The organism is Deinococcus cellulosilyticus NBRC 106333 = KACC 11606 (assembly GCF_007990775.1).
Classification (GTDB): Bacteria; Deinococcota; Deinococci; order Deinococcales; family Deinococcaceae; genus Deinococcus_C; species Deinococcus_C cellulosilyticus.
The window spans coordinates 1-110,836 of record NZ_BJXB01000008.1; the positions used below are offsets into that span (position 1 = coordinate 1).

Sequence of the window (110,836 nt, forward strand, 5' to 3'; positions counted from 1 at the left end):
GATGGTTCCCACGTTCACGTGGGGCTTGGTGCGTTCAAACGTACCTTTAGCCATGATTCCTCCAAGCGGTGGGCTTTTGCGGTGCTAACCCACATTGGCTTCTGATAAAGAATTAACGTCTGACCTTAGCACGGGTCAAGACGCCCGAATTTCAACTTTACCACTTGGGGTGCATGGATGCAAGTCATGCTGGATAAGAAAAAGCCCTGGGCCGCCCAGGCACACAATTTCTCAGAGAATATGCTGGTACTCTGTGTGTAACACTTTGCATAGTGCTACGTTTTCTCCTCTTCCTGCTGCAACGTCCCGAGTGTGCGCGAATGGAGGTTTGGAACATGCGTCAGCCCAGAAGACTCACTCCCAGTCCTTTCAACAAACCCGGTGCGCCTTTCATCCTGTACCCTGCCTATCACATGACCACCATTCTGGACACCCAGGAACAGGTGGAGCAGGTGAAGGCAAAACTGCTGGAAGCTGGATATGCACCGGAAGCCATTGCAGTGTTCTCAGGTGAAGCGGCCCTGCGTCACATCGATCAGGATGGACGCAAACACGGGTGGATCGCCCGCTTCCTGCGCAATGTGCAGGATTACGTGGCAGATGAAACCCAGATTTTAAAGAAGTACCAGCAAGCCTGCTTGCAGGGGAAACATGTGATGTACATTCATGCAGGCACACCAGGCACCAAAGCCACGGTGAGGGACATCCTCAGGGCCCACGGGGCTTATGAGACCCATTTCTTTGGCCCATATGTGATGGAAGATTTCTAGGGCACTGTCAGGCCACCTGCCTGCAGCACTCCACCCTCAACCCGGCAGATGACCGGGTTGATTTTCTGCTGGGTCAGATCAGAAGCAGGTCCCAATGCCTCAGGCCACGCCTACATGAAATGACCTAATGTCTCCCATCACACAATTTTCAGCGAGAAATCGGTATGCTGATTTCATGAATGCGGCACCCCGAAAATTGAGCTGGACCATTTCCACACTGCATTTCTTTACCATTGCCAATCTTGCTGCAGGCGCACTGTTCATGCTGACAGGGACTGGAATTCTGCAGGCCCTGGTGGAGCTCTACCCCATTTTTGGCTGGCTGGCCTATGGAAAACTGCAGGCCTCCTGCATTGCTGTGCTGCTGACCAGTGCCCTGATGTGTCAGGTGGGCGTGTATGCCCTTTCCAGCCGCAAATCCTGGGCCTGGATGCTCTCCATGACGTTGCTGGTCCTGATGGCCCTGGGGTGGAGTGCTGGAGGCCTCACCCTGCTGGTGGCCGGAGTGGGGATTTATGGACTTCTGGATGGCAGGACCCGCAAATGGCTTTCCATGGAACCTGAAGAGGTTCCTGCTCCAGTGATGGCAAGACCCAAAACCATCAGGCTGGACTGAAAACCACAAGAGGGCAGATCAATGATCTGCCCTCTCAGGTTACAGGGCCTCAAAGGTCCAGAAGCGGTATTTATCACAGGCAAAATGCGGTGGAATTTCCACCGGATGAGCATTCCAGTGGGTCTCCAGAATGAAGGTCTCTGGATGGTCCACACTGCGCAGCACAAAACCGAAGTCACACTCGGGATACTGTATATAAGTGCTGCGCATCTCTCTGAGGTCAGGGGTCACGTCACTCTGGCTGTGGAATTCCTGATACAGCACGTATTTCATGTGGTCCTCCTGTCTGGAGATACCGTTTAAAGGGTCCTCCAGAGGTACCAGCTGGCATAGCTGCGGTAAGGGCTCCAGCGCATGGTCACTTCATCCAGGTTGGATTCACCATACAGGTTTGCAAAGGCCCGTTTCAATGCTCCATCTCCCAGAGAGTAGATGTCTTCTCTGCCCAGGCCGAACATGAGGAACATCTCCACCGTCCAGCGCCCAATGCCCCAGATGGGCAGCAGTTGCTCAATGATCTCTTCATTGGAGAGGGGGTCCAGCCCATCGAAGTTCACCTTGCCTTCCAGGGCGGCATCACTGAGGGCAAGCAGGGTTTTGGATTTGGCATTGGAAAGACCACACGCCCTCAGGGCCTCGGCAGTGTGGTGACGGAGCAACTCAGGCAGGAGGCCTCCAGTTAAAGCCACCACACGCTTTTCGATGGCATCTGCCGCCTTGCCCGAAAGCTGCTGACCAATCACAGAGCTAGCAAGAACCGTAAAGGGTCGATCATGACGGGATTTCAGAACCTCTGGGGGTGGTCCCACTTTTTCAATGACGGCCCCCAGGATGGGGTCCAGAGACAGATGGTCCATGATGATTTTTGTTTTGGACATAATTTCAGTATAAGCGGTCAGCTCTCAGCCGTCAGCCATCAGCAAAAACAACCTGCAGGAGGGTCTCTGACAGGCCAAAGCATCAGAGAAGTTGTCATTTTGCTTCTTCAGAAACTGCATGATTGAGTCCTTGAGCGAATGCCAAAAAAGGAGGAGCAAATCTTGTTCCTCCCCGTTTTAAGCTGATCACTGACGGCTGACCGCTATCTGCCAAACGGCATCTTGGGCATGCCCTTGCCGCCCTTGCCCATCCCCATGCGCTGCATGACCTTCATCATGTCCTTCATCTGGTCGTGCATTTTCAGCAGGCGGTTGACCTCCTGCACAGTGCGCCCTGAGCCTGCAGCAATGCGCTTGCGGCGCTGACCGTTGATGACTTTGGGGTCCCGGCGTTCACGGAGGGTCATGGACTGGATGATGGCCTCAATCTGCTTGAGTTGTTTTTCATCCACATTGAAACCCTCAGGGAGCATTTTGCTCATGCCTGGAATCAGTTTCATGATGTCGCCCAGAGGTCCCATCTTGCGCAGGTTCTTCATCTGCAGCAAGAGGTCTTCGAGGTCGAAATCGGTGATCTTTTTGTTGGGGTCCATGGCAGAAAGCTCTGCCTGCTGGGCACGCTCGATCAGGGTGAGCACATCGCCCATCCCGAGGATGCGGCTTGCCACACGGTCAGGGTAGAAAGGCTCCAGACCTGTGATCTTCTCGCTGACCCCGGCAAAGTAGATGGGTTTGCCAGTCACAAAACGGGCAGACAGTGCAGCACCCCCACGGGCGTCACCGTCCATCTTAGTGATGATCAGGCCCGAAAGGTTCACCCGTTTGTCGAAAGTCTCGGCCACGTTCAGGGCTTCCTGACCGGTCATGGCATCCACCACCAGCAGGGTTTCGGTGGGGTTCAGTGCTGTTTTCAGGTCTGCAAGCTGGTCCATCAGGTTTTCGTCGATCTGCAGACGGCCTGCGGTGTCCACAATCACCAGATCCCGGAAGTCTTTCTGCAGGTATTCTTTGACCCTTTGCTGGGTGACGTGCGGAGGCTCGTTGTCCTGCACTTCCAGCACAGGCACACCCACCTGATTGCCCAGCACTTTGAGCTGTTCGCGGGCAGCAGGACGCTGGGTGTCCGCAGCAACCAGCAGCACACGACGGCCTTTGCCTTTGTAATGGGCAGCCAGTTTGCCTGTGGAAGTGGTCTTCCCTGCTCCCTGCAGACCCACCATGAACCAGACGTTGTTCTCGGTTTTGAGCTGGGGTTGCTGGGCACTGCCCCCGAGGGTTTCGATCAGTTCATCGTGAACGATCTTGACGACCTGCTGGCCTGCATTCAGGCTGGTCAGCACATCCTGTCCAACGGCTTTTTCGGAGACACGGGCCACGAAGTCCTTGGCCACGTTGAAGTTCACATCTGCTTCCAGCAGGGCCATGCGGATCTCGCGCATGGCAGCTTTCACCTGAGCTTCGGTCAGGCGTCCCTGCTGACGCACATTGTCCAGAATGTCCTGGAGTTTCTTGCCTAACGACTCAAACATGCTTTCCAGTGTACAGGGTTGAGGTGAGGGTGCACAGTGAAATGCTCAAGATTGTTGAGGAGGGACAGGGTGCTGGCGGCAGATGCAGTTCCCTTGCTCATCGCCGAGAGCCGGCGGCCCAGTGCGACCCAGCCGCCTGGGGAGCACGTATTCAGGGCCAAGACAGAGCCGAGAGCGTATAGTGCTTTAGCCTATGCATACTGTCAACTCCATACTGCTGCCAAAGCATGCCAGTTTGCCCTCGGCTCTCGGCCCTTGGCCCTCGGCTATTTGGTCAGCCACACCCGCAGCCACTTGTTGATGTTTGGCATCACCAGGTAGGTCATCAGGACCACCACAATGACCGAGCTGAAAAATTGCCGCACCACAAAAGGCATTCCTGAGAACCAGTGGGGCCCCACCCAGGCCATCACCAGACTGAGCGGAAAGAGACCAAGCATCACGGCCACCACCTGCTTGTGTTGCGGAGGGGTCTTGAGCACAGGAGCAGTGGGAGGGGTGAACCAGTATTCCAGACCTGGAATGATGTTCATTCGGGGTTCACCCTGAATCATGGGCTCTGAGCGGTCCAGCCATTCCTGGCGTTCCGGAGACTCCTGCCAGTTCTTGAAGTTGTCGTAGGAGTCAAAACGGATGATCATGGTGTACTCGGGGGCGGCCCCATCCACCGGACGGATCACCCCGACCCCAAGGTGGCCAGGATACTTCTGGGCAATTTCTCCAAAGCCTTTGACCCAGGCTTCAAATTCAGCAATGCGGTCTGGTCGAACGAGTCTGGAAACGGAAAAGGTCACTGCGCCCTCTTGCATGGGCACATTGTAGCGGGATTGCTGCAGGAAAAAGCCTCACTGTGAAATTCCAGCCCTCAGGCTTCCACAAGATCTGCAGCTTCCAGTCCTGCTTCCTGTTCTGCTGCGGATTTTTTGGGCATGGGAGGCTCCCAGCCTTCGGTGAGTTGCTTGTGCATCTCACGGATGGCCTGCACCACCACCTCAGGCTGATCCATGATCACCTGGTGACCGCTCTTTTTGGCCACCATCATGCGGGCGCGGGTGGAAAGTTTCAGCAGACGTTCCTGGGCCTCCACCATGATCTTTTCAGTCTCCCTGAGGAGTTTGGGGGCGTCTTTTGAGACTTCATGCCCGTGACGAATGACGGTCAGGGGAAGATCGCCCAGGCTGCTTTCCCTCTCTGCTTCTGTCACTGCGTCCGCCACGATGGAGAGTTCCGTCAGGTAGGTTCTGGCAGATTTTCTCAGGAAGAACATGTTGATCAGGGCAAATTTGGTTTTCCAGGGAATTTCACCCAGAGGCTTGAGCATCAGGGGATAAATCAGGTTGAGCTGAGCTATCCACAAAGGGAACCCCAGACGAATCAGTCTGTGACGCAATGCGGCCCGTTGAGACTGACGGTGCAGGCGTCCCTTTTTGCCCTTCCAGACCGTGGCCGAGTCCACCAGAATCATGCCTGCCACTTCATCTGGATACTTCTGGGCGTAAATCCGGTTGACCACGCCACCAAAGGAGTGACCCACCAGCACATAGGGAGGTCTGACATCTGCCGCCTTGAGCAAATGGTGAAGTTCCTCCACCAGACACTCCATGGTGCATTTCCCAGAGCGGTTGTCGCTCCAGCCGTACCCTGCACGGTCATAACTGAGCACCCTGGCAAATTTTGCGACGGTTGGGGAAATGGCCGTCCAGTAAGGGGTACTCCCTCCCATGCCTGCTTCCAGAATCACAGTGGGGCCCTCATGGTGCTCTCCCATGATTTCGTAATGCAGGTTGTACCCTCCCACATCCACCCGGTTCCCGGGCATGAAGTGCTTCCTCGCAAACGCTGTGTTGTGCCACAACTGGTAGAGGTGGTTGATGCCCGCAATGTAAAGGATGGTTTTCCAGAACCGGGAGATGCGCATATTCGAATCATAAAGGGGGGATTGTGCTGCTGAAAGTGGTTTTTGTTTAGGTTTTGTTGGGAGATGGGGTCAAGCCGAGAGCCGAGAGCCGAGAGCAAGGTAAATTGCTGCATTGCTGGTGTCAAGGAGACCACAGGGGGGTTGGCTGAAAAAACCTGTATTTCATGGCTTTATTGCAAAACCAGTCCGTAAAGCTCAGGCATTTGCATTGTATTTGCCCTCGGCCCTCGGCTCTTGGCCCTCGGCATCTAAAGTGTCTCATATACACAAATACGAAATTCGCACATTGCTTTTTGACCCTCAGGGTTTATCATCAAGGACATGAAAATAGGTTTGATCGGTTTGGGAAGAATGGGCGGCAACATGGCCACACGCCTCATCCGTGCTGGACATGAGATTGTCGGATTTGACTTGAGCGAAGAAAACCGCCAGAAAGCTGCATCAAATGGTGCCGAGATCGCAAACACCCTGGATGACCTGATTGCAGCCCTCCCGGAGCGCAAGGTGGTGTGGGTGATGGTGCCTCACGGCAAACCCACCGAGAGCACCCTGCAGTCTCTGCTGGAAAAACTTGCTGAACATGACATTGTGATCGATGGGGGCAACTCCAACTACCAGGACAGCATGCGCCGTGGAGAAATCTTTGCTGAGAAGGGCATGTTCTTTCTGGACGCAGGGACTTCTGGAGGCATCTGGGGCCTGGAAGAGGGCTACTGCCTGATGATCGGTGGGGACACCGACGCAGTGGTGCATGTGAGCCCCATTTTCGCCGCACTGGCCCCCAATCCCAAAGGTTGGCTACACGTCGGACCTGTGGGCTCGGGACATTTTGTCAAAATGGTCCACAACGGCATTGAGTACGGGATGATGCAAGCGTACGCCGAAGGTCTCGAACTGATGCGCGCCAAAGAAGAATTCGGGCTGAACCTTGCCAACATCACAGAACTGTGGCGGCATGGCAGCGTGGTGAGAAGCTGGTTGCTCGACCTCACCGCCGAATACCTCAAGAACGACCCCGAGCTGAAAGACCTCTCTGATTATGTGTCTGATTCGGGCGAGGGCCGCTGGACGGTGATCGATTCCATTCAGGAGGGGGTGCCTGCCCCTGTGATCACCCTCAGTGTGCAGATGCGTCTGCGCAGCCAGCAAGACCAGTCCTACGCTGGGAAAGTGCTGTCTGCAATGCGCAATGCCTTTGGTGGGCATGCAGTGAAAAAGGTGAGTGATGAGTAATCCATTTCGTGAAGGCATGCGCAGACGCCGCACCCCCGACGCCTGTGTGCTGGTGATTTTTGGTGTGGGTGATCTGACCCAGCGCAAATTGCTTCCTGCGCTGTACCGTCTGGCAATGGAAGGGGAACTGAATCCCAACTTCTCCATCGTGGGCGTGGGTCGCCGGGACTGGTCCGATGAGGGCTTCCGGGATTTTGCAGAAGACAGCGTGAAAACCAGCAAGGAAACCGGAGAATTCGACCAGCAGACCTGGGATGGTTTCCAGGAAGGCCTGTTCTTTGTGGGTGGTCCTTTTGACCAGAGCGAGACCTTCAGAAAGCTGAAGGAGAAGCTGGAAGAGGTGTCCCGTCAGCGGGACACTGGCGGCAATGTGGTGTTCTACCTGGCCACCCCTCCCAGTGTGTTTGCCCCGATTGCTGAGCTTCTGGGTGAACAGGGGCTTCAGGAAGAAGGCAGCAACTTCTGGCGTCGTCTGGTGATTGAGAAGCCTTTCGGGGTCGATCTGGAAAGTGCCCGTGAACTGAACGCCCACATCCACAAAACCTGGGAAGAGCACCAGATCTACCGCATCGACCACTACCTCGGAAAAGAAACCGTGCAGAACCTGATGGCGATGCGCTTCGGGAACGTGATTTTCGAGCCCCTGTGGAACCGCCAGTACATTGAGCACATCCAGATCACCGCATCTGAAGACCTCGGGATGGAAGGGCGCGGAGCCTACTACGAGGAAGCCGGAATCATGCGCGACATGCTGCAGAACCACATCCTGCAGATGTTCTCGCTGGTGGCGATGGAGCCCCCTGCCAACTTTGATGCCAACGCCATCCGGGACGAGAAGGTGAAAGTGCTCAAAAGCATCACCCCAATTCCCAAAGAGCGCGTTGGGGAGTTCGCTGTACGTGGGCAATACGGCAAGGGCACCCTCTACGGTGAATCTGTCGCGGGCTACCGTGAGGAAAAGGGCGTGGCTCCTGACTCTGTGACCCCCACCTATGTGGCCCTCAAGCTTGAGGTGAACAATTGGCGCTGGCAGGGGGTGCCTTTCTTCCTGCGCACCGCCAAGCGTCTGCCCAAAAAGGTGACTGAGATTGCCGTGGTCTTCAAGAACCCCCCCTCTGACATCTTCCCCAACAAGGCAGAGCGCAATGTGCTGGCGATCCGCATCCAGCCTGACGAAGGCATGAGCCTGAAGTTCAACTCCAAGGTGCCCGGACAGGACAACTACCTGCGCGAGGTGGTGATGGACTTCAAATACGACGCCTTCGGACAGCTGACCGGTACCCCTTATGGACGCCTGCTGCTGGACAGCATGCTGGGAGACGCCACCCTCTTCCCCCGTGAAGACGAAGTGGAACTCGCATGGCAACTCGTTGACGGTATTCTGGAAGCATGGAAAGCCCCCGCTCCAGAGTTCCCCAACTACAAGGCTGGAACCTGGGGTCCCGACGCAGCCGATGAACTGATTGGTCCCAACCGCCGCTGGCGGAGATTGTGAGGTAAACCATGCACGGTCCTGTGGTCACCGACGTCAGACAGGCACCGAAAGCCCTGGAGAAACTCTGGGCTCAAACCAACCAGGAGTACCGCACCCACACCGGCAACATTGTGGTGATCACCGAACTGGACCTGCAGGAGAACGTCCTCACTGCCCTGACGGAACTGAACGCCCGTCACGCCAAACGCCAGATCGTGGGCATCATTGACCCCAATCTGGAAGGGGTCAGGGTGGAGGTCAGCATCTTCGACCAGAGAGGCCGCTACATTGAACGTCTGGTGATCTACGGACAGGAGGAGCACCTGTGTGGGGCCATCCTGCCCCTGCTGCAACCTGGCGTGCAGACGTACGTCTGGTGGGCCACCTACCGCAACCCCAACGTGGAACTGCTGGAAGAACTGGCTGAACTTGCAGATCTGGTGATTGCAGACACGGTGACCCTCAACATCCCCCAGGATGCCCGTTATGAACTCACCGACCTGAACTGGGCCAGAACCCTGTCCTGGCGTGAAATCACCGCGCAGCTTTTCGATTCCCCGGAAGCAGCAGCCCTGCTGAACAAAATTGAAAAGCTGGATGTGTACTACGCAGAGGGACGCCGCAGAGATGTGGTGGCCAAGCTGTACCTCGGGTGGTTCGCCTCAAGGCTGGGCTGGAACGACCTCAGCAACATCACCCTGCATGCAGAGCCTGCAGACGGACGCGGCAACGGTGAAATTCTGGGTTTTGACATCAAAGCCGATGGGGCCACCCTCAGTGCCAGAGCGCTGAATTCTGACTGCGTGGATGTGAACATCCAGCTCACTTCTGGCACCCACCACAACACCCTGCACCAGCCCATGCGATCCATTGCTGCCCTGCTGGGTTATGTGCTGGACGGTCAGGAAAACCCCAGTGTGTTTGAGGCATCGCTGAAAAACGCCAAGGCGTATTGAGACATTTCAAGAGAGGGGCGGGCTTTGGCTCGCCCTTTTTCAAGGAGACCCATGCAATACCACATTTCCAGCACTCCCCAGGAACTCGGGCAGGAGGCTGCCCGTGCATTTGTAGACCTTTACAATCAGGCCGTGCAGGACAGAGGAATTTTCACTGTGGCGCTTTCTGGCGGCAGCACCCCAGTGCACCTGTATAAAGCTCTGGCACAGACGGATCTGGACTGGTCCAGAGTGCGTTTCTACTTCAGTGATGAGCGCACTGTGCCTGCAGACCATAAAGACAGCAATTACAAGACCGCAAAGGACAACTTCTTTGATGGGGTCGGCATCCAGCCTGAGCATGTCTTTCGCATGGAAGGAGAGCTGGACCCTCAGGAGGCCGCTTCCCGCTATGCTGCCGTGCTCCCGGATCAACTTGACCTGTGCTACCTGGGCATGGGAGACGATGGGCACACCGCAAGCCTGTTCCCTGACACCGAAGCCCTGACGGCTTCTGGTCGTGTGGTGGCCAATTTCGTGCCAAAGCTGAACACCTGGCGCATCACCTTCACGTTTGAAGAGATCAACCGCTCCAGAAACATCCACATTCTGGCCACAGGGGCAAACAAGAAAGAAGTGCTTCTGGAAGTCAAAAACAAAAGCGGCAAGCATCCCATTGAAGGTGTGGAGAACCCCTTCTGGTATGTGGACGCTGCAATTGCTGAATTGCTCTGAAAAACCAGCTTCATGAAGGGAAGGGATCATCCTCTCCCCTTCTTTTTTGTTTACACTCAGGGGCAGAACCATGAACCTCAAAATCCTGTCTGTGCTTGTTCTGTTGACCACCATGACTGCAACTGCCAAAACCACCCTGCAAACCTTCAGCTCTGAAGCCTTCCAGACCAGCAAACTGCAACAGGTGACCGCTGGACCTGTGGTCAGGCTCTCTCCCGCCCAGAAGACAGGAACCCTGGAATCTGCTGAAATTGCCGTTCCGGCATTTGACACCCTGATCCTCTCCTGGAATGCGAAAGCACCTGTGGGCACACAGGTTCGCCTGGAAGCCAGGGTCTTCACAGCAGGTCACTGGAGCAGGTATTACACCCTGGGCATCTGGTCCGAGGATGAAAAGGTTCGCCAGAGTGTCAATGGACAGAAGGATTCAGATGGTCGGGTGCTGACCGACACCCTGAAACTGACCTCTCAGGGAACGAAGTACCAGTACAGGGTCACCTTCCAGAGCAGCAAAGCCGGCGCAAGTCCTGAGTTGCGCAACATCTCGGTGATGACCTCCTCTGCTTCGAAACCTGGGGCTTACACGCCCAACAAAACCGTCTGGGGTAAGGTTCTCGATGTGCCTCTACGTTCCCAGATGATCTATCCAGATGGTGGCGAAGCCTGGTGCAGCCCCACCAGCACCAGCATGGTGATGAAGTATTACGGCATTGACCTCTCTGTGCCGGAAGCCGCCCAGAAAACATATGATCCTGCCTATGACGGCACAGGAAACTGGGTGTTCAATACGGCTCTGGCCGGAAGCCATGGCCTGAACGCATATGTGACCCGTCTGGAACACCTGGGAGAAGCCGAGCAGTGGATTTCAAAGAATGTGCCGGTGATCATCAGCATGGGCTGGAAGAAAGGGGAGTTGCCTGGCGCGCCCCTGCCCCAGTCCTCAGGACACCTGATGGTCATTGTCGGTTTTGACAAAAATGGCAATGTGGTGATGAATGACCCGGCAGGCAAGGACGACACCCAGGTGAGGCGCACCTACAACCGGGCCATTCTGGAAAAACTGTGGCTTGAGCACTCGGGTGGGACGGCTTACATCATTCAGAAGCCCTGAGTCGGGGCCTGGATGTGATGTCCCACTGGCTTCTGGAAACATTCCAGGCCACCACCGGATCAGGCCGATGGGTGTTTGTGGAAGCATAAATCATCAGCAATTGCCAGTGCTCTGGATGACGGACCCGTTCTTCCAGGGTGTTGATGGGTGAAGTCGGGCAGGAAGGGCTGCAAGCCTTTCTCTCAGGCACATAAATCTCTGCCAGGGGAATCCATGTGTCCAGTTTGATTTCACGCCGACCCAGGAAAGGTGAGTGCACATCCCAGCCACGAAAGAGAACACCTCGATCCTCAGGATGTGCACCAAGACAGAGACCACTGCTGCCTTCGCCCCCTTCGTGAACATGGAGGGTGATCAGGCTCAGGCCCTGACACCATTTCTCTGGAAGGCGTTGCACCCCGAGCAGGAATGTGGAGGTGGCCCGGAAATTGTTGGGACGGCCCTGCTTTCCAGGAACAGGAAGAGACCCCGAAGAGGTGCTGATGCCGTCTCCTGTCTCATCTCCCCCGACGATGGACATGGTGATGTATTTTGTTTCAGGCGGGTAAACCACCTTGACCGCCTGCCATCCGGACTGGCTCTGCACCCCACGCCCGACCACAGCTTTCAGCTCCTGCAGGCCAAGGTCTTCCAGAGGATGGATGCCTGCTCGGGGTGCAAAAAGGTTGTCCTTCCCCCACCAGACTGCTGTCCCCAGAAGCAGAACCCCAAGCACCCAGTAAGGCAAGTGGTGTTGTGCAAAGTGCCTGATGCGCTGGGCCAGTGGAAGTTGTGGACTTCCCATTTCCTGAACAGCCAGATAAGTGGCTTCTTCTCTGGAGAACCCCTGCTGCATCAGCTCCTTGATTTTCTCAATCAGGTGGGCACGAAGCTCTGCAGCCGCATCGATACGGTCTTTTCTGGGCAGGCCTCTGGTGGCCTTTTTGATGTACTGGTCAAGGGTCATCAAGAGAACCTCAGGAGCAGGTCCATCCCGGTTTTGAGGGTGGCCCATTCTTCTTTCTTGCTTTTCAGGGTCTGGATGCCAGTGTCGGTCACCTTGTAATACTTGCGGGGCGGGCCTCCTGAGGTGGAAGGTTCCCAGGACGCCTCGATGCACTTTTCTTTCACCAGTTTGTGCAGGCTGGGGTACAGACTGCCTTCCTTGAAACTGAAAATGCCTCCTGATTTGCTGTTCACGGCTTTGAGGATTTCCAGCCCATACATGGGTTTCTCCTCAAGCACTGAGAGCAGGATCAAATCGAGGGTGCCCTGTTTGAATTTCTGGTCCATAAAACCTCCATTACCTTATACTTCTATGTACCTTAGACTTCTATATAGTTGCACAAAAAATGACCCGGGTAAACCCCGGGGCCATCCCTGATTCAACAGTCACTGCACCTGAAATTCAGCGACCATGGGCAGGTGGTCCGAGATCTTCAGTGTGTCTTCCCTGCGCACATGGTGACCCAGCAGTTTCACTCCGGTGTCGTAAAAGAAATAGTCGATGGTCCGATCTGGACCTTTTGCCAGCGGATCATTCGGGTAATGGGTGAACCACTTTTCGGGGTCCTGCTGGACTTCCTGAAGTGAGGGCATGCTCTGGTAGTCCTGCAGGATGATGCCCAGTTCGCTTTCAGGGTTGTAGTAGGCCTGATGCTGTTCATGCAGGCGTGCTCTGGCGGCCTGATCAGGCAGGAGGTTGAAATCTCCGCCAATCAGCACAGTTTTGCCCGCGTTCCTGAGCACCTGATGGGTCTTTTTGACCTGCTTTTCCATGGCGTCCGTACCTTGCGCAAAGGCATCAAGGTGGGTGTTCATGATGTGCAGGCTTTCCCCCCCTTCCACAGGCAATACCACATCCAGAATGGCCCGCCTGAAGTTGAAAGCCTGGGTCACCGGATCTGCCGGGATCAGGGGCAACTGGTGTCGGATGGCCTGATCGATTTTGAAGCGGGAGTAAGTGACCACCTTCATGCCCACAGCACCCATGATCTGGGGGTGGGGCACAAAACGGGCTTTCCAGTAATATGCACTGGCAGAGCAGGCATACCCCAGACGCTCTGCCAGAATTTTTTCCTGGTCCTGAAAATCCGTGCGCTTTGCCCCGGTGTCCACTTCCTGCAGCAGAACCACATCAGGGTTTTCCGTTTTGATGACCCGCACCACCTCTTCGAGGGTGGACGCCATGGCTTCTTTTGATGGGCGGGTGTCCGGTCCGCTGCCATCGAGCAGGTCATAAAAAAAGACGTAACCTTTTCCTGCCAGATACTGAATGTTCCAGTTCAGGACCCTGAAAGGCTGCCCGGCCTTGAGGGTGGGAGCCTCCGGGTTGCAAGCCACCGGGACGTCTTCCTGATCTCGGGGATGGTACGTCAGGGCGTAAACCAGACCAGCAAGCAAAGCCACCAGAGCGACCAGCCACAGCAGGACACGGGTCAGAATTTTGGACATGGTGATGGGATTATACCCGATTCAAAATCAGTGCAGGGTCAGGTCCAGGGGGGCTGTTCAGGGTGGGGTGAGGGCAAAGTTCAGACATGCAGATGGTTTGGAGTGGTCAGCGGTCAGCGGTCAGCCGTCAGTGGTCAGCCGTCAGCGGTCAGCAAAAGAAGTCCTGATGCTCTTGCAAGCGGCCAGAGAAAGATTTGAACGGTGCTGGCGGGTCAACTGTCTGTTCTGTCTGGATCAAGTGAAAGCATCTTTGAGGTTTTTTGCTGACGGCTGAAAGCTGACGGCTGACGGCTTTCAGCAGGGACACCGCCTCACTAGCGACTTTGCACTCACCCTGGTAGGACGTTGTGGCCTGCGAACATTTTCAGGGAGAACTTGACCTGCAGACTGTCACCTGCTATCTTCAACATACCGGACGTCCGGTATGTAAGGAGAAGCATGCTGAAACCCCGAAGGATTCCCGCTTTTTTGCATGACGTTTTTGGAGAACAGCAGACCCTGCTGGAGGTCCTGCTGGTGCTGTTCGCAGGACTCGGGGTGACTGCCCTGCTGATTCTGGGAGAACAAGAAGCCTTCAGTGCCCTTCCCCTCTGGCGCAGTGTTCTCACGGTCCTGCTGATGGTGGACATCGTGGCCGGGTGTGTGGCCAACTTCACACGCTCGACCAGCGATTACTATGCCCACAGGCCCATGCACCGCAGGATTTTCATTGCCATTCATGTGCATCTGCCTGTGCTGGCGTGGCTGATGGGGACTGGACTGCTGGAGAGCGTCCTGATCTGGGCCTACACCATGATCGCCGTGCTGTTTGTGAATGCCCTCCATGGTCACCCTTTGCAGCTTTTCACGGCGGCCTGTCTGCTGGTGGTGGGCATCTCTGGCATCCTGATTCTTGCTGGACTTCCCGTTCCTCTGCTGGTCATGGGGGTGCTCTTCCTGATGAAAGTGGTGTTCAGCTTCGGGGTGGACCATTACCGGGCGGCAGGCGAAACAGCACAATCATGAAAGAGATCATGATTCTGGACGAAAGCCACAAGCGTGCCTTTGTTCACCTCATTTCTGCAGCTTTTGAGAAAGATCCGCTCTTTGTGCACCTGCTGGGACCAGAAGCCCCTGCAGGCAGAAGAGAAAAGCTGGCAGGGTTCCTGTGGGACAAAGCCCACCTGATGGCAGAACAGCGTCTTGGTGTGGCTCAAGATGGGAAGCTGCTGGCCGCCTGTCTGCTGGCCACGCCTGAATCCCGGGTCACGCCCTCTTTCCCCATGATCTGGAGGTCTCTGAGACTGCTGCGGCATTTTTCACCTGCCCTTCTGCAGCAACTCAATGCCTACGCCGAACAGACCCAGAAGCATGCTCCTGATGTGGCCCACCACTACCTGGTCCTGATCGGGACCCATCCTGAACACCAGGGCCAGGGACTCGGGAAACAATTGATGACCCACATCATGCAGAAGGTGAAACAGCACCGGACCTCTGCTGGACTTGCTCTGGACACGGAAAATGCTGATAATGTTCGCCTGTATCAGCATCTGGGGTTTGACCTCAGACATGAGGCCCACCTGAAAGACCTGCCTCTTTACTGCATGTTCCGGCCCAGAGAGGAAACCACATGACCGACAGCAAAATCCACATCCTCACCTGTGCTTTGAAGCTCTTTCTGGAAAAAGGCTACGATAGGGCCACCATGATGGATCTGGTGCGGGCCACCGGGCTTTCCAAGGGCGCTTTTTACCATTACTTCAAGAACAAAGAGGAGCTGTATCAGGCCACCATCGAGCATTACTTCCTGAGGTTCTTCCAGACCGAAGCAAACCTGCCAGAGGATCTGGATGCTTTTTTAGAGATGCTGTGGCAAAGCTATGTGAACATGCTGCTGGAACTGCAAAAGGAAATCCCAGACCTGAGTGCCTACTACCGTTTTCTGTTTGCAGTGCTGCCCAGAATCCGTCCTGAACTGGTGGCTTACCACCAGCAGGTTCGGGAGGTCCTGATCCAGAATCTGACAGGGCAAGTCAGGCCATCTGCAATCTCTCCTGAACAGGCTGCGGATCACATTCTGGCCCTGATTGAGGGCACAGGCATGCTGGCTGTGGTTCGGGGCACAGCAGGTCTGGAAGAACAATTCAAAGCGTCTTTAAACAGTTACCTGGCACTGATCAGATCAAAATAAAAACACCGGGAGTTCCGGTGCTTTCTGGGGTGTCGCTGTCTACTGGACGTTCCGGAAGATGCCCTGGATCATGCGGTCTTCGGTGGTCCACTTCAGGTACTGATTCCAGCCCACCGTTTTCTGCCACCGGGTCAGAAGTTTTGTCGGGGTGGAGTTGGGTTTGAATTTGTATTGAATCCAGACCTTCTCCTGGGAAGAATCCACTTTGAGGACTCCATGATCGATCTTCAGAGGGCTGTAGACAAAGAAACTGTGGTCTCTGTTGTCGATGGCTCTGGTGTTCACGAATGCACTGTGCAAAACCAGATTCTGTCCATTGTTGCGGATCAGAGAAGCTGGACCAAAGCTCATGGAATCGATGGCAGAGAGCACGTAGTCTTCACCATTTGACACAGCAAAGACCACCACTGCACGCTCTCCACCGAGCCCCAGGCCACCCCAGGGCAGGGTGACGATCAGGTCGGTGCGGTTGTCATTGTTGAGGTCGGTCTGGTAAGCCTCTCCAGCAAAATAGGGCAGGTGGTCCATCTTCACCGAGAGGGTGATGCCTCTGGGCATTTCCAGCAGCACTTCGGGAGATTCGTCGTAATTGTCCACGTTCTGATGGGTGTGAACCACCCTGACCCGTGAGCAGGTGAAAAGGGTCTGGGCGTCACTGGCCTGACTTCTGGCACAGGTTTCCACCGGGATGCGTTTTGCCTGAGGTGCAGGATGGTAATTCTCAATCAGGGTCTGGGCGTGGGTGCCTGCCAGTGCAGAAAAAGCAATCAAAGAGAGGGCAAGTCGTTTCATCGTTATTCTCTCAGCTCCTGTCTGACCTGCATGAGGAGGATGCCAAGGCGGTTTTTGCCCGTTCCATCTCCCCCATCGGCCCAGTAGGTGTCGTTGGCGGTGTGTTCAATGAGTTCTGCGTCTCCAGTTGCAAGGAGCTGTTCACGGAGGTCCTCGTGCTGGGTGAATTTGGCCCTGAGGGCTTCCAGCATGATCTGTTCTTTGACCTCCTCCCAGTCTTTGCGCAGAGGTTTTTTGCGGTCGCGTCCGGCCTCGGCGACTTTCATGGGGCTTTCGATCAGGCGAAGTTGTTCTTCAAATTCGGTTCCAGCGAACTTCTGGGCCTGGAAATAGTGTTCGGTGGTGCGCCAGCTTTTGCCTTTTAAAAAGACGCGGTGGGCACTGAAGTTGCTCATGTACCCGTAAGCGTCCTGTTGTCGATAAAACAGAATCTTTTCCATCGGTCCTCCAGCATCCAGCTTAGGGTGTGGGTTTAAAGCTGCCATACGTATCCTGGCCTACGCGGTTTTGATCCTGCTGTTGACAACTGACCAGCAGTCATTTAATATATGACCATCAGTCAGTTATTACTGACTTCCGGCATCCAGAACAAGAATTTTCATACCTCAGGGGATCAACCCCTGCAAAGGAGCACAACCATGACCACCCTCAGATCCACCGCACTGATCACTGGCGCTTCCGGCGGCCTTGGACTTGACCTTGCAGAACTGCTGGCAAAAGACGGCAACAACCTGATTCTGGTGGCCCGCAGTGCCAGCAAACTGGAACAGGCCGCCAGAGACCTCTCCAAAAAGCATGGAATCAAAGTGGAAACCATCTCCCAGGACCTCTCCAGAATTGGGGCAGGCCAGGAACTGGTGAACACCCTCAAAGCAAAAGGACTGCAGGTGGACATTCTGGTCAACAACGCCGGATTTGCCTCTTACGGCCGCTTTGTGGATCTCCCTCTCAGTGAGCAGCTCAACATGATGGACCTCAACATGCGCACCCTGGTGGAACTCACGGGCCTCCTGACCCCTGACATGGTGAAACGTGGGAAAGGCAAGGTGCTCAACATCGCCTCTACTGCAGCGTTTCTCCCTGGTCCCCTGATGGCGATCTATTACGCCACCAAAGCTTTCGTGCTGTCTTTCGGAGAGGCCATCGCCAATGAACTTGAGGGCACCGGAGTCACGGTGACGACCCTCTGCCCTGGTGCCTTTGCCAGCGGATTTCAGGCCAGAGCAGCAATGGAAGACTCCCGACTGGTTCAGGGCAAGAAACTCCCCACCTCCATGGAGGTCGCAGAATTCGGGTACGCTGCCATGCAGAAAGGTGAACCTGTGGCCATTCAGGGCATGGGCAACTACCTGACCGCTCAGGCTCCGCGTTTCCTGCCCCGCAAGATGGTCACCCGCATGGTGAGGAGTGCTCAGGAACGCAACCCCGCCTGATTTGCTCATGAACAATGGCCTCCCAGAATAACCCTGAGAGGCCTCTTTTGATCAATCCTGATGGATTTTACCTTTTGCGAATGTCCTCCAGCGACTCGTCGATCAGGAGGTCCCCGTTGCGGTACACCACCCTGAGCAGGCTGTCTTCGCTGTACCTGCCAAATTCCTTGCCCTGCAGGGTCTCAAATTTGCCGTCTCGCTTCACCAGATCAAGGATGCCGTCTTTGGAGCGTTTGCCCGGATCGGTCACGGGGTCCTTGTAAATGGGCTGGTACTCGCCGCCAATGATGCCTGCACTGGCTTTGTAGGCAAATTTCAGGGTGTCGCGGTTGACCATCTGGAGGAGCGCTCCGCCCATCCCGAAAGCCACGTTGGTGGCACTGTAGCCCTCACCCAGCAGGACCGCAAGGATTTCCCGGATGCTGTCTTCGTTGATGCCGTCCCCCTGAATCACCCTTACAGCGTTGAGCACCTTGAACCCTTTGCTGTTGATGGTGTGTCCGAACTTGGCATCCAGTGCACGCACGGTCATGCGGACCATTGCTGCAGGATCACCGGAATCCGGGCGGATCACCACGGTGGCTCCGCTTTCCAGGATTTCATCCCGCAGGGTGGTGCCCCAGTGCTCATTGATGGCTTTTTTGAGGTCGTAGGAGTCACTGACAATCGCAACTGTTTTTCCAGGCTTTGCAAACTGGGTGAGCATGTTGCGGTAGGCGTCCACCTCGTGCTCTTTGCCCCAGCTGGTGATGCTGGAGTGCTCGGCAGCCGGGATGCTGTACCCGGGCATGGGGGTGTTGTAGAACCTGCGTCCGTACATCAGGGCCTGAACGGTGTCCGTGCCCATGAAGTTGGTCAGGTGGGCCAGACCGCCGATGCCTGCACTTTCCTGACTGCTCACCCCTCTGGAACCAAAGTCGTGCAGTTTGAAAGCAATTTCAGCTTCGGGATCATCACTGCTCTTTTCCAGCGCTTCGCGGATGATTCCCTTGAGGTAATGGGACTGCGTGGCCACCGTGGTGGGGTACCAGACCCGCATGAGGAGCGTTTCAAACCAGCTGACCAGCCAGTAGCACTCGGGGTCGGTGTTGACCACACTCATCAGCACATTGTGGGTGGGGACGATGCTGCCTTCGGGCACCGCACGCACTTCCAGGGGAAGCTTTCCGTCGTGCTGCTCCACAATGTGCATCCAGCCCGCATGATTGAAAGGCTCTCCGTGGGCTTCAAGCATTTCTTTTGCCTCCTGAACCATTTCACGGGTGATGCGGATGGAGAGGTAGCGTTTCAGCAGGTACTGCAGTCCAAAAAAGCGGGTGTAAGGGTACTTGCCCCCACGGGATTCCAGGTAGGAGTGGATGTACTGGGTGTGGGGTGGGTACTGCAGGTAATGGCTGGCTTTGTAGGAATCCGTGTCAATGATGATGTTTTCGGTGATCATGATGGCCTCCTTTGAAGGCGTCCTGCGTCTTTCTTGTTCTCATAATCCAATTTCTAATTATGAGTTTGGTGAGCTGATGATCAGAAAGGCTTTGGAAGGGGAGATTTGATCCTGCCACAGGAAGGTTGCCGAGAGCCGAGGGCCCAGGGCCGAGAGCAAAAGGCATCCCCTCTTCAGCGGTCAGCAAGCCATCTCCCCTGAAGACTGCAATGGGGAACAGCAACCCATCAGCACCTGACATCCAGCAAAGCTTGAGCTCCAGCATTTTATGCCCTCGGCTCTCGGCTCTGGGTCCTCGGCCTTCTGCTTTCTCCGCTATCATCAAAAGAAGATGACATTCGACCTGCAGATGCTCGGGTATCCGCACTTTCGAGGGCTCAGACTGCCCCCGCACAAACCCGTGGCTCTTCTGATGCATCTGGCCTGCAGGCAGGGATGGGTGTCCAGAGAGGAACTGTCCACGCTCTTCTGGCCGGACACGGAAACAGGTCAGGCCCGACACAACCTGCGCATTTTGCTGCACCGCCTGAAGCAGCTTTCCTGGCTGGAAGGGCTGGAACAGGACGCCCAGCATCTGCGGTGGGAGGTGAGCACCGACCTGCAGGCGTTTTTGCAGGCGTTCCAGCGGTCCGACTGGGAGGAAGCCACCCGGCTTCATGCCTCTCCCCTGCTGGAGGGATTCCTGCTGGATGAGGTGCCTGGAATGGCCGCCTGGCTGGAAGTGGAGCGGGAGAGGCTCAGCAACCTGTGGCAGGAGGCAGCTGCCCAGCATGCCCGTGAACTTTCCCGGCAAGGTCAGCCTGCAGAAGCAGCACAGGTCCTGAAAAAGGTCCTGGAGCAGCATCCTCTGCAAGAAGACCTGTTTCGCATTTATCTGGAATGCACCTATCTGGCTGGAAAACGCAGCGAAGCCCTGCTGGCCTTTGAGGTTTTTGAGAAACAATTGCTGCAGGAGATGCAGCTTGCACCGCTGGAAAGCACCCTGCACCTGATTGACTTGATCCGCAAAGCAGAACCTCTGAATCAGACCGTTTCAGAGCAGAAGGTGTCCGCAGGAGTTGCTCCTGACATTCCCCTCAGTGTGCAGCGTCCTCCGCGCCTGATTGGTCGAACCAGGGACAGTGTGCTTTTGTTGCGCAGCCAGACCCCGATCACCCTGGTTTCTGGTGAGGCTGGAGTGGGCAAAACCAGACTCCTGCAGGAGCACTTTCCAGAAGAGGCAGGAGGGCTTTCTGCTGCGCGCTGGCTGCGGTGTCGGGAAGGGCTGCAACATCTGGAGTACTTTCCTGTGCTGGACCACCTGCGTTCGGTTCAGTTTCAGGATCTGGGACCCTACCAGTCGGACCTTGCCCGCCTGATGCCAGAACGGTCCAACCTTCCGGCTCCACCTGCAGATCCCCAGACCGTGAAGCCCAGATTGCTGGAAGCCCTGAAGCGGGCCTTGCAGCAGCATCCTGGACCCCTGATTTTTGATGACCTGCAGTGGGCAGATGGGGCCACCCTGGAACTCATCACCTATCTGGGGCAGACCGGAGGACCTAAATTGCTGGGGACATATCGCAAAGATGAGGTGGGACCCCAGTTGCAGCAGGCCCTGGACAGCTGGAGCAGTGCAGGTCTGCTGACCCGCATTGACCTGGACCCTCTGGACCTGCAGGAGATGCAGCACCTGATGGCAGACCTGACTGGCGAAAGCCTGGGGCCTCCTGTGTTCAGCCGCTGGTTGCACAGGCACTCTGGCGGGAACCTCTTTTTTGCCCTGGAAACCCTGAGGACCCTTTTTGAAACCCGGGTTCTGCGCATTGAAGACCAGCAGTGGCGCACCGATCTGGATGATTTCACCCGGGATTACTCGGAAATTCAGGTGCCCGGACGGGTCAACGACCTGGTGAACAGACGCCTGAATCGCCTGTCTGAAGGGGCACGCAAAGTGGCCCAGGCCGCCAGTGTGATTGGGACCGATTTCATCCCACACCTGCTGTCCAGAGCCCTGAACATGACCGAATGGGAGATCCTGGATCATCTGGAAGCCACCGAGGAGGCCGGGCTCACCTCACAGGACAATTTCACCCATGACCTGATCCGGCAGAGCCTGTACCAGGCCCTGTCTGGAAACCGCAGAAAAATGCTGCATGCTGCCATTGCCAGAGCCATGTCCAGTCCGACCCTCTCAGAAACCTTTGAACCCCTGCAGATGGCAGAACACTGGAAGAAAGCAGAGCACTGGGAACAGGCCTGGACCCTGGAACTCAGAGAGGCCGAAAAACAACTGGAACGTGGCCTGCTGCATTCCGGGATGGCCCTGCTGAACCACCTGATCCGGGACCTCCCGGAGAAGCATCCCCTCAGGCTGGAGGCCCTGGTGCTTGCTGGAACCTCTCTGCACCTGCTGAACATCGAGCAAGCGGACCGTCATCTGGCAGAGGTGCTGCAGGTGGCAAACCTTCCACTCGAACTGAAGCTCCGGGCGTCCATTGCACAGGTGGACAACGCGGTGTACCACGGGGACATGACCCTGGCTGGACAGCGTCTGGAACAGGCCACAAAGCTGATTCAGGCAGAGACCCCTGCGGCCCTGAGGCTTCGTCTGCATCACGCCCATCTGGAGGTGTTGCTTCGCAGCGGTCAATTCGCCAGAACCGATGAACTTCTGCAGAAGATTCATCAGATGCAGGGTCTGAACACCATCACCCGCAGTTATGAGGCGCAGTTGCGCTATTACCAGGGACGCTATCGGGAAGCCGCACAGATTTTTGAAAGCATGCGCGAGCAGGACCCCCTGTGTGTGCACCACCTGACCCTGGAAAACGACCTGGGTGTGATTCGCTGGATGCTGGGGGAACTGCACGAGGCCGAACAGGAACTTGAACAGAGCCTGCAACACTGGGCAGGATCGCCCCATGTGGAAAGCCTCAGCCTGATGCACCTGGGGTTTGTGAGGCTGTCTCAGGGAAGGTTCACAGATGCCCTGAATTGCATTGAAAAAGCCCGGGTCGCCTGCACCCTGCTGGGCAGCCTGACCTTTGAAGCAGACATCGAACAGAGGCTGGGCGTCATCTACAGCCATGCTGGTCGTTTTGCAGAGGCCAGAACCCACCTGGAGCGCTCTTTGCACCTCCTCAAGCAGGTTGGAGATCCCTACCGCACCTCTGTCACCAGCAGCCTTTTGTGCCACATGCTGGTGATGCTTGGATGCCTTGAAGAGGCCCAGGTCCAGATGAATTTCACCCAGGAACTGCTGCAACGCCATCCCAGTCCTCTGGGAGAGATGTTCCTGACCCAGGCTTCAGCACAGTTGGACCTGGCCCTGCAGAAGCCCGAAAAGGCCCTGCAGAAACTGAGGACCGTGGAAGCCTTTGCCCGGTCTGTTCCCTTTCCTGAACTTCTGGCCCTGAACCTGCTGTTTCAGGCTCCCCTGCTGAAGGAGGGCGGCGAGGTCCAGGCCAGGGCAGCACTGGAGCTCTCTGCTATATGTGGTTTTCGCAGACTGGAATGGCAGGCGGCACTCATGCTGAATGAACAGGAGCAGGCAAACAAAGCCCTGGCCTTTCTGAAAGACCACAGTCCGGCAGGCTGGTTCGGATGAGACGCTGCTGTAATGGGGCAGGGAACACACTGAAGCCATGGAACCCAACAAGAGACCTCCTGCACTGGAGTCCAGAGGAAGCTACATCCTGCACCTGAAGCGCCGGGGAGACATGCTGCTGTTTGTGCTGCAGAACCTGCGCACCGGAGAACGCCAGGAATTCCACAGCTGGGAAGGATTGCAGCACCACCTCGCAGACCGCATGGCTTCCGGTCTTCGCTGACCCTGCTGGCCCCATCTGCCATGAGACGCCCATGTAATGGCCTGAGACGCACACTCAGGACAGGATGGAGGAAAACCCATGAAACAGCATGTTCAGATGATGGTTGCAGCTGTGCTTGCCCTGGTGATTTCTGCCTGTGGGGGTTACCAGCAAAACATTCCACCCCCAAAGGATGCCGTGATCACCCCTGATGGGGGCAAAGTGGAGGTCAAAGGAACAGCAGGAACCACCCTTGCCCTGGACGTTCCTGCAGGGGCCGTAACCCAGAATGTCGCCCTGAAGATCACACCGATTTCTGGAGCAGCAGGTCGTTTCAAGGTGGAGCCTGCTGGAGTCAGGTTGCTGAAGCCTGCCACCCTGACTTTCACAGGGAACCTGCCTGTCAAATCCCATTTCTTCTGGAACAACGGCACCACACGGAGCGTCATTCCGGGCACCGTTCAGAACAACACCCTGAAATCCACGGTGAGTGTGCTGGGTTACCCATCAGGCACAGCTGCATCAAAAATCCAGAAGCAGGCCACAGGAGACACCACTCTGGAAGTGGCTGTGCTGGATTGCACTGCGGAAATTGCTGCACTGGAAACCCAGATCGGCCAGACCCTGAACAAAAAACGCTTTGAAGAAGCCATCGAACTGCATGATCGCCTGATGTCGGTGGTGCAGGCCTGCGCCCAGACAGAAACGGCACGCCTGCATGCCAGGGCCTGTGACGCTTACGCCGTCGCACTGCAAAATGCCCAGGTGCTGGCGGCCAGCAGCCAGCAGTTGCTCTCTGACCTGATTGTTCCTCTGGAAAATGCTGCGGCAACCGTGCAGGCGCTCGGTGCTCCCTGTGACCTTTCCGGGATGGGGGCCGTGGTGGATCAGAAATTCGATCAATTTCTGAATTTTCTGGAAGGTGAATACCGCAAGAACAGTTTTTCCTCGGACACCCAGGACCACCTGCAGGCTTTGAAGCGCCTCTTCAACCTGCACGCGGACTGCCAGCTTCTGGGTGTGGGGGATGCCGTGTGTGACCGCTTTCCCACTGACCTGTTCCCAGACACCCTCGACAGGTTGCGTCAGGCCGCATACCGGGAATGTGTGGCCCGCGAAACCCCGATTGTGCTGGTCCGGCTGTACCAGGACCATTTTGATCCGGTCCGGCCTGTGGCGCAGGGGTCCCAGTCTGGCCCTTACTTCACCCATGCCCGCTACACCTACGACGATCTGGAAAAAGACCTGTCCTACTGTGCATCGGACCTGAAAATGCAGGTCTTTGACGATGCCACCACTGTGCCCATCGAAAAGACAGAGCAGGAACAGACCCTGAAAGCACCAGCCACACCCGGCAATTACGACACCGAAGCGGAATTCACCCTGACTTTTGATGGCAGCATCACCCTCAGTGGGAAACTGCTGACGCCCGTGTGTGCCACAGACCGCTTCAGCAACGATCAGCTGGTTTTTCGGATTGCAGGTCAGGAAATTGCCCGCAAGCCTGCCAGTGAAGGGACCTTCACCATCAACACCAGTCCTGCAGACCTGATCCCCTCCAGAGACCTCCTGGCTGCAGGTCAGAAGCAACTGCTCCCCTCTTTCACCGTGGTTGTGCAGCGGGAAGGGGAGGGATGTGGAGGTCTGCTGAGCACCGAGCTTGTCCTGTATCGCCTCAAAATCAATGTGCTTCCTCCGAGCCTGACGGTGAAGCCAGAAAACAAAACCGTCTCCACCGGGCACCCCCTGAAGTTTCAGGCCCTGTTTGACACGGTTCCCACCACCGAGGTGGACTGGCAGACCACTGGAGGCACCATCACCCCTGATGGACTGTTCACAGCAGGACCTGTTGCAGGGAGTTTTCAGGTGCGGGCCACCGCAAAGGACAAACCCGAGTTGACGGCCACAGCAGCCGTGCAGGTCCGGGAGGACTTCTCCGGGATCTACTCAGGAAACTGCAGAGACATCTCCCCTGTCAGCAGTGGCAATGGTCGTCCCTTTCCCTGCATGATGGTGGTGGTCCATGATCCCAACCAGACCCAGGTGACGTTTCACACCAGGGGCCTGTTCACCGGGAGCATCACCAACCGCAAGCTCCACGTGGAGCGAACTGGAGAGCTGGTTTTTGGAAACTTCACCCCCACCTCTTTTCAGGGCAACCATGTGGATGGCCTCGAGGAGAATGATCCAGAGGCAGACCGCATCGACATTCAGTTGAACCGTGCTCCCGGTCTGGTCTGGACGGGAAACATCAGTGGAGGGCTCTCCAGCAGCATTTTTGCCAGCCTGAACGTGACGCAGACCAGCGTCTCAGGCACAGCCATTGCCGTGAACACCATCTGGACCGTAAACGGAAACATCGCTGCTGACAACACCCTGACCTTCGGGCTTGCCACGGGTGGAGATGCCAGTGTGACTTTCACAGGAACCATCAACGCAGAGCGCACCAGCATGTCTGGCACCTGGAGGGCAACCTCAGGCCCATCAAATGGCAAAACAGGAAGTTTCACCCTCAAATTGCGCTGAATTGAAAGCGTACAAAAAGGTCTGCCTCAACAGGCAGACCTTTTCAGACCTTCAGGCTTGCAGCAGAGGCAACTTTGCAGCCATCTTTTCCAGTTCATCCCTGTACTCGATCCGATCAAACCACTCCTGTGGGAACCCGTCATCTCCCAGATAAGCCCCCAGGAAACTTCCAGTCAGACAGGCAATGGAATCGCTGTCCCCACTGGTCACTGCCGCCCGTTTGAATGCGGCTCTGGGGTCCTCAGGATGGAGCAGGAAGCAGTAGAGTCCGGTGGCCAGTGCCTCCTCGGCAATCCAGCCTGCACCTGTCAGCAAGCAGGGATCGGTGTCAAAGTCCGGGCTTTTCATGGCCTCTTTGACACGCAGCAGGGCGTCCATGGTTTCACGCCACCCTCGGGCGATAAAATAGGCCGCTGCAGGATGCTGGGACTCCTCCCACAGCGAACCGAGCCAGTCATGGTGGTAAAGACCAAGCTGGGCCTCCGCATAATCCAGCAGGGCCTGCAGGACCCGTTCTGGGGCCATCCCCTGCATCAGGAAGTGGATGGCCTGCGCAGTGGCATCACTGGCCGCCAGACCCGTTGGGTGGCCGTGGGTCAGGGCAGCCTGGAACTGGGCCAGACCAGAGCGCATCTCCACAGGCAGGTTGAGGACACCCACCGGGGCCACCCGCATGTTCGCCCCGCAGCCTTTGGAGCCCATCTCGGTGGCCTTCACCCAGGGCAGGCCCTTTTCCAGCCTCTCACAGGCCCGCATGCAGGTCATGCCCGGAGCACGGGTGTTCTCTTCGGAGTTCGCCCATTCGATGAACTCCTGCCTGAGGAGGGGTTCGAGGGTCTCAACGTCCAGCTTTTCTGCCCGCACCAGGGCCCGGGAAACCGCCAGGGCCATCTGGGTGTCATCTGAAACCAGCACATTGCCCAGGTCTTCTGGGCCTGCCGGAGGAAATTTTCTGAGGATCTCAGGAACCTTGAGGAATTCAGTGGGATACCCGTAAGCATCTCCAAATGCCAGTCCGTACAGCACGCCACGTGCATTGCCCATGCCAGCCTCCTTTTTCAGGTTGACGCAGATTGCGATGTGGGGCGAGGACAGACGACCCACCTGTTTAGATTTTGCCGAGGGCCAGAGCCGAGGGCCGAGAGCGTAAAATGCTCCAGCCATAACCTGCTGTCGATCAAAAGCCTTCACTAAAGCATCTGTTTTGTCCTCGGCTCTTGGCCCTCGGCTCTCGGCTAATTCTTCAGCAGAAAATGCTCAATGATGATGTAGTGGTCTTCAAAGAACCACTCCGGATGGGCGAACACGTCAGAGATGGGAACCCACAGGGCTTCTGCGGCGTCGTCCTGTCCCTGCACCCTGGGGAGTTGACCAATCCCGAGGTCGAACAGGAAGGCGTGGGTGATGGTGCGGCCTCTGAGGGAACGGGTGGGGTAGTCGAAGACCCGCTGGTCTTTGAGAAAAGTTTCGATGTTGTCGATCTGGATGCCGGTTTCTTCCCTCAGTTCACGGATGCAGCTGGTGATCAGCTTTTCGTCGATGTCCAGGAAACCTCCGGGCATGGCGAGTTTGCCTTTGCCAGGGTTGGAAGCCCGGCGGATCAGCAGGACGTGACCGCTCTTGACCACCACAGCGTCTGTGGTCACAAAGGTGGGTGGGAAAGGGGCGTCCTTCCAGCTTGCCTTGTAGGCCTGGATGTCCTGATGCTCGACTTTGAGGTTCTGGTATTCCTCGGTTTTCAGGAAATCGCTGAGGAACCGGGCCACTGCCGGGGGCACATTTTCTTTGAGGGTGTCGCTGAGGCCCTGCTCGAAGTAGATTTTGCGCAGGTCGGTGGAGTTGAGGGGGGATTTCACGCGGGTGGGAATGAAAGCCCACTCCGGGAAGGAACGCAGGTAGTAGCTGCTCTCGTCTTTCTCGTGCCCGAGGAGGGCGATGTCGGTGTTGCCTCGGGTGAGGTTCAGCACGCCTGCCTGAACGTCTGCGAGCCACATGTTTTCATTGTAGAAATAATCGCGCACGGTGGTGAACAAAATCTTGTTTTTGTTGGCTCCCGCTTCGAGCAGGGATTGCAGGATCATCTCCTGGCGTTCATCTGCGGTGAAGGGGTTTTTGGTGTTGCGGGCTGCGCGGGCACTGCCGATCACCACAATCAGTTTGTCTGCAGCCTCCAGACCTTCCAGCATCACCTGCAGGTGGGCGTTGTGGGGGGGCTCGAACCGTCCGATGAAGACTCCAAAAGTGTATTTGCGTTTGCGCATGGGATCTCCTGTATGTCTCATATTCTACAACATGATTATGAAAATAATGAGTCGATTGATTTTTATATATCTATAAGATATATTTCTTTTAGATACATAGGAGGTCTTGATGGCTGTTACCCATCCCAGAAACCGCTGGCTGAAAATTGGACTTGTTGCCCTGGGTGCCACATTGCTGCTCACTGCTGGACTGGCGGTCTTCACCCGTGACCTGCCCATTCCAGCACCCACAGGACCCCATGCGGTCGGCTTCACTGAAAGTGTGGTGCTGGAAAAGTCCCAGACCTCTTCACCTGCCCGGCCCATTTCAATGGACATCTGGTACCCTGCCCGCAGCACAAAAGGACACACCGCAGAGCCTTACAGTGATCGCCTGCTCAATGCAGAAATTGCCAAGTCCCTGAAACTCCCTCCTGTACTGGGGACCGTCACCCCGTCTTACAGCTTTAGAGATGCCCCTGCCCTGGAAGGACAGCACCCGGTGGTGGTCTTCAACCATGGATTCGGCTCCTTCACCCGCCAGAACTTCTCCAATTTTCAGGAGCTGGCCAGCCACGGGTATCTGGTGATCTCGATTGGGCACCCCGGGGATTCCCTGGTGGCCCGGGATGCTGAAGGACAGCCCATTCTGCTGGACACCCAGAGCCCCACCCATCTTGCGGTGACTGCACAGCAGAAAGACCTGCAGCAATTCCTGAAACACAACGCCACCCTGCTGGAACAGCAACGCATGGCAAAGGATTTTGAGGCCTATTTGCAGGCCAGCCGGGACATGAACCAGATTGCCCCTTTCCAGCAGCTTTCAACCCAGATCAACCGCTGGGTTCAGGACACCACCGTGGTGCTGGAGGCCCTGCAAGATTCTTCTGGTGTGCTCACCCACGCAGATGCGAACCAGGTGGTGCTGATGGGGCACTCCCTCGGAGGCGTGGTTGCACAGCATTTTGCCCAGCATCCTCTGGCAGGCATCAAAGGGATCATCAATCTGGACGCTCCTTTTGTTCAGCGCAACCCCATCTGGACCCACCTGAAGGTGCCCACCCTGAACCTGCTCTCCACCCAGTACACCCTCCAGAAACAGAACGTGGCTGTGGCGGGCTCAATGGACCCCCTCTTCCAGCACAGTTCTGCAGGCAGTTATGTGCTGGAGATTCCAGGCACAGCCCACTACAATTTTTCGGACATGAATTATGTGCAGGCATTACGACTCACCCCCATGCTGGGCCGCATCGATGGTTTGAAGATGGAGAAGCTCCTCAACACAGCTGTGCTAACCTTTCTGCAACGGCTGAAAGAACCTGCCACCCTGGGACAGCCCCTGCTGAAAGAGGCTTCCGTGCGGGAGGTGTTCTTCAGCGCAAGGAGAAGCGATGATTGAACACATTGTGCTGGGTTTCCTGATGCACCGCAGCATGACCCTTTATGACATCAAGAAGGGCATGGAAAAATCCACTGAGCATTTCAGCAGTGCCAGTTTTGGGAGCCTGCATCCCACCGTGCAGCGCCTCGAAAAGCAGGGCCTGATCGAGGGCCAGGAGGAGACCGTTGGAGGGCGCAACCGCAAGCTCTACACCCTCACAGAGGCAGGCAGACAGCAATTTCTGAACTGGCTTGAACAGGACATTGAACTTGAAAAGGTCAAAGACAACAGCCTGCTCAAACTGTTCTTTCTGGGTCACCTGCCCCGGGATCAGGTCAAACACCTGATTGAAAGGTACTGTGAGCACCTGGAGAAACAGGTGCAGTTGCTTGGGGAACTCCATGCCCAGGCACAGCAGATTCAGGTGCCAGAAGACCTTGAGCGCATCAAGGAACATCAGGTGGCGACCCTGGAATTCGGCATGGCCTATTACCAGTTCGCCAGGAACTGGTATGCAGAGAAATTCCTGAAATCCCCCTCAGTTCAGCCCAGTGAAATCCCTTAGAGATCTTAAGAAGCTTTATTTTCTTACAGATTCATGACATCCTCGGGATAAACATCTGAACGAGGTCAAACATGCATAGAAAGCACTTCCTGATGGGACTGGCTTTGCTGGTCACCGCTTGCACCACCTCTCCCCTGTCCAGCGAAACCCCCACTCCACAGGCATCCAAAGTGATCCTTTTCGACCTGTCCAAGGCCGAGGATGCCGGAAACGCCGACTGGCGCATTGACGGAGCCTACAGCAACTGGGCCGACAGCCTGAGAAGCCTGGGGTATACCGTTCGCACCATCACTTCAGTGAACAGCAGCACCCTTGCTGGAGCCAGCGTGCTGGTCATTCCTGAGCCCCAGAACCCCTTCGCCCTTGCAGAAAGAGACGCCATTCTCAGTGCCATGAATGGGGGCATGGGCCTTTTCATGATTGCCGATCACCGCATCAGCGACCGCAACAACAACGGCTGGGATTCACCCGAAGTGTTCAACGGCTGGGATGGCAGCACGCCCACTGGAGTGACCAGCACCTACAAGTGGAGCCTGGACAGCCAGTACCAGTTCAAACTCAAATTCAGCTTTGCCAGCAGTTACAGTGATCCGGTCTACACCGCCACCCCACTGAACACCACCCACCCCATCATCCAGGGGAGCACCACCACCAGCAGTGACAATGTGACCAGTGCAGGGGTGTACGTGGGCACCAGTGTGGATGTGACCTCCGGTCAGAGCCTGATGGGTGCAAACGGCAAGACCTATCTGGCTGTCACCACTTACGGCAGCGGACGGGTGGTGGCCTGGGGGGACTCCAGCACCTTCGCAGACAACACCCTCAGCACAGGAGGCACGAGCCAGTACAACAACTGGGTGAACCTCTCCAACGCCAACCTCGCCCGCAATGCCGTGAAATGGCTGGCAAAGGACCTGTAAGCAGATCTTTCTGATCCTTGATCCTCCCTGCTGTTCTGGGGAGGATCATTTTTGCAGCAAAGCCAGTTCTTCGTCCACGTAAGGATCATGCTCTCCTGCGGCTTCAAGTTCTGTCTTCAGGCGCAACTGGATGTCCAGCGCCTCTTCACGCCTGCCCAGCTCCCGCAGCACGCGGGCAATGCACCACCATGCAATACGAATGGGACCGGATTTCCCCTGTTCCTCTCTGGCCTGCAGAGCTTCCCTGAAGACACCAAGCGCACCTTCCAATTGACCGGCATCAAACAGGCTCCAGCCCAGATTGTTGAGCAGGCTCCCCTTCCACTTTTTGGCGGCTGGATCAGAGGCAAGTTCGATGTATTCCAGAGCCTTCCTGTTCAGAGAAATCGCCTCATCTGGTTGTGCAATGGCCAGCATGTGCAGGGCATCTGCAGCAAACCCCTGCAAACCCGTCTCATCTGCAAACTCAAAGGCCTGCTCAAAACATGGCACCGCAGCATCCCTGTTTCCAGAAGAATTCCAGGTTCTGCCCTTTTCCAGCAGATAACGCACCTGCACCCGTGGAGAGGTGTCTTGCAGCACAGCTTCCACCTCTGAGAGCCACCTGTGGGCCTCCTCAAATTGTTTTCGAAGGCTGTGGGTGCGGGCAATCTGGGTTTTCAGTTCCAGCAATTCCATCGGGTCTTTGAGCTGTGGAAGAAGGTCCAGAAAACGGGTCTCTGTGGTCGCAGGGTCTGTGTAATCCCATAAGTCATCAAAGCTGTTTTTCATGCTGCTTTCAGCATAACTGCAAGTCTAAATTCTGTCATTCAGTAATTTTGCCAGCCGGTTTCTGGCCTGAGCCTCTTTTTCAGATCGTTTTTGATGCACGCCCTTGCCTACATAATGGGTGGCAACAGCCACAGCCAGACCCCAGGATTTCAGGTGCCTGCGGATGGAGGCATCGGGCAGGTAGGCCACAGGTGCTTTTGCCACCCGCAACGCAAAAAGCTGCTCCCCTCTCTGAACCTGATGGACCCTGCTGGTCACCCCTTCTGCCCTGAAAGACACCTGGTCGAAGGCCAGAGGAAAGCCTGCCGGGAGGGTCATTTCACGACATCGCCGTACTGCTCGTTGACCGCTTTCAGGGACAGGTCGCCCTCTTCCAGAGCTGCATCGATGCTGACCCGCCCGTCAAAAACGAAACATTCCCCAACCCAGCCGTTGTTGCTTTCCGGGGCAGTCAGGAAGTAATTCATGATGCCCCCCTCAAGCTGATACACGTCCATGCCGAGGTCCAGCATCCAGGCACTGGCCTTCTCACAGCGGATGCCCCCGGTGCAGAACATGGCGATGCGCTTGCCTTCCCATTCTTTCTGGTGGTCCAGTACGTACTTCGCGAAATCACGGAACTTCTTGACCCCTGGATTGATGGCCCCCTCAAAAGTGCCGATGCGGGCCTCAAAGTCGTTGCGGTTGTCCAGCACAACCACATCCTCCTGATGGATCAGGTCGAGCCACTCCGAAGGGGGCACCTGCACTCCCGTTTTGCTGGTTGCATCCACGCCATCGATTCCCAGGGGGACCAGTTCAGGTTTCACGCGGATTTTCAGGCGTTTGAAGGGCATCTCGCTGGCAGGGGTGCGTTTGGGGTGCAGGCCTGTGAAACGGGGGTTCTGATGAAGCACCGTCCAGAAAGCATTCAACTGTGCCTCGGAGCCCGCCAGCATCCCATTGATGCCTTCATGGGCCACCAGAATGCTTCCCCGCAGGCCGGAACGGGTGCACAGGTCGGTCAGGTCGGAAGCCAGTTGTTCTGGGTCATCCACCTGAACAAATTTGTAGAAAGAGTCATGCCACAGGTCTAACATCAGGCCCATTTTACCAGTGAGAACAGAAAAACCCATGAAAAAGAGCAGCAGGAGATTCCTGCTGCTCTTTTGTGTCCTGATGCCTTAAAGGTTCAGAAGCTGAACTTCACACCCACACGGGTTTTGACGCCCAGGTTGCTGGGAGCAGCAACGGTGTTGGTGGTCAGGTTGTACTGGGGATTGAATTCCCCGAACAGGGCGATGCGGTCGGTGACATCAAACTTGGCACCCACAACCCCGCCGATGTAGAAGTCAGAGCCATTGCCTGAAGCATTCTGCAGGGGAGCCTGCTTCCAGCCTGCTCCCACACCGACATAAGGACCAAAACGGGAACCGTTGTCGAAGTCCAGAATCAGGTTGGCATTTACGTCCAGCGCACTGTTGCTGGGGCGGTAGGAGGCACCAATGCGCACTCCAGCATTGCCAATCACGTCATTGATGCCGATGTTCCCACCGATCTCCAGACGGTCGGTGAAAGCTCCGGTGTCGGTCAGGCTGGCTGCGCCGTTCACGGACACGTAGAAGCGGGGGTTGTACACCACAGGGGTCACAGTGAAGTCACTGGCAGATGTACCGGTGTCAGGGGTGGCCGTGGTGGTGTCAGGGGTGGTGGGCGTGATGTCAACGCTGGGGGTGGTGGTGTCAGGGGTGGTGGGGACCACAGCACTGGCTCCGGGTTCACCCTGTGGGCCCTGGGGGCCAGCAGGACCCTGAGGGCCAGCAGGACCGGGCTCACCAGCAGGACCCTGAGGACCAGCAGGACCCGCAGGACCGGGCTCACCAGCGGGACCCTGAGGACCAGCGGGACCGGCAGGACCGGGTTCACCAGCGGGACCCTGAGGACCAGCAGGACCCGCAGGGCCCACATCACCCGCAGGACCGGCAGGACCGGCGGGGCCAGCAGGACCCACATCACCCGCAGGGCCAGCAGGGCCAGGTTCACCCGCAGGGCCCTGAGGACCGGCAGGACCCGCAGGGCCTTGTGGACCAGGGGTGGTCTGGATGGTGGCAATCTGGTTCTGGGCCGTGGACAGATCGGTGCGCATGGTGTCCAGCTGCGCGATCAGTTCGTCAATCTGGGCTTCCAGATCCTCAATGCGGGCATCGCGTTCAGCATCGGCTTCAGCGGCTGCGTCAAGGTCTGCGCGAATCTGGTCAAATTCACCGCCAAGTTCAGTCACCGCGTTCTGAATCAGGGTCAGGCCCTGGTCGTCCACGCTCTTCATGCTGGGACTGTTCAGCAGGCGGTACAGAATCAGGGCCATCTGGTAGCGGGTGAGGTTTTCATTCCCACGGTAGGTGCCGTCAGGGAAACCTTCCACCAGACCGTTGGCCACAGCCCAGCGCACAGCTTCTTCAGCCCAGTGGCCTGCGGGAATGTCCGTCAGGTTGGGCGTCGCCACTGTGGTGGTCGTTGTGGTGGTTGTGGTGCTTTGCGCGAATGCAATGGGTGCGCTCAGAAGTATGGCGGTGGTTAAAATCAGTCTTTTTCGCATCGTTTTCCCCACTTTCTACGTGATGAAATGCACGTTCATCTGCTCATCACGCTAAACAGGGCCGATGATGTTGCTGTAAACAAACATTAAATTCAACGGCATTCTTAGGATTTTTCACAATTGCTCTTCCCTATGCCGTACGTCAGAAAATTCTGTATGAGGGAGTTAAACAATTGCTTAAGAAAGCGCTTTTCTTCACCGTTGGGCTCACACGCAGTTCATGAGTCCAGCATCACTTTTCCCTGGCCTCTGGTGGCGTCCTGGACCTGCTGCTGGAGCGTTTCAAACTCGTCTGCCAGAAGCGTGAGATGGAAGGTGAGACCCTGCTCAGTGTATTCCTCCGAGCGTTCAAAGAGGGTGAATCCTTCCAGAAGCCTGTACAGGACACTGTTGAGCTCAAAAGGAACCTGGATGTCCAGAGAGACCCTCGGGAGTTCCTCATGTTTTTCAGCTGTGCGCAGGGCCTCTGCAGCGGAACCTCCATATGCCCTGACCAGACCGCCCGCACCGAGTTTGGTGCCTCCGTAGTAGCGCACCACGGCAACCACAGTATGGTCCAGCCCCTGGCCTTCAATGGCCCGCAAGATGGGTTGACCTGCGGTGCCACCAGGTTCTCCGTCGTCGTTGAAGCGGTATTGCTGTTCTATTTTGTAAGCCCAGCAGACGTGGGTGGCCTCAGGATGTTTCTGGCGCACCCCTTGTACAAAGGCCAGGGCTTCTTCTGGTGTATCGCTGCGGGAAGCATAGACCAGAAAATCTGAACCTTTCACTTCTTCCTGATGCTCGGTGGGATGTTTGAGCGTGGTGAAAAGGGCCATGAAGTTAAAGCAACCCCTTCTCCTGCAGCAGAGGTCTGGCCTGGAACAGGGCAATCACAGTGTTGCCATCCAGAATTTCTCCGGCATCCAGCATCCGGTAAACTTCCTGAACCGGGGTCAAATTCAGGGTCAGGAGCTCACTTTCCTCTAATTGAGGTTCACCAAGTGTCACTCCCAGCGCAACAAAGGGATAGAAGACAGCACCCGTGAAAGCAGGCTGCGGAAAGAAAGCAGGCAGGGCATGCCACTCTTTCGCCTCTCCTCCCACCTCTTCGAGCAGCTCTCTTTTTGCGCACTCAAACACATCTTCTCCAGGTTCCACACTTCCGGCAGGCACCTCGGTGATCACCCGGCGCAGCGGATGGCGGTACTGGTCGATCAGGGCCACCTCTCCACTTTCGGTGATGGGCAGAATGAAGACCGCAGCCGCACCCAGCGGACGGTACACATACTCAAACTGCATTCCAGTCGGGGTTTCCACATGGTCCACCAGAATTCTGCGGGGTTTTGGGTGGATCTCGCGGGTGGAAATGACCCTGTACTGTTCGATTGGAGTTTCATGAAACAAGTCCCAGTTGCGATGGCGCATGCATTTAAGGTACTACGGATGGGTGCACCACCTCGCGCGTTTTTTCACGGTTTTGCTGGCCCCACTCGTCCTCTCCACCACGCTCGCCCAGGGGGTCCTGTCGGCACCCCGATCTGCCAAACGCGAGGGATTCACCCGGGTCGTTCTGGACCTGCCCCCCAACACCCCCTACCTGCTCACCTATCTGCCTGACGGCATCCAGATCCGCCTGACTGGCATGCAGGCTGCGCCCCTCTCAGGCACCCTGAATGCTGCTGATGTGCAGTCCTGGTCCTACGCTGCCGATGCAGACGGGGTCACAGTGCGCTTCAAGACCCCCTTTCCGGTGAACGACCAGCGGGGATTGAAGTTCCTGCCCCTGCCTCCCAGTGAAGACAGCACCCAGCTCAGACTGGTGCTCGATTTCTCTCCAGGGATGCTCAGAATTGATCCCTTCCAGCCGCAACCCCTTCCTGTCTTCCCCCTCAACACCCAGATCGTGCTGGACCCGGGTCACGGCGGCAGTGATCCCGGTGCTGTCGGAGGGGTGGTTGAAAAAGAAGTGACCCTGCAGGTGGCCCAGATGGTGCGGGACCACCTCACCCAGGCAGGCGCACAGGTCACTTTGACCCGCAACGCAGATGTGGACCTCAGCCCCATCAAAGACCGCGATCTGCGGGCAAGGGCCGCAATGGGGAAACCTCCACAGCAGTACTTTGTTTCCATCCACGTGAACAGTGACACGGCAGGCAATGGAGCCGGAATTGAAACCTGGTATTACACCCCACAGAGCAAAACTTTTGCAGACGCCCTGCAAAGACGCATGATCGAGATGACCGCCCACACCTCCAGGGGGGTCAAACGGGCTCCTTTTGTGGTCATCAAAGAACCCTACATCCCTGCCGCACTGGTGGAGGTGGGCTTTGCCAGCCATCCCCTCGACAGCGAGAACCTGAGAAACCCCATCCACCTGCAACGCATTGCTTATGGCATTGCCCAGGCCATCCGGGACCAGTACCCCACCCTGCCCTCTCTGGCTCCTGTGACCCCTCCAGAGCCTTCCATTCCTCTCCCCACCACCCCATTGGAGACCCCTGATCCCTCAGTTCCTCTTGATCCCGACTTTGAGCATGGACAAATGTAAGGTGAATGACCGAAAACCATTACAATGTGAAACATGCAACTGATCGAACAACTGCAGAGCCTCTTCGGGGGATTTGAATCGTTCTGGCTGATCGTCACACAGTTTGGCAATGACATGACTTTCATCGCCTTGCTGGCCCTCTATTACTGGCTGGTCAGCCCGTCTGGAGGCCGCCAGCTTGGTGTGTGGTTCGGCATCAGCCTGCTGGTGAACACCCTGATCAAAGACAGTCTGGGATACGAGCGCCCCTACGACCTCAAACCCGAGATCGCCAGTGAGGCCGCCAAAGCCACCGGAACTGGACCAGGCCTTCCAAGCGGACACGCCCAGATGAGCGCCACCATGTGGTGGATTGCCGCCACCCAGATCAAAAAGACCTGGTTCTGGGTGCTGGCTGTTGTGCTGGTCCTCCTGATTGGCCTGTCCCGCATTGTGCTGGGGGTGCACTTCCCTGCCGATGTGATCGGAGGCCTGATTCTGGGTGCCCTGTTCGTGCTGACTGCGGCTTTCGTGCAGGTCCCCGGTCTGAACATGGTCGCCCGCATCATCACAGGCGTTCTCGGTCTGGGCCTCGCCCTCCTGATTCCCAGCCTGGCCCTGAGTTTTGCAGTGCTTTCTGGAGCCCTGATCTGCAGCGGCAAATACGAAGCCCCCAGAACCATCGGGCACAAACTGGGAACAGCCCTGGTGGGTCTGCTGCTGGTGGCCATTGTCTACATCGGTCCCAAAGTGATCCTGAATGACCAGATGGAGCACAGTGCTGTGGGTGAATTCCTGCGCTACTTCGCTCTGGTGCTGGTGGCCCTGGCTGTGGTTCCCCGCGTGATGCGCTTCAAGCCCCTCCAGGCCGAACCTGCCCCTGCACTGGGCACCGTGGTCAGCGGAGACTGAAGCTTCCTTACGCTGCGCTTTCCTCCCCTGCAAACAGGGGAGGATTTTTGTGGTCTTCAGATCACCCGGCGGTCTTGATTCTCAGCACGAACGCCACGGGTGTAGCGCTGTTCCAGAAAGCGAATCACCCGGGTCAGGGTGAAGGTGATCAGGAAATACACCACGGCCAGCACAGCGTAGGTCTCAAACTGGCGGTAGGTCGCCCCGATGATCAGCGATCCCTGCCTGAAGAGTTCCGTGATGGTCACGGCACTGGCCAGACTGCTGCCCAGAATCAGCGAGATGAACTCGTTGCCCAGCGCAGGCAGAATGAACATCATCGCTTGTGGGACAATCACCGACTGCAGGGTCTGCATGTTGTTGAGGCCCAGGCTTCTGGCGGCCTCAACCTGGCCTCTGGGAATGCTCTGCAGTCCGCCGCGCACAATTTCGGAGATGTAGGCGGCAGAGTAAAGCCCGAGGGCAAGCACTGCTGCAGGAAAAGCATCCAGGAAAACCCCCACTGCAGGCAGACCGTAGTACACCACGCTGAGCTGCACAATCAGGGGAATGCCCCGCACAAAAGTCACGTAGGCCAGTCCAAGCTGGGAAAGCACCGGAACCCTCCAGAGCCTGACCACCGCAATGAGCATCCCGAAAATCAGTCCGACGCCCAGTGCACTCAGGCTGACTTTCAGGGTCATGAGGGTGGCGGTCCACAGCAACTGTGGACGGTCTCCTTCAAAAATGGACTGGAAGCCCTGCAGCAACTCTGAAACGGTCACTCACACACCCAGAATGTAAAGCATGGCCTCTGGAATGGCATTCCTCCAGGTCACCCAGTTGTGCCCACTCTGGTACTCCCGGTACTGGTGGGGAATCTGCAGTTCGTGCATCAGTGCGGCCATCTTGCGGTTGACCGTGCAGAGCCACTCGATGGTTCCGGTGTCCAGTGAGACCCTCAGGTGACGGGGAGGGTTCTGCTTGAGGTGGTCCAGAATCCACGGGTGGGCCTCATAGGCATCGTAATCTGCCCTTCCAGGTTCGGCCAGGAAAGCCCCGGAGTGGGCCACCACATGCCGGAAGACCTCCGGGTGTTTGCTGGCTGTGTAAAGGCTGATCAGGCCCCCCAGAGAAGCCCCCCACATGCCTCTGCCCTCTGGATCGGTCCGCACAGCGTAACTGGATTCCACCATCGGGAAGACCTCGGTCTGCAGGAAGGTGAAGTAGTCGTCGTTCAGGTAGTACTCGATGGTGCGGTCATTGGGTTCCAGAAAGACAAACACTGCGGGTTGCATGCGGTTCTCGGCAATCAGGATGTCCGCGATCTCCCCGAGCCTTCCCGTTCTGAAGAAAGCCACCCCATCTTGCACATAGAACACCGGATATTTCTGGCTGGCATCGTAATTCGCAGGCGTGTACACATAAGCCCTGCGGGTCCCGGAGAAAACCGACCCCTCCCACACGTGCCTGTGCACTGTGCCCGCAGGAACATCCTTCTTGCTGTTCATCTGCTTCAGGACCCGGTGCAGCTCATAGCTCCCGATCTGAATGGCCCGGGGATAATTCCACCAGGGGTTCAGGCTCTTCTGGGGATTGTCGGGATCTGCAAAAGGTTTCCCATCCTCTCCAATCCACGCGTATTCCACCCAGCTGTTCCTGGGAAATTCCAGCTCCACATGCCCTGTAGAAACCGGAATGGATTCACTGCGGTGCCAGTCGGTGAAATCTCCAGTCAGGCCCACTGCACCTGCCGGAGGGAAGAAACGGACTTTTTGACCCAACACTTCAAACGCCATGGTTGGTAGTTTAACAGCAAGATCCCCCCTGCCCTTCGCGTTGCTCAGGGCGGTCCCCCCTTGAGGAAGGGGGGTTGGTGATCGACCGAACTGGAGACCATTCCAGACGCATAACAAGTCCCCCTTAACAAGGGGGACAGCTTCGAGCGAATGCGAGAAGCAGGGGGATCTGGCGTGGCAGCAACCCCAGGCGCACACCAAGTCCCCCTTCGTCAAGGGGGACCGTTCCTAGCAGCGCGAGGAACAGGGGGATCTGACTTGGCATTGCACTCAAACACCCACCTCCTCCCAAACCCTCCCTTCAATCTCCTCCCACTCAATGGCGGTCTGGCGTCCTGCGTCGAATTCCTCTTCCACCCAGCGGGCCAGGGCGAGCAGTCTGGGGTCGGTCTTGGAAAGTTCAATGCCGCGGTGCTGTTTGATCACGAAGATCAGGCCTGCCAGTCCGGATTCTTTGGTGATGGAGACTTCCAGGGGCCTTCCGAGGAGTTTCGGGACATCAAAGGGGGCGTACATCCACCAGAATTTGTTGAGGCCGTCGGCGTGAATGCCTGCCCGGGTGCGGTGGGCGTCTTTGCCATACAGGGGGTATTTGGCGGGGATGCCCTGACCGAGGGTGTCGTACAGGTCCACCAGGGCATTGAGCGCCGTGAAGTCTGGCTTCTCCGGGAAATAACCCATCCCAATGAGGTGAAGCAGGATGCCTTCCAGTGGGGCATTTCCGGTGCGTTCTCCCTTGCCGAGCAGGGTGCCGTTGATGGCGGCGCATCCGGCCTGAATGGCCGCCAGGGAATTGGCCACGGCCAGATGGGTGTCGTTGTGGGGGTGAAATTCCAGCTGCTCTGCCTGAATCCCCAGATGGCGAATGCTTTTGATGATGGTGGGAACAGACCTCGGGGCGGCCACCATTTCCAGCGGAAGCCCAAGGCCCATGGTGTCACACACGCGGAATCTGGGCTGGATGCCGTAAGGATCTGCGAGTTTCTGGACCTGCTCAATGAAGGAGAGCATGAAGTTCAGGTCTGCGCGGGTGGCGTCTTCCAGGTGCAGTCTGGGGCGGATGCCTGCATCCAGCACCATTTCCACAGCTTCCAGGTAGGTGCTTGTGGCCTGTTCGCGGCCCCCAGGGGTGAATTTGTGGAAGGTGTGGTAATCGGAGATGGAGGCCAGCATGCCTGTTTCGCGGATGCCCAGAGCACGGATCAGGCCCACGTCTTTTTTGCTGGCCCGAATCCAGGTGGTGGGTTCGATGGGTGCTCCAGAGTGGTGCCTTTCCAGGGCACCCTGCAGCATCTTCAGGTCTGCGTCCCGGTAAACGAAGAATTCTGCCTGCCGGATGGCTCCGCTCTGGCCTGTGAACTGGCACATGAGATCAAAAATCTGCAGGCCCTGCTCGGTGGTGAGCGGGAGGCCCCCTTGCTGTCCGTCCCGGTGGGTGGTTTCCGTGGTCCAGGTCTGGGTGGGGAGGGTGGTGGGCTTTTCGGTCCACACGTATTGCGGGAAGCTGTCCTGCGGGAAGCTTTCTGGGAAGTACTGGGCGGTGGTCATGTCTTCAAACTAGATCTCTTGATTGATGTTGTCAATCTTGATTCAGCAATCAATATGTTCTGCAGTATACTCAGACCATGTCCAGCACCCTGACCGCAGAAGAGGCCGCCCAGCTTCTGGGCATCTCCAGAGCCACCCTGTACAGCTATGTCTCCAGGGGCATGATTCGCTCGGTGGACCAGTCCAGCAAGACCCGCGAAAAAAGGTACCTGCGGGAAGACATCGACCAGCTCATCAGCCAGAAAGAGCAGCGCAAAAATCCAGGCGAGGTCGCCAAAACCGCCCTGCACTGGGGAAGCCCTGTGCTGGACACCAGCATTTCCCTGATCGAGCAGGGACGCCTGTTCTACAGAGGTCAGGAAGCGACTGCGCTTGCCCGATCCAGAACCTTTGAGGAGGTGGCCTCCTTCCTGTGGACCGGGGATTTCCATGCCTTCCCGGAAGCCAGCATGCCAGAGCTTCCAGATGCCCTGCTCTTCCAGATGCAGCCCCTGCCTCTGATGGGCCGTTACCAGTGCGTCCTGGCGCATGCCCAGTCCATGGACCTGTCTGCCCTGAACCTGAAACCGTCCAGCCTGCTCAGAACAGGTCGAAAAATCCTCTCGGTGCTCACCTGGGCGACCACTGGAAGCCGTGCGAAGACAGCCATTGCGGAACAGCTCAGCCTGCACTGGACAGGAAACACACAGGCCACCACCCTGATCGATCAGGGCCTGATCCTGTGTGCAGAACACGAACTGAACATCTCCGCTTTCACCGTGCGCTGTGCGGTTTCTGCCGAGGTGGATCTTTACGCCGCCATCATCACGGGCCTGTCGTCTCTGCAGGGACGCAAACACGGGGGGATGGTCCCCAGGGTGGACCGTCTGTTGCAGGACAGTCTGCAAGATGGGGTCAAAACAGCCCTACAGAATCTTTTTACCCGTGGAGAACGGACACCTGGATTCTCACAACCCCTGTATCCGCAGGGCGACCCCAGAGGCAAATTCCTGTTGAATGAGCTCAGAAACCTGCCTCTCGATCCTGCCCTGAGGAGGGTCATGGATGACCTCATCCCTTTCATGGCAGAGGAGTTCGATGAGCATCCCACCATTGACTGGGCACTGGCCGTACTGGCAAGACATCTGGGGCATCCGGTGCAGGCAGGACTGGCCCTGTTTGCCCTTGGACGCACCGCAGGCTGGATTGCACACGCGCTGGAACAATACCAGGACCCCAGACTGATCCGTCCGAGGGCCAGTTATGTGGGGCCACAACCTCAACTGGATTGATCGATTTGGGCAAACAGTGGGGCCAGAACGGTCCTGACCTCCTGCACAGTGCTGACCTGCTGCAGGTCTTTTTTCAGCTCTGGATGATGGGGGAAATACTGCCAGAGTACCTTGCGAAGTTGCCGGATGCCTGAGTGTTCACCGTACCATTCCACATTGAGTTCCGCGTGCTCCAGGGCCAGCATGATGCGTTGCTGCAAATCAGGTTCGCTGTTGCCCTGAACCATGGAGAAGATCCAGGGGTTTCCCACAGCCCCTCTGCCGATCATCACGCCAGCAACCCCGAGTTGCATGCGCTCATGGAAGTCCTGCACGCTCCTGACATCTCCAGAGCCAATCACCGGGATGGAGAGGGTGCGGGCCACCTCTCCCACAGTTTCCCAGTCGGCGTGGCCTTCATAACGCTGGGCACTGGTGCGGCCATGCACGGTGATCAGGTCTGCCCCTGCTTCCTGCAGACCCAGAGCAATCTCAAGGGCCTGGTTGCTGTCCCAGCCAATGCGCATCTTGGCACTGATCGGCAGTGTGGTGGATTTTTTCATGGCAGAAACCAGTGAGAAGGCCACTTCCGGGGTCTGGAGCAGGCAGGCCCCTCCCCTGCCTTTCATTTTGGGAACCGGACAGCCCATGTTCAGGTCGATGGCTGCTGGTCTGCACTCCTGTTCCATCCTGAAAGTGGCTGCAGCAAGCACCTCCGGGTCTGCACCGAACAGTTGCAGCACCAGGTCCTCTTCTCCAGGGTAGGGCATGCCCAGTTCCAGGGTGCGGCTTCCCCCTTCCAGAACGCCCTGGGCACTCATCATTTCACTGACGGTCCAGGCTGCCCCGCAAGACCTTGCAAGTTTTCGGAAAGGGGCGTCCGTGTATCCTGCCATTGGAGCAAGCATGCCCTGGGCGAACTTCAGACGGTCTGCATAAAAATGCAGGTTTCTGGAAGTTTTTGTTGTCGTGTCTGGTTGTGGCTGCACCGCCGTCATCTGAACCAGCATGCCACAGACAGGTGAGTCCGTGTTGTGAAAAACCGCCATCTGTCTGCAGCACGCAGAAAATGAAATTTCTTCTCCTGCTGCAAGGCGGTCTGAACCCTGTTCAGCTTAAGCAAGCGGGAACGACCATGAACAAATGGTCATATACTGTAGATGCGGTAGGAGGTCCATGTGCTGACATTTAGAGAAGTCACTCCCCAGGACGCAGAGCGTGTCCATCAACTGTATCTGGCTTCTCCGCATTACTTTGGTCTGATCGGAACCCACATCCCCAACCTCACCGAGGTCGAGCGTGAAGTGTATCTGGCGACCCTGGACCCCAGAAGAACCCTTGTCTTTTTATGCAATGGCGAAGAAGAACTGGGTTACCTGGATTACAAAATGGATTACCCGCAGGCAGGAGATGTCACCATCAACCTGCTGCTGCTCACCGAACGCAACCAGAGCAAAGGTTACGGGCGTGCCGCCGTGCGGACCCTGGAAGCCCAGCTCAAAAACACCAACCGGGTGAAACGCATCCTGGCAAGCGTGTATGGCCAGAACCCCCAGGCCGTGCGCTTCTGGGAAAACCTCGGCTATTCTTTTGCCATCGACGCCCGCCCGATCATGGAATGGTACGCCAAACCGCTGGAGGTCACGGCTTAAATGATTGTCATCAAGTACGGCGGAAACGCCATGAAATCCCTCGAACTGCGCAGGGCCATCACCGCAGAAATTGCATCGCTCAGAGGGCAAGAAGATGTGGTGATCGTACACGGGGGCGGTCCGGTCATTGAACAGAACCTCAAAGCCCGCAACATCCCCAGTGAATTCAAACGGGGCCTCAGGGTCACCACCCCGGAGGTCATGGATGTCACCGAGCAGGCCCTGACCCGGCTCTCCAAGGAACTCGCCCAGGACCTTGGAAACGCCATCGGCCTGAGCGGGCGGGACATGAAACTCCTCGTCGGGAACACCGTTGCAGAGGACCTCGGGCGGGTGGGCCTGATTCACACCGTCAACACCGAACTGCTGCACAAGCTGGCTGGCATTGGCATCACCCCGGTGATTGCATGCGTGGGCACCGATGAAAATGGGGATGCCCTGAATGTGAATGCAGACTGGGCCGCAGGTGCGGTGGCCGGTGCCCTGAACGCCCCCATCCTGTACCTGACCGATGTCGACGGCGTATACACCAACTACCCCGACCCTGAAAGCCTTGCCCCGCAACTCACCCGCGCCGACATCGAAAAGGGCATTCAGGACGGCTGGATTGCAGGGGGCATGATTCCCAAAGTGGAAGCCGCTTTGCACGCTCTGGACAAAGGTGCACCCAGTGCCACCATCGGTTCTGGCATGCGGTCCGGGGTGCTCAGGGAGATGGTCGGTGGGGCCAGAGGGACGCGGATTGTTCCCTGACATGTAGGAGCCGAGAGCATCGTGCTACATGGCAGTGAGATTGTCCAGAAGCAAGCCAATCATGCTGTTGCAGCTTACGATGGATGCGCTGCAGCACATCCATCCACCTTGAAGCAAAAGTCAGAGCCTTTCTGACCTGCCCTCGGCTCTCAGCCCTCGGCAATTTGCGCCGTCCTGCCCAGACCTTGCAATGGCACTGCATGGTGAAACCCAGGGGCTTGACGGATCTGGAAACTCACGATATACTTCTACGCGTCCTGTGGGCACTCTTCTGTACTGGGGTATCGTCTAACGGCAGGACAACGGTCTTTGGAACCGTCGGTCATGGTTCGAATCCATGTACCCCAGCCAACACACCAGCCTGAAAAGGCTGGTTTTTCTTTGTACGCCAAGCGGCTTAAGCCAGACCACAGAGGGCAGAATGTCCTGCACCTTCTACACTGAAGGGGCGTACAGCACTTGACCTTCCTCCTTAAGAACCGCAGCCTTGAGCAAGCTGCGGCTATTTTTTGATGACCAGATCTCTGACTGGGCATTCCAACTCAAACTTCCCAGCATTGGCTTTCCCTCCACGACCTTTTTCTGACGGCTGAAAGCTGATGGCTGATGGCTCTTTCACCACATGTTCTGGTGCATCAGGGTGGAAAACACCAGGGTGGTCTCGGTGGTTCCGAAGGTGCTGAGTTCCTGCACCAGTTTTTCGAGGTCCTCGATGGAACGGGCCTGCACGTCCAGCATCAGGGAGACCTGACCCAGCACGTGGTAGACCTCACGCACCTCCTTCTTGTTCTGCGCCCACTCCTGCACGGCCCGGTACCTGGATGCCGGACAGGTCAGGTGAATGAAGGCCTTGAGGGTGTACCCGAGTTTCTGCGGGTTGAGGGTGGCGGTGTACCGTTCGATGATGCCTGCATCTTCCAGTTTGCGAATCCGCTCAGCGACACTCGGGGCGGTGAGGCCCACTTCCCGGGCGATCTGGGCATGGGTCAGGCGGGCATTCTGTTGCAGCAGGGTCAGAATGCGCCCATTGGTTTCATCGAGCAAGGTCATGGGGTCATTTTAACTTCAGATCAAAGAGAAATCAGGCTTTCTGCCTTGGATTGTTTCTGTTGCGAAACAGGCTTTTTCTGCACACTGGAGGCATGGTCTTGTTTTCCGGTCTGCTGGTGGGATTTGCCATTGCCATGCCCGTGGGTGCGATTGGAACCCTGTGCTTCACCCGCACCCTGAGCCAGGGATTCTGGGTGGGGTTTCTCTCGGGTCTGGGGGCCGCGACTGCCGATGCCCTGTATGGTGCTCTGGTGGCTTATGGGGGCAGTTTGCTGGGAAGCTTTGTTTCCCAGTGGGAGCTTCCTCTGAAGGTGGTGGGTTCCCTGTTTCTGGTTTACCTGGCCGCAACCACCTGGTCTTCTCCCCTGCCCAGAGAAAACCTGCGGCTGCAAGGGGCTTATTTCAGCACCCTGCTTCTGACCCTCAGCAACCCCTCCACCCTTCTGTCTTTTGCAGCGGTTCTCACAGCGCAGGGACTCACCGGGAAAAGCAGCACAGCCCTGCTTTTTGTGCTCGGATGTTTCCTGGGCTCTGCCCTGTGGTGGCTGATTCTGGCAACCCTCGGGCACCTGCTCAGCCACCGGATGAAACCCGCACACCTCCACATCACCCGCAAGATCTCAGGGGTGATGCTGCTTGGATTCGCAGCCGTGGGATTGTCTTCGGCTGCTGGGTTGCTCTCTTGAAATTCTGTTCGAGGTGCGAGAGGGAAAAGCTTTTTGAGTCGCTTCACACCGGGTGCTTGCTCAGCAAAAAGCACTGCACTCCTTTTGCGAACATCAACAGCTGTGCAGCGTTTCAGGGTCTACGCCGGGTGGCTTAAAGGTCGCTCCTCCAAAAGACGCATGTGGCTTTTGAGGTGCAGCACTAAACTGAATGCATCTCCGGAAAAACAAATTTCTGAAGGAGGTGCAAACAACCGTTTTTCCGGCCCGCTCCCCTCCGGGGGAGTTTTTTGTTGGGCTTGATTACACCACATGAACCCATGCAGCACGGAATCTGTCACAATGCTGTAAATGATCAAAGCAGTTGTATTTAATCTGGATGGCACCCTGCTGGACCAGCACAGCACGGTCGAGCAGTTTTTGTCTGGCCATCTGGTGCGGATGGGCATTCCAGAAGCATTGAAAAGCGCCTATATGGATTTGTTTTATCAATGGAATCAGGCAGGAGACCCCCCACATGCACAGTTGTTTGAAATCCTGCAACAGAAATTTCTCCCCCAGCGGGATGCAGAGGTGCTCCGCGAGGACTTCGCACGTTACGCCTGGCAAACCCCGGTCCTGTACCCGGGCACCTACACCACGTTGCTGGAGTTGCGCTCGATGGGTCTGAAACTGGGCCTGATCACCAACGGGACCCATTTCAGCCAGAGGGCCAAGATCGCCTTTTCAAGGCTGGCAGAGTACATCGATGTGATCCTGATCTCTGAAAAAGAACAGTTGCGCAAGCCCGACCCAGAGATTTTCCAGCGTGCTCTGAAGCGTCTGGGTGTGGAGGCCCGCCAGTGTGCTTTTGTTGGCGATGACCCTCTGGAAGACATCACGGGGGCAGCCCAGGTGGGCATGAAAACAGCGTGGGTGCACCACGGTCGCCTGTGGGAGATCAGCGAAGTGCAGCCCGACTGGATGCTGGGCTCTGTCCCTGAACTCATCCGGGTGCTGTCCAGAAGGCAGCCCCTGAAAATCTGATCAGGCAGGCTGGGCTTTTGTTCTGCCGGGAAAACTGGCCACCGCCACCCCGAGCAGCAGCACGACTCCGCCCATGACCACCTGCAGGGTCGGGAACTCCCTGAAAAACAAAATGGCCAGCACACTGGACCCCACCGGTTCCAGCAAAATCAGCAAGCTCACCAGGGTGGGATTCATCTGCTTCATGGCCCAGTTGAAACTGGTGTGCCCGATCAATTGCGGGATCAGGGCCAGCAGGGCAATCCAGAAGTAGGCTTCCAGGGGAGCCTGATACCCCACCCCAAAAATCAGGGGCATGGGAAGCAGGGTCACTGCTGCAGCCCCATACGCCAGTCCAGCATAAAGCTGGGTGGGCACCCCGAGGTGCTGCGCCTGCCGTCCCAGCATGAAATACCCCCCAGCACACATGGCCCCCACCAGAGCCAGCAGGTTCCCGAACAACGGATCTGGAGCCGTTGCTGTGGTTTCCTGACCGAAAGCCACCAGAGCCCCTCCTCCCAGGGCCACCACAATGCCAATCACCGTTTGCAGGGTGGGCGGATTTTTCAGGAAGATCCAGGCAATCAAAGCCACCCATACCGGTGTGGTGGTGGCAAGGGCCGTGCTGGACGCAATGCTGGTGTAACTCAGCGAGGTGATCCAGGTCATGAAGTGCAGGGCCAGCAGCACCCCGGAAGCCACCGTGAAACCCCACGCCCGGCCAGACAGACGGTGCTTCGCCAGGCCCCTCAGGGTGAAGGGCAGCAAAACCAGGGAAGCCAGGGTCAGACGACCTGCAGCAATCACCAGACTGAAAAGCGGCGTGTGCTCAGGGTGGGCATTGGAGGCGAAACGGATCAGCACTGCAGCGCAGGAAACAGCAAGCACACCAACAGTCAGCACCAGGGGAAGTTGCAGGCGGGAAGTCATGGTGTTGTGATTCTAACTGGAAAAGATGGGCTGCGCCCGCCGAGGGCCGAGAGCAAAAGACACAAAGGGCTGAAGGCAAAAGGCCACGGATGGATAGGCGCAGGTTCTTGAGTTGCTCTGGTGGCCCAGAAAGCAAGTTGTCAACATCAAGAAGCCTGGGCATTAAAAACAAAAGCAGAAGTGCTCAGCTGCAACCCAAATGGCCTCTGCTTTGACTGCTCTCGGCTCCCTCAACCCTCTGAAGAAACCTCAACACCCTCCAGCACTGGCCGCTCATCCAGCACAAAATCCGGGACCAGATGCATGGCGTCCTGCAGCACTTCCAGTCCGGCGCCAGGTTTGTAGGCCTGTTCGCTGATGTGCCGTTTGAAGGCCCTGGCTCCCGGTTTGCCCTGAAACAGGCCCAGAATGTGACGGGTGATTCTGCTGATGTACACGCCCTGTTCAAGCTGTTCAGCAGCGTAGTCCATGAGTTCAAGCAGAATTTCGCGTCTGGTTTTTGGCAGGGCTGTTGAACCAAAAAGAAGCTGGTCTGCCAGAGCCAGGATGTAGGGGTTCTGGTAGGCTGCCCGGCCAATCATGACCCCATCCACATGCTCCAGGTGGGATTTCGCCTGCTGCAGGTCCAGAATTCCACCGTTGATGATGACCTCCAGATCCGGGAAGTCTTTTTTGAGCTGGTAGACCACATCGTATCGAAGCGGCGGAATCTCACGGTTTTCTTTCGGGCTCAGACCGGACAGCCAGGCTTTGCGGGCATGCACAGTGAAAGAGGTGCAACCGCCTTCACGGACCGTCTCAATGAAGCGGATGAGCAGTTCATAGCTGTCCAGATCATCAATGCCAATGCGGTGCTTGACCGTCACAGGGATGGAAACGGCCTCACGCATGGCCTGCACGCAGTCGCGGACCAGTTCTGGTTTTGCCATCAGGCAGGCCCCGAAAAAACCATTCTGCACGCGGTCACTGGGGCAGCCCACATTGAGGTTGATCTCGTCGTAACCGTACTGCTTGCAGATGGCGGCACTTTTTGCGAGGTCTTCTGGATTGCTTCCCCCAAGTTGCACGGCAATGGGGTGTTCTTCTGGATGAAAAGCCAGATGGCGGTCCTGGTCCCCGAACAGGATGGCCCCGGTGGTGACCATCTCGGTGTACATCAGGGTGTGCTGGCTGATCAGGCGCAGGAAATACCGGTCGTGGCGGTCTGTCCAGTCCATCATTGGGGCGACGCTCAGGCGTCTGTTGAGCTTCATTTCAGACATGTGGATGCTTTCTGGGAGAGGCAGGGGGAACAATCACCCCATCTTATCGATGGTACAACACCTCTTCCCTGTTTCGCATGATAGGCCGTCATAATTCTGCAAGCGTGCATATGACACAATAAACCCATATGAGAACAGCGGTGTGGGCGCGAATTCATGCATTTATGCAGCCTTCCACTTATTTGTGGCGCACCCTGCCTCTTGCCCTCCTGTTGATGGTCATGCAGGCTTTTCAGCTGTTCAAGAGCACTGATGACAGCTTCTGGGACCTGTGGACCCGGCTGCTTCCCGGCTATTCCAGCAGTCCTGTGGTGCTGGTCACCATTGATGAAAAAACCCTTTCAGAATACGGGCGAATCAGCAGCTGGGACCGCCGCCTCTACGTGCAGGCCCTGGACCACCTGCAGGAGGCCGGGGCAACTGCCATCGGACTGGATGTGCTTTTTCCAGAGCGTTCCCCTCAGGACCGTGAGTTCATTGCCGCACTGAAAAAACCCAATGTGGTCCTGGCAGATGCCGAGATCTTCGGGCAGCGGGTGCCCAGACACCCCGACCTGAAGAATGCAAATTATGGGGCCATCCTGCTGAACACCTCTTCGGGCAACATTGCACGCACCTTCCAGACCCGCTACACCTTCGCCTCCGATGGGCGGACTTATCCTGGTTTTGCGGCCCAGCTGGTTGAAGCCTCTGGAACGGCAGTCCGCCCTTCTGAAGTTCCCCAGTACCTTTCTTACAACGCACCTCCCGGACAGGGGTTCTTGCGGCTCTCTTTTTCAGATGTGATTGCTGGAAACTTCCGTTACGGGGACGTGCAAAACCGCATTGTGCTGATCGGGGTGACTGCAGGCGGCCTGGAACGCGATCAGGTGCTGAGTCCCTTCAGCCAGGGCTGGCTGGGAAACCCCCTGCCCATTGCAGGGGTGGAAGCCCAGGCCACCGCAGTGCACACCCTGCTGCAGGGAGGGTTCACCTCTCCCCATCCCATGACCCTTGCGGTGCTCTCTGCCCTGATCCTGCTCCTGATCGCCTGCACCCAGGTGCGGGGTCGGGTGGTGGTGGTGCTGACTGCCTTCCTGATTTTCGCCCAGGGCATGCTTTTTCAGGAGGGCCTGATCCTGCCCACCACTGCACTGCTCCTGGCCGTGGTCGGAGGCCTGCTGCTCAGGCTGGTCTTTGCCTTCGCAGACGTGCAGCAGGGCATCAATGCACAACTTAAACGCCTCAGTGCCCAGTTCAATGGAGACCGTCCTTTTCTGGGCAACCCCCTGAAACGCCTGGAGCTGCTCAGGGAAATTGAAGAGAAACTGGCCCAGGAACGCCAGCGGTTGCAGGTGCTGCTGGACAATGTGGACGCACCGATGTTCCTGGCAGGCGCGGATGGCAAGATCACCCTGCAAAACCCATCTTCCCTGCGCCTGCTGGGTGAGGACCCAGAGTTGCAGGACCTCAAGGAACACTTTGATGTTCCAGACCTCGCAGAAGGCATTGACCGGGTCCTCTCCGGCGAGAGCAGTTACGAGGCCCTCAGCGAAAACGGCCTGATCACCCTGCGGCCTCTGGGCACAGGAGGACTGGTCGGGTCGGTCACCCCCACCAACCACTTCACCCACCTGCTCGAACAGCACGACCAGCAGGCCGCAGCCATCGTGCACGATTTCCGCAGCCCACTCACCAGCATCATGGGTTTCGCCCAGTTCATGGAGGCAGACGCCACCCCCGAACAGAAGGAAATTCTGGGCATCATGCTCTCGGAGGCACGCCGCATTGCCGACCTGATCGACGACTTCCTGATGGTCTCCCGTTCCAGGGCCGCCATTCTGGACATGCGCGAGGTGGACCTTGCCGCCCTGATTCGCCGTGCTGCCGCGGTGGCTGCACCCATGTTCACCGAGAAACACATGGTGTTGCAACTGGATTTGCCCCGCACCGTCTTCGTGGAAATTGATGACCGGGCCATGACCCGCGCCCTTCTCAACCTGCTCTCCAACGCCGTGAAGTACTCCAGTCCTTTCAGTGAAGTGACTGTGCAACTGAGGATGCAAGACGAAGAGGTGCTCCTGAGCGTGCAGGACCACGGGGTGGGCCTCTCCCCTGAAGACCAGCAGCGCCTTTTTGGACGTTTCTTCCGCAGCAGCAACCCGGCCATTCAGGAAGTCAAAGGCACGGGTCTGGGCCTCCACACCGTCAAGGAACTGATCAAAGCCCACGGGGGTGAAATCTGGGTGGACAGCGAACTCGGAATGGGGTCCACCTTCACCATTCACCTGCCCTTGAAGGAAACGGTGCTGGTGCCGGAACTGGTGTAAAGAGTCATCAGCAGTCAGCAGTCAGCCATCAGCAAGACTGCAAGAAAAACAATCGCATATGACATCAACCCTGGCAGGTACAGCAGCAAAACATCATTCAATCAGAAACTGACCTCTTCTCTGCAAAAGCCACCGCTTTCACTGGATGCTGACCGCTGACTGCTGATGGCTGATCGCTTTAGAATTCTGGCTCCCACAGAAACCTGGAAGGCTGAATGCGGTCCTGAAGCTGGATGTCCCCGTGGTAGGTCTTGCACAGGTCAAAAATGATCTCTGGAAGGTGCTCGCCTGCGTTGGGGTTCACGTAGATCTCCTGAATCAGGTCATCGAGGTTCACATCAAAGGACTGGAAAATCGGGGTGTCGAAATCCTCGATGTGGTTTTCTGCCTGTGCAGAGTAGGATTTCAGTTCCTGCTGGTCGATGCAGTGGGCAAGCAACCTCACTTCGTTTTCGTACTGGAAGCTGATGTCCTTGAAGTTGACGTTGTTGACCTTCACTTCGGATTCGATGTTGCTGGAGGTCATGTCGATGTAGTGGATTTTGACAAGCTCCATGGGCTGCTCAATGGGCCGGATGGCTTTTTTGAGGCGGCTTACGGTGGTGTTGATGCAGACGCTGTTCTGCTCGCGGCCATAGATTTTCCACATGGCGTAGCATTCCTGATCGGAGATGTTCCAGCAGACCACGTGGGTGTGCTGCCGCATGTAGTGCAGGGCACGCTGGGTTTCCCGTTGTTTGTGGCGCGGTTCGTTGTCTTTGACCTTCAGCTCCATGGCTCTGGGGAGGTGCCCCTCAAAGTGGTCCTCGAAGGTGTCCACCCTTCTCAGGGCCAGCTGGGACCTCTGGAGCAAGAAGAGGAAGCTGGCCAGGTCCATGTAACGCCAGATCAGGGCGTCGTCCGGGACTTCACTGCATTTCAGAGGCATGGGTTCACTTTAGTGAGCGGCTTCACCGTCAGAAAGCATGAAAGTCTCAAATCTTGACGCTTCATCAAAAAAACCTCCCCATTTCTGAGGAGGTTGAAGGGCAGCTGTGCTCAGGCAGGTGAGGTCTGGGCTGTCAGGAAAGCTTTTGCGTCGATGGGTTTGATGACCTGGAAGAAGCTGTTGCGCTGGGCAGGTTGGAAACCTGCATCGTCGATGATGCGGATCAGTTCCCGCACGGTGGCGTTGTGGCGGCTGTGGCCCCCTGCAGCAGAAACCACGTTCTCTTCCAGCATGGTGGACCCGACATCGTTGGCCCCGTAGAACAGGGCGGTCTGGGCCACCTTGAAGCCCTGGGCAGGCCAGGAGGCCTGGATGTTGGGCTGGTTGTCCAGGGCAATGCGGCTCACGGCGAGGTTCTGCAGGTACTCGTAGGCCGTGGCTCCGGGGGCTTTTCCGGCGAGCCTCGTGTTCTCGGTCTGCAGGGTCCACATCGCAAAGCCCGCAAAGCCATTCTGGTAATCGTGCAGGGCTTTGTCCTGCTGGTCCCGGATTTTGATCAGGTGGCTGGCACGCTGCTCCAAAGTCTCGCCAAAACCAATCACCATGGTGGAGATGGTGTAGAGGCCTTTTTTCTGGGCGATGTCCAGAATCCGCAGCCAGTCGAAGGTGCGAATCCGGGCAGGGGCGGCTTTGGCCCGCACGTCATCTTCCAGAATCTCTCCGCCTGCCCCGGGCAGACCGTCCAGGCCAGCCTCGATCAGGCGGTCCAGAATCTCATCTGCGTCCATCCCAAAGAACTTCTCGAATCCCAGAATCTCTTCCGGACTGAAAGCTTCAATGCGGATGGTGGGGTGGTTGGCCTTGATGTGCCTGAGGAGCCCGGTGTAGTACTCAAAGGGCAACTCGGGGTTCACGCCCCCTTGCATCAGGATGCGGGTGCCTCCCACGGCTTCAAGCTCCCGGATTTTCTGGGAGATGTGCTCGTAATCGAGGGTGTAGGCATCGGACTGCTTGCGGGTGCGGTAGAAGGCACAGAAGTTGCAGGCCACATTGCACACGTTGGTGTAGTTGATGTTGCGGTCAATCAGAAAGGTCACGGTATGAGGGTCGGAACGTCTGAGCCGCAATTCATGGGCCACTGCGGCAACATCACCGAGCGGCAGGTGGTACAGGGAGACGATCTCGGCATGGGAGAGGCGTTCTCCGTTCAGGGCTTTTTCCAGGACATCCATCACCCTCACTCTAACACCGCTGGGCCTGAGAAATTGGGGAGGAATGACCTGTTGGGAAGGAGCCGTCAGCTTTCAGCCGTCAGCGAGCAAGCCCCATCCTGGGTGCTGTTTTGCTCAAGAAGCCATCAGCAAAAGATTTATTGCTGCGTTTGCAGCAGGCCAGGGAAAGGTTTGAGCTGTACCAGAGGGTCAAACATCTGTTTGATCCGGCTGAAGTAAACAATCCTGTGTGTTGGTGCTGACGGCTGAAAGCTGACGGCTGACGGCTTGCTGCGGGGACATCGCCTCCCAGCGACTTTGCGCTGACCCTGCTTCTGCGCAAATCCCTGAAGCGCGGGAACGACATTTTATATACACTGGGATCATCTCGTTTTTCGTCTGATGTGCCTGTCTGCTGTGCATCGGGACCCGTACCCACATAAAGCCTGAACTAAGGATGTGATCCATGATGGATGATTCCCAGCCCATGAATTCCGCCCCCCAGGGTGCCCTGATCCGTGACCCGGACAGTGGGGCCTACAGCCGGGAGCTTTTTGCTCCACGCCTCGCTGAGGAGGCCGCCCGGGCCACCCGGGAGCTCAGTGCCCTGACCCTGTGCCTGCTTGAAGTTCGTGCTGAAGGAGGGCTCTCTGGCGATCAGGTGCGGGAGGTGCTTGCGCTGGTCCGGCAGACCCTCAGGGTTTCGGATGTGATTTTTCGCTTCAGTGATGCCGAGTTTCTGTTGATGCTGCCTGCCACCATCAAATCGGATGGTCAGATGACCTGTGAACGCCTGCTGCAGAATCTGCGGGGACAACTGCCTGCTGAGGTTTCGCTGCATGTGGGGCTGGCAACCCATCCTGAAGACCTGCTGGACCACGAGAAACTGCTGGACCTGCTCTATGCCCGCAAGGATGCTGCCGTGCAGGCAGGTCCAGACACCTGTGTCTCCACAGGCAGCTGAGGCCCATGTTGAGCGGGCTGTCAGCCCACAGTGACAGAGGTTCTTTTAAACTGCATTCAAATGCTGCGCACTGGAACGATGGAGTGAAACATGGAACATCAGCCTGACCCCACATCCACCCCCGATGAACTCCTGATCCGGGACCCCCTCACCGGAAGTTACACCCGTGGCCTGCTGGAACCGCGTCTTACCGAGGAACTGGCCCGTGCTGAGCGGGAAATCAGCCCACTGGTGGTGTGCCATTTCGATCTGGATGGTTTTCGGGATTACAACTTGGAGCAGGGTCCCGAAGCAGGAGACCAGGTGCTCAGGGATGCCACACAGTGGACGTACCAGTCGATTCGCTCCTCGGATTTGCTGTTCCGTTCTGGTGGGGATGAATTCGTGCTGGTCCTGCCCTCCACCACCCGTGAACAGGCCATGGTGGTGTGCCAGCGCATTCTGGAGCGGTTTGCGCAGGGGCCTGTGTCCATCAGCATGGGGGTGGCCTCCTATCCTGAAGATGGGGACGACACCCTGACCCTGCTTCTGGTGGCCCAGAAGCGGCAGCAGGAGGCCCGCAGCAGGGGCACCGGGCAGTTTGTCACCCATGAGCAGGGGGAGAGCCCCAGAATCTATTTCAACACCCAGATGAAGCCCGTGGAACGAGAGGAGCAGTTCAGTGCCCTCGAAGCGTTCCTGGGTGCCCTCCCAGAGCACCGTCAGGGCGTGCTGCTCCTGGACAGTGAACCCGGATCTGGACGCACCTTTTTTCTGAGAAAGGCCGCCATGCTGGCCCAGCAACAGAATTATCTGGTTCTGCCCCTGATGTATTCAGGAACCCCTGAAGGCACCCAGACCCTTGCCGAGACCCAGGTGCTGCAGGGTCTGCTGGACGAAGTGGAACATGCTGCAAAAACCGGTCTGCTGGTGCTTTACGATGCTGCTGTGGCGGTGCCTCCACAGGTGCTCGGGCAGGTGCTCACAGAGCACGACAACTCCAGGGCCCTGGGCATCATTGCCGTGGGAGAACCAGATGCAGCACCTGCAGTTTCGCTGTCCCAGGTCATTTCCTTGCCCCCTTTCACAGTGCAGGGGCTGCACCGCTGGGTCAGGGATGTCTTCCACTGGGACGCTCCCCTTTCTTTCATCGAGCTTCTTCATGAGAGCACTGAAGGCTTTCCAGGTCGGGCCGAACAGCACCTGAAATCCATGCTCGCTCAGGGAAAACTGCAATACACCGGAGGGACCTGGACCGTACAGCCTGAGGCCTGACCCCTCAAAGACGCAGAATCAGCAACAGAGGCTGACCCACCGGGGTCAGTTTTCTGTTTTTGCCCCCTTCGATTCGCACGGCCTCGAGTTTTTTCAGGTGCACAAAGTCACCATACGGCAGGTCGATCAGCACCTCCCCTTCCAGACACAGGTAATAGGAATCCACCGCATCATCGGGTCTGGGCTCACTGAGCAGGCAGGTGAGGGCTTCTCCACCGGTGTGGGGCAGGTGCAGGGGGGTGTTGGGCAAAGTCTGGGAGAGCTGTTTCAGCTGGATTTTCATGAAAGAGAGACCTTTCGACAACCATGACTGCTGCCCTCCAGACGAGGAAGTTCACAGTCAACAGTTGACAGTTTACAGCGAGAGTTGGCCAGTGGGCCCAAAAAGAGAGAAGAGGGATCTCCCTCTTCTCTGGCATGTCGTTGAAACATTCAAAAGGCCTGTTCAGGCTGTGACGGTTTTGCGCCAGGCTTCCTGCAGTTTCTTGGAGATCTGCAGCATCATGCCTTTGGCTTTTTTGACGTCCAGCCCGAGTTCAGGGGCCACGTCTTCCGCTTTGCGGTTCTCATCCCTGAGGGCCACGATCAGTTTGCGTTCCGTGTCACTCAGAACATCCAGATGGGACTTGAGGTCCTTCCAGTCTGCTTTTTCCTTGACTTCAGGGGCTTTGCTGGCAGCTTTTGAAGCCTTGGCTGCAGTTTTTGAGGTGGCCTTGCTGGTTTTGCTGGAGCTTTTGGCCGCTGCTTTTGCAGGGGTTTTGACTGCTGTTTTGCTGGCCTTGCTGCTGGTTTTGGCAGCAGGGGCTTTTCTGGCTGTTTTGCCTGCCTTGGCCTTGGGTGGCTTGCCCCGTTCTGCCATGAGTTCACGGGTCTTTTCAGCAGTCAGGCTGTGGGCGTCTTCTCCTGCCCGCAGGTAGGCATTGTTTTCACCGTCGGTCAGGTAAGGTCCAAAGCGGCCCACCTTGACCAGAATGGGGGTGCGGTCCGGGTACTCGAAGACCTTGAGGGGAGCTGCGGCCTGCCCACGTGTTCTGGGGGCAGCGAAGAGAACACGGGCTTCTTCGGGCGTGACTGTGAAGAGCATCTCGTGGGTGGCGAGGGTGCGGTTGTCCTTGCCTTTTTTCAGGTAGGGGCCATAGCGTCCGTTCATGGCCCACACCTCTTCCCCATCGAGCTCTCCGACCAGTCGGGGAATGGAGAGCAGTTTGAGGGCACGTTCCAGCGTCATGCCGCTCAGGGAGTCTGTGGGAAACAGGCTGGCGGTTTTCTCGCCCATCTGGACGTAAGGGCCATAACGGCCTGCCTTGGCAACCACATCCTGTCCGGTTTCCGGGTCCTGTCCGAGGATGCTTTCGTCTCCCCCTTTGGAGAGGAGGTCTTCGGCCTGCTCCAGGGTCAGTTCGTCGGGGGCAATGTCGTTGGGCAGGGTGGCACTGGCCTCCCCTTTTTTCATGTACGCCCCGAATTTGCCCAGCCGAACCTCAATGTCTGAACCTTCGAGGGCAGGGACAGGAATCAGGCTGATGGCGCGGGGATCAATCTGATCGAGCTGTTTCTGGATCTGGGATTTCAGGCCCTCATCTCCGAAGTAGAAGGCCTGCAGGTAAGGCACATGCTCCTTACGGCCTCCGGCAATCTCGTCGAGGTCTTCTTCCATGCGGGCCGTGAAGTTGTAGTCCACCAGCCTGGAGAAGTGGTTCTCCAGCAGGGCCTGGGTTGCAAAAGCCGTCCAGGTTGGGATCAGGGCTGTGCCCCGTTTAAAGACGTACCCCCGGTCCTGAATGGTGGAGATGATGCTGGCATACGTAGAAGGGCGACCAATCCCGGCACCTTCGAGCGCCTGCACCAGGGAAGCTTCGGTGTAGCGGGCCGGAGGCTGGGTGTGGTGCTCGCGGGTGCGCATGTCTTTCGCACGCACCTCGTCCCCTTTCTGCATGGGGGGCAGGATCAGTTCGCGGTCTTCAAGGGCGGCTTCAGGGTCGTCACTGCCTTCCACGTAGGCCCGCAGGAATCCCGGAAAGTCGATGGTTTTTCCGCTGGCACTGAAGATGGCATCTGCGCCCTGCAACCGCACCTGCATTCTGCGGCCTCTGGCGTCGGCCATCTGGCTTGCGACGGTGCGCTTCCAGATCAGGTCGTAGAGCCTGAATTCATCGTCGGACAGTTCGCCCCTCACGTCCTGGGGGGTGCGGAAGCTGGACCCGGCAGGGCGGATCGCCTCGTGGGCCTCCTGGGCATTTTTGGCCTTCTTGTCGTAGGTGCGGGGGGTGGGGTGCAAATAATCGTCCCCGTACATCTGGCGCACCTGCTTGCGGGCCGCCTCCATCGCCTCTTTGGAAAGGGTGGTGGAGTCCGTTCGCATGTAGGTGATGTACCCCTGCTCGTAAAGACGCTGTGCAGTACGCATGGTGCGCTGGGCACTGAACCCGAGCTTTCTTGACCCTTCCTGTTGCAGGCTGGAGGTGATGAAAGGGGCGTAGGGCTTCTGGGTGAAGGGGCGCTCTTCGGTGGAAACCACCGAGAACGCAGTGGTTTTCAGTCGCTCCAGCAGGCTTTCTGCATCTGCTTTTTTCAGCAGAACCACTTTCGCATCGGGCTTCAACTGTCCGGTGAGGGGGTCAAAGTCTTTGCCGGTGGCCAGGCGCACCCCACCCAGTTCAATCAGGGCTGCGGTGAATCCCTCGTCTTTGAGGGTTCTGAAAAGGCCCTCCAGGCTCCAGAACTCTGCACTTCGGAAACGCATGCGTTCCCGTTCACGCTCGACGAGCAGACGGGTGGCCACACTCTGCACCCGGCCTGCACTGAGTTTGGGGGCCACTTTGCGCCACAGCACCGGAGACACCTCATAGCCGTACAGGCGGTCCAGCACCCGGCGGGCCTCCTGGGCATGCACCAGGTTCTCATCGATCTGGCGGGGGTGCTGGATGGCGTTGCGGATGGCCTCCGGGGTGATTTCGTGAAAGACCATGCGCTTGACCGGCACCTTGGGTTTCAGTTCCTGGTACAGGTGCCAGGCGATGCTTTCCCCCTCGCGGTCATCGTCGGTTGCGAGCACCACCTCCCGGGCCTCTTTGACCAGGGCCTTCAGGCGGGCAACGTGTTTTTTCTTTTCAGAGGGCACCACATAAAGAGGTTTGAAATCATGCTCCACATCAATCCCCAGGCTGGCCCAGGGCTTCTGCTTGTACTGCTCCGGCACTTCAGAGGCCGAATTCGGCAGGTCGCGGATGTGCCCGATGGAGGACTCCACCTGGTAGTCTTTCCCCAGATATTTCTCAATGGTTTTCGCCTTGGCGGGCGATTCCACAATCACCAGTGTCTTAGCCATTACCCAAACCCCATCACCCCGAGTGTTTCCATGCTGCTGTGCAGCGGTCTGTGTCAACGTTCTGCAAGGTGTTCACCGACATGCCAGTTGTTTGCGTTTTCCTGTTGTTGACAGGCAACTTCAGGCTGAACGTCCAACTTCAACTTAGCGGCACATTAGCATAAAACCCTGACTTGCGCTAGCGCATCAGACAAGATTGACAGCATAGAAAACCGCACTGTTTCGCTGAAAATCCTGATCTTGTGGAAAGGCCTGCACACAAAAACCCAGGTTTCCCTGGGTCTGGATCTTGGGTCTATAGGCCTGCCCCTGCGACCATCACATGACTTTCTTGCGTTTGCGCAGAATCGGATAGAATTCTGCAAGTTTGCGCCTGAAGAAAATGTAAGTCAGCAGTTCCTGCACATCAAAAACCACATGGTTGCCAGGAATGTAGGCTGGCAGGCGCTTGTCGGACAGCTCCACCCGTCCCTGTTCATCAAATTGCTCAAAAACCTCTAAGGTGGGGTCTTCCAGACTGGCTGCAGGCACATAATGCACGCAGTACTCCAGACGGGGATCGTAATAGGTGAGGGGTTCTTCCACAAAAGTCGCTTCGCTGCAAGATGGGCAGGTGGTGGTGTTGATTTTCCCTGCAAACAGGTCATCGTGCAGATCGGGGTGGGTCCCGATGTTGATCACCTCATATAAGGTCACCTGATATTTCTTGCTGCAATTCGGGCAGGTAAATGGGTGCTGTCTGGAGCTGGTCATGTTCATTTCATTGTACAGAAATCTTACATTTTAAGTAGTGCCTGCGGTCAGACCGAAAAACAAAAACACCGCACCATTTTGTGCGGTGTACATGGGGAATCCGTCTCAGGCGTGAACTCACTCCACGTAGGTGAGCCAGTGGTCATACCTGGGGTTTTTCCCGGTCACAATGTCCATGTAACGCCCACGGATTTCACGGGTGATTTCCCCAGCACGGCCACTGCCGATTTCCCGGAAGTCGATGCTCGAAATCGGAGAGACCTCGGCAGCAGTGCCCGTCATGAACACCTCGTCGGCGGTGTACAGTTCATCCCGGGTGGCCATGACCTCCTGAACCTCCAGACCCATGTCACGGGCCACATGGAAGATGCTGTCCCGGGTGATCCCGGTGAGGGTCACGCTGTGGGCAATGGCGTACATCTTCTTGCCCTTGAGGAAGAAGATGTTCTCACCGCTGCCCTCGGAGACGTACCCTTCCTTGTCCAGCATGATGGCCTCATCAAAACCTGCACTGATCGCATCTGCCTTGGCGAGTGAGCTGTTGATGTAGTTGCCCCCGGCTTTGGATTTGGTGGGCAGCACATTGCCCGGAGAACGCGCCCAGGAAGAGGTCACCACCTTTGCACCTTTCTCGATGGCCTCATCGCCCAGGTAGGTGCCCCACTTCCAGGCAGCAACCATCACTTCCACAGGGCAAGGGAGGGGGTTGAGGCCCAGAGACTCTCCGCCCCGGAAGGCAAGAGGGCGAATGTAACAGGCGTCGTACCCGTTGTCTTTGACCACAGCCTTCACTGCAGCATTGATCTCGTCCGCGCTGTAGGGAATGGGCATGCGGATGATTTTGGCACTGTTGAACAGGCGCTCGGTGTGCTCCTGAAGACGAAAGACCGCAGCCCCCTTTTCGGTGGCATACGCACGGATGCCCTCGAAAACACTGCTGCCGTAATGCAAAGCGTGAGCCAGAACGGAAATGCGGGCCTCTTCCTGAGGAACCATCTTGCCGTTCAACCAGATCAATCCTGCTTGGATACCACTCATCAAAGCCTCCTGTGTGAATCGCCCCCAAATTTTACCTTATGGAACGCTCAGCCGTCAGGGATCAGCAATTGGGCAGAAAGCCGAACACCAGAATCCTTGCACCTGTGAATGGTCTGCTTTGAACCGCTTGCTTCCCTGAAGAAACCTTGCGAAAAATCGAAACACCCCATCAAAATCCACAGCTACACTGAAAAAAATGCTTCTGCTGGATGAAAAAGCTGACCGCTGACTGCTGACCGCTGATCGCTCCCTTTCAATGTGATCCATCTCGCATTAGTATGAAGTTCGGAGTTGGAGCAGCATGAGAACACACTGGCCACAAGTGGGCATCGTCACCCTTGGCATGATGGGCTTTCCCCATGCCAGTCCCGCAAACATCTCAGATCCCAGTCCCACAGTGATCGTGCTGGGTGCTGCCCAGTACAACGGCAAACCCTCCCCCATTTTCAGGAGCCGCTTGCAGCATGCACTGAACCTTTACCAGACTGGGCGGGTTCAGAAGGTCATCGTGACCGGAGGCAAGGCCGAAGGAGACCGTTACAGCGAGGGGGAGGCAGGCCGGAACTTCCTGATCCAGAAGGGGATTCCTGCAAAGCATGTGCTGGCTGAAACCCGCAGCCGCAACACTTATGAGAACCTGAAGAACGCAAAAGGATGGGTGACCACTCCCGTCAGTGTGGTCACAGACTCCATTCACATGCCCAGGGCGATCGCGATGGCCAAAGACCTGGGCATGGAGGCCCACCCCAGCCCCAGTCCTCTGCCAGAAAACACCAGCAAAGACTTCCTGGAGAACTATGCTGCAAGAGAGCGCCTGGCTTATATGGCCTACATCCTGATGGGCGAGAAGGCCACCGGCAAGAAATAACAGCACCTGAACCTTATAGGAGGCCTCCGGGTCTCCTTTTTGCTGGATTTTTCATGCAATTGTACCGTTTTGAATAACAATTTCTAAGCAACACTGTGATCAGGATGCAACTCCTCACTCAATTTCTCCGTACAATTCTCGCATGAAACGTCTGTCCGTCCTGATGTTGCTCCTCTTGGGTGCAGCTCAAGCCAAAACCGAAATCAAACTCTGGCATTACCTGAGTGCAGAACCCGCTCCCACCCTGTTCAACCAGTTTGCAGCTGAATTCAACAAATCCCAGGACGATTACGTGATCCGACCTGAGTACGCCGGTGGCTACAAGGAGATGGACCAGAAGATCATTGCTGGCCTGCGCGCCAACAACACACCTCCCGCCCTGCTGGTGGACAATGCCTTCTTTGTGCGCCTGATGCAGAGCGGACAGCTCAAGGACCTGGACAAATACACCGGGGTGATCCCTGAAAGCCTGTCTTCGGACATCTATCCAGTGGCCTGGAACATGGGAAAAAACAAAGAAGGACGCTTTGGCCTTCCCTGGGCGGCAAGCAGCATGCTGATGTTCTTCAATGGTGCAGCCTTCAAAGCCAAAAATGTCGCCCTGCCCGACACCTGGCCTGAGTTTTACACTGCAGCCCAGAAACTCACCTCCAGAGGGACCAGCGGGGTCTCTTTCATCACCGAATCCTGGATTTTTGCCTCCATGGTGTACAGCCAGGGTGGAGATCTGGTCAAAGACAACAAACCCAACCTGCTGGACCCCGTGGTCATTGAGAGCCTGCAGCAACTCGTCAACCTGAAAAACAAAAAAGCCCTGATTCCCAGAGCCACAGGCGAAGTGCAGAATGCTGTGATTGACTTCCTGCGCACCAAGACCTTCATGGTGGTGGCCCCCAGCAGTGCCTTCCCCCTGGCCTTCAAGAACCCCAATTATCTGAGTCTGCAGGTCTCTGCCTATCCCCTGCCTGGCTCCAGCATTGCAGGTGAAAGCCAGCTTGCCGTCATGAAATCTGCTTCTGATGCCCAGACCAAAGGGGTCATGGAGTTCTGGAAGTTCCTGCTGAAACCCGACAACCTCAGAAAATGGTCCACCGACGCCTACTACGTGCCAGTGCGCAAGAGTGTGGCAAAACAGGTCATGAATGACCCCATTCTGGCTGCCGCCGTGAAGAGTTTCGAACGCTCGCAGAACCTCCCTGCTGTTCCACAACTCGACGACTGGCGTCTGGACCTGGAAATTGCCATTGAGAAAGCCCTCAAGGGCAATGTTCCGGTGGAGCAGGCCCTTAAGGAAGCACAGCAGAATGCGCTGAAGTGAGCAGAAGGCTGAAGGCTGAAAGCAAATCCATGTGAGTGTCAGGTGCCGAGAGCCGAGAGCCGAGAGCCGAGAGCCGAGAGCCGAGAGCATCGTGATCTATGGGTTTGATGATGTCAATGAATTTGTAGGGGCGCAGCGTGCTGCGCCCTGTTGGCAAAAATGGCGTTGTGAACATCTGGGTTTCATGCTCAGAAACAGTGTTACAGTTGAAATCAGGCATTAGGCGCAAAATATCATTGCCAGCGCGGGATAAAATGTCCCTCACCTTCTGGCACAATGGAGGATCATGAGTTGGTTTCAACGTCTCAAAGAGGGTCTGAGCAAGACCCGTCAACAATTGAATCAATCGGTGGGGGTGCTGGGCACCGACCTGAAGGACATTTTCACCAACAGGCTTGAAACCCTGGAGGACCTGGAGTATGCCCTGATTGCTGCCGATGTGGGCCGTGCAGCCACCGAGGAGATTCTGGAGGACATCAAGAACAGCGGTCAGACCAACCTGCAAGAGGCCCTGATGAATGCCCTGATCCTGCAGCTTGAGCCGGATGCTCGCCGTGCCCAGTACCGCAAGATTGGCTTCAACCCGGATGCCAAACGGGTCACCGTGCTTCCAAAAGGCAAAGTGGTGATGATGGTCGGGGTGAACGGGGTGGGCAAGACCACCACCATTGCCAAACTGGGCCAGTACTACCAGGGTCTGGGGCGCAGTGTGATGTTTGCTGCCGGAGACACCTTCCGTGCTGCTGCAGGGGCACAACTGGGTGTGTGGGGAGACCGTCTGGGCATTGATGTGATCCAGGGACCGGACGGGGGCGACCCTGCTGCAGTGGCTTTTGATGCCGCCAGTGCCCGCAAAGCCCGTGGCGTGGACCTTCTGATGGTGGACACCGCCGGACGACTGCACACCAAGCACAACCTGATGGAAGAGCTCAAGAAGGTCAAGAGGGTCATCCATAAGGCCGATGAGAATGAACCCGCCGAGATCTGGCTGGTGCTTGATGCTGTCACCGGACAGAACGGCCTGAACCAGGCCAAGAAGTTCCACGAGGACATTGGCCTGACAGGCGTGGTGGTCACCAAACTGGACGGGACCGCCAAGGGGGGCATCGTGGTGCCCATCGTGCGGGAACTCGGGGTGCCCATCAAGTTCATCGGGGTGGGCGAGAAAGCAGAGGACCTGCAGCCTTTCGACCCTCAGGAATTCGTGCGAGCCCTGTTCGGCTTGGACGACTGAACCGCATGGATGTGCTGGAACGCCTGTACCAGTACCATCAGCCCCTGTCTGAAGTCACCCGGGAACAAGGCACTTCCCGGGTGCTCCTGTCTCCCCTCACCCCGATTCTGGCCCTGAATGCCGCTTATGGAGCCTCAGACCTGCTGCCCGCTCCAAAACTGGTGCTCTCCCAGAAACCCGTTTCAGGACTCAGGCTCGTTCAGGCCATTCAAGTGGGGCACTTTCAGCAGCAGACTTCAGAGCCAGCCCATCTGGTCGAACAGGTGAGCTGGTTGCAGACCCGCACCTTTGCGAAAGTGCTCTGCCACGCCTGGGGGATGCCCACCTGGGAGGAACTGGTCTCGCAGCACCTCAGCATGAAATTGCAGGAGCACCGGGAGTATGTTCCCCTGCTGAGCTATCAGGAAGGTCAGCCCACAGGTTGTGCCCTCCTGAAAGAAAATCAGGTGCACCTGTGGGGTGTGTCGCAAAAAAATGCACTGACCGACCTGCTGAATTATGCTGCTCAGTTCTCGGGTCAGAAGATCGAAACCACCCTGACCGCTGGATTTGATGTCCCTCTGCAGGATCAGGTGCTGCTGGGCTACTGGCTGGCATGAAAGAAACAGGGCGAGAAACAACTCGCCCTGCATTTGAAAGCATCATCATTCTGGTTGCAATTGTTTCTGTGCAGGCGTGATCCCACCAGGGCGCACCACCAGAGAGACCCCCACGGCAACGACCACCATTCCGACCAGGGCGAGGGCATTGAGCTTCTCTTGGAAGAGGAAGAAAGCTTCAATGGCTGTCACAGGAGGCACCAGATAGAACAGGCTGGTCACCTGTGCGGTGCTGGTGCGCTGGATCAGGTACAGGAGGAGCCCAATGGCTCCCAGGGACAGCACCACCACAAGCCAGATCAGAGCAAACCAGAATTCTCCGGTGAATTGCACCTGATGTTTCTCAAAGATCAATGCCAGTGGAATGAGGATCAGGCTGGTGGCTGCGTACTGCACAGCAGTTCCTGTGACCAGGGGCATGCCTGTTCCGAACTGCTTCTGGTACAGGGTCCCTGCTGTGGTGCCGATCAGGGCAATGCCCGCAGCAACATATGCCGCGATGGGAACATCCCCGTGGATCTTCTGGCTGACCACCATCACCACGCCCAGAAAGCCCAGCAGGAGGCCGATCCACTGCAGCACGCTTCCCTGTTCTTTGAGGGTGTAGCGGGCCACCAGGGTGCTGAGGATGGGTTGCAGGCCCACAATCACTGCGGTCATGCCGGCAGGCATCCCCATGTGGATGGCGTAGAAGACCCCGCTCAGGTAGGCCCCATGCAGCAGAAAACCCACCACAGCAGCATGCCAGTAATGGTCCGGGCGCATCCTGTTCTTCTCTTTGATCAGGGAGGCAAGACCGAGCAAAAGCACAGTGGCCACCACCAGACGCAAGGCAAGAAAAGTGAAGGGTTCAGCGTAGGGCAGGCCATATTTGGCACCGATGAATCCGGTGCTCCACAGGAGCACAAACAAAATGGGGGCGATTCTGGGCAGGGTCATGCTCACCTCGAGTTCCTGACAGTTTAAAGCCGATGCTCCGGGTTTAGGTGCATCGGCCTAGGATTTGTGAATTGTTATTCAGAGGGGCACCCTGAAAATGGGTATCAATTCAGGACTGCACCCGCGTTTCGAGGTCCTCGATGCGGGCAATGAATTCGGTGAGCCTGCGGTTCTCCTGGTTCATGCGGTCCTGTTCGGCCTTCACGAAACGGGTGTAAGGGGACAGGGCGTCCCTCAGGCGACCATCGAGGCGTTCCTGTTCCAGGTTGACTTCACGGCTCAGGGTTTCCCGGAGAAGGATTTTGGCGTCTCCCACCTGGTTCCTCACCTGGTTGAGGGCTGCCCTTCTGCGAATGGGAATCCAGTAGGCGCCCAGGAACACCCCGGTCAGGCTTGCCAGGATTCCGGTCACATCTGCGGCTGCACCCCCAACCAGTGCGATCACTGCGGCACCCAGTCCAATTCCGCCCACACTGATCAGGCCTGCCTGCATCACGCTGCTCTGGGCGTTTCCACTCATTTCCTGTGCGGCAGCAGGTTCAACAAGTTCTTTGGTGTGCTCCTCGGTCTTGCTTCTGAGGGCTTCGAGCACCGCACTGCGGTCCATCTGGAAACGGCTTCGGGGCATGTTCTCTCTGGAGCGGGACATCAACTGGTGCTGCACATCCTCCCAGAAACGCAGGTTCTTCTCCATCAGGCGGTCCACACTGTGAGAGAGCACTTTCTCCAGTTCCCGCTCCAGATCTGCCACAGCTTCCGTGCGGAAAGCCTGCTCCAGACGGTCAGGTTTCAGCAGGTCCAGGGTGCGTCCAATGCGGTAGTACTTGTTGATGAAGTTCTCTGCCCTCTCCTGAAAGGCGTTGAGGGGTTCATCCAGCAGGGTCAGGTGGTGGGCCAGTTCGTCTTTCACCTCATGGCCATGCACGCGGGCCTGCATCTCCAGGTGCTCGAAGGCCTGCAGGTCGGTTTGCAGCACACTGCGGCTGTGCTCCAGGTGATTGGTGTGCAACCGGACCAGTTCCCGCGCCACCCCGAGGGGGGTCATCAGCTTCAGGCGCACCCTTTCTTTTTCACTCAGGCGTTCCACCAGGGTGCGTTTAAAGCGCATGAAACCATCGTCTTCACCACGCTTCTGGTTGCGGGCACTCAGCATGAAGATCTGCGGGGTGACCCCCAGTGTCTGGGTGGCATGCTCGCGCACAAAAGACAGCACCTGCTCCCGGTCCGCCTGGGTTTCCAGCAGGTCCGCTTTGTTGATGATCAGCATGACGTTGCGGCCCCAGCGACGGGTCAATTCCAGGAACTGGCGTTCTGATTCGGTGAAAGGATGGTCTGCACTGGTGATGAAGAGCACCAGGTCCGCCCTGGGCAGGAACCCCTCGGTGATGGTCTGGTGCCTGCGGATCACCGCATTGGTGCCGGGTGTGTCCACCAGGGCAATGCTGTTCAGGTCCTCCAGTGGGAGGCGTTTGCGCACCACGAAAGGATCAGCGGTGGGCTCCAGTTCCCCCTCTTCCCCATTGAGCAGCACATAGATGCGGTCTGTGGTGGGGGTGACCCCCTCAGGAAGGGAGGTGGTGTTCAGGAGGGCATTCAAAAAAGAGCTTTTACCGGCGTTGAATTCACCGACCACCACCAGCAGGAACACCTCATCCAGTTGCAGCAGGGCCGCTCTGGCGTGCTGGGTGACATCTGCGGGAGCCCCGGAACTTTCCAGGAAGGCGTGCAAATCGGTCAGCAGGGCACGTTCTGCCTGCAGGATCTCTTGAATCGAAGGACTGACCAGCATGATTCAGTGTACGAGACCTGCGGGGCAGAAGTTCTAAGATTCCTTGCAGAGTGAAGAATGGATCAAAGTGCCGAGCGCCGAGAGCAGAAAACAGGTGCAGGCACAAAACACCCAGCGTCACCAGCCCATCAACCTGTCTTCTGCACATGGCAATCCCGATGAAATCCTCCGACCCCTGATCCCCGGTTTATTGCTTTTGTCCGTGGGATGCGTGGAGTAAAACCTCTCGCTGTGAACTGTCTGCTTTCCCAGATGCACCATTCCCTGCTGTGGTCTGAACAAACACTTTATTGGCCCACATGCTGCAACGCTTCCTCAAAGGCCAGTCGGGTGTGGTGCATGCGAACCTGCCCTGCCTGATACAGCTCCAGAAACTCTGGATGGGTGAACCACCTGCGGGCCATGATCTCTTCTGTGGGGACCTCCGGGACCGTTTCTCCAGGCAGAATTTCAGCCTCCCAGACGAAACGCTGCACCAGTCCACCGTCTGAATAGCGCCCCAGATAGGTGTTCAGAAAGGCTCCCAGCCTGACGTTGACTCCAGCCTCCTCGAGGGCTTCCCGCACTGCTGCATCTTCTGGGCGCTCTCCCTCTTCGATGGTGCCCATCGGGAGGTGCCAGAGCCCTCTGAATGGGTCTTTCGCCTGTTGTACAAGCAGAATGCGGCGCGCCTCATCCAGAATCACACAGCCTGCTGCCCTTGCCGTGGTGAACAGGGTGTAGCTTTCATCGAATTGCATGGGGTTCGGACTCCAGCTCTGCTCTTTTCTGGGCGGCTTTTTTCAGGCTGTTCCGGGTCCAGATGGGGGTTTCTTTTCTGGAGAGGGCCTCTTCCAGGGTGAGCCACTCTGCTGCAGAGAGTTCCTCTTCCTGAACCTGCACCTTACCTGAGAGGTAGGGGGCCATCATCACCACGTTGATGCAGGGCAAATCTCCGGCCAGGAAACTGTTGGCTTCAAGGTAGGTCAGGGGGCCTACCTCCAGACCCACTTCCTCCCTGACTTCACGCCTTGCCACGTGTTCCAGAACATCCTGCATGATTTCATGCTGCTCCACCTTGCCTCCTGGGAAAGCATAGGTGCCTCCAGCGTGGGCCTCATTCAGGCTGCGCAGGGTCATCAGGTAACGGTCCTTGTGGTGAATCACCACTTCCACATTGACAATAAAAGTTGGGGTCATTGTGCTTCACAGCGTAATACAGTTTCCAGAATCCATGCAGGGGTTCTGGGATCTTTGCGGAGGTCTTCAGGGGCCATCCAGAAAACTCCGGCGGTCTCCTCAGGCTGAGGAACGATTTCTCCTGAGGCATAATCCGCCAGGAAAGTGATAAACAGAACGGGTTGCTCTCCATGCAAGGTGGTGGTGCTGTAGACGTAACGCACATTCTGGATGTGGATGCCTGTCTCTTCCAGCACTTCTCTGGCGGCCACATGTTCAAGCACACCATCCATGATTTCATGCTGGTCCACTTTGCCACCCGGAAAACACAGGGTTCCTGCAGCATCCACATCTGAAGGAAGACGCAAATTGACCAGGTATTTTCTGTCCTTTTCAACCACCACTTCAACGGCCACTTTGAATCTGTCCATGTCCCGCAGTCTACTGGAAGACCCTTGAGGGATACATCATCCCACTCACATAAAACCCGCATGGTCGGCCCCTATAGTGGTGGAAGAGAATCATCAGGAGGTCTTATGCAAGCACGCACCCTGATCCTCGGGGTTTTCAGTTTGATTCTGGCATCATGTGCCCAGCAGGTTCCAGCGGGCACTTCAGGACTTTTCGCAAAGTTGCAGGGCAGCAATGTGGTTCCGGCAGTCACCACGGATGCCTGGGGTTATGCCAATGCCACGCTAAATGGAACAGACCTCAACATCACAGGTGCTTTTTACCGTCTGAGTGGCAAAGCCACCAGCATTGAACTCCGGCAGGCAAAAGTGGGTTCCAATGGTGGCACTGTGGTCTGCACCCTGGACATCCCTGAGGCTTCCCGTGAAGCCAAAACTGGCAGCTTTGGCAAGTTGTGCACAGCCAAAGACCATGGCATCCAGGAAGACCTGGTGAAGACCGGCAATTACTACATCACCGTGAACACAGCTGCCAACCCTGCGGGGGAAATTCGCGGACAGCTGGGATACGAATAAGAGGAGAATGGCGATGAACAAGCTTTATCTTGCACTTGGTTTTGTGGCTTTTGGTCTGGCCGCTTGCAACAACACCCCCACTGCTCCAGGGGTTCCCACTTACAACGCCAACCTGACTTCTGGCAAGGAAATTCCGGCTCCCACCGTCCCCAATGACTACAAAGGCGCGGGCAGCGTGAAAGCCACCTGGGATGGCAAGAAACTGACCGTCACCGGGAATTATGCCGCCCTGACTGGACCTGCCACCGCTGCACACATTCACGAAGGGCAGCCCGGCGTTGCAGGAGACCCTGTGTGTCCACTGAAAGTGACTGCAGACGCCACCGACAACAAAAAAGGCACCCTCTCCAACGATGGGGATTGTGCCCTGAATGAAGACAAGCTGCGTTTTGGCTTCTACTATGTGAACATCCACACTGCTGCCAACACCAGCGGTGAAATCCGTGGTCAACTGACCAAATAACATCACCAAACAAAAACCCTCTGGAAAACCAGAGGGTTTTGATTTGCTTTATTTCGGGGACTTCTCCAGGTCCTTCAAGAAGCCCTGGGCAAAGGGGGTCTGGGCCAGTCCCCCCTCTGCAGTTTCCTTGAGCTGCAGGGGCATCATGCGTCCCACCTGGGCCATTGCCGTGATCACCTCGTCGGGTGGAATGAAGCTTTCGAGCTGCGCCAGAGCAAGCTGCGCACTGCTCACTGCATGCACCGCAAAAAAAGCATTTCTGGACACGCAGGGCACCTCGACATAACCTCCCACCGGGTCACAGACCAGACCGATGGTGTTCATCAGGGCAAGGGCTGCAGCATGCACACAGGCTTTCGAAGTGCCTCCCAGAAGCTCGGTGACAGCCGCCGCCGCCATGGCGGCACTGGAGCCAATCTCGGCCTGACACCCTCCAGCGGAACCAGAGATGTACATCTGGCGGGAGATGGCCTTGCCGATGCCCGCAGCCAGCACGAGCGGCATCACCAGCTTTTCATCGTCCAGGCCGAGGTGGTCTGCAACCCCGATGAGTGCTCCAGGGATGGTGCCTGCACTGCCTGCAGTTGGAGCAGCCACAATGCGACCCATGCGGGCATTTTCTTCGTTGACGGCCATGGCATAGGCCTGAACCCGCTTCAGGAGGGGGGCATTCAGCAGGTCGGGGGCGTCCCACAGGCCCTTGGCATTCCAGCCCACCATTCCGGTGATGCTTTTCGCATCGGTCCTGAGGCCACGCTCAATGCTGTCTCGCATTTCACGGATGCGGTCCCGCATGACCTGCTTCACATCTTCAGGTTGCAGGCCATTCTCTTCACAGTCGGTGCACAGCACCCACTCACTTGCGGGGGATGGGGCTTTTAAGATGTCGTCCAGGGTCATGCTTCTCCTCAGAGGCGTCTGAATCCCGGCAGCATGCGAATCCAGCTGATCTCGGGAATGTGGGCGATTTTTCGAATGGCGTAATCGGACAGGGCACTGTCCAGCACGATGCACATCATGGCCGTTCCCCCGCGCTTTTCACGGGTGCAGGTCAGGCTTGCGATGTTCACCTCATCAATGGCGATCAGGCCCGTGACCCGGGAGATCATGCCGTAGGCGTCCTGGTATTTGAGGAGCAAGGTGGGCGAAAAACCATCAAAGGACACCCTGAAGCCATCCACTTCGATGACTTCAATGATGCCTCCCCCGGTGCTTGAGGCCATCACTTCGATGCTGGCCTGCCCACCTTGCAGGGTGATCTGGGCGGTGTTGGGATGCACGTTGCCCAGGTCCACATCCTGAAATTCAAAGTGCAGGCCTGCTTTTTCAGCTTCCTGGAAGGCCTGCGGGAGTCTGGGATCATGGGGTTCAAAACCCAGGATGCCAGCGATCAGGGCCAGATGGGTGCCGTGTCCCTTGCCGGTCTTGGCAAAACTGGCGTGCAGGCCAATCTGGGCTTTTTCGGGGGTGTGACCCAGCAACTGTCTGGCCGCCAGGCCGATGCGACATGCACCTGCCGTGTGGCTGCTGCTCGGGCCAATCATCACGGGACCAATCATATCCAGCAAACTCATATAGACAATTGTACTCCTTTGTATACCGTATACAAGTATACGATTATTGACCTTCATGAATCTTGAACCGGGTCAAAACCATCACAGCATTCAAAAACCCTGCTGCTTACACTGAAAACCATGCGTCGCAAGCTTCTTCTTTCACTCTTCATGGTTTTTTTATGCTCAGGAGCCCAGGCCCAGACCTCCAGCCAGATGCTGATTGACACCATCAACACCTTCACCGTGGTGCGGGACCTGAAGGTGCACAAAGACCTCGCTTACGGAGAGCACGGCAGACAGAAACTGGACCTCTATCTTCCAAAACAGAAAGGCACCCATCCCGTCCTGATCTTCGTGCATGGAGGCACCTGGCAGAAATACAAAAAAGACGATTTCAAGTTTATTGGTGAATCCTTTGCCAGGGCAGGTTATGTGACGGCGATCATCAACTACCGTCTGTACCCCGAAGTGCAGTATCCGGCCTTTGTGCAGGACACTGTGAAAGCCTTTCGCTGGATCAAAGACCATGTGGCAGCATACTCGGGCGACCCGAACCGGATCTTTGTGATGGGCCACTCCGCAGGAGGCTACAACGCTGTGATGTCCATTGTGGGATCTGATTTCCTGGCTGCAGAGGGTCTGAAAGCCAGTGATTTCAAAGGGGTGATCGGCATTGCAGGCCTTTATGACATTCCGCCACTGGACGGCATCTTTGCTGAAAACGTGATCCGCAGGGAAGTCATGCCCGTGTACCGGGTCAACGGTCCCCTTCCAGCCTTCCTGCTGCTCAGTGCAGGAAACGACGATCTGGTGATGCCCGAAAATGCCCTCAAACTGGCAAAAGCCCTGCAGGGCAACGGAACACCTGTGGAAACCTTCACCGTTCCAAACCTGGGGCACACCGACATCCTGGCCACCCTGGTGCGCAGGATATCTGGAAACTTTCCTGTTCGGGACATGATTTTGAAGTTCATGCAGAAGCAACTTTGAGGGGCAGAAAGCAGAAGGCAGAAAGCAGAAGGCAGGTTCGCAACGCCACACTTTTAGACTCGGTTAAATACTGCACAAAAAACCCGATCCAAAAGCTGTAAACTGCCTTTTATGTCATCAAGAATGCTGCTGGCCCTGGCCCTTCTCACCCTTCCTCTGGTGGCCCAGGCCCAGACCCACAGTGGAAACCTCAACCTCCTCAACACCTTTACCGTGACCCGTGACCTGAAGTTCCACCAGGACATCCCTTACGGCCCAGAAGCCCGCCAGAAACTCAACATCTACCTGCCCAGACAGAAAGGGACACATCCTGTGGTTGTCTTCGTGCACGGAGGCTCCTGGAAAAGCTATGGCAAAGATGACTTCGAGTTTGTCGGAGAATCCTTTGCCCGGGCAGGATACGTGACCGTCCTGATCAATTACCGTCTGGTGCCCAGTGTCTCCTACCCTGCCTTTGTGCAGGACACCGTAAAGGCCCTGAAATGGACCCGTGAGCACATCAAGGACTACGCTGGAGATCCCGAAAACATCTTTGCTATGGGCCACTCTGCAGGGGCATACAATGTGGCAGAAGCCCTGGTGAACACCTCTCTTCTGGAAGCAGAAGGCCTGAAGGCCACAGACTTCCGGGGTGTGATTGGTCTTGCTGGACCTTATGATTTTGACCCCAAATACACTCCAGGGGTCTTTGGCACTTACCTGCAAGAACAGGTGATGCCTGCAAACCACGTCAAAGGGGACCTTCCTCCATTCCTGATCCTGGCAGCAGACCGGGACGAGCTGGTCGGGCCTGAAAACGGCTTCAATATGGTCCGTGCCCTGCAGAGAAATGGCACCCCTGTGGAGTCGGTCACCTTCCCCAACATCAACCACGGTGAGATTGTGGGAGCATTGATGCGGCGACTCTCCGGGTTTTTTCCACCTGTCAGGGAGACGGTTCTGGACTTCATGCAGAGGAATCTGAAAAAGTGAAAGCCTTAAACAAAAACACCCCTTGCGGGGTGTTTTCCAATCATGTGTTCATCTGGCAAGTTCAATCGGGGTTGACCACTTATTGCTGCTCCACTTTCTCGTACTTCACATCCTGCATTTCCTGATCTTTTTTGAGTTTGTAGGGGTTCAGCAGGGCAATCACCCCGGCCATGATGATGAAGAGTGGCCACACCCGGCCCCAGTCCAGATCAAAGATGAAGATGCTGCCCACCAGAACCAGGGGCAGTCCCTGGGCCACTTTGGCTCCCACTCCGGGGGTGTAACCAACACTTTTGTATTCTTCGTATGCGCGGAACCACTGGTATGCACCAGGAATCAGAATGAAAAGCGCCCACCAGTGATCAAAGCGCAGTCCCAGACCAAAGATCAAAAAGAACAGGACGCCAATGCCAATCAATTTCCATGCTTCTTGTTGTTTGCGGGTTTCCATGACCTCACCTCTTCCTCAACAGTACTTCTGACTGAATGTTTCAGGTACCCTCAGAAGTCACTGCTCTGATATGACATACGTCATGCACCGGGAAGAGGTTGCCTGCCATCAATGTCTGCATACCCGTGGTCCAGAGCGATTTGCAGCACATCGAGCGATTTTCCACTGAAATTGAGCTTTTCGGGATTTCGGTAGAGGGCAGAAACCGCCATTCCCACGTACTCCGGGCTGTGGGAGTTGCTGAGGTCAAAGAAATTGGACTTGATGACGGACTCTGTACGAACCAGCCCAGGATGCAAGGCCACCACCGAGAGCCCATGGGGTTTCAATTCATGCGCCATGCACCTGGTCATGTGGTCACTGGCGGCTTTGGCTGCCCCATAGGCCACCCCCATGTCCACCTTGTGGGAAGCAATAAAGGAGATGTTGGCAATCAGGCCTGCCTGAGTCTTCAGCATCAGGGGGATGGCCAGACTGGTGGTGACGTACTGCACCCGCACACCTGCATCAAACATGCGGTCCCAGCGGCTCAGGGGAGCGGTCCAGAAACCCTGCTCCTCCCAGAAACGGGTGCCATCCCAGTAGTGCTCGTATCCTCCCCAGGCATTGTTCACCAGGATGTCCAGTCTCCCCTGCTCCTGCTCGATGCGCTGGATCACCGCCCGGGTCTGGTCGTCGTCTGTGTGGTCGCACTGGTGAAAGAACCCGGTGCCCCCCAGGGCTTCAATGTCCTGCTGGGTGCGCATCAGGCTTCCAGGCAGATCCACACTGGCCTCTCCTTCATTTAAGGTGCGTCCTGTGAAATAGACCACTGCTCCCTGCTGTGCCAGTGCCAGCGCCACTCCTTTCCCCACACCCCGAGAAGCTCCAGTCACCAGTGCCACTTTCCCTGTCAGTTCGCCCATGTGCATCCTCCAGATTTTGTTCTGTGCTTAATCAGGGTAGGTGTTTCACGTGAAAAACAAAATAGCAGGGATGGCTTAATGCAAAAACCCCCTCCAGAACCTCAGAGGGGGTGTAGGGGCAGACCGTCGGTTCGCCCTGAAGGTCAGGAATTTAAATGTCCACCTGAGCGTACTTGGCGTTCAGCTCAATGAATTCCCGTCTGGGGGGCACTTCGGTTCCCATCAGCATTTCAAAGACCTCGTGGGCCAGTTCAATGTCTTCAAGTTTCACCTGCTTGAGCTGGCGGGTCTCGGGATTCATGGTGGTTTCCCAGAGCTGGTCGGGGTTCATTTCACCGAGGCCTTTGAAGCGCTGGATCTCGTACTTCTTGCCGTTTTCATTGGCGGTGTCCACCAGGGTACGAAGCTGTTCTTCGTTGTACACGTAGGTTTCATTGTTCTTGCCACGACCTGTGCTGAAGCGGTACAAGGGAGGCTGGGCGATGTACAGGTGGCCCTGCTCGATGAGGGCACGCATGTAGCGGAAGAAGAAGGTCAGCAGCAGGGCAGCGATGTGCCCACCGTCCTTGTCGGCGTCCGTCATGATGATGATCTTGTGGTAGCGCAAATTGGAAAGGTCAAAGTGGGCGTTGTCGCCTGTGCCTTCCACACCCGCACCGATGGCACTGATCATGCTGCGGATTTCGGTGTTCTTCAGGATCTTGGTGAGCTGTGCCTTCTCGACGTTCAGGATCTTCCCACGCAGGGGCAAGATGGCCTGGAAGCGGCGTTCCCGGCCCAGTTTGGCGGAACCACCTGCAGAGTCCCCTTCCACGATGTAGAGTTCAGACTCGATGGGGTCGTTGGAGGAGCAGTCAGCGAGTTTGCCGGGGAGGTCGTCGCTTTCCAGGGGGTTCTGGCGGCGCACGAGGTCACGGGCCTTGCGGGCGGCTTCACGGGCACGGGCAGCATCTGCAGCCTTCTCGACGATGGTTTTGCCCACTTTGGGGTTCTCTTCGAGGTACTGGGTGAGCTTCTCGTACACGATGCTCTGAACGGCCGTCTGGGCTTCCTGGTTGAGGAGTTTCACCTTGGCCTGGGATTCGAACATGGGATCAGAGAGTTTGACACTGATCACGCAGTTGATGCCTTCGAGCAGGTCATCACCGGTGGGCAGGGGGTTGCCCTGCTTGATCAGGCCTTTGCTCTTGGCATAGTTGTTGAGCACACGGGTGTAGGCGGTTTTGAAACCTGTGAGGTGGGTTCCACCGTCCCGGTTGGTGATCATGTTGCCATAGCAGAGGATGCTGCTGTTGTAGGCGGTGGAGTGGATGAAAGCCACTTCCACTTCCACACCTTCAAGCTCACCCTTCATGAGGATGGGGGTGTCGTAAATCAGTTTGCCTTCATGCACCAGGCTTTTGGCGTAAGCCGCCACTCCACCCGCTTCATGGAACTCTTCGCGTTTGGGGGTATCGGGGCGTTCATCGGTCAGAACGATCTTGAGGCCAGTGAGGAAGGAAAGTTCACGCAGGCGGCGACGCACCCGATCATAGTCGTAGTGGGCTTCGATGCCTTTGAAGTAATCGTTGTCTGCCAGAAAATGAACGCGGGTGCTGTAAGTCACATCGCTGGGGGTGTTGCCCAGAATCTCGAGTGGCACAGCCAGTTCACTGTTCTCAAAACGGATGTGATAGAGCTTGCCATCTTTGTTGACATGCACATCGAAGTAGGCACTCAGGGCATTCACCACACTGGAACCCACACCGTGCAAGCCACCAGACACCTTGTAAGCATTGCTGTCGAATTTGCCCCCGGCGTGAAGCTGGGTGAAAATCACTTCGATGGCAGGCTTGCCCTCGTCTGGCATGATGTCCACTGGAATGCCACGTCCGTTGTCTGTGACGCTGACAGAACCGTCCTTGTGAAGGGTCACAGTCACTTCATTGGCATGACCGGCCAGACCCTCATCAATGGCGTTGTCCACAATTTCAGTCAGAAGTTGATGGTAACCATCAATGCCCGTTCCGCCCTGAATGTACATCCCGGGGCGTTCACGAACGGCTTCAAGTCCTTTCAGGACGCGAATGCTTGACGCGTTGTATTCAGTGGTCATTGTGCTCCTTTTTGTCGGGTTTGAAGAAGGGTGCAACTTCATCCCTAGCCTTACCAGTATATCAGGTAAAACGTAACTTGGCAAATTTTTTTCTGTTATTAGCGTAATAAACCGGGTCAATTTCACGGCGACTCCGGTGAGAAAAATGATGTTCCAGAAAATAAAAACTGAATTACCTCTCAGGGAACAACATGGCTGGAGACCCCCTCACCATCCAACCCACAGATTATGCTCACAGCGAATTTCCCGAACCTGCAACTCCAGAACCAGGGCAGGGCTGCAGCCCTGCCCATCACACCGTTTCAACTGGCTGCTTTTTTGTATTCCCAGAAATGACTTTCCAGCGTTCCAGACACTCCATCAGCAACTGAGGGGCCATGAACATGCAGAGCCACACCCCAAAAAGCCACCACATCAGGGTTGATCCAGCCAGATGGGTCCCCAGGGCAGCCAGAAAAGGACCGTCGATCAGGGTGTACCACCAGAGTCCGGTCAGCACCCCGAGCCCCAAATAGAGCAGCCTTGCAGCTTGCAATTGAACCGGGAAGTTCAGACCCAGCCAGAACAAGGCAGCCCAGGCACTCCAAAGGCGAGGATCACGATGTTCAGGCCATGGATGACCCAGCAGCACACCTCCTGCCAGCACCAGACCCATGGAGAGCCACCATGCAGCAGAGCCCCTGTTCCTGGCCCTTACAGCGTGCCACAGACCCACACCTGCCACCACCGCCACCATCGGCCAGCTTTTGTTCCATTGAAGCAAAAGAAACCACATCAGCGGCCAGCAAGCAGCCTTTACAAACAGATCGGCAGTCACCCGGGGCAGGAGCAGACTTCTCAAAAACCATCCCAGCAAAGCACCATAAAAGAGCACATTTCCCAGAAAAGGCCAGATGTATAACCGCCTTTCCTCAGAGGTCATGAACGCTTCCTGAATGTACAGCAGAGGAAAACCCCATTGCTCGGTGGGCTTCATGCATTCAGGCAAGCAGTCCATTCCCTCAGGTGCAGTGCCATGAAAGTAATGCACCTGCAAAGAGAGAACCGCCAGAACCACAGCCCAGTAGAGCACAAAAAGCCACCTGAGCATCCTCTTGATCATGATCACCGCATGCGGTCGCGCACTTCCGCCAGGGTTTCTTCAAAAGCATCCAGAAAGGCATCTTCCAGCACATGGTCCCGCACGAGATCAATGTCATCGGTGGCAAGCAGTTTGGTCCAGCGCACCCGTGCCCCATACGCCCGGTAAACGTTGCCTTTGGCAGCAATGTAACGGGCCGCAAACTCCACAGCCTCTTTTGGATCTCTGGTGGGTGCGATGGTCATGTCGTTGCGCAGGCCCCCGTCATCGTTGACCAGAGAGCAGGTCACCTCGATGCGCTGTCCTCTGAGGTTCAGGAAGACCTGGTCCACCCGCCACATGCTGGTGGCGCGAATGGGCCTCACTTCCTGCCTGTACTTGCGTCTTGACATCTTTCACCCAGAAAAAAGCGAGGAGGGTGTCCTCGCTGATCGTTTCACTTTAACAGATGAAGCACCCTGCAATTAGGGCTTCACCCACTCTCTGGGCTGCTCGTGTCCCACAAGCACCCGGCCCACCCCTTCTGCAAGGGCTTCAAGTTCAAGTTCTCCAGGGATGACCACCACAGGGGCAATCCAGGAGAGTTTCTCCTCAATCATGTCCACGAGGGAAAACCAGCGGGCAATTCCACCGGTGATGGCAATGGCATCCGGGCGGCCTGCCACCACGCTGTAAGACCCGATGTATTTGGCGACCTGATACACGAAAGCCTTCACAGCCAGTTTGACCTGCGGCTCGTCCTGGCGCTGTTCCAGCTCCTTCAGGTCCGCTGTTCCGGTCAGGCCCTTGAAACCAGACTCGAACAGCAGCATCTGCTCAACACGGGCACGGGGATACTGGTAAGCCAGATCCAGCAATTTGCTTAAAGGCAGCATGCCTGTGCCGCTGGGAGTGAAAGGACCTTCTTCCAGATGGGCTCCGGTGGTGTCAATGGCCCGTCCCTTGCGGTAGGTGGTGATGCTGCTCTTGTTGCCCAGGTGGGCCACCACGATCACCGAATCGGTGAAGCGCTTCCCGACTTCGTAAGCCGTGCGGCGCGCCACTGCCTTGGCATTCAGAGCATGAAACAGACTGGTGCGTTCTGCTCCAGGAAACCCACTGATGCGGGCTTCAGGGAGGAGTTCATCCACACTCATGGGGTCCACGACGTAGGCTTCAACGCCAAAAGCTTTTGCCACCTCTAGCGCCAGAGGCGCACCCAGGTTGGTGATGTGGTCTTTGTAGGGGGAGTGAATGGCAAAATCCGAAAGCTCCTGGGTCACCCGGTAGGTGCCTGCAGGAAGCGGCCCGAGAATGCCACCCCGGCCCACCACCGCCTCGGGTCTGGGCCACCCTTTGATGCCCTGCCAGATCTCCTGCCGGATCAGGGGAAGCTTCTCGATGAAGGGAACAGGCAGATCCGGATGGGACACCTCGCGCTTCTCGAGTTCGACGCGGATGTTGCCAGGGAGACTCGGATTGTCACTGGGCTGGATGTGCGCGAGGGCAAGTTTGGTACTGGCAGTGCCAGGGTTGATCACATAAGCAATCATGCGTGGCTCCATGTGCCGCTAAGCATCTGCTTCACTCTAGCACTTTTGGGCACAAAAAGGAGGGGCTGAAATGGGAACAGATGCCGAGGGCCGAGGGACGAGAGCCGAGGGCAAAAGCAGGAAAGCAAAGGCTCTGGCACGGAAAAACATTTACCATTCTTTCCTTTGAAACGCCTCGCATCCACATCCATCTGAAGCCAAAGCAAAAGCCTATCGGTTCGCTCTCGGCCCTCGTCCCTCGGCCCTCGGCAATCCTTCATACTCCCTCAATGCCCTTTCCTCCGCCGGAATCCTGACCCGCATCACCAGTGCATTCAGGACAGAAAAAACCAGAGCCGTCCACCATGCGCCCACGACCAGAGGGGTGATCAGGATTTCAAGAGCCACCACCACATAATTCGGGTGTTTCAGGAAACGGTACAGGCCGCCTGTGACCTTCTGGCCCCCAGGGACAATCAGGATTCGGGTGTTCCAGTAGGGACCCAGGGTGGAAATCACCGAGTACCTTAAGAGTTGCAGGATCAGGTAGGCCACAACAGCCCACCCCTGGACCGGTGCATCACGGAAATAACCTTCCAGGGTGAAAGCCAGCATCCACAGTGGATGCAACACAAAAAACATCCAGTAATGCTCCCGACCGTATTCTTTTGCTCCTCTGGATCTGGCCCAGGCTTCATTTCGTTTTGCAATACGCAGTTCCAGCAGGCGTTGTGCAGCCACCACCAGCAGCAGGATGATTGAAGGCATGGTCTCCTTGATTGATGTGTGAATTCAGGGCACCCTGAAGAGCACATGCTCGGCGCAGAAACCGGGACCCATGGCTGTCAGGATACCGCACCCGGGCCTCAGGGGGGACTCCAGATACTTCTTCAGCACGAAAAGCACCGATGGACTGCTCATGTTCCCGAAATGCCTGAGCACCCACAGGGTGGCGTCCAGATGTTTCATGCACACGCCTGTCACCTCACTGTAGGCTTCAATCACCTTGACCCCTCCCGGGTGCAGCACATGATGTTTCAGGTCCTTGCGCTCCAGACCGTGGGCCTCACAGGCATTCTGCAGGCTTTCAGGCATGACTTCGCGCAGGAGGGTGGGGATGTCGCGAGAGAAGCGCACTTTCAGGCCAGACTCCAGCACATCCCAGCCCATCACATCCTCGCTGTCGGGGATCAGGGAACTGTGCCCCCCCAGGATTTCGATGCCTTCGCCTGAGGAGGACAGCACCAGTGCTGCTGCACCATCGGCAAAGAGGGCTGCACCCACAAAGTTGCTCTTGGAGTGGTCCTCCTTGATGAAGGTCAGGGAACAGATTTCCACGGCAATGAGCAGCACATGTTTTTTTCCACTGTTCACGAGGTCTGCAGCTCTGGCGAGTCCTGCGGCCCCTCCGGCACAGCCCAGGCCCCACACGGGAATCCTCTGGGTGCGAAGCGGGAGCCCGATGGCCTGGATCAGTTTTGCGTCCAGGCTCGGGGCACTGACAACGGTGGTGTTCACAAAAACCAGGGCTTCGATGTCCTCGGGGTGCAGACCTGCCTGGGAAATGGCCTGTTCTGCTGTTTCGATGCTGAGCTGCAAAGCCATTTCGCAAGCTGCAGCATTCTTTTCCGGGAAACTGTGGTCCTCGCCATACCACTCCAGCGGCTTTGAGACGGCACGGGTGTCAATCCGGGCGTTGCGGAAGATCTCCATGTGCCTTCTGGAGACGGCGTATTTTGGGAAAAGGTGGGCAGCGAACCTCTCCACGTCCTGCTGCCGGAGCAGGTGCGGGGGATTGGCTGTGGCGATGCTGCGCAGTATGGCCGTCAATCATCCTCCTCGGGGGTGTCGCACGTTTCCCGGAACACAAACTGCGAGAGGCGCTTGCGTTCCCGACTGTTCCAGTCGATGCTGGGCCGCTTCGGATCATCGGGAAGATAGCCGAGTCGGTACACCGCCATGAGCTCCAGACTCTCAGGAACCCGGATGAGGTGCTGTATCTCCTGCCACGCTTCGGGAATCTCCATGGGCGTGCTTACAAACTGGATGCCCATCTTGAATTCCTGGATGGCAAGCCAGATGTTCTCGATGGCGGCCCCCATCCCAAAAATCGAATAAAAGCCGCTGAGCTGATCGGGAACATACTCGGTCTTGTCGAGCAGCACGGCCATCAAGAGGGGACTTCCGGCAACCAGTTTGCGGTTGTCTTCTCCCAGGCGCTTTGGCACCCCCAGGTTGCGCATGACGCTCAAACCTGCATCACTGAAAATCTGGCGGGTGAAAGGCTTGAGGGGGGCAGGGAGGTGGTCAATGAAAATCCCATCCCGCCTTTCGTCCATCTCTTTCTGGGAAAACCGGAAGTACCTGCGATAACGCTCGAAAAAGATGCCCCTCTCAATCAGTTTCTGCATGCTCTCACCAGCAATGGCCCCAATGCGCTCAATGGTGTCCCGGTTCTCAATCAGCACGAACCGCCAGGGCTGGGAATTGAAATGACTTGGTGCAGCAGAAGCGAGCTTCATCAGCATGTGCTGGTGTTCTTTTTTCACAGAATCGGGTTTGAATGGTCCATTGGTGGTGCGGCGGCCCAGAATGCCCTGAAGCAGACTGAGGTCAGATAACACTTTTGTCATTTGGTTGTCTCCTTTAAACGTAAAAACCCCACCTGCTGACCATGAACACCAGATAAAGCCCACCCACCACGAGGGGCAAAATGACATGCCCGACCCTTCTGGGACGCATGAGTGGCATCAGGCCCCACAGGAGCAGAGCGAGGAACAGAACAGCATGCCGCACCTCCCACCACACCCACAGGCAGGACAGCACGACCAGTGCATAAAGCACATGATGCAAAGCCCGGTACCGCAGCCTGAAAAGGTTCATTTGCAGGCCCAGTCCGAGCAGAAAATTGATGAGGTAAAACCCTCCTGCAAACCACATGCTCACAGGCATGCTTCAGTATAAGCCGGGTTTTTCTCCCGCAGGATTGTGCAAAACTTCATCTGCAGGTTGGGGCACAATCCGGGTGAGCACAAGGCATTGCTGATGGTATGGAGCGATCAGCTTTCAGCCCTCAGCGTTCAGCCCTCAGCAAAAGAGGTCTTGATGCCTTCGCAGCAGGCAAACGACAAGCTGAAGCTGTGCTGGAAAGCAGGGCTCTTGTTTTTATGCCTCTGGCAAAAGTTCTTCTGTGTTCTGGTGGTGACCGCTGACGGCTTTCTCAGGCGATGCTGCCCCTCAGAAACTTCGCGCTGTCCCTGAAGGCAAAATTCAGCCAGACTTCGAAATCTGGGTGAGCAGGTAATCTTCAGGGAAGGCATGCACAAACTGCCAGATCAGGTCCTGGTCCCCTGATCGGATCAGTGCCTCGGTGATTTCTGAATGCAGGACTTCACGCTGGCTTTCCAGGAAAGGGCTGTCCGACCTTGGAAGCAACACCCCTTTGTAGAGGCCCAGGGCCTGTTGCAGCATGCCCCCACGGATCAGGTCCCGGACCGCTTGCACATCGGTGTAAACAGGGACCGTCAGGCGGTAATGCTTCAGGCTGATGCCTCCCTGCAAAGCCTGCCTCAGGCGGCTCAGTTCCACCTTCAGGGTCGATGGGCTCACTTCATCCTGTGGGTAGAGGGCTGCATAAAGCTCCTCAAAGGACATGCCTTCCGGTCTCAGGGCCAGAATGAGCAGGATCTCGGTCTGCCTGAGGGTCAGTTTCAGCGGCTGGTGGTTGAAGCGCACACTGATGGTGCCGCACACATTGAGAGACAGGAACTGGTCTGGAACCATGCGCTGGTGGGTCACGGCCAGCACCCGGTTCACCGAACTGGCCAGGGTCTGCACGATGGTGAGGGCCAGAGGGTTGGCGTTCTCCCAGGTGCTGCTCAGGTCCACCACCCCCAGCACCCGCCCTGTGGCCGGGTGGATCACCGGAGCGGAATAACACACCCAGTCGTGCACCGCCTGCACAAAATGCTCTGCGGAGAACACCGTCTGGGGTTTGCGGGTGTGCATGGCGAGGGCCAGGGCGTTGGTGCCCACCTCACTCTCTCCCCAGTGGCCTCCGGGCACAAACCCGACCCCTTCGGAGATCCGGGCCATGCGAGGGCTTGCTGCACTCCAGAGCAGCACCCCCTCCTCATTGCTGATGGCGGCCACGAAATCCCCCTGCTTCGCCAGGTCCGAGAGGTTGGGCAAGATGGGCTCGCAGGCACTCGACAGTTCACTTTCCAGCCACCAGCGGTACGCCAGATTCATGTCCATGACCCGGGGACGGGGCTGATCGGCAGCCACCCGACCCCTGGAGCGGTCCCAGGAGTGCAGCACTTCCAGACGGGTGTCCGGTTGCAGACCCTGCTGGTACTGCAGCCAGGCATGTTCCAGTTTTTTGCGGCTCAGGCCCAGTTCGTTCATGGGTGTTTCCTCCAGACCATTGACAGTCAGGCTTTCGTGGATGGGGTGAGTTCAGTGTACTCCTCTTCGGTGAGGAGCCTGGAACGGATCAGAAAACGCACCCCCAGCGGGGCTTCCAGACTGAAACCACTCCCTCTGCCCTGCACCACATCCACGGTCAGGTGGGTGTGCTGCCAGTACTCGAACTGGCTTTTGCTCATGTAAAAAGGGGTGTCTCCCAGATGCCCGAGCAGCACATCGCTGTCACCAGTCTGGAATTCATCTCTGGGGTAACACATCGGGGCACTGCCATCACAGCAGCCCCCACTCTGGTGAAACATCAGGGAACCATGCTTCTGCTGCAGGGCGTCAAGCACTTCCCGGGCCTGTGGGGTGATGTCTACGCGGTTCATCTGGACCTCCTGTCCTGAACGCCAGAGGGTCCTTTCCCAGAAGGCAGGAAAGGACCAGAGCGTGAAAGGGTCAAAGGCTCAGAAGAAGCCCAGGGGTTTGGTGCTGTAACTCACCAGCAGGTTCTTGGTCTGCTGGTAGTGGTTCAGCATCATCTTGTGGGTTTCGCGGCCAATGCCAGACTGCTTGTAGCCCCCGAATGCGGCATGTGCAGGGTAGGCGTGGTAGCAGTTGGTCCAGACGCGGCCCGCTTTGATGCTGCGGCCCATGCGGTAGGCGGTGTTCATGTCACGGGTCCACACCCCTGCCCCGAGACCATAAAGGCTGTCGTTGGCAAGGGAAAGGGCTTCTTCGGTGTCCTTGAAGGAGGTCACAGCGACCACTGGACCGAAGATCTCCTCCTGGAAGATGCGCATGCGGTTGTGGCCTTCAAAGATGGTGGGTTTCACGTAGTACCCGTCTTTCAGGTCCCCTTCCAGCACGTTGCGGCTGCCTCCGGTGCGCACAGTGGCCCCTTCCTGGCGGCCAATGTCCAGGTAGGAGAGGATTTTTTCCAGCTGATCGTTGGAGGCCTGCGCTCCGATCATGGTGTCCATGCTCAGGGGGTCTCCCTGGATGATCTTCTCGGTGCGCTTCACCACCCGGTCCATAAAACTGTCGTAGATGGATTCGTGGATCAGGGCGCGGCTGGGGCAGGTGCAGACCTCCCCCTGGTTCAGGGCGAACATCACGAAGCCCTCCACGGCCTTGTCCAGAAAGTCATCGTCCTGGGCCATGACGTCCGGGAAGAAGATGTTGGGGCTCTTGCCCCCGAGTTCGAGGGTCACGGGAATGATGTTCTGGCTGGCATACTGCATGATCAGGCGTCCGGTGGTGGTCTCACCCGTAAAGGCCACCTTGGCGATTCTGGGGCTGGTGGCAAGGGGTTTTCCAGCCTCAATGCCAAAACCGTTCACCACGTTCAGCACGCCGGGAGGCAGCAGGTCCTGAATGAGTTCCATGACTTTGAGGATGCTCCAGGGGGTCTGCTCAGCAGGTTTCAGCACCACACAGTTTCCGGCAGCCAGCGCAGGGGCCAGTTTCCATGCAGCCATCAGGATGGGGAAGTTCCAGGGAATGATCTGCCCGACGACCCCAAGCGGTTCATGGAAGTGGTAGGCCATGGTGTCGTGGTCCACTTCACCGATGGAGCCTTCCTGGGCACGGATCACGCCTGCAAAGTACCGGAAGTGGTCAATCGCCAGGGGCAGATCTGCAAAAGTGGTCTCTCTGAGGGGTTTGCCATTTTCCCAGGTTTCAATCACTGCGAGGTCTGCGAGGTTCTCTTCCAGACGGTCTGCAATTTTTAAGAGGATGCGGGAGCGCTCGGTGGTGCTGGTCTGGCCCCAGCGGTCTGCAGCACGGTGGGCTGCATCCAGTGCCTTCTCAATGTCTGGAGCGGTGGAACGGGCAATCTGGGTGAAGGCCTTCCCGGTGACGGGACTGATGTTCTCAAAATACTGGCCTTCTGCGGGGTCCTGCCACTCTCCCCCAATGAAATTGCCGTACCTGGTTTTCACTTCAATGGGGCTGCCTTCGGTTCCGGGACGGGGGTTGGACACGGGTTTTGCTACGGTCATGTGGGCCTCCTGCGCGCGAAGTTCCACCCGGGGTGTCTCCCTGATGGAGTGAAAAAAAGGAAGATGTCAGAACCACTTTTTTGCTGTTCTGAGATCAACACGTTGTTGGGTTTTTTCAGGGTAGAAAATGCAGGTTGGTTGGTGGTTGGTGGAACCTTCAACCTGAAGGTGAAGGGGCACATGATACCTGTCACTGGTGGTCTCCCTGCAGGATGGCTATGCTTGTGCTGTGTTCCCGGGTTTCTCTTGCCGGGCCTCATGGACTGCCCCATGATTGAAGACCCATCCTGCCCACAACTGCCCTTTTCTGTGGCCCGCAGCGACGCTGGAGCGAGAAAATGCTGAGGGCCGACCCCATCCGCTGGCACAGGTTTCTGTCGTGGCCGTGGTTGCTTTTTCTGGTTTTTCCGTTGCAACAGTTTTATGCCCAGCCTCGCCTGTGGACAGAGCAACTCACTTTTGGGGTGCTGCTGCTGGGTTTTGTCTGTCTGTATCTGGTGGTGTTTCGCACCCTGTTCACCACCCGGCCCCTGGAGCCTTTCCCAAAGTGGAATCTGGTGGGGATTGGCTGGTGTGTGCTGTCGTTTTTTCTGATCCTGCCCTGGTGCGGCTGGACTGCTGCCACTGGATTTCTGTCCTACGCCGTGGCAATGGGGGCTTTTCAGCGCAGTGTGAGGTTCAATGTCAGCACGGTGCTGTTGATCGTGCTTTTACTGCTCTGGCTGATGGTGTCACAGGATGTGCCTGCTGCAGCCCTGGCAGGGAACCTGTTCATCTGCATTTCTGTGGGTGTGGGGAACCATTTCGGGTACCGCGCCATGTCCTCTGCCCTGGTCCAGAAGCAGACCCAGCCTGCAAAGGAACATCTGGCCCAGGTGGCGGAGCGGGAACGCATTGCCCGTGACCTGCATGACCTGCTCGGGCACACCCTCAGCGTGATCGTGCTGAAATCAGACCTGGCTTCCAAACTGATGGAGCGCAATGCCGAGCGGGCAAAACAGGAGCTTCAGGAAGTGGAAAAGATCTCTCGCGAAGCCCTCACCGAGGTGCGTCTGGCCGTGCAGGGCTACAAGGGCACCGACCTGAAAAGCGAACTGGGACGCATCAAAATTGCGCTGGATGCGGCTGGAATCCAGCTGGAGCATCTGGAAGAAGCTGTGGAACTCAGCCCTGAGCAGCAGGGCACCCTGCAACTGGTCCTCAGGGAAGCCATCACCAACATCATCCGCCACGCAAAGGCAAAAACCTGCTGGGTTTCTCTGCAGAACGTTCATGCAGGTGTCCTGCTGATCATCCAGGACGATGGTGTGGGCATCCAGAATCCCCAGGGAAATGGCATGAAGGGCATGCGGGAACGCACCGAAGCCCTGGGAGGCAAGTTCTCCGTGAAAAGCCATCCAGGTCAGGGAACCACCATCGAGATCCTGATTCGTTCATGAAACAGGTTGCAGGACATACCGCACATACGGCAACCCTCTGAAATCAGGCAGGTCCTGATCTTTGATGAATCCCAGACGCTCATAAAGCCGGTATCCATACCCTGCCTGCTGACTGGTGTGGAGGCCCAGATGGGTGGCCTGATCCTGTCTGGCCTGCTCGATGCACCACTCCATCAGGCGGCGGGCATGGCCTTTTCCTCTGGCTTCAGGATGAACCGCCAGAAAGCGCAGGTAGGCCCACTGGTCCGGGAAATAGGGATGTGGAGCTGCCCCAGGAGAGAAATAAGCCACACAGGCCTGCAGGTGTCCTTCCTCTTCAATCACGGCCCAACGGGCCTGAGGATTGCGTTCCCAGGCCTGACCCAGACCTGCCCTCATGGTCTGCCAGCCTTCTTCTCCCACAAATGGACGGTATTCCTGATAAGCCGCCACACAGAGGTCTGAAATCTGTTTTGCATCCTGAACATCGGCCATTCGCAACATGCTTCCATGTTCTGCAGAAATCCCGGGGCATGCAGGTTCCTGTATAGCAGACGAAGGTGCAGTATGATCGGTCTGATGTCCGGCCTCACCGACCTGCCCACCGAGGCACAACTGAAGGAATTGCGTCAGCCTTCTCTGGGACGCCTTTTGCTCAGGGCCAACCGTGCTTTTTCCAGCAAGGCCCTTGCCCTGCTGAAGCAGCATGGGTACAGCAATCTGACCCTGGCGCACACGGCCCTCCTTCCCCATCTGGACCTGCAGGGAAACCGCCTCACAGCCCTCACCGAGCGCACCGGACTCACCAAGCAGTCCATCAGTCAATTGGTTGCAGAGCTCGAATCCCAGGGGTTTCTGGAGCGCATCCCTGATCCCACAGACCGCAGGGCCGTTCTGGTCCGTTTTACAGCATCTGGCTGGGAGCTGTGCCAGCTGTCTTCCAGGGTGGTGCAGGAAACCGAAAAGGCCTTTGAGGAGATGATCGGGCCTGCCGAGCTTGCCGCTCTGAAGCAGATGCTTGAAAAAATCACCGATTGAACCTGCTGGATCAAATGGTCAGCCTCCTTGACAATTTAGTCAGTCTACCTTACCTTTTAGACAGACCCATTGAAAGGAGAATTCCCATGCTTCATCCCGGAGAGCTTGCTCCAGCATTCCAGACCCAGGATTTCAGAGGTCAGACCGTCCAGCTTTCAGACTTTCACGGCCAATTCGTGTTGCTCAGCTTTTTTCGCAATGGTGCCTGCGCCATGTGCAACCTGCGGGTCCACCAGTTGATCCAGCAACAGCCCGCGTTCAAAGCAGCAGGCGTCCAGACCATCACTGTTTTCGAATCAGGATTGCAGAGCATTGAGGAGCATGTCGGGCAGCAACAGGCCCCCTTCCCCATCCTGCCCGACCCGCAGGCAAAGCTTTATGACCTCTATCAGGTGGAAACCTCAGAAGCCAAAATTCAGGCCACCATGCAGAGGCCTGACCTGCAGGAACACATCCAGGCTGCAGGAGAAGCAGGTTTTGTGCTCACGCATGAAGAGGGCAGCAACTTTCACCGCATGCCTGCCGACTTCCTGATTGGACCGGACCAGAACATCTGGATGGCCCACTACGCGGATTACGTCTATGACCATCTGCCTCTTGAGGCCATCTTCAGAGCCGTAGAGGAAGCCAAAACAGCTTTTTCCTCCTGATCCCTCGCATCCTGAAGATGGTGCTGAACAGTAGATCGGCCAGCACCATCTTCAGGGCAATAAAAAAATCGGCTTTCGCCGACTGATAACTACAGTTTACCCTGATATGCATTCTGTGTCAAGCATATTCATGGCAAGAAATTTTAGCAGAGGCAGTTCAGGTCGGTTTCCTCTGGTGGACAGCAAAGTTGATGCTCCTGCATCCCAGAGCTGATGGCTGAAAGCTGACTGCTGAAAGCTCTACTCAAACCCGCGCATACCTTCCCCCGGACAGTTCCATCACCACCCCGGAGAGCGTGAGCATCATCAGGTTCACCTGGGCCTCCCCTGCATCCATTCCGGTCAGCACCAGCACATCGTCCAGCGTTCTGGGAGCATCCAGGGCGGTGTAAATGCGGGCCTGTTCTTCTGGAAGTTGAAGATCAAGTTTCGGCAGGGATTTCCAGCCCATCTCCAGCAGGATGTCTTCTGCTCCCTCCACCAGCACGGCCCCCTCACGCAGCAACTTGTGTGGCCCTGCAGCCAGAGGGTCCCCCGCTCTGCCAGGAACAGCAAACACCGTGCGTCCACACTCCAGTGCAGCATGGGCGGTGATCATGGAACCACTGGTCACCTCTCCCTCGATCACCACACTCCCTGCACTCAGGGCCGCAATGATCCGGTTGCGCTCTGGAAAATGATGGGACATCGGGCGGGTCCCCAGGGGATGCTCCGACACCAGCACCATCTGTGGGACCAGTCTGCGGTTCTCTGAAGGGTAGATGTTGTCCACACCGCTTCCCAGCACACCCACCGTCACCCCACCCGCCTCAATGCAAGCCTGATGGGCCGCCGTGTCAATGCCACGGGCCAGACCGGACACCACCATCACCCCAGCCTGCGTGAGGTCCCGACTCAGGGAACGGGCAAACTGCAACGCCCAGGCACTGCACTTGCGGGTCCCCACCACCCCGATGGCCTTCGGGACCACCTCCAGCATGGGCAGGTCTCCCCTCACCCACAACACTGCAGGAGGATCAGAGAGTGCCCTCAGTGCCCTGGGATAATCTGGATCGGTCAGACCCAGCAGACGCACCCCCACCTTTCTGGCCCGTTCCAGTTCCAGTGCAGCCCTCGCTGCAGCCTCACTGGAACCCAGATGCTGCAATACCCTGGAATCCATCCCCTCGATGCCCCTCAGGTCTGCAAGCTTCGCCTTCAGGGCCTCCTGCGCATTCCCGAAATGCTCAACAAGACGCCGGATGCGCCTGTTGCCCAGCTGCCGGGTGAACTTAAGATTCAATAAAGCCAGCAATTCACTCACCCTTCCAGCATCCCCGAAAACACCCACTGGAACCAGAGAAAAAACCCCTGGCTGGAAGGCCTAAATCAGGGTGCTTATCCCTTACTCATGGGGGTGGTATAATATATATGGTGCCTCTGGGGACGTAATGGTTTCGACGGGGTATGCTGAAGGTAGAGTTGCGTGTCGAGGTGCCGTTGGCCTCGTTAAAAAGCGGCAAGCCATTAACTGGCAGAAATCTTCAAATGGGCTTCCAGCCCGCACTTCGCGCTGCTTAATTGACAGCACAGTGACTGCACAGCCCAGCTGATGGCGTTGCAGAAACTGACATAAAAGTCAGCTAGTCCAGGTTCATGCCTCTACGGCCTGAGATGAAACCAAGTTGAGGATTGCGCGAAAGCGGCCGGTTCAGGGGCAGGCCCAGCGTGAAATAAAAATACCTGAGCTACACACGTAGATGCTTGCTAGAAGGTGCCTCGGACGACGGTTCAATTCCGTCCGTCTCCACCAACAAACCTGGGATTTCAATAAGGAATCCCAGGTATTTTTTTATCAATGACCATCTCCTATAAAGAATGCATGATCACCGAATTTGACCTCACTGAAATTGAAGTGGCATGGCTGGCAGGCTTGCTTGAAGGTGAAGGCAGTTTTTTGGATGCGCCTCCAAGCTCACCCAGGAGCCCGCGCCTGGTGGTGTCCATGACCGATCTTGATGTGATTGAAAAAGTGGCAAGATGTTTTGGGGTTTCATACGTCAAAAATGATCGAAGAAATCCTGAGCGGTGGAAAACGTGTTATGTGGTAAAGATCTCTGGAACCCGTGCCATGGCAATGATGAAGCTGGTCTACCCATATATGGGCCAGCGCCGCAGACAAAAAATTGATGAAATTCTTGGAAAACATGGAAATCTCACACCCAAACACAAACTCAGCAAAGCTCAGGCCCAGGTCATCCTGACCCTCAAAGGCACCGCTCCCGCCAGAGAAGTCGCCTCTAAATTCCAACTGCACATCAAAACCGTGGAGCAAATCTGGAGTGGGAAGCGCTGGGCTCAGCTTCAGGAGGGTTCGCCAAACCGGCCCAGTCCGCTGTCCATCACTGCAGAGACCGTGTCCTCCACCTGATCGGGCAGCACGAATCCCAGCAGCAGCAGGTTCGCCAGCCCCTGAACGGTGCTCCAGAGGGCCAGCACCTGGATGCCAGGGTCGTCTTTCCTGAGGGCTCCTAGGGCCTGGGCTTCCAGCACCAGTCGGGTGAGCAGGTGGATGGCTTCCTGGCTGACTTCGCGGAGTCGGCTGCTCATGTTCTGGAAGTTGCACACGTCGGTGCGGTTGATGAACTGGTATTCGGTGGAGCGTTGCAGGGCAAAACGGATGTATGCCTTGCCGAGTTCCTTGATTTTCTCTACCGGATGGGTTTTTTCAGGCAGGGCTTCGACAGCAGTCTGCAGGGTCTGGGAAAGGTGCCTCAGGCACTCAATGGTGGCCGCCTCGATCATGGCTTCTTTGCTTTCAAAGTGGTGGTAGGGGGCAGCGTGGCTGACCCCGGCTTTTTTGGCCACCTCTCGCAGGGAAATCTGGGCAAGGGGGGTGTCCTGGGCCAGAGACAGCAGGGCCTGAATGAGGCTGTCCCTGAGCTGTCCGTGGTGGTAGGGCCTGGATCTTGACATTGGAAATATTCTAAACCCAGCGGTGCAGTCAGCCGCCTTTGCGGGTTCGGGCTTCATGCCTGCGCACTGCGGTCTGGTGGGCCTCTTGCAACAGAACCATCACCTGTTCAGAAGTTTCAGGTCCGGGATTGAGCACGCACACCCACGACATGGCGGCGTAGACCGGATGCGGCATGATCTGGTCGAGTGCTGTGAAGTCATGCCCGGTCTGAATGATGCCGTTCCCCTCAGGCATGGGGGGCTGTTTGCCAAAGCGCCTCTGGTAGGTCTCGGGTTTCAGGCCGATGTTCAGGCGGTAGATCCCGGGGCGGCAAAGCTGGGAGGCCTGATCGTTGTCGTCGTTGGTCATCAGGGTGGCAAAGGGCATTCTGTCATCCAGAGTCTGGTCTGGATCTGGGTGGTAATAGAAGAAGTGATTCTGGCTGGCTTCCAGCACATGTACGCCTGAGAGGGTGCTTTTGATGGTTTCGATAAGGGTCTCTGCATCCATGGTGAACCTCCTGAGCAGGATGGCCTGCTTCATGGTGTGGATCTGGGGCTTTGTGATGAAATGTGGCGGCAGGACAGCATTTCTTCTGACTGTCCTGCCTTCATCATCCCTGAGAATCATGTGCAAACTCCGGGACATTTGCTTTAATTTTTCTTCATGTTGGTGGGTGAGAGCCTGAAATCCATTCCCGAAAGGAGTGCATGGAGCCTCGTTACAAAAATGAAATGTCACTGGCCTTTCTATCACCAAAGAATGCTACTGTTTTGAGGATGAACATGCAGGTGGTGCTGGGCGCAGGAGGGGCAGTGGGTCGGGCGGTGGTCCGTGAACTCATCTCCCGCAATGCCCGCATCAAGGCCATCACCCTGAACATGCCAGATCGGGTGGTTCCAGGCGTGCAACATGTGCGTTTCAATCCAGCCGAGCTGAGCAAGCACTTTCAGGAAGCGGCAACGGTGTACCACTGTGCAGCCCCAAGCTATGGCCGCTGGGCACAGGACTACCCTGTGCTGCAAAGGCAGGTTCTCGCTGCCCTGCAGGGCACGGAGGCCACCCTGGTCTATGCGGACAACCTGCTCATGTACGGCGTCCCCAGAGCCCCTCTGGAAGAAACCCATCCCCACAGCACCGAGCAGCCCAGAGGAAGATTGCGCTCCCAGCTGGCACAGGCCCTCCTGACTGCACATCACGAAGGAAGGGCAAGAGTCGCCATTGCCAGAGCCTCCACCTTGATCGGACCTGAGGTGCATTCCTCCTGGACCAGCGAGGATTTCTTTCAGGAGGTGCTCTCCCGGAACACCCTGCGCTGGCCCGGAGACCTGCAGAAACCGCACAGCCTGACCTACGTGCAGGATTTTGCAAAAGCCCTCGTGCTGCTGGGTCAGGGGCAGAAGGGTCTGGGCGAAGTCTGGCATGTCCCCACCGATCTGACCTGCACAGCCCTTGAACTCGCAGACCTGCTCTCAGACTTGACCGGGCACCCTGTAAAACCCCACCAGGTCCCCTCCATCCACCTGTGGGTGAAAAGCCAGCTTTCCAGGGTGCATCCGACCCCACTGGATCTGGCCTACCAGTTCAACACACCTTTCATCGTGCAGGGCAGAAAATTTCAGGAGGCTTTTGGCTTCCAGCCGACCCCCAGAAAACAGGTGCTGCAAGAAACGCTGGAGCACCTCCGGCAGAAGGGCTAGCCCTTGCATCCGCCAGCATGCAGGGTTGACCCCCCTGCTTTTTGTTCTATAATGACTAACGCATCAATCCCAGAGCCCTCGCCGGGGTGGCGGAATCGGTAGACGCAGCAGACTTAAAATCTGCCATCCGAAAGGGTGTACGGGTTCAAGTCCCGTCCTCGGCACCAACTTCCCTCCTGAATCCCCAGGGGGGAGTTTTTTGTTTGCTGCCACACGCAGCAGACTTACTTTTTAAATCATGGCTGCCATCCGAAAGGGTGGACTTCTCTCAAGTCCCGTCCTCAGCACCAAACTTCCCTCCTGAATCCCCAGGGGGGAGTTTTTTGTTTGCTGCCACACGCAGCAGATTTACCCTCTCAGATTCCTCAATTCACCTTCTGGCCTTGATCCCAGAGCCTGTGTTAACCTCCAGTCATGTTCATCAAGCCCAGGAAATTGACACCAGATTCAAAAATCGCCACCGTTTCTCTCTCGTCTGGTTTCGTGACGGATGTGCAGCACCGGTATGACGCTGCAAAACGCCAGATCAGGGAGACTTTCGGCTGGCAGGTCACGGAGGCCCCCAATGCTTTCAGGGGCTCAGAGTACCTGTACCGCAACCCCCAGGCCCGGGCAGATGATCTGCACTGGGCGCTCAGCAACCCGGACATTGAAGGGATCATCAGCATCATTGGTGGGGACGATTCCGTGCGTCTGCTGCCTTTTCTCGATCTGGACCTGATCTGCAACAACCCGAAGGTCTTCATGGGGTTTTCGGACAGCACCATCACCCTGATGCAATTTTTGCGTGCTGGCGTGGTGGCCTTTCATGGTCCGGCCATGCTGACCGATCTGGCAGAGCATGGCGGAATTCATCCTTATGTGAGGTCTTCGGTGGCACAGACGCTGATGGGCACTGCTCCTGTGAAGTTTGCTGCTGCACCAGAGTGGACAGGGCAACGTGTGGAATGGATGGACCCGGCTTTGCAGGAGGCAAGACGCCAGTTTGAGCCTTCTGAGGGCTGGGTGTGGCTGCAAGGTGAGGGGAAAGTCTCCGGTCACACCATCGGAGGGTGCATTGAGGTGCTGGACATGCTGAACGGCACCCCCGGATGGCCTGCTCCTGAACTCTGGAAAGGAGCGGTGTTGTGCCTGGAGACCAGTGAAGAGGCTCCTCCTCCTGCCCAGGTGGGCTACTGGCTGAGGAATTTCGGAGCTCAGGGGATTCTGTCCCATGCCAATGGTCTGTTGCTTGCCAGGCCCCACCGTTATCCTCCTGATTGGATTCCAGAACTGTATGGCTGGGTGAAGAAGGTGCTCTGGGAGTATGGCAGAGAGGACCTTCCTGTGGTGGCCAACATGGACTTTGGTCACACCAGCCCGCAGATGGTGATGCCACTGGGCATCCAGACCGAACTGGATGTGGAGAAAAGAACCGTTCGGATGCTGGAAGCTGCTGTGGACTGAATTTCGCAGAGGTACTCTGCAGGAACAGCAAAGAGGCATCTTGACAATGTAAAGTTATCGGGTTATCTTGACAATGTAAACATTTATGGGTCTGTGGGATTTGTTTCCTGCACTGGCCTGCTTCTCTTTCTGCACCCCCCATCTTCCCATCCCCCAGTCCAGCTTTACAGCGCTGTACTCGGTGGCCCTGGCTTTTGCCTGACGGAGGCACCCATGAACACCCTGGTCATCCTCGGACACCCGAATCCCGACAGTTACTGCGCCGCCCTGGCCGCACACTATTTAAAAGGTGCAGAAGCTGCAGGGCACACCACCCGACTGCTCAAATTGAATGAATTGAACTTTGACCTGAACCTGAAAGCGGGCTACCAGAAGCGGCAGCCTCTGGAACCAGATCTGGAAGAAGCACAAAGACTGCTCCTGTGGTGCGATCATCTGGTGGTGGTCTTCCCCACCTGGTGGGGTGCCCCCCCAGCCCTCCTCAAAGGCTTCATGGACCGTGTGCTGCTGCCCGGATTTGCCTTCAAATACCGCAAAAACTCCCCACTGTGGGACAGACTGCTCGCTGGCCGCACCGCCCGCATCATCGTCACCTCGGACGGGCCAGGCTGGTGGATGCGGTACCGTTATTTTGACCCTGCCATCCGTCTGGTCAAACAGACCACCCTGGAGTTCTGCGGCTTCACTCCTGTGAAAGTCACCCGGGTGGACAGCATCAAATCCCGCACCCCCGAACAGCTGCAAAGAGGCCTGGGGCAGGCAGAAAAAGCCGCTCAGGCAGATGCAAAACTCAGGCCTGCGAAACTCAGACAGGCCAGGGCTTGACGCGGTACAAAGACCATGCTATTATTCTCTTCGCTCCAAGCGAGCGAGGCAACGCGGGGTAGAGCAGTCTGGTAGCTCGTCGGGCTCATAACCCGGAGGTCGCAGGTTCAAATCCTGTCCCCGCAACCAAAATTTCCCCTGATCTTCGGATCAGGGTTTTTTCTTTTTGCTTCCTCCTCTGGATGTGCAATTGTCCTGTCACGTTTTGAACCCAGATCGTGTAAATTATTCGCATGTCACAATTCTCAAACTTCCAGCAATTCACCGTCATCTGCCCCGCCGCTGACCTCTCGAAGGCCTTCCAGGGCACCATCAACCAGTTCGCCCAGATTGGACAGCAGAGCGGCAAGGCCCGCAAAATCGTCAATGTGGAGCACCAGATTGCTTCCCTCAGCGAAGACCGCGTGGTCCTCAGCGTGATCTTCTACTTCAACGAAGAAGACCCCAACAACTGAATTCTGGATCGAATCGACCCTCCTGCGGTGCGGGAGGGTTTTTGTTTGGGGGTTTCTGAGGGTAAGATCCCCCTGCCTGTCGCTAGAACTCCAGGCTGTCCCCCTTAAGGAAGGGGGACTTGGTGTGCGTCTGGGATCACTGCGGGTACGATCCCCCTGTCCTTCGTTTCACTCAGGACTGTCCCCCTTAGCAAAGGGGACTTGGTAGGTGTCTGGGATGGTTTCCAGTTCAGTCTTTCATCAACCCCCTTTCGTTAAGGGGGGACCGCAGAGTGCAGCGATGCGCGGGGGGATCTTCACAAGCAAAATCTCCGTTTTGGTATAGACTAAGGGGCAATGACAGGAAAAACATACAAAACGATGTTGGGCTCTCGCGAACTGGTGATCGAAACCGGTAAACTGGCGAAGCTCGTGAGCGGTTCTGTCACCGTACGATACGGTGACACCATGTTGCTGGTGACGGCCCAGGGGTCCACCAGACCCTCCACGCTGGACTTTCTGCCCCTGACCGTTGAATTCGAGGAGCGCCACTACTCTGTGGGCCGCATTCCCGGTTCCTTCCAGAGGCGTGAAGGGCGCCCTGGTGAGAAGGCCATCCTGAGTGCCCGCATCACCGACAGGCAGATCCGTCCGCTGTTCCCCAAGGGCTTCCGTCAGGAAACCCAGGTGATCATCACCGTGGTGAGCGCAGATCAGGAGAACCTGCCTGATGTGCTGGGTGCAGTGGGTGCTTCTGCAGCACTTTCCATCAGTGACATTCCCTGGGCTGGACCCACAGGATGCGTGCGGGTGGGCCACATTGACGGTCAATTCGTCATCAACCCGACCGTCAAGGAACTTGAGAACAGCAAGATCGATCTGGTGGTGGCTGGCACCCGTGACGCCGTGATGATGGTGGAAGCTGGAGCCCAGAGTGTGGACGAGGAACTGCTGGTTTCGGCCATTGAGTTCGCCCACAAGGAAATGCAACCCCTGATTGCCCTGATCGAGCAGATCAAAGCAGAGGTCGGAAAAGAGAAATTCGAGTGGAATCCTCCCGTGGATGCCCTTGCTGAAATCTACCCTGCATTCAAGGAAGCTGCACTGGCTGCAGGCCTGAAAGACGTGCTCCTCACCGAAGGCAAGAAAGCCCGTGCCCATGCCCTCGATGAACTCCAGAGCAAGCTGATTGCCGAGCGTGTGACTGATCCTGAAGCAGAGGGAGCTGCCGAACTGACCGCCCTGCTGCAAACCGCTTTTGGCAAGGCCCAGAAAGAAGAACTCCGCAGGCTGATCATTGAAGACGACCTGCGTGTGGATGGACGCAACAGCAAACAGGTGCGCCCCATCTGGATCGAGACCACCCCCCTGCCCCGTGCCCATGGCAGTGCCATCTTCACCCGGGGGGAAACCCAGGTGCTGGGCACCACCACCCTCGGGACAGGCCGCGATGAGATCCTGATCGATGACCTGGGCACCGAAACCGGCGACAAGTTCCTGCTGCACTACAACTTCCCCCCTTACTCCACCGGAGAAGTCAAGCGCATGGGGGGCCAGTCCCGCCGCGAAATCGGGCACGGCAACCTTGCCAAGCGTGCCATCCGCGCCATCCTGCCCGAGTTTGAAGTCTTCCCCTACGTGATCCGTGTGGTGGGAGACGTGCTGGAAAGCAACGGCTCCTCTTCTATGGCCACCGTGTGCGCCGGATGCCTGAGCCTGATGGACGCCGGTGTGCCCATCAAGGCCCCCGTGGCCGGTGTGGCAATGGGTCTGGTCATGGAAGGCGAGAAATACCGCGTGCTGACCGACATCCTGGGTTCCGAAGACGCCCTGGGCGACATGGACTTCAAGGTGTGCGGAACCTCCGAAGGGGTCACCGCCCTGCAGATGGACATCAAGATCAGTGGCATCACCCCTGCCGTGATGCGTGAGGCGCTGGCACAGGCCAGAGAAGGCCGCCTGCACATCCTTGGCAAGATGGCCGAAGCCATGCCTGAAACCCGTCCTGAGCTGTCCAAGTACTCTCCACGCATCCTCACCACCAAGATCAACCCCGACAAGATCGGCGTCATCATTGGCCCTGGTGGGAAGAACGTGCGCGAACTCGAAGCCATGGGGGCACAGGTCACCATCGAGGAAGACGGCACCATCCGCATCTTCTCTGCTGACGCTGCAGCCGCAGAGGCCGTGCTCAAGCGTGTGCAGGCCCAGACCTACGAAGCCAAAGTCGGCGACGAATTCGAGGGCACCGTGGTCAAGATCGCTCCCTTCGGGGCTTTCGTGAACCTGTTCCAGGGGCAAGACGGCATGCTGCACATCTCCCAGATCAGCGAACAGCGCATCGAGAAAGTCGAGGACGTGCTTGCTGTCGGCGACAAGATCCGCGTGAAAATCGCTGGCGTGGACGACCGGGGCAAACTCGACCTGATCCGCCCCGAACTCGAAGGCAAAATCAAACCCCGCGCCCCCCGCAGAGGCTGATTTCTTCAGAGGTTCTTGCATGTTCCATGAGTACGGCAAACAGATTGAAGCGAAGGCTGATTTTACAGCCTTCTGCCTTCAGCCTTCAGCCTTCTGCTGCCGGAGGCACCCATGAGACCCCAGTTCTTCACTGCTGCCAAAATCCTTCGCAAAGCCCGCGAATCTGCCCTGCAGGGACGCACGGAAGAGGCGGTCCGGGAGTACCAGCGGGGGATCAACCTGCTGCGAACCCTGCCTCCTGAGCATGCGCGGGATGTGCTGCTCTCCCACCTGTACCTGGCCCACTACCAGACCCTGGTGCTTGAGGAGAAGACCCGGGAAGTGGCCCTGGAGTCCCTGCATCTGGGGGTCAGTTACGCCCGCAGCACCCGTGACCCTCTGGCCCGGGCCGTTGCAGAGGAATGCATGTCTGGGGCCAGTGTCCAGCTGTAGAGGTTCATCGATTCTTTATCTTTCAGCCTGTGGCCCTGTGCTGCAGGCTGTTTTCATGCTGGATTTCACCGTTTGAGCCCTGCACAGTCACAGGCTGCACACTTGATCGTCACAGATTTTTAACATATTGTCCCTTACGTTGGAGAAACCGTCTCCTTCCCTGGGCCTTGCTCTCTCCATTTCACAGCCTGGTTTTGATCTGAACACCTGCAATGCACCTGTGGTTGTATCGCAGAGGTTTTCTTTTGCATCTGGAGGTTCCATGAAACACCTGATCCCACTCACCGCATGTCTGTCCCTGTTGCTGGCCGCCTGTGGCAGCCCCACTCCACCCCCAGAGCCCAAAGTGGCCCCCAAAGTCAACGAGAAGACCCGTGTGGTCACGGAAGAGACCCGCAAAGCCCTGAGCAGTTTCACCTTCACCAATGCAGCGGCCTGCAAGACCTCCCCTGATCCCATCAAGAACCCGAATGCCATTCCAGCGCAGTGCACAGCCAAACTGGTGTTCTCCAAGTCCACCCCTTATCTGGCAGACCTGAAGGTCGGAGAGATGATGGTCAGTGGCATCGGACCGAATGCGCCTTACGGCTACCTGCAGAAGGTCACCAAGATCACCACAGCTGGAGGCCAGGTCACGGTCGAAACCCAGGCTGCAACGCTGGATGAAGCCCTCATTGAGGGAGAATTCTCAGAGGAAGGCAAACTCGGGGCAAAGCAACTCTCTTCCATGTCCCTGCGTCAGGGAGTGGTGCCTGTCGGTTTCGACAAGAATGCCATTGCCTCCCAGGGCAATTCCTTCAAGTTCGACATCAACACCGTGCTTTACGATGATGACGGCAACAACAGCACCACCAGTGACCAGATCCGCCTGAAAGGCAATTTCGAGCTGGTGGTGGACGATGGCCTGTCTTACAGCCTGAAGTGGAAAAAGGTGCTGGGGGTTCCGGTGTATCCCAAGGGCATCTATGTGCGGATGGCCTATGGTTTCAATCAGAATGCCAGTGTGCGGGTCGAAGCCGAATTTGCCAGGAGCATTGAAAAAGAAGTGGAACTGGCCAAATACACTTTTGATCCCATCACCTTCTTCATCGGGCCTGTGCCTGTGGTGCTGATTCCTTCGGTGCGCATCACGGCGGACCTGAAAGGCAACATCACCGCCAAGATGACCTTCGGGGCCAGTGAAAGCGTGGTGGCCCAGGCAGGATTTGAGTACAACGATGGGTTCAAGAACATCACCCAGTTCAGCAAGAGCTTCAACAAGTATGCAGAAATCGAAGGGGCCAAAGGCACCCTGGAGGCAGGACTGAACCTGCAGGGCGAAATCCTGCTGTACGGTCTGGTGGGACCTTACGCCCGGGTGCGGGGCAACATCACCATGGATGCTGCTGTGCCCAGAGATCCCGTCTGGACCCTGAGTGCAGGGGTGCAGGGCCATGTGGGCATTCACGCGGACCTGCTGGTGAAAACCCTCAATTATGATGCCCAGATTTTCAAGGAGACCTTTGAGTTTGCCCGTTCCGAAAACCAGAAACCCACTGTCAGCTTCAAATCGCCCAAAGAAGGCCAGGAATACAGCCAGAACGTAAAGGTGGAGAACATCTGCTTGCTGATGGACGATCTGGAATCCAGCGACCTGCAGGTGAGCATCAGCAGTTCCCTGGATGGCAACCTGCTCTCCAAGTCGGTGATCCGGGGAAATTTCAGCAGCACCTGTGTGCCCCCTTACGCCTTCAAGACGCTGGGGAACCGCACCCTGACCGTGACGGTGACCGACAAGGGTGGACTGACCGCCACAGCAACCCGGACCATCAACATCGTCAACAACCCCCCATCGGTGTTGATTCTGCAACCCACAAACACCACCAAAATCTACAAAAATGGCCCGACCCTGCTCAGGGGTGCCCTGATGGACCCCAACGAGAATCTGGACTGCAAGGCCTTCAAGTGGAGCAGCAGCAACCCTGCAGACAACAAGAACATGCCTGCCGATCCCTGCGGCGATGCCATGGTCACCTTTGAAACCGAGGGGACCCGCACCATCACCCTGGAGGCCCGGGATTCCCAGAACATGCCCGGCAGCGTTCAGGTCACCATCAACGTGCTGCCTGAGCCTGTCAACCATCCTCCGGTGGTGTCCATTGAGCAACCCAAGATGGGTGTGGATGGCAGTGGCAATCCAGTTCTGCCCTCCCTGCCTCCCCTTGACCAGACCATGACCCTCAAAGGCACCCTGCTGGACAAGGAAAAAGCCAGTCTGTCCTACTCCTGGGTGCTCAGTTACCAGCCCAGAGGCAAGGGGGTCACCTCCACCACCCTGCACAGCAATGCTGTCCCTGCGGGATCACTCACCCAGCACGTGGAGTACACCTTTGACCCTTCGGATCTCCTGCCCATTGCAGGGGGAACAGAGTTCAAGTGCTACGACGTGGAACCCCACAACATTTTCCTCAGGCTGGAGGTCAGTGACGGGGTGAACAGCACCGTGGTGGCCAGCATTCAACTGCAGAAGGGATGCTTCTGATGAAACAGCTTGTCCCGATGCTGACCCTGGCCCTGCTTGTGGGATGCAAAGGAGGGGAATCCACCCCTCCTCCCCCACCCTCCCAGGGTTTCAACCTGCTCCTCACCGACACCGAAATCACCCTGATGCAGGGTCAAAGCAAAGACATCACCGTGACCGTGAAGCCCGAAAACAGCTTTGATGGACAGGTGGGCTTCTCCCTGGTCCAACCCAGCCCGAACAAACTCGGGTCCCTGTTCAGTCCGGCCACCACCAAAACCACCACCAAACTGACCCTCCATGCTCCACTGGATCTGCCAGCCAATCAGTACTCCTTGTTTATCCGTGGGGTTTCTGGAGATGCAAAGGGGGTCATTGAATTGAAAGTCAATGTCACCAAATCTCCCCTGGTCACCGTTGGAGGCACGGTCCGCAATGTGATCGGAGGACGGGTGCAGGGGGCCACGGTGCGCATTCGGGGCGCGAACAACACCGAAAGCACGGACACCAGTGACGCTTCAGGCCAGTTCACCGTGAACCATGTTCTGCCGCCCTATACCGCCACCGTAAAATTTCCCACAGGCGAAACCCACACCTTCCCGAACCTGACCCTGCCCGATCCCAGCCTGAAGCTGTACACCAGCAACGGCGTCATCACGGCCACCGATGTGACCATCAGCGGCACCCTTTCTGGAGGGGTGGGCTTTCCCAACCCTGCAGGCACCGTCACGCAGGTGGTGTATGCCAGCTTGCTGGAAAACCTGGGCATCCAGGGATTCCTGCCTGGGAAAGGGGGACCTTACACCATCAAGATCAGCCAGATCAATGAAAAACTGGCCGAGGGACAGGTCTTTGCCCTGCAGTGGCAGGCCAACCTCAGTGGAGCCACCAGCATTCCCGTCAGTTACAAGGGCTTTGGGGCGAGCAGCAAATTCATTTCAGGGGGTCCCACCGCCGCTGGAAAGAACATCACCCTCACCCCAGTCACCCAGTCGGTGCTTTCTGGGACCATTGATGCACCGATCCCAGCAGGCATGACCGTCCTGTGGAAAAGCCTGGGGGCCGCTCTGGTGCCACGTGGAGGTTTTGTGCTGGCTGCGGATCACTCCAACAGCACCAGCTTCAGCTATCCCATTCCCACCCCGGAAGTGCTTCAGAACCGTTTTGTGCTGGCCGTTGGGGCCAGGAGCAGTCAGGGCAGCAGCCTGATCCTCAACAGGGGGAACCTGGGACCTGCCCAGACTGAACACTTCACCCTGAAAGTGCCTCCGTACCTGGCCTCACCCGCAGACACTGCCACAGGAGCCGGGAACGTGCTGCAGTGGAACAGGGGAACCTTCCAGAACCCCTTCTTCGTGGCCTGCTACAGAGACAGCCTTTCCGGGGCCAACCAGTGCGTGTACACCACAAACACCAGTTATGCGGCTCCCCTCGAGAAGAACATGATGTACACCTGGAGCCTGCTGGCCTATGACGGCTTTGCCACACCCGATGATTTTGTGAAACCTGGTGTGTGGTCTTTCGGGTACCCCAATGCGGGCAGCCTGCTGGATTTTGATTTCGGACTGACCAAAGAGCAGACATTCACCACTGCTCCTTGATGCAAGCAGAAGCAAAAGGCGAGGCTCAAGCCTCGCCTTTTGCGATTGGCTGCCAGAGCTCTTCCTCAGACAAGCCATTAAAACACAATCATTTTTGCTTTTGAAATTGATCATTTTAAATTCAGATCTTTCATTATTAATATATCAATTCCCTTTTAAAGAAATATATGCTTCACCGATATAAAATATTGCGCATGATTTTTAAGTCGTCCCAGGAGTGTGCTTAAGGTGCTTTAAGTTTATTTTTCTGTCAATCACCTGCCTTTCTTTTCGAGGCAACAAAAAGGGAGACCGATTTTGATCGGTCTCCACCAAGCCAACATATGGAGGTTGGTCTCTGGGTTGCCCCCAGTTGCGTTCATTATATTCAGAAAGTGTTTCTGTGGAAAGGGTGAGGCACAGGTGCATCTGTTACGATGGTCCCCATGCCTCATGTTCTGGGATTTGCATTTGATCCATCTGCAACACAAGTGGTCCTGATTCAGAAAAACAGGCCTGCATGGCAGCAGGGGAAACTCAATGGTGTGGGGGGAAAAATTGAAGAGGGAGAAACCCCTCTGCAGGCCATGTGTCGTGAATTTGAAGAGGAGACCGGGCTGAGGCTGGACAATTGGCAGCACTTTGCCACCCTGATCGGTTCAGGCCTGGAAGTGTTCTGCTTTGAGACCCGCACAGAACACCTGCATCTGCTTCACTCCTGCACAGATGAAGAGGTGAGTGTGTACCCCTTGCCAGACCTCCCTGAGCACGTTCACCACAACCTGCGTTACCTGATCCCGCTGGCACTGGATGTGCAGCTGAGAAGACCCGTGACCCTCAGTTACAATCTGTGAGCCCACAAGCAAAAGAGGAAATTGTTATTGCTGGTACGTCAAAATCCTGAGGCAACCCCGGGCGTTTTCACGCACACTGTTCTCTGAGAAGGAGGCTTCATGCCCGAACTGAAGTTTTACACCCTGGATGTGTTCACGGATGTGCGTTTTGGAGGAAACCAGCTTGCTGTGGTGCTCGGTGCCGAGGGACTGGAAACCGCACGCCTGCAACAGATTGCCCGTGAATTTCAGCTGGCAGAGACTGTTTTCCTGCTTCCCGCCGAAGGTGAGGGGGATTACCGTGCCCGCATCTTCACCACGGGACGGGAGATGACCTTTGCAGGTCACCCGACCATTGGAACCGCCCTGCTGCTGGCTTTCCTGGGAGAAACCGCAGGCAAGGAGGAGGTGGTCCTGGAGGAAATCGCAGGTCTGGTCCCGGTGAAGTACCGCTGGGAAAACGGGCAGGCGGTGTATGCCGAGCTCACCTCCCCCACCCCTCCAGAATTTCGCAAGGCTGAAGTGACCCCAAAGCAGGTTGCAGAAGTGCTGGGCCTGAAGGTGCAGGACATCCACACCCTGGAGGGCGTATCCTGTGGCACCCCCTACCTGATTGTGGAAGTGACTTCGCATGCGGCCCTGCAACACCTGCAGTTCAACTTGCCTGCCTGGGAAAAGCATCTGGAGAACAAATGGGCCGCCAATCTCTACGTTTTCTTTGTGGCTCCCCATGAGATCTACGCCCGCATGTTCGCACCAGAGCCCGGACTGCTGGAGGATTCTGCCACTGGAAGCGCAGGGGTGGCCCTCGCAGCCCACCTGGGGAACCGCATTCCGGAAGACCTGACCTTCACCTGGGTGGTGCACCAGGGCCTGGAGATGGGCCGTCCAAGCCGACTGGAGATCACTGCCGTCAAGGACGATTTTGAGGTGGTGGCCACCCGCGTGGGTGGCGCTGCAGTTCAGGTGATGGAGGGCATCCTGCGCATCTGACCTCTACATTTTGAAGACCCTTTTCCAGAGACAGGCCTCATCCCTCGTAGACCACGGTGATGGTGGCCTGTTCTCCATTCTGGATGCTCACCAGGAGAGTTCCTGGATTGGTGTTTTCACTGACCGACCAGGATTGGCTGGCATCTGCAAAAGTCACACTCCCAACCCCTCCAACGCCCAGTTGAAAGGTGGAGGTGGTGAAAAAGCACCTTCCACTGGCAACAGCTTCTATGAACTGTCCTCCTGGGGCAGGAAAGGCCTGACCTGCGGCCACCTGGGCCCCATTGAAGATGGAGAGGTTGGAGCCATATTCGTTGTTGTCGTACATGCACTCGATGCCTTCAATGAAAAGTTGAATGTCTCTGGTGCTGTTGTTGATCACGGTCAGGTGTGCGCCGTATCCCATAACATCCTCCTGAGAAAGAAAAGTTCTGGAGGTTTAAAGACCTCCAGAACGGGCAGGGGCTTGAGGTTGAGGTGTCTTGCGGTCTGTTTTTACGTTTGGTGCCTTCTAGAGGAGGGCCTGAGGTCTGAAGAGGTGGGAGGCCTCTTAACGGATGGATGGGTTGATCATCTGAGAGGTGTGGGCCAAAGTGCACCGCCTGTGGTTTGAATTTCGCCCGTTCGGCTTGATCCTGTTGTACTGCAGAGCCCGTTAACAGGGCGTTAACCTGCTGTTTGCGTGAATTTTCGGGGCACTGCACAGGGAAAAAACCCATATTCGTGCACCGAGTTTAAAATTCCAGGGCATTTCTGGGCTGCCACTGAGCTTTGAATCTATTCAGAGAATATGCATTGAGATTCTTCAGCGTATGCAGAGAACGCCAAAGAATCTCAGGAAGCATGACAATAAAAACCCCTTTTCAGTTTAATTTGTCATGTTTTTTCGTCTAGATCAAAGGTTGACACCAGCAAAGACAGGCTGTTAAGGTAAAGGCAATGAGCCGCATTCTGACCAGCATCGTGGTGGTAGTACTAGTACGCACAGGGGTTTCCCTCGCGTAGGCGGCAGGCACGTACTCGCAGAAGAAACCCCCGGGTCTACCAGATCGCGGGGGTTTAACGTTGAAATGAACGTTGAGAGGAGCAAAATGAACGGGGCACAAGCACTCTGGCAGACCTTGATCAACCACAACATCACCACCGTCTTCGGATACCCGGGCGGCGCAGTGATTCCCCTGTACGACGCACTCACCGGATTCCCCGAAATGCGTCACATCCTGGTGCGCCACGAGCAGGGCGCATCCCACGCCGCAGAAGGCTGGGCCAAGGCCACCGGAGAAGTCGGGGTGTGCATTGCCACCTCCGGCCCTGGAGCCACCAACCTGGTGACCGGACTCACCGACGCCATGATGGACAGTGTGCCCATCGTCGCCATCACCGGAAACGTGCCCCGTGCACTCATCGGCACCGACGCTTTCCAGGAAGCAGACATTACGGGCATCACCATGCCCATCACCAAACACAACTACCTGGTCCGACACGCCAACGACCTGCCCCGCATCCTCGCAGAGGCCATCCGACTGGCCCGCTCTGGACGCCCCGGTCCGGTGCTCGTGGATGTGCCCAAGGACGTGCAGCTTGAGCTCTTCAGTGGTGAGATTCCTGCTCCCCACGCCCGCCCTGAAAGCCCCTCCCCTGCCAGGGAAGCCATTGAACGGGCCATTGAAGCCCTCAAAAAAGCCCAGCGTCCCATCCTGATGGTCGGCGGCGGAGCCATGGACGCCTCAAAAGAGATCATCGAGTTTGCAAAAGCCTGGAACCTGCCTGTCATCACCACCCTGATGGGCCTGGGCATTTACCCTTCCAAAGATCCCCTGTGGCTCGGCATGCCCGGCATGCACGGCAGTGTGGCCGCCAACCGCGCCATCACCAACGCAGACGTGCTGGTCGGAATTGGCCTGCGCTTCGATGACCGTGTGACCGGCAAGGTGTCCCGCTTCGCCAAAAACGCCACCATCATCCACGTGGACATTGACGCTGCAGAAATCTCCAAACTGGTGCACGCCCACATCCCTGTGCGTGGAGATGCCGCAAAAGCCGCCCGTTACTTCGCAGACCATGCCACTTACCTGGAAAACAAAGAATGGCACGACAAACTCCAGGAGTGGAAGGACCGCTACGTGCGCCACCCCGTCTGGAGCGCCGGTTACGCCATCAAACAGATTGTGGACCAGCTCTCCGACGATGACATCCTCTCCACCGACGTGGGACAGCACCAGATGCTCGCAGCACAGCTTGCCCGATTCCAGAAGCCCCGCAGATGGCTGACCTCCGGGGGCCTCGGGACCATGGGCTTCGGCTTCCCTGCCGCCATCGGATCTGCCCTCGCTGACCCCGGCGTGCGCAGCATCGTGATCGCCGGAGACGGTGGTTTCCAGATGACTGCACAGGAACTTGCCACCCTCACCAAATACCGCATTCCCGTCAAGATTGCCGTCATCAACAACAGCTTCCTCGGGATGGTCAGACAGTGGCAGGAGCTCTTCCACGAGAACCGCTACAGCGAAGTGTGGCTGGGAGACTCCAACCCTGACTTCATCAAACTGGCCGATGCCTACGGCATTCACGCCGTTCGGGCCACCAACAGCGAGGAACTCGAAAGCGCCATTCAGGCCTGGCTGAACCATGACGGACCCAGCCTGCTTGAAGCCGTGGTGCCCAACGAGCACGGCGTCTTCCCCATGGTGCCCGCAGGTGCCTCACTGGAAGAAATGGTCGAGACCCACGAGGAAGCGAAACAGAAGCAATAAGCCGAGAGCCAAGCGGCCAGTGCGACGCGGGCCGCCCCGCAAGCACGTTTTCAGGCCAAGACAGGGCCGAGGGCCGAGGGCAACAGACAGGCCCTCGTTCCTGCTGGCTGAGCCAATGAAAAGGTGAACCATGAGTGCAAATCTGTACGGCGACACCCCCAGCAGCCCCACCAAAGACCACATCATCAGCGTGATCGTGCGAGATGAACCCCGCGTGCTGACCCGCATCACCAGCATGTTTGCAAGGCGTGGTTTCAACATCAAGAGCCTCTCTGTGGGCACCACCGAAAACCCCGGCGTGAGCCGCATGACCATTGTGGTGGGTGGAGACGACAACATCCTGCAGCAGGCCATCCGCCAGCTGGAGAAACTGATTGACGTCATCAAAGTGATCGACCACCGCGAAGAGAAATTCGTGGACCGCGAACTGGTGCTGGTCAAAGTCACCATCACCCCCGAAACCCGCGTGGAAGTGCGCCACATTGCCGAGGATTTCCGTGCCCGCATTGTGGACGTGGGCCGCTACGCCCTGATGTTCGAGGTGACCGGCGACGAGGGCAAAATCACCGCCTTCATCGAGCAGATGCGCCCCTTCGGGATCATCGAAACCATGCGCACAGGCCGCGTGGCCCTCTCCCGTGGCTCCAACGCCGACATTCCCACCCAGGTCTACACCGATGGAGGCAGCAAGAGCCTGGAGCCTGTGCTGGGGGATGTGGAGATTTAACCCCAAACACCTAGAGCGATCATTTCCCTTTTCCTGACAGACAGGTAAAGTAATCCAAGACAGCATCACCCCGAAGGAGTCTTACACAATGGCGACAATGTACTACGATCAGGACGTTTCCTTAAGCCCCCTCGAAAACAAGACCGTGGCCATCATCGGTTACGGCTCCCAGGCCCACGCACACGCCCAGAACCTCAACGAGTCTGGCGTGAAAGTTGTGGTCGGTCTGCGTGAAGGCAGCCCCAGCGTGGAGAAGGCCCAGAAGGCCGGCCTGCGCGTGGAAACCATCGAGAAGGCCGTGCAGGAAGCCGACGTGATCATGCTGCTGATCCCCGACGAGCACCAGGCCAAAACCTACAAAGAGAGCATCGAGCCCAACCTGACCGCTGGCAAAGCCCTGGTGTTCGGTCACGGCTTCAACATCCACTTCGGACGCATTGTGCCCCCCGCAGACGTGGACGTGTTCCTGGTCGCCCCCAAAGGCCCCGGCCACATGCTGCGCCGCGTGTACGTGGAAGGGGCAGGCATGCCCGGCATCTTCGCTGTGTACCAGGACGCCACCGGCAATGCCCGTGACCTTGCCCTGGCTTACGCCCGTGGCATTGGCTGCACCCGTGCAGGCGTGCTGGAAACCACCTTCAAAGAAGAAACCGAAACCGACCTGTTCGGCGAGCAGGCCGTCTTGTGCGGTGGCCTGACCAGCCTGATCCAGAACGGCTTCGAGACCCTGGTGAATGCTGGCTACCAGCCCGAAATTGCCTACTTCGAAGTGCTTCACGAGTGCAAACTGATCATCGACCTGATCTACGAAAAAGGCTTCAAAGGCATGCGTTACTCCATCTCCAACACCGCAGAGTATGGCGATTACGTCACCGGACCCCGCGTGGTGGCCGCCGAGAGCCGCAAAGCCATGGAAGAAGCCCTGGCCCGCATCCAGAGCGGCGAGTTCGCCCGTGAATTCGTGGCCGAAACCGAAGCGGGCTACCCCAAGATGAAGCAATGGCGCGAAGAAATGAACGACCACCCCCTCGAAGTGGTGGGCGCAAAACTTCGCAGCATGATGCCTTTCATCAGCAAGAAAGAACTCGAAGTTTAATTTTCAGACTTCACAGGAACTCGGGGGTGAGAACCCTCGGGTTTTTTGTTTGAAAATCAGAAGCCCAGCTTTTGACTCACTGTCATGGTCATTTTTGGACCTTTGTGATAATCAAATTTGAGGGCAACTTCAGCCGTATGGGTTTGTCCTTCAAAATGAGTTTTAGAAGAGAGATGCCCTGCGTAAAGTGCAAATTTGTGTCTGGTCACCCTTCCCTCGAAGACAGCTTCTCGCTCAAAAAAGGCCTGTGCCGTGTCCCGTGTTTTCTGGTCCAGTCTCAATAACCATCCCAGCAACACATCCAGCCCTCTCCAGAGGAAAAATGGAACAA

Annotated in this window: 110 protein-coding genes, 3 tRNA genes and 1 other RNA gene (1 of these 114 cut by a window edge); 56 read left to right on the forward strand and 58 right to left on the reverse strand. The window is 56.9% G+C overall.

The features are described 5' to 3' along the window. The first annotated feature begins 335 nt into the window (after window positions 1-335). On the forward strand, window positions 336-770 hold the full coding sequence (locus DC3_RS10010) for a hypothetical protein (protein WP_146884231.1): 435 nt from the start codon (window positions 336-338) through the stop codon (window positions 768-770). Window positions 771-945: 175 nt separating this feature from the next. After that, window positions 946-1,386: a hypothetical protein gene (locus tag DC3_RS10015; RefSeq protein WP_146884232.1), complete on the forward strand. Its 441-nt coding sequence runs from the start codon at window positions 946-948 to the stop codon at window positions 1,384-1,386. A gap of 39 nt (window positions 1,387-1,425) precedes the next feature. On the opposite strand, the gene DC3_RS10020 is transcribed toward DC3_RS10015, so the two are convergent. The 5 genes from DC3_RS10020 to DC3_RS10040 all read right to left on the reverse strand — a co-directional run bounded on the left by DC3_RS10020 (window position 1,426) and on the right by DC3_RS10040 (window position 5,711). Then, window positions 1,426-1,659 (reverse strand): hypothetical protein, encoded by a 234-nt coding sequence (locus tag DC3_RS10020; protein ID WP_146884233.1) that lies wholly within the window; start codon window positions 1,657-1,659, stop codon window positions 1,426-1,428. A gap of 26 nt (window positions 1,660-1,685) precedes the next feature. Continuing rightward, entirely contained in the window at window positions 1,686-2,264 is a 579-nt protein-coding gene (locus DC3_RS10025; RefSeq protein WP_146884234.1) for a DNA-3-methyladenine glycosylase family protein, read from the reverse strand. A gap of 203 nt (window positions 2,265-2,467) precedes the next feature. Beyond that, a complete protein-coding gene (ffh, locus tag DC3_RS10030; RefSeq protein WP_146884235.1) occupies window positions 2,468-3,793 on the reverse strand; it encodes a signal recognition particle protein in 1,326 nt (441 codons plus the stop codon). A gap of 266 nt (window positions 3,794-4,059) precedes the next feature. Further along, the gene (locus DC3_RS10035; RefSeq protein WP_146884236.1) at window positions 4,060-4,602 is read right to left on the reverse strand and encodes an antibiotic biosynthesis monooxygenase; all 543 of its coding nucleotides are present in this window, start codon (window positions 4,600-4,602) and stop codon (window positions 4,060-4,062) included. A gap of 56 nt (window positions 4,603-4,658) precedes the next feature. Further along, window positions 4,659-5,711: an alpha/beta fold hydrolase gene (locus tag DC3_RS10040; protein WP_146884237.1), complete on the reverse strand. Its 1,053-nt coding sequence runs from the start codon at window positions 5,709-5,711 to the stop codon at window positions 4,659-4,661. 321 nt (window positions 5,712-6,032) lie between these two features. Here DC3_RS10040 and gnd point away from each other — a divergent pair, with 321 nt between their 5' ends. The 5 genes from gnd to DC3_RS10065 all read left to right on the forward strand — a co-directional run bounded on the left by gnd (window position 6,033) and on the right by DC3_RS10065 (window position 11,199). Beyond that, window positions 6,033-6,944 (forward strand): phosphogluconate dehydrogenase (NAD(+)-dependent, decarboxylating), encoded by a 912-nt coding sequence (gene gnd, locus DC3_RS10045; protein WP_146884238.1) that lies wholly within the window; start codon window positions 6,033-6,035, stop codon window positions 6,942-6,944. After that, window positions 6,937-8,439, forward strand: a complete 1,503-nt coding sequence (gene zwf / locus DC3_RS10050) for a glucose-6-phosphate dehydrogenase (protein ID WP_146884239.1) — start codon at window positions 6,937-6,939, stop codon at window positions 8,437-8,439. The genes gnd and zwf overlap by 8 nt, the downstream gene beginning before the upstream one ends. 8 nt (window positions 8,440-8,447) lie before the next feature. After that, window positions 8,448-9,374, forward strand: a complete 927-nt coding sequence (locus DC3_RS10055) for a glucose-6-phosphate dehydrogenase assembly protein OpcA (RefSeq protein WP_146884240.1) — start codon at window positions 8,448-8,450, stop codon at window positions 9,372-9,374. A gap of 51 nt (window positions 9,375-9,425) precedes the next feature. Further along, window positions 9,426-10,088 carry a 6-phosphogluconolactonase gene (pgl, locus tag DC3_RS10060; RefSeq protein WP_146884241.1) on the forward strand — a complete coding sequence of 221 codons (663 nt, stop codon included), beginning with the start codon at window positions 9,426-9,428 and terminating at the stop codon, window positions 10,086-10,088. A gap of 70 nt (window positions 10,089-10,158) precedes the next feature. Then, the gene (locus DC3_RS10065; RefSeq protein WP_146884242.1) at window positions 10,159-11,199 is read left to right on the forward strand and encodes a C39 family peptidase; all 1,041 of its coding nucleotides are present in this window, start codon (window positions 10,159-10,161) and stop codon (window positions 11,197-11,199) included. Here the strand turns inward: DC3_RS10065 and DC3_RS10070 are convergent. From DC3_RS10070 to DC3_RS10080, 3 genes are all read right to left on the reverse strand, one after another. After that, complete coding sequence (locus DC3_RS10070; RefSeq protein ID WP_146884243.1) at window positions 11,183-12,145, reverse strand: permease prefix domain 1-containing protein; 963 nt, start codon at window positions 12,143-12,145, stop codon at window positions 11,183-11,185. The two genes, DC3_RS10065 and DC3_RS10070, sit on opposite strands and share 17 nt — an antisense overlap. Then, the gene (locus DC3_RS10075; protein WP_146884244.1) at window positions 12,145-12,471 is read right to left on the reverse strand and encodes a PadR family transcriptional regulator; all 327 of its coding nucleotides are present in this window, start codon (window positions 12,469-12,471) and stop codon (window positions 12,145-12,147) included. The genes DC3_RS10070 and DC3_RS10075 overlap by 1 nt, the downstream gene beginning before the upstream one ends. A 99-nt stretch (window positions 12,472-12,570) precedes the next feature. Next, window positions 12,571-13,632 carry an endonuclease/exonuclease/phosphatase family protein gene (locus tag DC3_RS10080; protein ID WP_222594739.1) on the reverse strand — a complete coding sequence of 354 codons (1,062 nt, stop codon included), beginning with the start codon at window positions 13,630-13,632 and terminating at the stop codon, window positions 12,571-12,573. Between the two features lie 438 nt (window positions 13,633-14,070). On the opposite strand from DC3_RS10080, the gene DC3_RS10085 reads away from it, so the two are divergent. From DC3_RS10085 to DC3_RS10095, 3 genes are read left to right on the forward strand one after another with little or no spacing between them, the layout of a single operon-like run. Next, entirely contained in the window at window positions 14,071-14,637 is a 567-nt protein-coding gene (locus DC3_RS10085; RefSeq protein ID WP_146884246.1) for a hypothetical protein, read from the forward strand. Next, on the forward strand, window positions 14,634-15,245 hold the full coding sequence (locus DC3_RS10090) for a GNAT family N-acetyltransferase (protein ID WP_146884247.1): 612 nt from the start codon (window positions 14,634-14,636) through the stop codon (window positions 15,243-15,245). The genes DC3_RS10085 and DC3_RS10090 overlap by 4 nt, the downstream gene beginning before the upstream one ends. Further along, the gene (locus DC3_RS10095; RefSeq protein ID WP_146884248.1) at window positions 15,242-15,802 is read left to right on the forward strand and encodes a TetR/AcrR family transcriptional regulator; all 561 of its coding nucleotides are present in this window, start codon (window positions 15,242-15,244) and stop codon (window positions 15,800-15,802) included. Before DC3_RS10090 ends, DC3_RS10095 begins: the two co-directional genes overlap by 4 nt. A gap of 39 nt (window positions 15,803-15,841) precedes the next feature. On the opposite strand, the gene DC3_RS10100 is transcribed toward DC3_RS10095, so the two are convergent. Further along, complete coding sequence (locus tag DC3_RS10100; RefSeq protein WP_146884249.1) at window positions 15,842-16,594, reverse strand: hypothetical protein; 753 nt, start codon at window positions 16,592-16,594, stop codon at window positions 15,842-15,844. A 2-nt stretch (window positions 16,595-16,596) separates the two neighbouring features. Further along, window positions 16,597-17,034, reverse strand: coding sequence for a riboflavin biosynthesis intermediates N-glycosidase (gene ybiA, locus DC3_RS10105; RefSeq protein WP_146884250.1), 438 nt, complete (start codon window positions 17,032-17,034; stop codon window positions 16,597-16,599). 198 nt (window positions 17,035-17,232) lie between these two features. On the opposite strand from ybiA, the gene DC3_RS10110 reads away from it, so the two are divergent. Continuing rightward, window positions 17,233-18,027, forward strand: a complete 795-nt coding sequence (locus DC3_RS10110; RefSeq protein ID WP_146884251.1) for an SDR family NAD(P)-dependent oxidoreductase — start codon at window positions 17,233-17,235, stop codon at window positions 18,025-18,027. 67 nt (window positions 18,028-18,094) lie between these two features. Here the strand turns inward: DC3_RS10110 and DC3_RS10115 are convergent, their stop codons facing one another. Continuing rightward, window positions 18,095-19,468: a nicotinate phosphoribosyltransferase gene (locus tag DC3_RS10115; RefSeq protein ID WP_146884252.1), complete on the reverse strand. Its 1,374-nt coding sequence runs from the start codon at window positions 19,466-19,468 to the stop codon at window positions 18,095-18,097. 331 nt (window positions 19,469-19,799) lie between these two features. On the opposite strand from DC3_RS10115, the gene DC3_RS10120 reads away from it, so the two are divergent. The 3 genes from DC3_RS10120 to DC3_RS10130 all read left to right on the forward strand — a co-directional run bounded on the left by DC3_RS10120 (window position 19,800) and on the right by DC3_RS10130 (window position 25,782). After that, entirely contained in the window at window positions 19,800-23,054 is a 3,255-nt protein-coding gene (locus DC3_RS10120; RefSeq protein WP_186815948.1) for an ATP-binding protein, read from the forward strand. Window positions 23,055-23,091: 37 nt separating this feature from the next. After that, the gene (locus tag DC3_RS10125; RefSeq protein WP_146884254.1) at window positions 23,092-23,277 is read left to right on the forward strand and encodes a hypothetical protein; all 186 of its coding nucleotides are present in this window, start codon (window positions 23,092-23,094) and stop codon (window positions 23,275-23,277) included. Between the two features lie 78 nt (window positions 23,278-23,355). Then, the gene (locus DC3_RS10130; protein ID WP_146884255.1) at window positions 23,356-25,782 is read left to right on the forward strand and encodes a hypothetical protein; all 2,427 of its coding nucleotides are present in this window, start codon (window positions 23,356-23,358) and stop codon (window positions 25,780-25,782) included. Between the two features lie 51 nt (window positions 25,783-25,833). On the opposite strand, the gene DC3_RS10135 is transcribed toward DC3_RS10130, so the two are convergent. Both DC3_RS10135 and DC3_RS10140 read right to left on the reverse strand, forming a co-directional pair. Further along, window positions 25,834-26,826 (reverse strand): ADP-ribosylglycohydrolase family protein, encoded by a 993-nt coding sequence (locus DC3_RS10135; protein ID WP_146884256.1) that lies wholly within the window; start codon window positions 26,824-26,826, stop codon window positions 25,834-25,836. 191 nt (window positions 26,827-27,017) lie between these two features. After that, the gene (locus DC3_RS10140) at window positions 27,018-28,043 is read right to left on the reverse strand and encodes a bifunctional nicotinamide-nucleotide adenylyltransferase/Nudix hydroxylase (protein WP_146884257.1); all 1,026 of its coding nucleotides are present in this window, start codon (window positions 28,041-28,043) and stop codon (window positions 27,018-27,020) included. A 109-nt stretch (window positions 28,044-28,152) separates the two neighbouring features. Here DC3_RS10140 and DC3_RS10145 point away from each other — a divergent pair, with 109 nt between their 5' ends. The 3 genes from DC3_RS10145 to DC3_RS10155 all read left to right on the forward strand — a co-directional run bounded on the left by DC3_RS10145 (window position 28,153) and on the right by DC3_RS10155 (window position 30,888). After that, window positions 28,153-29,421 carry an alpha/beta fold hydrolase gene (locus DC3_RS10145; protein WP_146884258.1) on the forward strand — a complete coding sequence of 423 codons (1,269 nt, stop codon included), beginning with the start codon at window positions 28,153-28,155 and terminating at the stop codon, window positions 29,419-29,421. Beyond that, complete coding sequence (locus DC3_RS10150; protein ID WP_146884259.1) at window positions 29,414-29,968, forward strand: PadR family transcriptional regulator; 555 nt, start codon at window positions 29,414-29,416, stop codon at window positions 29,966-29,968. Before DC3_RS10145 ends, DC3_RS10150 begins: the two co-directional genes overlap by 8 nt. A gap of 71 nt (window positions 29,969-30,039) precedes the next feature. Beyond that, the gene (locus DC3_RS10155) at window positions 30,040-30,888 is read left to right on the forward strand and encodes a DUF4350 domain-containing protein (protein WP_146884260.1); all 849 of its coding nucleotides are present in this window, start codon (window positions 30,040-30,042) and stop codon (window positions 30,886-30,888) included. Between the two features lie 45 nt (window positions 30,889-30,933). Here DC3_RS10155 and DC3_RS10160 read toward each other — a convergent pair whose 3' ends face one another. From DC3_RS10160 to DC3_RS10185, 6 genes are all read right to left on the reverse strand, one after another. Then, the gene (locus DC3_RS10160) at window positions 30,934-31,659 is read right to left on the reverse strand and encodes a tetratricopeptide repeat protein (RefSeq protein WP_146884261.1); all 726 of its coding nucleotides are present in this window, start codon (window positions 31,657-31,659) and stop codon (window positions 30,934-30,936) included. Between the two features lie 24 nt (window positions 31,660-31,683). Next, window positions 31,684-31,977 carry a hypothetical protein gene (locus DC3_RS10165; protein WP_146884262.1) on the reverse strand — a complete coding sequence of 98 codons (294 nt, stop codon included), beginning with the start codon at window positions 31,975-31,977 and terminating at the stop codon, window positions 31,684-31,686. Further along, window positions 31,974-32,738 (reverse strand): oxygen-dependent tRNA uridine(34) hydroxylase TrhO, encoded by a 765-nt coding sequence (trhO, locus tag DC3_RS10170; protein WP_186815949.1) that lies wholly within the window; start codon window positions 32,736-32,738, stop codon window positions 31,974-31,976. Before trhO ends, DC3_RS10165 begins: the two co-directional genes overlap by 4 nt. Window positions 32,739-32,830: 92 nt before the next feature. After that, the gene (locus DC3_RS10175; protein WP_186815950.1) at window positions 32,831-34,234 is read right to left on the reverse strand and encodes an S-layer homology domain-containing protein; all 1,404 of its coding nucleotides are present in this window, start codon (window positions 34,232-34,234) and stop codon (window positions 32,831-32,833) included. Between the two features lie 218 nt (window positions 34,235-34,452). Next, window positions 34,453-35,052, reverse strand: coding sequence for an IMPACT family protein (locus tag DC3_RS10180; protein WP_146884264.1), 600 nt, complete (start codon window positions 35,050-35,052; stop codon window positions 34,453-34,455). Between the two features lie 4 nt (window positions 35,053-35,056). Continuing rightward, window positions 35,057-35,641 carry an NUDIX domain-containing protein gene (locus DC3_RS10185; RefSeq protein WP_146884265.1) on the reverse strand — a complete coding sequence of 195 codons (585 nt, stop codon included), beginning with the start codon at window positions 35,639-35,641 and terminating at the stop codon, window positions 35,057-35,059. On the opposite strand from DC3_RS10185, the gene DC3_RS10190 reads away from it, so the two are divergent. Together DC3_RS10190 and DC3_RS10195 are read left to right on the forward strand one after the other, a co-directional pair. Further along, window positions 35,640-36,764 (forward strand): N-acetylmuramoyl-L-alanine amidase family protein, encoded by a 1,125-nt coding sequence (locus tag DC3_RS10190; RefSeq protein ID WP_146884266.1) that lies wholly within the window; start codon window positions 35,640-35,642, stop codon window positions 36,762-36,764. The two genes, DC3_RS10185 and DC3_RS10190, sit on opposite strands and share 2 nt — an antisense overlap. 33 nt (window positions 36,765-36,797) lie before the next feature. Continuing rightward, complete coding sequence (locus DC3_RS10195; protein ID WP_146884267.1) at window positions 36,798-37,655, forward strand: phosphatase PAP2 family protein; 858 nt, start codon at window positions 36,798-36,800, stop codon at window positions 37,653-37,655. Between the two features lie 56 nt (window positions 37,656-37,711). Here the strand turns inward: DC3_RS10195 and DC3_RS10200 are convergent, their stop codons facing one another. The 3 genes from DC3_RS10200 to DC3_RS10210 form a co-directional block, all read right to left on the reverse strand. Continuing rightward, window positions 37,712-38,419 carry an amino acid ABC transporter permease gene (locus DC3_RS10200; RefSeq protein ID WP_246130622.1) on the reverse strand — a complete coding sequence of 236 codons (708 nt, stop codon included), beginning with the start codon at window positions 38,417-38,419 and terminating at the stop codon, window positions 37,712-37,714. Continuing rightward, on the reverse strand, window positions 38,420-39,433 hold the full coding sequence (locus tag DC3_RS10205) for an alpha/beta hydrolase (RefSeq protein WP_146884268.1): 1,014 nt from the start codon (window positions 39,431-39,433) through the stop codon (window positions 38,420-38,422). Between the two features lie 270 nt (window positions 39,434-39,703). Further along, a complete protein-coding gene (locus tag DC3_RS10210) occupies window positions 39,704-40,981 on the reverse strand; it encodes a hydroxymethylglutaryl-CoA lyase-like TIM-barrel protein (protein ID WP_146884269.1) in 1,278 nt (425 codons plus the stop codon). 77 nt (window positions 40,982-41,058) lie between these two features. Here DC3_RS10210 and DC3_RS10215 point away from each other — a divergent pair, with 77 nt between their 5' ends. Continuing rightward, a complete protein-coding gene (locus DC3_RS10215) occupies window positions 41,059-42,252 on the forward strand; it encodes a citrate synthase family protein (RefSeq protein WP_146884270.1) in 1,194 nt (397 codons plus the stop codon). On the opposite strand, the gene DC3_RS10220 is transcribed toward DC3_RS10215, so the two are convergent. After that, window positions 42,240-43,241: a tRNA dihydrouridine synthase gene (locus tag DC3_RS10220; protein ID WP_307724738.1), complete on the reverse strand. Its 1,002-nt coding sequence runs from the start codon at window positions 43,239-43,241 to the stop codon at window positions 42,240-42,242. The two genes, DC3_RS10215 and DC3_RS10220, sit on opposite strands and share 13 nt — an antisense overlap. Before the next feature lie 168 nt (window positions 43,242-43,409). Between DC3_RS10220 and DC3_RS10225 the strand changes: the two genes are divergently transcribed. The 3 genes from DC3_RS10225 (at window position 43,410) to DC3_RS10235 (ending at window position 44,987) form a co-directional block, all read left to right on the forward strand. Further along, on the forward strand, window positions 43,410-43,883 hold the full coding sequence (locus DC3_RS10225; protein WP_246130623.1) for a GNAT family N-acetyltransferase: 474 nt from the start codon (window positions 43,410-43,412) through the stop codon (window positions 43,881-43,883). A gap of 3 nt (window positions 43,884-43,886) precedes the next feature. Further along, window positions 43,887-44,636: an acetylglutamate kinase gene (gene argB / locus DC3_RS10230; RefSeq protein WP_146884430.1), complete on the forward strand. Its 750-nt coding sequence runs from the start codon at window positions 43,887-43,889 to the stop codon at window positions 44,634-44,636. A 277-nt stretch (window positions 44,637-44,913) separates the two neighbouring features. After that, window positions 44,914-44,987: transfer RNA gene (locus DC3_RS10235), tRNA-Gln, on the forward strand. Between the two features lie 264 nt (window positions 44,988-45,251). On the opposite strand, the gene DC3_RS10240 is transcribed toward DC3_RS10235, so the two are convergent. Beyond that, window positions 45,252-45,686 (reverse strand): Lrp/AsnC family transcriptional regulator, encoded by a 435-nt coding sequence (locus tag DC3_RS10240; RefSeq protein ID WP_146884271.1) that lies wholly within the window; start codon window positions 45,684-45,686, stop codon window positions 45,252-45,254. A 92-nt stretch (window positions 45,687-45,778) separates the two neighbouring features. Between DC3_RS10240 and DC3_RS10245 the strand changes: the two genes are divergently transcribed. Both DC3_RS10245 and DC3_RS10250 read left to right on the forward strand, forming a co-directional pair. Next, window positions 45,779-46,372: a LysE/ArgO family amino acid transporter gene (locus DC3_RS10245; protein ID WP_146884272.1), complete on the forward strand. Its 594-nt coding sequence runs from the start codon at window positions 45,779-45,781 to the stop codon at window positions 46,370-46,372. Window positions 46,373-46,702: 330 nt separating this feature from the next. Continuing rightward, window positions 46,703-47,377 (forward strand): HAD family hydrolase, encoded by a 675-nt coding sequence (locus DC3_RS10250; protein WP_146884273.1) that lies wholly within the window; start codon window positions 46,703-46,705, stop codon window positions 47,375-47,377. Here the strand turns inward: DC3_RS10250 and DC3_RS10255 are convergent, their stop codons facing one another. Both DC3_RS10255 and dusA read right to left on the reverse strand, forming a co-directional pair. After that, on the reverse strand, window positions 47,378-48,286 hold the full coding sequence (locus DC3_RS10255) for a DMT family transporter (protein WP_146884274.1): 909 nt from the start codon (window positions 48,284-48,286) through the stop codon (window positions 47,378-47,380). 230 nt (window positions 48,287-48,516) lie between these two features. Further along, window positions 48,517-49,548: a tRNA dihydrouridine(20/20a) synthase DusA gene (gene dusA / locus DC3_RS10260; protein WP_186815951.1), complete on the reverse strand. Its 1,032-nt coding sequence runs from the start codon at window positions 49,546-49,548 to the stop codon at window positions 48,517-48,519. 128 nt (window positions 49,549-49,676) lie between these two features. Here dusA and DC3_RS10265 point away from each other — a divergent pair, with 128 nt between their 5' ends. Beyond that, window positions 49,677-51,857 carry a CHASE2 domain-containing protein gene (locus tag DC3_RS10265; RefSeq protein WP_146884275.1) on the forward strand — a complete coding sequence of 727 codons (2,181 nt, stop codon included), beginning with the start codon at window positions 49,677-49,679 and terminating at the stop codon, window positions 51,855-51,857. 178 nt (window positions 51,858-52,035) lie between these two features. Here the strand turns inward: DC3_RS10265 and DC3_RS10270 are convergent, their stop codons facing one another. Further along, entirely contained in the window at window positions 52,036-52,785 is a 750-nt protein-coding gene (locus tag DC3_RS10270; protein WP_146884276.1) for a DUF2971 domain-containing protein, read from the reverse strand. A 110-nt stretch (window positions 52,786-52,895) separates the two neighbouring features. Beyond that, window positions 52,896-54,017: a cyclic dehypoxanthinyl futalosine synthase gene (mqnC, locus tag DC3_RS10275; protein ID WP_146884277.1), complete on the reverse strand. Its 1,122-nt coding sequence runs from the start codon at window positions 54,015-54,017 to the stop codon at window positions 52,896-52,898. Between the two features lie 445 nt (window positions 54,018-54,462). On the opposite strand from mqnC, the gene DC3_RS10280 reads away from it, so the two are divergent. Both DC3_RS10280 and DC3_RS10285 read left to right on the forward strand, forming a co-directional pair. Further along, entirely contained in the window at window positions 54,463-54,960 is a 498-nt protein-coding gene (locus DC3_RS10280) for a diguanylate cyclase domain-containing protein (RefSeq protein ID WP_146884278.1), read from the forward strand. A gap of 90 nt (window positions 54,961-55,050) precedes the next feature. After that, the gene (locus tag DC3_RS10285; RefSeq protein ID WP_146884279.1) at window positions 55,051-56,214 is read left to right on the forward strand and encodes a GGDEF domain-containing protein; all 1,164 of its coding nucleotides are present in this window, start codon (window positions 55,051-55,053) and stop codon (window positions 56,212-56,214) included. 4 nt (window positions 56,215-56,218) lie between these two features. On the opposite strand, the gene DC3_RS10290 is transcribed toward DC3_RS10285, so the two are convergent. The 4 genes from DC3_RS10290 to DC3_RS10305 form a co-directional block, all read right to left on the reverse strand. Further along, the gene (locus DC3_RS10290) at window positions 56,219-56,497 is read right to left on the reverse strand and encodes a hypothetical protein (protein WP_146884280.1); all 279 of its coding nucleotides are present in this window, start codon (window positions 56,495-56,497) and stop codon (window positions 56,219-56,221) included. Window positions 56,498-56,659: 162 nt separating this feature from the next. Then, on the reverse strand, window positions 56,660-59,542 hold the full coding sequence (gene topA / locus DC3_RS10295; protein WP_146884281.1) for a type I DNA topoisomerase: 2,883 nt from the start codon (window positions 59,540-59,542) through the stop codon (window positions 56,660-56,662). 318 nt (window positions 59,543-59,860) lie between these two features. Further along, window positions 59,861-60,295: a CpXC domain-containing protein gene (locus tag DC3_RS10300; protein WP_186815952.1), complete on the reverse strand. Its 435-nt coding sequence runs from the start codon at window positions 60,293-60,295 to the stop codon at window positions 59,861-59,863. A gap of 117 nt (window positions 60,296-60,412) precedes the next feature. Beyond that, a complete protein-coding gene (locus DC3_RS10305) occupies window positions 60,413-61,333 on the reverse strand; it encodes a branched-chain amino acid transaminase (RefSeq protein ID WP_146884283.1) in 921 nt (306 codons plus the stop codon). A 301-nt stretch (window positions 61,334-61,634) separates the two neighbouring features. Between DC3_RS10305 and DC3_RS10310 the strand changes: the two genes are divergently transcribed. From DC3_RS10310 to DC3_RS10325, 4 genes are all read left to right on the forward strand, one after another. Then, the gene (locus tag DC3_RS10310) at window positions 61,635-62,201 is read left to right on the forward strand and encodes a YdcF family protein (protein WP_146884284.1); all 567 of its coding nucleotides are present in this window, start codon (window positions 61,635-61,637) and stop codon (window positions 62,199-62,201) included. 142 nt (window positions 62,202-62,343) lie between these two features. Further along, window positions 62,344-63,519: an extracellular solute-binding protein gene (locus DC3_RS10315; RefSeq protein WP_146884285.1), complete on the forward strand. Its 1,176-nt coding sequence runs from the start codon at window positions 62,344-62,346 to the stop codon at window positions 63,517-63,519. Window positions 63,520-63,805: 286 nt separating this feature from the next. Then, a complete protein-coding gene (gene ftsY, locus DC3_RS10320; protein WP_146884286.1) occupies window positions 63,806-64,753 on the forward strand; it encodes a signal recognition particle-docking protein FtsY in 948 nt (315 codons plus the stop codon). Between the two features lie 5 nt (window positions 64,754-64,758). Beyond that, the gene (locus tag DC3_RS10325; protein WP_146884287.1) at window positions 64,759-65,352 is read left to right on the forward strand and encodes a hypothetical protein; all 594 of its coding nucleotides are present in this window, start codon (window positions 64,759-64,761) and stop codon (window positions 65,350-65,352) included. A gap of 45 nt (window positions 65,353-65,397) precedes the next feature. On the opposite strand, the gene DC3_RS10330 is transcribed toward DC3_RS10325, so the two are convergent. The 5 genes from DC3_RS10330 to DC3_RS10350 form a co-directional block, all read right to left on the reverse strand. Further along, window positions 65,398-66,291: a DMT family transporter gene (locus tag DC3_RS10330; RefSeq protein ID WP_146884288.1), complete on the reverse strand. Its 894-nt coding sequence runs from the start codon at window positions 66,289-66,291 to the stop codon at window positions 65,398-65,400. A gap of 109 nt (window positions 66,292-66,400) precedes the next feature. Further along, complete coding sequence (locus DC3_RS10335) at window positions 66,401-68,080, reverse strand: dynamin family protein (RefSeq protein WP_146884289.1); 1,680 nt, start codon at window positions 68,078-68,080, stop codon at window positions 66,401-66,403. Between the two features lie 287 nt (window positions 68,081-68,367). Continuing rightward, a complete protein-coding gene (locus DC3_RS10340) occupies window positions 68,368-68,820 on the reverse strand; it encodes an NUDIX domain-containing protein (RefSeq protein ID WP_146884290.1) in 453 nt (150 codons plus the stop codon). Beyond that, window positions 68,807-69,259, reverse strand: a complete 453-nt coding sequence (locus DC3_RS10345; RefSeq protein WP_146884291.1) for an NUDIX hydrolase — start codon at window positions 69,257-69,259, stop codon at window positions 68,807-68,809. Before DC3_RS10345 ends, DC3_RS10340 begins: the two co-directional genes overlap by 14 nt. After that, window positions 69,256-69,669 (reverse strand): NUDIX domain-containing protein, encoded by a 414-nt coding sequence (locus DC3_RS10350; protein WP_146884292.1) that lies wholly within the window; start codon window positions 69,667-69,669, stop codon window positions 69,256-69,258. Before DC3_RS10350 ends, DC3_RS10345 begins: the two co-directional genes overlap by 4 nt. A gap of 105 nt (window positions 69,670-69,774) precedes the next feature. Between DC3_RS10350 and DC3_RS10355 the strand changes: the two genes are divergently transcribed. Next, entirely contained in the window at window positions 69,775-70,224 is a 450-nt protein-coding gene (locus DC3_RS10355) for a CHRD domain-containing protein (RefSeq protein WP_186815953.1), read from the forward strand. A 13-nt stretch (window positions 70,225-70,237) separates the two neighbouring features. Next, window positions 70,238-70,687, forward strand: coding sequence for a CHRD domain-containing protein (locus DC3_RS10360; RefSeq protein WP_186815954.1), 450 nt, complete (start codon window positions 70,238-70,240; stop codon window positions 70,685-70,687). 48 nt (window positions 70,688-70,735) lie between these two features. Here DC3_RS10360 and DC3_RS10365 read toward each other — a convergent pair whose 3' ends face one another. After that, window positions 70,736-71,587 (reverse strand): L-serine ammonia-lyase, iron-sulfur-dependent, subunit alpha, encoded by an 852-nt coding sequence (locus DC3_RS10365; protein ID WP_146884295.1) that lies wholly within the window; start codon window positions 71,585-71,587, stop codon window positions 70,736-70,738. 8 nt (window positions 71,588-71,595) lie between these two features. Beyond that, window positions 71,596-72,261 (reverse strand): L-serine ammonia-lyase, iron-sulfur-dependent subunit beta, encoded by a 666-nt coding sequence (gene sdaAB, locus DC3_RS10370; RefSeq protein WP_146884296.1) that lies wholly within the window; start codon window positions 72,259-72,261, stop codon window positions 71,596-71,598. A gap of 120 nt (window positions 72,262-72,381) precedes the next feature. Here sdaAB and DC3_RS10375 point away from each other — a divergent pair, with 120 nt between their 5' ends. Beyond that, window positions 72,382-73,233 carry an alpha/beta hydrolase gene (locus DC3_RS10375; RefSeq protein ID WP_146884297.1) on the forward strand — a complete coding sequence of 284 codons (852 nt, stop codon included), beginning with the start codon at window positions 72,382-72,384 and terminating at the stop codon, window positions 73,231-73,233. 111 nt (window positions 73,234-73,344) lie between these two features. Next, window positions 73,345-74,205 carry an alpha/beta hydrolase gene (locus tag DC3_RS10380; RefSeq protein WP_146884298.1) on the forward strand — a complete coding sequence of 287 codons (861 nt, stop codon included), beginning with the start codon at window positions 73,345-73,347 and terminating at the stop codon, window positions 74,203-74,205. A 79-nt stretch (window positions 74,206-74,284) separates the two neighbouring features. Here DC3_RS10380 and DC3_RS10385 read toward each other — a convergent pair whose 3' ends face one another. The 13 genes from DC3_RS10385 to exaC form a co-directional block, all read right to left on the reverse strand. After that, on the reverse strand, window positions 74,285-74,656 hold the full coding sequence (locus tag DC3_RS10385) for a hypothetical protein (RefSeq protein ID WP_146884299.1): 372 nt from the start codon (window positions 74,654-74,656) through the stop codon (window positions 74,285-74,287). Between the two features lie 80 nt (window positions 74,657-74,736). Beyond that, window positions 74,737-75,561, reverse strand: coding sequence for an SDR family NAD(P)-dependent oxidoreductase (locus DC3_RS10390; RefSeq protein WP_146884300.1), 825 nt, complete (start codon window positions 75,559-75,561; stop codon window positions 74,737-74,739). A 151-nt stretch (window positions 75,562-75,712) separates the two neighbouring features. After that, window positions 75,713-77,656 carry a DNA topoisomerase subunit B gene (locus tag DC3_RS10395; protein WP_146884301.1) on the reverse strand — a complete coding sequence of 648 codons (1,944 nt, stop codon included), beginning with the start codon at window positions 77,654-77,656 and terminating at the stop codon, window positions 75,713-75,715. Window positions 77,657-77,948: 292 nt separating this feature from the next. Beyond that, on the reverse strand, window positions 77,949-78,758 hold the full coding sequence (locus DC3_RS10400; RefSeq protein ID WP_146884302.1) for a hypothetical protein: 810 nt from the start codon (window positions 78,756-78,758) through the stop codon (window positions 77,949-77,951). A gap of 2 nt (window positions 78,759-78,760) precedes the next feature. Further along, window positions 78,761-79,129: a hypothetical protein gene (locus DC3_RS10405; protein WP_146884303.1), complete on the reverse strand. Its 369-nt coding sequence runs from the start codon at window positions 79,127-79,129 to the stop codon at window positions 78,761-78,763. A gap of 72 nt (window positions 79,130-79,201) precedes the next feature. Next, a complete protein-coding gene (locus tag DC3_RS10410) occupies window positions 79,202-80,269 on the reverse strand; it encodes a butyrate kinase (RefSeq protein WP_146884304.1) in 1,068 nt (355 codons plus the stop codon). Window positions 80,270-80,479: 210 nt separating this feature from the next. Further along, the gene (locus DC3_RS10415; protein WP_146884305.1) at window positions 80,480-81,016 is read right to left on the reverse strand and encodes an isoprenylcysteine carboxyl methyltransferase family protein; all 537 of its coding nucleotides are present in this window, start codon (window positions 81,014-81,016) and stop codon (window positions 80,480-80,482) included. A gap of 24 nt (window positions 81,017-81,040) precedes the next feature. Continuing rightward, on the reverse strand, window positions 81,041-82,078 hold the full coding sequence (locus tag DC3_RS10420) for a type III polyketide synthase (protein WP_146884306.1): 1,038 nt from the start codon (window positions 82,076-82,078) through the stop codon (window positions 81,041-81,043). Continuing rightward, window positions 82,075-82,881, reverse strand: a complete 807-nt coding sequence (locus DC3_RS10425) for a nitroreductase family protein (RefSeq protein ID WP_146884307.1) — start codon at window positions 82,879-82,881, stop codon at window positions 82,075-82,077. The genes DC3_RS10420 and DC3_RS10425 overlap by 4 nt, the downstream gene beginning before the upstream one ends. A 13-nt stretch (window positions 82,882-82,894) precedes the next feature. After that, window positions 82,895-83,200 (reverse strand): hypothetical protein, encoded by a 306-nt coding sequence (locus DC3_RS10430; RefSeq protein WP_146884308.1) that lies wholly within the window; start codon window positions 83,198-83,200, stop codon window positions 82,895-82,897. A gap of 318 nt (window positions 83,201-83,518) precedes the next feature. Further along, window positions 83,519-84,655: a GAF domain-containing protein gene (locus DC3_RS10435; RefSeq protein ID WP_146884309.1), complete on the reverse strand. Its 1,137-nt coding sequence runs from the start codon at window positions 84,653-84,655 to the stop codon at window positions 83,519-83,521. Window positions 84,656-84,681: 26 nt separating this feature from the next. Further along, entirely contained in the window at window positions 84,682-85,047 is a 366-nt protein-coding gene (locus DC3_RS10440; RefSeq protein WP_146884310.1) for a DUF779 domain-containing protein, read from the reverse strand. A 78-nt stretch (window positions 85,048-85,125) separates the two neighbouring features. Further along, window positions 85,126-86,664, reverse strand: coding sequence for an acetaldehyde dehydrogenase ExaC (exaC, locus tag DC3_RS10445; protein WP_186815955.1), 1,539 nt, complete (start codon window positions 86,662-86,664; stop codon window positions 85,126-85,128). Between the two features lie 338 nt (window positions 86,665-87,002). On the opposite strand from exaC, the gene DC3_RS10450 reads away from it, so the two are divergent. Beyond that, a complete protein-coding gene (locus DC3_RS10450; RefSeq protein WP_146884311.1) occupies window positions 87,003-88,103 on the forward strand; it encodes a sensor histidine kinase in 1,101 nt (366 codons plus the stop codon). Here DC3_RS10450 and DC3_RS29090 read toward each other — a convergent pair. Next, entirely contained in the window at window positions 88,098-88,586 is a 489-nt protein-coding gene (locus tag DC3_RS29090) for a GNAT family N-acetyltransferase (protein ID WP_186815956.1), read from the reverse strand. The two genes, DC3_RS10450 and DC3_RS29090, sit on opposite strands and share 6 nt — an antisense overlap. Window positions 88,587-88,649: 63 nt before the next feature. Between DC3_RS29090 and DC3_RS10460 the strand changes: the two genes are divergently transcribed. Further along, the gene (locus DC3_RS10460) at window positions 88,650-89,120 is read left to right on the forward strand and encodes a MarR family winged helix-turn-helix transcriptional regulator (protein ID WP_186815957.1); all 471 of its coding nucleotides are present in this window, start codon (window positions 88,650-88,652) and stop codon (window positions 89,118-89,120) included. A gap of 86 nt (window positions 89,121-89,206) precedes the next feature. After that, complete coding sequence (locus DC3_RS10465; RefSeq protein ID WP_186815958.1) at window positions 89,207-89,770, forward strand: redoxin domain-containing protein; 564 nt, start codon at window positions 89,207-89,209, stop codon at window positions 89,768-89,770. 244 nt (window positions 89,771-90,014) lie between these two features. Here the strand turns inward: DC3_RS10465 and dprA are convergent, their stop codons facing one another. Next, a complete protein-coding gene (gene dprA / locus DC3_RS10470) occupies window positions 90,015-91,073 on the reverse strand; it encodes a DNA-processing protein DprA (protein WP_246130624.1) in 1,059 nt (352 codons plus the stop codon). A 118-nt stretch (window positions 91,074-91,191) separates the two neighbouring features. On the opposite strand from dprA, the gene ssrA reads away from it, so the two are divergent. Both ssrA and DC3_RS10480 read left to right on the forward strand, forming a co-directional pair. Further along, window positions 91,192-91,562, forward strand: a transfer-messenger RNA (tmRNA) gene (gene ssrA / locus DC3_RS10475). 69 nt (window positions 91,563-91,631) lie between these two features. After that, window positions 91,632-92,180 (forward strand): hypothetical protein, encoded by a 549-nt coding sequence (locus tag DC3_RS10480; protein WP_146884315.1) that lies wholly within the window; start codon window positions 91,632-91,634, stop codon window positions 92,178-92,180. Here DC3_RS10480 and DC3_RS10485 read toward each other — a convergent pair. Further along, the gene (locus DC3_RS10485; RefSeq protein WP_186815959.1) at window positions 92,114-92,725 is read right to left on the reverse strand and encodes a TetR/AcrR family transcriptional regulator; all 612 of its coding nucleotides are present in this window, start codon (window positions 92,723-92,725) and stop codon (window positions 92,114-92,116) included. The two genes, DC3_RS10480 and DC3_RS10485, sit on opposite strands and share 67 nt — an antisense overlap. 28 nt (window positions 92,726-92,753) lie before the next feature. After that, window positions 92,754-93,215 carry a DUF6194 family protein gene (locus DC3_RS10490; protein WP_146884317.1) on the reverse strand — a complete coding sequence of 154 codons (462 nt, stop codon included), beginning with the start codon at window positions 93,213-93,215 and terminating at the stop codon, window positions 92,754-92,756. 275 nt (window positions 93,216-93,490) lie between these two features. Here DC3_RS10490 and DC3_RS10495 point away from each other — a divergent pair, with 275 nt between their 5' ends. The 12 genes from DC3_RS10495 to DC3_RS10550 all read left to right on the forward strand — a co-directional run bounded on the left by DC3_RS10495 (window position 93,491) and on the right by DC3_RS10550 (window position 105,929). Next, window positions 93,491-94,405 carry an NAD-dependent epimerase/dehydratase family protein gene (locus tag DC3_RS10495; protein WP_186815960.1) on the forward strand — a complete coding sequence of 305 codons (915 nt, stop codon included), beginning with the start codon at window positions 93,491-93,493 and terminating at the stop codon, window positions 94,403-94,405. 80 nt (window positions 94,406-94,485) lie between these two features. Beyond that, window positions 94,486-94,572: transfer RNA gene (locus DC3_RS10500), tRNA-Leu, on the forward strand. Between the two features lie 247 nt (window positions 94,573-94,819). After that, window positions 94,820-95,851: a S66 family peptidase gene (locus DC3_RS10505; protein ID WP_146884319.1), complete on the forward strand. Its 1,032-nt coding sequence runs from the start codon at window positions 94,820-94,822 to the stop codon at window positions 95,849-95,851. Window positions 95,852-96,064: 213 nt separating this feature from the next. After that, window positions 96,065-96,676, forward strand: a complete 612-nt coding sequence (locus tag DC3_RS10510; RefSeq protein WP_146884320.1) for an NAD(P)H-dependent oxidoreductase — start codon at window positions 96,065-96,067, stop codon at window positions 96,674-96,676. A gap of 52 nt (window positions 96,677-96,728) precedes the next feature. Further along, window positions 96,729-96,805 (forward strand) — tRNA-Met (locus DC3_RS10515). A 104-nt stretch (window positions 96,806-96,909) separates the two neighbouring features. Then, on the forward strand, window positions 96,910-97,131 hold the full coding sequence (locus tag DC3_RS10520; RefSeq protein ID WP_146884321.1) for a hypothetical protein: 222 nt from the start codon (window positions 96,910-96,912) through the stop codon (window positions 97,129-97,131). 336 nt (window positions 97,132-97,467) lie between these two features. Continuing rightward, window positions 97,468-99,591, forward strand: coding sequence for a polyribonucleotide nucleotidyltransferase (pnp, locus tag DC3_RS10525; protein ID WP_146884322.1), 2,124 nt, complete (start codon window positions 97,468-97,470; stop codon window positions 99,589-99,591). 111 nt (window positions 99,592-99,702) lie between these two features. Further along, the gene (locus DC3_RS10530) at window positions 99,703-100,023 is read left to right on the forward strand and encodes a hypothetical protein (protein WP_146884323.1); all 321 of its coding nucleotides are present in this window, start codon (window positions 99,703-99,705) and stop codon (window positions 100,021-100,023) included. A 262-nt stretch (window positions 100,024-100,285) separates the two neighbouring features. Beyond that, window positions 100,286-102,544, forward strand: a complete 2,259-nt coding sequence (locus tag DC3_RS10535; RefSeq protein WP_146884324.1) for a DUF5011 domain-containing protein — start codon at window positions 100,286-100,288, stop codon at window positions 102,542-102,544. After that, window positions 102,544-104,124, forward strand: coding sequence for a carboxypeptidase-like regulatory domain-containing protein (locus tag DC3_RS10540; RefSeq protein ID WP_186815961.1), 1,581 nt, complete (start codon window positions 102,544-102,546; stop codon window positions 104,122-104,124). Before DC3_RS10535 ends, DC3_RS10540 begins: the two co-directional genes overlap by 1 nt. A gap of 425 nt (window positions 104,125-104,549) precedes the next feature. Then, window positions 104,550-104,957 (forward strand): NUDIX hydrolase, encoded by a 408-nt coding sequence (locus DC3_RS10545; protein WP_146884326.1) that lies wholly within the window; start codon window positions 104,550-104,552, stop codon window positions 104,955-104,957. Between the two features lie 99 nt (window positions 104,958-105,056). Then, window positions 105,057-105,929 carry a PhzF family phenazine biosynthesis protein gene (locus DC3_RS10550; RefSeq protein ID WP_146884327.1) on the forward strand — a complete coding sequence of 291 codons (873 nt, stop codon included), beginning with the start codon at window positions 105,057-105,059 and terminating at the stop codon, window positions 105,927-105,929. A 37-nt stretch (window positions 105,930-105,966) separates the two neighbouring features. Here DC3_RS10550 and DC3_RS10555 read toward each other — a convergent pair whose 3' ends face one another. Further along, on the reverse strand, window positions 105,967-106,335 hold the full coding sequence (locus DC3_RS10555) for a hypothetical protein (protein ID WP_146884328.1): 369 nt from the start codon (window positions 106,333-106,335) through the stop codon (window positions 105,967-105,969). A 685-nt stretch (window positions 106,336-107,020) separates the two neighbouring features. On the opposite strand from DC3_RS10555, the gene ilvB reads away from it, so the two are divergent. From ilvB to ilvC, 3 genes are all read left to right on the forward strand, one after another. Next, the gene (gene ilvB, locus DC3_RS10560) at window positions 107,021-108,682 is read left to right on the forward strand and encodes a biosynthetic-type acetolactate synthase large subunit (protein WP_146884329.1); all 1,662 of its coding nucleotides are present in this window, start codon (window positions 107,021-107,023) and stop codon (window positions 108,680-108,682) included. A 130-nt stretch (window positions 108,683-108,812) separates the two neighbouring features. Further along, entirely contained in the window at window positions 108,813-109,409 is a 597-nt protein-coding gene (gene ilvN, locus DC3_RS10565) for an acetolactate synthase small subunit (protein WP_186815962.1), read from the forward strand. A gap of 88 nt (window positions 109,410-109,497) precedes the next feature. Beyond that, window positions 109,498-110,505, forward strand: a complete 1,008-nt coding sequence (gene ilvC / locus DC3_RS10570; RefSeq protein ID WP_146884330.1) for a ketol-acid reductoisomerase — start codon at window positions 109,498-109,500, stop codon at window positions 110,503-110,505. 56 nt (window positions 110,506-110,561) lie between these two features. Here ilvC and DC3_RS10575 read toward each other — a convergent pair whose 3' ends face one another. After that, window positions 110,562-110,836, reverse strand: the 3' portion of a protein-coding gene (locus DC3_RS10575) for a hypothetical protein (protein WP_146884331.1). The gene runs 223 nt beyond the window's last position; the window shows 275 of its 498 coding nt (coding positions 224-498); its start codon lies beyond the right edge, outside the window — the gene reads right to left on this strand; the stop codon is at window positions 110,562-110,564.

Excerpts from the sequence above, each read along its gene's own strand:
- DC3_RS10315 (WP_146884285.1), top strand. The coding sequence starts at position 62,344 with ATGAAACGTCTGTCCGTCCTGATGTTGCTCCTCTTGGGTGCAGCTCAA.
- DC3_RS10480 (WP_146884315.1), top strand. The coding sequence starts at position 91,632 with ATGATCACCGAATTTGACCTCACTGAAATTGAAGTGGCATGGCTGGCA.
- DC3_RS10140 (WP_146884257.1), bottom strand. The coding sequence starts at position 28,043 with ATGCGCAAACGCAAATACACTTTTGGAGTCTTCATCGGACGGTTCGAG.
- mqnC (WP_146884277.1), bottom strand. The coding sequence starts at position 54,017 with ATGGATGTCCTGGAAAAAGCCCTGAACGGAGAACGCCTCTCCCATGCC.
- DC3_RS10325 (WP_146884287.1), top strand. The coding sequence starts at position 64,759 with ATGGATGTGCTGGAACGCCTGTACCAGTACCATCAGCCCCTGTCTGAA.
- DC3_RS10165 (WP_146884262.1), bottom strand. The coding sequence starts at position 31,977 with ATGACCCTCCCGGCAGGCTTTCCTCTGGCCTTCGACCAGGTGTCTTTC.
- ftsY (WP_146884286.1), top strand. The coding sequence starts at position 63,806 with ATGAGTTGGTTTCAACGTCTCAAAGAGGGTCTGAGCAAGACCCGTCAA.
- ilvB (WP_146884329.1), top strand. The coding sequence starts at position 107,021 with ATGAACGGGGCACAAGCACTCTGGCAGACCTTGATCAACCACAACATC.
- DC3_RS10095 (WP_146884248.1), top strand. The coding sequence starts at position 15,242 with ATGACCGACAGCAAAATCCACATCCTCACCTGTGCTTTGAAGCTCTTT.
- DC3_RS10185 (WP_146884265.1), bottom strand. The coding sequence starts at position 35,641 with ATGCGCCATCGCAACTGGGACTTGTTTCATGAAACTCCAATCGAACAG.
- DC3_RS10040 (WP_146884237.1), bottom strand. The coding sequence starts at position 5,711 with ATGCGCATCTCCCGGTTCTGGAAAACCATCCTTTACATTGCGGGCATC.
- DC3_RS10530 (WP_146884323.1), top strand. The coding sequence starts at position 99,703 with ATGAGACCCCAGTTCTTCACTGCTGCCAAAATCCTTCGCAAAGCCCGC.
- DC3_RS10345 (WP_146884291.1), bottom strand. The coding sequence starts at position 69,259 with ATGACCCCAACTTTTATTGTCAATGTGGAAGTGGTGATTCACCACAAG.
- gnd (WP_146884238.1), top strand. The coding sequence starts at position 6,033 with ATGAAAATAGGTTTGATCGGTTTGGGAAGAATGGGCGGCAACATGGCC.
- ybiA (WP_146884250.1), bottom strand. The coding sequence starts at position 17,034 with ATGGAAAAGATTCTGTTTTATCGACAACAGGACGCTTACGGGTACATG.
- DC3_RS10285 (WP_146884279.1), top strand. The coding sequence starts at position 55,051 with ATGGAACATCAGCCTGACCCCACATCCACCCCCGATGAACTCCTGATC.
- DC3_RS10400 (WP_146884302.1), bottom strand. The coding sequence starts at position 78,758 with ATGATCAAGAGGATGCTCAGGTGGCTTTTTGTGCTCTACTGGGCTGTG.
- DC3_RS10215 (WP_146884270.1), top strand. The coding sequence starts at position 41,059 with ATGTCCAGCACCCTGACCGCAGAAGAGGCCGCCCAGCTTCTGGGCATC.
- DC3_RS10190 (WP_146884266.1), top strand. The coding sequence starts at position 35,640 with ATGCATTTAAGGTACTACGGATGGGTGCACCACCTCGCGCGTTTTTTC.
- DC3_RS10090 (WP_146884247.1), top strand. The coding sequence starts at position 14,634 with ATGAAAGAGATCATGATTCTGGACGAAAGCCACAAGCGTGCCTTTGTT.
- DC3_RS10155 (WP_146884260.1), top strand. The coding sequence starts at position 30,040 with ATGCATAGAAAGCACTTCCTGATGGGACTGGCTTTGCTGGTCACCGCT.
- DC3_RS10175 (WP_186815950.1), bottom strand. The coding sequence starts at position 34,234 with ATGCGAAAAAGACTGATTTTAACCACCGCCATACTTCTGAGCGCACCC.
- DC3_RS10305 (WP_146884283.1), bottom strand. The coding sequence starts at position 61,333 with ATGAGTGGTATCCAAGCAGGATTGATCTGGTTGAACGGCAAGATGGTT.
- sdaAB (WP_146884296.1), bottom strand. The coding sequence starts at position 72,261 with ATGAGTTTGCTGGATATGATTGGTCCCGTGATGATTGGCCCGAGCAGC.
- DC3_RS10250 (WP_146884273.1), top strand. The coding sequence starts at position 46,703 with ATGATCAAAGCAGTTGTATTTAATCTGGATGGCACCCTGCTGGACCAG.
- DC3_RS10080 (WP_222594739.1), bottom strand. The coding sequence starts at position 13,632 with ATGTCCAAAATTCTGACCCGTGTCCTGCTGTGGCTGGTCGCTCTGGTG.
- DC3_RS10280 (WP_146884278.1), top strand. The coding sequence starts at position 54,463 with ATGATGGATGATTCCCAGCCCATGAATTCCGCCCCCCAGGGTGCCCTG.
- DC3_RS10025 (WP_146884234.1), bottom strand. The coding sequence starts at position 2,264 with ATGTCCAAAACAAAAATCATCATGGACCATCTGTCTCTGGACCCCATC.
- DC3_RS10300 (WP_186815952.1), bottom strand. The coding sequence starts at position 60,295 with ATGACCAGCTCCAGACAGCACCCATTTACCTGCCCGAATTGCAGCAAG.
- DC3_RS10240 (WP_146884271.1), bottom strand. The coding sequence starts at position 45,686 with ATGACCTTGCTCGATGAAACCAATGGGCGCATTCTGACCCTGCTGCAA.
- topA (WP_146884281.1), bottom strand. The coding sequence starts at position 59,542 with ATGGCTAAGACACTGGTGATTGTGGAATCGCCCGCCAAGGCGAAAACC.
- DC3_RS10010 (WP_146884231.1), top strand. The coding sequence starts at position 336 with ATGCGTCAGCCCAGAAGACTCACTCCCAGTCCTTTCAACAAACCCGGT.
- DC3_RS10450 (WP_146884311.1), top strand. The coding sequence starts at position 87,003 with ATGCTGAGGGCCGACCCCATCCGCTGGCACAGGTTTCTGTCGTGGCCG.
- DC3_RS10270 (WP_146884276.1), bottom strand. The coding sequence starts at position 52,785 with ATGCCTCTGAAATGCAGTGAAGTCCCGGACGACGCCCTGATCTGGCGT.
- DC3_RS10115 (WP_146884252.1), bottom strand. The coding sequence starts at position 19,468 with ATGATCACCGAAAACATCATCATTGACACGGATTCCTACAAAGCCAGC.
- DC3_RS10135 (WP_146884256.1), bottom strand. The coding sequence starts at position 26,826 with ATGGGCAATGCACGTGGCGTGCTGTACGGACTGGCATTTGGAGATGCT.
- DC3_RS10490 (WP_146884317.1), bottom strand. The coding sequence starts at position 93,215 with ATGGATGCAGAGACCCTTATCGAAACCATCAAAAGCACCCTCTCAGGC.
- DC3_RS10085 (WP_146884246.1), top strand. The coding sequence starts at position 14,071 with ATGCTGAAACCCCGAAGGATTCCCGCTTTTTTGCATGACGTTTTTGGA.
- DC3_RS10555 (WP_146884328.1), bottom strand. The coding sequence starts at position 106,335 with ATGGGATACGGCGCACACCTGACCGTGATCAACAACAGCACCAGAGAC.
- DC3_RS10395 (WP_146884301.1), bottom strand. The coding sequence starts at position 77,656 with ATGACCACTGAATACAACGCGTCAAGCATTCGCGTCCTGAAAGGACTT.
- DC3_RS29090 (WP_186815956.1), bottom strand. The coding sequence starts at position 88,586 with ATGTTGCGAATGGCCGATGTTCAGGATGCAAAACAGATTTCAGACCTC.
- DC3_RS10070 (WP_146884243.1), bottom strand. The coding sequence starts at position 12,145 with ATGACCCTTGACCAGTACATCAAAAAGGCCACCAGAGGCCTGCCCAGA.
- DC3_RS10330 (WP_146884288.1), bottom strand. The coding sequence starts at position 66,291 with ATGACCCTGCCCAGAATCGCCCCCATTTTGTTTGTGCTCCTGTGGAGC.
- zwf (WP_146884239.1), top strand. The coding sequence starts at position 6,937 with ATGAGTAATCCATTTCGTGAAGGCATGCGCAGACGCCGCACCCCCGAC.
- DC3_RS10130 (WP_146884255.1), top strand. The coding sequence starts at position 23,356 with ATGAAACAGCATGTTCAGATGATGGTTGCAGCTGTGCTTGCCCTGGTG.
- DC3_RS10195 (WP_146884267.1), top strand. The coding sequence starts at position 36,798 with ATGCAACTGATCGAACAACTGCAGAGCCTCTTCGGGGGATTTGAATCG.
- DC3_RS10535 (WP_146884324.1), top strand. The coding sequence starts at position 100,286 with ATGAAACACCTGATCCCACTCACCGCATGTCTGTCCCTGTTGCTGGCC.
- DC3_RS10375 (WP_146884297.1), top strand. The coding sequence starts at position 72,382 with ATGCGTCGCAAGCTTCTTCTTTCACTCTTCATGGTTTTTTTATGCTCA.
- DC3_RS10360 (WP_186815954.1), top strand. The coding sequence starts at position 70,238 with ATGAACAAGCTTTATCTTGCACTTGGTTTTGTGGCTTTTGGTCTGGCC.
- DC3_RS10390 (WP_146884300.1), bottom strand. The coding sequence starts at position 75,561 with ATGGGCGAACTGACAGGGAAAGTGGCACTGGTGACTGGAGCTTCTCGG.
- DC3_RS10355 (WP_186815953.1), top strand. The coding sequence starts at position 69,775 with ATGCAAGCACGCACCCTGATCCTCGGGGTTTTCAGTTTGATTCTGGCA.
- DC3_RS10210 (WP_146884269.1), bottom strand. The coding sequence starts at position 40,981 with ATGACCACCGCCCAGTACTTCCCAGAAAGCTTCCCGCAGGACAGCTTC.
- DC3_RS10510 (WP_146884320.1), top strand. The coding sequence starts at position 96,065 with ATGAACACCCTGGTCATCCTCGGACACCCGAATCCCGACAGTTACTGC.
- DC3_RS10065 (WP_146884242.1), top strand. The coding sequence starts at position 10,159 with ATGAACCTCAAAATCCTGTCTGTGCTTGTTCTGTTGACCACCATGACT.
- DC3_RS10430 (WP_146884308.1), bottom strand. The coding sequence starts at position 83,200 with ATGCCTGTGAGCATGTGGTTTGCAGGAGGGTTTTACCTCATCAATTTT.
- DC3_RS10265 (WP_146884275.1), top strand. The coding sequence starts at position 49,677 with ATGAGAACAGCGGTGTGGGCGCGAATTCATGCATTTATGCAGCCTTCC.
- DC3_RS10405 (WP_146884303.1), bottom strand. The coding sequence starts at position 79,129 with ATGTCAAGACGCAAGTACAGGCAGGAAGTGAGGCCCATTCGCGCCACC.
- DC3_RS10100 (WP_146884249.1), bottom strand. The coding sequence starts at position 16,594 with ATGAAACGACTTGCCCTCTCTTTGATTGCTTTTTCTGCACTGGCAGGC.
- DC3_RS10540 (WP_186815961.1), top strand. The coding sequence starts at position 102,544 with ATGAAACAGCTTGTCCCGATGCTGACCCTGGCCCTGCTTGTGGGATGC.
- DC3_RS10435 (WP_146884309.1), bottom strand. The coding sequence starts at position 84,655 with ATGAACGAACTGGGCCTGAGCCGCAAAAAACTGGAACATGCCTGGCTG.
- DC3_RS10545 (WP_146884326.1), top strand. The coding sequence starts at position 104,550 with ATGCCTCATGTTCTGGGATTTGCATTTGATCCATCTGCAACACAAGTG.
- DC3_RS10425 (WP_146884307.1), bottom strand. The coding sequence starts at position 82,881 with ATGACAAAAGTGTTATCTGACCTCAGTCTGCTTCAGGGCATTCTGGGC.
- pnp (WP_146884322.1), top strand. The coding sequence starts at position 97,468 with ATGACAGGAAAAACATACAAAACGATGTTGGGCTCTCGCGAACTGGTG.
- DC3_RS10110 (WP_146884251.1), top strand. The coding sequence starts at position 17,233 with ATGACCACCCTCAGATCCACCGCACTGATCACTGGCGCTTCCGGCGGC.
- DC3_RS10205 (WP_146884268.1), bottom strand. The coding sequence starts at position 39,433 with ATGGCGTTTGAAGTGTTGGGTCAAAAAGTCCGTTTCTTCCCTCCGGCA.
- DC3_RS10365 (WP_146884295.1), bottom strand. The coding sequence starts at position 71,587 with ATGACCCTGGACGACATCTTAAAAGCCCCATCCCCCGCAAGTGAGTGG.
- DC3_RS10020 (WP_146884233.1), bottom strand. The coding sequence starts at position 1,659 with ATGAAATACGTGCTGTATCAGGAATTCCACAGCCAGAGTGACGTGACC.
- DC3_RS10160 (WP_146884261.1), bottom strand. The coding sequence starts at position 31,659 with ATGAAAAACAGCTTTGATGACTTATGGGATTACACAGACCCTGCGACC.
- DC3_RS10150 (WP_146884259.1), top strand. The coding sequence starts at position 29,414 with ATGATTGAACACATTGTGCTGGGTTTCCTGATGCACCGCAGCATGACC.
- ilvN (WP_186815962.1), top strand. The coding sequence starts at position 108,813 with ATGAGTGCAAATCTGTACGGCGACACCCCCAGCAGCCCCACCAAAGAC.
- DC3_RS10075 (WP_146884244.1), bottom strand. The coding sequence starts at position 12,471 with ATGGACCAGAAATTCAAACAGGGCACCCTCGATTTGATCCTGCTCTCA.
- DC3_RS10055 (WP_146884240.1), top strand. The coding sequence starts at position 8,448 with ATGCACGGTCCTGTGGTCACCGACGTCAGACAGGCACCGAAAGCCCTG.
- exaC (WP_186815955.1), bottom strand. The coding sequence starts at position 86,664 with ATGACCGTAGCAAAACCCGTGTCCAACCCCCGTCCCGGAACCGAAGGC.
- DC3_RS10440 (WP_146884310.1), bottom strand. The coding sequence starts at position 85,047 with ATGAACCGCGTAGACATCACCCCACAGGCCCGGGAAGTGCTTGACGCC.
- DC3_RS10550 (WP_146884327.1), top strand. The coding sequence starts at position 105,057 with ATGCCCGAACTGAAGTTTTACACCCTGGATGTGTTCACGGATGTGCGT.
- DC3_RS10145 (WP_146884258.1), top strand. The coding sequence starts at position 28,153 with ATGGCTGTTACCCATCCCAGAAACCGCTGGCTGAAAATTGGACTTGTT.
- DC3_RS10125 (WP_146884254.1), top strand. The coding sequence starts at position 23,092 with ATGGAACCCAACAAGAGACCTCCTGCACTGGAGTCCAGAGGAAGCTAC.
- trhO (WP_186815949.1), bottom strand. The coding sequence starts at position 32,738 with ATGTTAGACCTGTGGCATGACTCTTTCTACAAATTTGTTCAGGTGGAT.
- pgl (WP_146884241.1), top strand. The coding sequence starts at position 9,426 with ATGCAATACCACATTTCCAGCACTCCCCAGGAACTCGGGCAGGAGGCT.
- DC3_RS10460 (WP_186815957.1), top strand. The coding sequence starts at position 88,650 with ATGATCGGTCTGATGTCCGGCCTCACCGACCTGCCCACCGAGGCACAA.
- DC3_RS10505 (WP_146884319.1), top strand. The coding sequence starts at position 94,820 with ATGTTCATCAAGCCCAGGAAATTGACACCAGATTCAAAAATCGCCACC.
- DC3_RS10415 (WP_146884305.1), bottom strand. The coding sequence starts at position 81,016 with ATGCCTTCAATCATCCTGCTGCTGGTGGTGGCTGCACAACGCCTGCTG.
- DC3_RS10035 (WP_146884236.1), bottom strand. The coding sequence starts at position 4,602 with ATGCAAGAGGGCGCAGTGACCTTTTCCGTTTCCAGACTCGTTCGACCA.
- DC3_RS10335 (WP_146884289.1), bottom strand. The coding sequence starts at position 68,080 with ATGCTGGTCAGTCCTTCGATTCAAGAGATCCTGCAGGCAGAACGTGCC.
- DC3_RS10255 (WP_146884274.1), bottom strand. The coding sequence starts at position 48,286 with ATGACTTCCCGCCTGCAACTTCCCCTGGTGCTGACTGTTGGTGTGCTT.
- DC3_RS10410 (WP_146884304.1), bottom strand. The coding sequence starts at position 80,269 with ATGATTGCTTATGTGATCAACCCTGGCACTGCCAGTACCAAACTTGCC.
- DC3_RS10340 (WP_146884290.1), bottom strand. The coding sequence starts at position 68,820 with ATGCAATTCGATGAAAGCTACACCCTGTTCACCACGGCAAGGGCAGCA.
- DC3_RS10380 (WP_146884298.1), top strand. The coding sequence starts at position 73,345 with ATGTCATCAAGAATGCTGCTGGCCCTGGCCCTTCTCACCCTTCCTCTG.
- DC3_RS10465 (WP_186815958.1), top strand. The coding sequence starts at position 89,207 with ATGCTTCATCCCGGAGAGCTTGCTCCAGCATTCCAGACCCAGGATTTC.
- DC3_RS10220 (WP_307724738.1), bottom strand. The coding sequence starts at position 43,241 with ATGCTGGTTCAGATGACGGCGGTGCAGCCACAACCAGACACGACAACA.
- DC3_RS10245 (WP_146884272.1), top strand. The coding sequence starts at position 45,779 with ATGGTCTTGTTTTCCGGTCTGCTGGTGGGATTTGCCATTGCCATGCCC.
- DC3_RS10495 (WP_186815960.1), top strand. The coding sequence starts at position 93,491 with ATGCAGGTGGTGCTGGGCGCAGGAGGGGCAGTGGGTCGGGCGGTGGTC.
- DC3_RS10015 (WP_146884232.1), top strand. The coding sequence starts at position 946 with ATGAATGCGGCACCCCGAAAATTGAGCTGGACCATTTCCACACTGCAT.
- DC3_RS10520 (WP_146884321.1), top strand. The coding sequence starts at position 96,910 with ATGTCACAATTCTCAAACTTCCAGCAATTCACCGTCATCTGCCCCGCC.
- DC3_RS10350 (WP_146884292.1), bottom strand. The coding sequence starts at position 69,669 with ATGGACAGATTCAAAGTGGCCGTTGAAGTGGTGGTTGAAAAGGACAGA.
- DC3_RS10385 (WP_146884299.1), bottom strand. The coding sequence starts at position 74,656 with ATGGAAACCCGCAAACAACAAGAAGCATGGAAATTGATTGGCATTGGC.
- ilvC (WP_146884330.1), top strand. The coding sequence starts at position 109,498 with ATGGCGACAATGTACTACGATCAGGACGTTTCCTTAAGCCCCCTCGAA.
- ffh (WP_146884235.1), bottom strand. The coding sequence starts at position 3,793 with ATGTTTGAGTCGTTAGGCAAGAAACTCCAGGACATTCTGGACAATGTG.
- DC3_RS10180 (WP_146884264.1), bottom strand. The coding sequence starts at position 35,052 with ATGGCCCTTTTCACCACGCTCAAACATCCCACCGAGCATCAGGAAGAA.
- DC3_RS10485 (WP_186815959.1), bottom strand. The coding sequence starts at position 92,725 with ATGTCAAGATCCAGGCCCTACCACCACGGACAGCTCAGGGACAGCCTC.
- DC3_RS10310 (WP_146884284.1), top strand. The coding sequence starts at position 61,635 with ATGAGAACACACTGGCCACAAGTGGGCATCGTCACCCTTGGCATGATG.
- dusA (WP_186815951.1), bottom strand. The coding sequence starts at position 49,548 with ATGTCTGAAATGAAGCTCAACAGACGCCTGAGCGTCGCCCCAATGATG.
- DC3_RS10290 (WP_146884280.1), bottom strand. The coding sequence starts at position 56,497 with ATGAAAATCCAGCTGAAACAGCTCTCCCAGACTTTGCCCAACACCCCC.
- DC3_RS10120 (WP_186815948.1), top strand. The coding sequence starts at position 19,800 with ATGACATTCGACCTGCAGATGCTCGGGTATCCGCACTTTCGAGGGCTC.